Origin of the sequence: Paenibacillus lacisoli, from assembly GCF_030580655.1 — a bacterium.
GTDB lineage: Bacteria > Bacillota > Bacilli > Paenibacillales > Paenibacillaceae > Paenibacillus > Paenibacillus lacisoli.
Genome location: NZ_JAUQTB010000001.1, coordinates 576,716 through 692,058, shown reverse-complemented (window position 1 = coordinate 692,058; position 115,343 = coordinate 576,716). Strand labels below are relative to the sequence as shown.

At 47.2% G+C, this 115,343-nt stretch carries 107 protein-coding genes, 3 tRNA genes and 1 other RNA gene (2 of these 111 running past the window's edge); 92 read left to right on the top strand and 19 right to left on the bottom strand.

The features are described from left to right. From Q5741_RS03350 to rnpB, 4 genes are all read left to right on the top strand, one after another. Positions 1–422 carry the 3' portion of a hypothetical protein gene (locus Q5741_RS03350; protein ID WP_305022608.1) on the top strand. 403 nt of this gene lie to the left of the window's left edge, so 422 of the gene's 825 nt are visible here — the last part of the coding sequence; its start codon lies beyond the left edge, outside the window; it ends in the stop codon at positions 420–422. Next, on the top strand, positions 419–1,177 hold the full coding sequence (locus Q5741_RS03345) for a tRNA (adenine(22)-N(1))-methyltransferase (protein ID WP_305022607.1): 759 nt from the start codon (positions 419–421) through the stop codon (positions 1,175–1,177). Before Q5741_RS03350 ends, Q5741_RS03345 begins: the two co-directional genes overlap by 4 nt. After that, positions 1,153–2,268: a Nif3-like dinuclear metal center hexameric protein gene (locus tag Q5741_RS03340; RefSeq protein WP_305022606.1), complete on the top strand. Its 1,116-nt coding sequence runs from the start codon at positions 1,153–1,155 to the stop codon at positions 2,266–2,268. The genes Q5741_RS03345 and Q5741_RS03340 overlap by 25 nt, the downstream gene beginning before the upstream one ends. A gap of 94 nt (positions 2,269–2,362) precedes the next feature. After that, an RNA gene (rnpB, locus tag Q5741_RS03335) (RNase P RNA component class A) lies at positions 2,363–2,769 on the top strand. A 115-nt stretch (positions 2,770–2,884) separates the two neighbouring features. Here rnpB and Q5741_RS03330 read toward each other — a convergent pair. Beyond that, on the bottom strand, positions 2,885–3,022 hold the full coding sequence (locus Q5741_RS03330; RefSeq protein WP_305022605.1) for a hypothetical protein: 138 nt from the start codon (positions 3,020–3,022) through the stop codon (positions 2,885–2,887). A 23-nt stretch (positions 3,023–3,045) separates the two neighbouring features. Between Q5741_RS03330 and Q5741_RS03325 the strand changes: the two genes are divergently transcribed. Beyond that, positions 3,046–3,300 (top strand): hypothetical protein, encoded by a 255-nt coding sequence (locus tag Q5741_RS03325; RefSeq protein WP_305022604.1) that lies wholly within the window; start codon positions 3,046–3,048, stop codon positions 3,298–3,300. Between the two features lie 62 nt (positions 3,301–3,362). On the opposite strand, the gene Q5741_RS03320 is transcribed toward Q5741_RS03325, so the two are convergent. After that, positions 3,363–5,252, bottom strand: a complete 1,890-nt coding sequence (locus tag Q5741_RS03320) for a S8 family peptidase (RefSeq protein ID WP_305022603.1) — start codon at positions 5,250–5,252, stop codon at positions 3,363–3,365. Positions 5,253–5,430: 178 nt separating this feature from the next. On the opposite strand from Q5741_RS03320, the gene Q5741_RS03315 reads away from it, so the two are divergent. The 6 genes from Q5741_RS03315 (at position 5,431) to thiI (ending at position 10,145) form a co-directional block, all read left to right on the top strand. Continuing rightward, a complete protein-coding gene (locus Q5741_RS03315; RefSeq protein WP_305022602.1) occupies positions 5,431–5,937 on the top strand; it encodes a YpuI family protein in 507 nt (168 codons plus the stop codon). Between the two features lie 110 nt (positions 5,938–6,047). Further along, positions 6,048–6,278: a DUF1540 domain-containing protein gene (locus Q5741_RS03310; protein WP_305022601.1), complete on the top strand. Its 231-nt coding sequence runs from the start codon at positions 6,048–6,050 to the stop codon at positions 6,276–6,278. A 53-nt stretch (positions 6,279–6,331) separates the two neighbouring features. Next, the gene (locus Q5741_RS03305) at positions 6,332–6,703 is read left to right on the top strand and encodes a hypothetical protein (RefSeq protein WP_305022600.1); all 372 of its coding nucleotides are present in this window, start codon (positions 6,332–6,334) and stop codon (positions 6,701–6,703) included. A 158-nt stretch (positions 6,704–6,861) separates the two neighbouring features. Further along, a complete protein-coding gene (locus Q5741_RS03300; protein WP_305022599.1) occupies positions 6,862–7,614 on the top strand; it encodes a lytic transglycosylase domain-containing protein in 753 nt (250 codons plus the stop codon). Positions 7,615–7,774: 160 nt separating this feature from the next. After that, the gene (locus tag Q5741_RS03295) at positions 7,775–8,920 is read left to right on the top strand and encodes a cysteine desulfurase family protein (protein ID WP_305022598.1); all 1,146 of its coding nucleotides are present in this window, start codon (positions 7,775–7,777) and stop codon (positions 8,918–8,920) included. A gap of 1 nt (position 8,921) precedes the next feature. Then, entirely contained in the window at positions 8,922–10,145 is a 1,224-nt protein-coding gene (gene thiI, locus Q5741_RS03290) for a tRNA uracil 4-sulfurtransferase ThiI (RefSeq protein WP_305022597.1), read from the top strand. An 88-nt stretch (positions 10,146–10,233) separates the two neighbouring features. On the opposite strand, the gene Q5741_RS03285 is transcribed toward thiI, so the two are convergent. Next, positions 10,234–10,923: a TerC family protein gene (locus Q5741_RS03285; protein ID WP_305022596.1), complete on the bottom strand. Its 690-nt coding sequence runs from the start codon at positions 10,921–10,923 to the stop codon at positions 10,234–10,236. Between the two features lie 150 nt (positions 10,924–11,073). Here Q5741_RS03285 and Q5741_RS03280 point away from each other — a divergent pair, with 150 nt between their 5' ends. The 4 genes from Q5741_RS03280 (at position 11,074) to Q5741_RS03265 (ending at position 15,605) form a co-directional block, all read left to right on the top strand. Continuing rightward, on the top strand, positions 11,074–11,730 hold the full coding sequence (locus Q5741_RS03280; RefSeq protein ID WP_305022595.1) for a TerC family protein: 657 nt from the start codon (positions 11,074–11,076) through the stop codon (positions 11,728–11,730). A 199-nt stretch (positions 11,731–11,929) separates the two neighbouring features. Next, on the top strand, positions 11,930–12,424 hold the full coding sequence (locus tag Q5741_RS03275; RefSeq protein WP_305022594.1) for a hypothetical protein: 495 nt from the start codon (positions 11,930–11,932) through the stop codon (positions 12,422–12,424). A gap of 141 nt (positions 12,425–12,565) precedes the next feature. After that, positions 12,566–14,404, top strand: a complete 1,839-nt coding sequence (gene typA / locus Q5741_RS03270) for a translational GTPase TypA (protein ID WP_305022593.1) — start codon at positions 12,566–12,568, stop codon at positions 14,402–14,404. Positions 14,405–14,552: 148 nt separating this feature from the next. Next, entirely contained in the window at positions 14,553–15,605 is a 1,053-nt protein-coding gene (locus Q5741_RS03265) for an LCP family protein (RefSeq protein ID WP_305022592.1), read from the top strand. A 39-nt stretch (positions 15,606–15,644) separates the two neighbouring features. Here the strand turns inward: Q5741_RS03265 and Q5741_RS03260 are convergent, their stop codons facing one another. Further along, positions 15,645–16,322 (bottom strand): YhcN/YlaJ family sporulation lipoprotein, encoded by a 678-nt coding sequence (locus Q5741_RS03260; RefSeq protein ID WP_305022591.1) that lies wholly within the window; start codon positions 16,320–16,322, stop codon positions 15,645–15,647. Between the two features lie 264 nt (positions 16,323–16,586). Here Q5741_RS03260 and Q5741_RS03255 point away from each other — a divergent pair, with 264 nt between their 5' ends. Then, on the top strand, positions 16,587–17,918 hold the full coding sequence (locus tag Q5741_RS03255; protein WP_305022590.1) for a PhoH family protein: 1,332 nt from the start codon (positions 16,587–16,589) through the stop codon (positions 17,916–17,918). A 190-nt stretch (positions 17,919–18,108) separates the two neighbouring features. Then, complete coding sequence (locus Q5741_RS03250) at positions 18,109–19,341, top strand: extracellular solute-binding protein (protein ID WP_305022589.1); 1,233 nt, start codon at positions 18,109–18,111, stop codon at positions 19,339–19,341. Positions 19,342–19,412: 71 nt separating this feature from the next. Here the strand turns inward: Q5741_RS03250 and Q5741_RS03245 are convergent, their stop codons facing one another. After that, complete coding sequence (locus Q5741_RS03245) at positions 19,413–20,501, bottom strand: coiled-coil domain-containing protein (RefSeq protein WP_305022588.1); 1,089 nt, start codon at positions 20,499–20,501, stop codon at positions 19,413–19,415. 320 nt (positions 20,502–20,821) lie between these two features. Here Q5741_RS03245 and Q5741_RS03240 point away from each other — a divergent pair, with 320 nt between their 5' ends. The 37 genes from Q5741_RS03240 to Q5741_RS03060 all read left to right on the top strand — a co-directional run bounded on the left by Q5741_RS03240 (position 20,822) and on the right by Q5741_RS03060 (position 62,013). Next, positions 20,822–21,472 (top strand): RsfA family transcriptional regulator, encoded by a 651-nt coding sequence (locus Q5741_RS03240; RefSeq protein WP_305022587.1) that lies wholly within the window; start codon positions 20,822–20,824, stop codon positions 21,470–21,472. A 134-nt stretch (positions 21,473–21,606) separates the two neighbouring features. Beyond that, positions 21,607–22,578: a ketopantoate reductase family protein gene (locus Q5741_RS03235; RefSeq protein ID WP_305022586.1), complete on the top strand. Its 972-nt coding sequence runs from the start codon at positions 21,607–21,609 to the stop codon at positions 22,576–22,578. A gap of 4 nt (positions 22,579–22,582) precedes the next feature. Next, positions 22,583–22,963 (top strand): DUF3397 domain-containing protein, encoded by a 381-nt coding sequence (locus tag Q5741_RS03230; protein ID WP_305022585.1) that lies wholly within the window; start codon positions 22,583–22,585, stop codon positions 22,961–22,963. Between the two features lie 168 nt (positions 22,964–23,131). Continuing rightward, positions 23,132–24,805, top strand: a complete 1,674-nt coding sequence (locus Q5741_RS03225; protein ID WP_305022584.1) for a peptide ABC transporter substrate-binding protein — start codon at positions 23,132–23,134, stop codon at positions 24,803–24,805. A gap of 188 nt (positions 24,806–24,993) precedes the next feature. Further along, complete coding sequence (locus tag Q5741_RS03220) at positions 24,994–25,926, top strand: ABC transporter permease (protein WP_305022583.1); 933 nt, start codon at positions 24,994–24,996, stop codon at positions 25,924–25,926. Between the two features lie 2 nt (positions 25,927–25,928). After that, positions 25,929–26,879 carry an ABC transporter permease gene (locus tag Q5741_RS03215; protein ID WP_305022582.1) on the top strand — a complete coding sequence of 317 codons (951 nt, stop codon included), beginning with the start codon at positions 25,929–25,931 and terminating at the stop codon, positions 26,877–26,879. 101 nt (positions 26,880–26,980) lie between these two features. Continuing rightward, positions 26,981–27,922 (top strand): ABC transporter ATP-binding protein, encoded by a 942-nt coding sequence (locus Q5741_RS03210; protein WP_407074315.1) that lies wholly within the window; start codon positions 26,981–26,983, stop codon positions 27,920–27,922. A gap of 132 nt (positions 27,923–28,054) precedes the next feature. Further along, complete coding sequence (gene bshC, locus Q5741_RS03205) at positions 28,055–29,686, top strand: bacillithiol biosynthesis cysteine-adding enzyme BshC (RefSeq protein WP_305022581.1); 1,632 nt, start codon at positions 28,055–28,057, stop codon at positions 29,684–29,686. Positions 29,687–29,720: 34 nt separating this feature from the next. After that, complete coding sequence (locus Q5741_RS03200; RefSeq protein ID WP_305022580.1) at positions 29,721–30,986, top strand: adenosylhomocysteinase; 1,266 nt, start codon at positions 29,721–29,723, stop codon at positions 30,984–30,986. 183 nt (positions 30,987–31,169) lie between these two features. Continuing rightward, positions 31,170–31,607, top strand: coding sequence for a division/cell wall cluster transcriptional repressor MraZ (gene mraZ, locus Q5741_RS03195; RefSeq protein ID WP_305022579.1), 438 nt, complete (start codon positions 31,170–31,172; stop codon positions 31,605–31,607). Between the two features lie 19 nt (positions 31,608–31,626). Beyond that, a complete protein-coding gene (gene rsmH / locus Q5741_RS03190) occupies positions 31,627–32,577 on the top strand; it encodes a 16S rRNA (cytosine(1402)-N(4))-methyltransferase RsmH (protein WP_305022578.1) in 951 nt (316 codons plus the stop codon). A gap of 24 nt (positions 32,578–32,601) precedes the next feature. Continuing rightward, complete coding sequence (locus Q5741_RS03185) at positions 32,602–32,988, top strand: hypothetical protein (RefSeq protein WP_305022577.1); 387 nt, start codon at positions 32,602–32,604, stop codon at positions 32,986–32,988. Between the two features lie 34 nt (positions 32,989–33,022). Continuing rightward, positions 33,023–35,344 (top strand): penicillin-binding transpeptidase domain-containing protein, encoded by a 2,322-nt coding sequence (locus Q5741_RS03180; RefSeq protein WP_305022576.1) that lies wholly within the window; start codon positions 33,023–33,025, stop codon positions 35,342–35,344. Positions 35,345–35,427: 83 nt separating this feature from the next. Further along, complete coding sequence (locus Q5741_RS03175) at positions 35,428–37,407, top strand: stage V sporulation protein D (RefSeq protein WP_305022575.1); 1,980 nt, start codon at positions 35,428–35,430, stop codon at positions 37,405–37,407. Positions 37,408–37,426: 19 nt separating this feature from the next. Beyond that, on the top strand, positions 37,427–38,914 hold the full coding sequence (locus tag Q5741_RS03170; RefSeq protein ID WP_305022574.1) for a UDP-N-acetylmuramoyl-L-alanyl-D-glutamate--2,6-diaminopimelate ligase: 1,488 nt from the start codon (positions 37,427–37,429) through the stop codon (positions 38,912–38,914). Continuing rightward, a complete protein-coding gene (locus Q5741_RS03165; protein ID WP_305022733.1) occupies positions 38,914–40,299 on the top strand; it encodes a UDP-N-acetylmuramoyl-tripeptide--D-alanyl-D-alanine ligase in 1,386 nt (461 codons plus the stop codon). Before Q5741_RS03170 ends, Q5741_RS03165 begins: the two co-directional genes overlap by 1 nt. Before the next feature lie 37 nt (positions 40,300–40,336). Beyond that, a complete protein-coding gene (mraY, locus tag Q5741_RS03160) occupies positions 40,337–41,305 on the top strand; it encodes a phospho-N-acetylmuramoyl-pentapeptide-transferase (protein WP_305022573.1) in 969 nt (322 codons plus the stop codon). Between the two features lie 3 nt (positions 41,306–41,308). After that, positions 41,309–42,730 carry a UDP-N-acetylmuramoyl-L-alanine--D-glutamate ligase gene (gene murD / locus Q5741_RS03155; RefSeq protein WP_305022572.1) on the top strand — a complete coding sequence of 474 codons (1,422 nt, stop codon included), beginning with the start codon at positions 41,309–41,311 and terminating at the stop codon, positions 42,728–42,730. Between the two features lie 48 nt (positions 42,731–42,778). Continuing rightward, a complete protein-coding gene (gene spoVE, locus Q5741_RS03150; protein ID WP_305022571.1) occupies positions 42,779–43,876 on the top strand; it encodes a stage V sporulation protein E in 1,098 nt (365 codons plus the stop codon). A gap of 8 nt (positions 43,877–43,884) precedes the next feature. Continuing rightward, positions 43,885–45,000 (top strand): undecaprenyldiphospho-muramoylpentapeptide beta-N-acetylglucosaminyltransferase, encoded by a 1,116-nt coding sequence (murG, locus tag Q5741_RS03145; protein WP_305022570.1) that lies wholly within the window; start codon positions 43,885–43,887, stop codon positions 44,998–45,000. 147 nt (positions 45,001–45,147) lie between these two features. Further along, entirely contained in the window at positions 45,148–46,056 is a 909-nt protein-coding gene (murB, locus tag Q5741_RS03140) for a UDP-N-acetylmuramate dehydrogenase (protein ID WP_305022569.1), read from the top strand. Positions 46,057–46,072: 16 nt separating this feature from the next. Continuing rightward, a complete protein-coding gene (murA, locus tag Q5741_RS03135) occupies positions 46,073–47,356 on the top strand; it encodes a UDP-N-acetylglucosamine 1-carboxyvinyltransferase (protein WP_305022568.1) in 1,284 nt (427 codons plus the stop codon). A 54-nt stretch (positions 47,357–47,410) separates the two neighbouring features. Continuing rightward, on the top strand, positions 47,411–48,169 hold the full coding sequence (locus Q5741_RS03130; protein WP_305022567.1) for a cell division protein FtsQ/DivIB: 759 nt from the start codon (positions 47,411–47,413) through the stop codon (positions 48,167–48,169). A 211-nt stretch (positions 48,170–48,380) separates the two neighbouring features. Next, positions 48,381–49,658: a cell division protein FtsA gene (gene ftsA / locus Q5741_RS03125; RefSeq protein WP_305022566.1), complete on the top strand. Its 1,278-nt coding sequence runs from the start codon at positions 48,381–48,383 to the stop codon at positions 49,656–49,658. 55 nt (positions 49,659–49,713) lie between these two features. Beyond that, positions 49,714–50,826: a cell division protein FtsZ gene (gene ftsZ, locus Q5741_RS03120; protein ID WP_305022565.1), complete on the top strand. Its 1,113-nt coding sequence runs from the start codon at positions 49,714–49,716 to the stop codon at positions 50,824–50,826. A gap of 228 nt (positions 50,827–51,054) precedes the next feature. After that, the gene (gene spoIIGA / locus Q5741_RS03115; RefSeq protein ID WP_305022732.1) at positions 51,055–52,041 is read left to right on the top strand and encodes a sigma-E processing peptidase SpoIIGA; all 987 of its coding nucleotides are present in this window, start codon (positions 51,055–51,057) and stop codon (positions 52,039–52,041) included. An 18-nt stretch (positions 52,042–52,059) separates the two neighbouring features. Further along, positions 52,060–52,782, top strand: a complete 723-nt coding sequence (gene sigE / locus Q5741_RS03110) for an RNA polymerase sporulation sigma factor SigE (RefSeq protein ID WP_305022564.1) — start codon at positions 52,060–52,062, stop codon at positions 52,780–52,782. Positions 52,783–52,883: 101 nt separating this feature from the next. Continuing rightward, positions 52,884–53,666, top strand: coding sequence for an RNA polymerase sporulation sigma factor SigG (gene sigG, locus Q5741_RS03105; RefSeq protein ID WP_305022563.1), 783 nt, complete (start codon positions 52,884–52,886; stop codon positions 53,664–53,666). 128 nt (positions 53,667–53,794) lie between these two features. Then, positions 53,795–54,136, top strand: coding sequence for a YlmC/YmxH family sporulation protein (locus Q5741_RS03100; protein ID WP_305022562.1), 342 nt, complete (start codon positions 53,795–53,797; stop codon positions 54,134–54,136). A gap of 96 nt (positions 54,137–54,232) precedes the next feature. Beyond that, complete coding sequence (pgeF, locus tag Q5741_RS03095) at positions 54,233–55,066, top strand: peptidoglycan editing factor PgeF (RefSeq protein WP_305022731.1); 834 nt, start codon at positions 54,233–54,235, stop codon at positions 55,064–55,066. Between the two features lie 7 nt (positions 55,067–55,073). Continuing rightward, entirely contained in the window at positions 55,074–55,763 is a 690-nt protein-coding gene (locus Q5741_RS03090; RefSeq protein WP_305022561.1) for a YggS family pyridoxal phosphate-dependent enzyme, read from the top strand. A 2-nt stretch (positions 55,764–55,765) separates the two neighbouring features. Beyond that, complete coding sequence (locus Q5741_RS03085; protein ID WP_305022560.1) at positions 55,766–56,212, top strand: cell division protein SepF; 447 nt, start codon at positions 55,766–55,768, stop codon at positions 56,210–56,212. A gap of 7 nt (positions 56,213–56,219) precedes the next feature. Then, a complete protein-coding gene (locus Q5741_RS03080; protein ID WP_305022559.1) occupies positions 56,220–56,483 on the top strand; it encodes a YggT family protein in 264 nt (87 codons plus the stop codon). Positions 56,484–56,492: 9 nt separating this feature from the next. Continuing rightward, positions 56,493–57,275 carry a YlmH family RNA-binding protein gene (locus tag Q5741_RS03075; protein ID WP_305022558.1) on the top strand — a complete coding sequence of 261 codons (783 nt, stop codon included), beginning with the start codon at positions 56,493–56,495 and terminating at the stop codon, positions 57,273–57,275. Between the two features lie 214 nt (positions 57,276–57,489). Then, positions 57,490–57,999: a DivIVA domain-containing protein gene (locus Q5741_RS03070; protein ID WP_305022557.1), complete on the top strand. Its 510-nt coding sequence runs from the start codon at positions 57,490–57,492 to the stop codon at positions 57,997–57,999. Between the two features lie 466 nt (positions 58,000–58,465). Next, positions 58,466–61,555 carry an isoleucine--tRNA ligase gene (gene ileS / locus Q5741_RS03065; RefSeq protein WP_305022556.1) on the top strand — a complete coding sequence of 1,030 codons (3,090 nt, stop codon included), beginning with the start codon at positions 58,466–58,468 and terminating at the stop codon, positions 61,553–61,555. Positions 61,556–61,734: 179 nt separating this feature from the next. Then, entirely contained in the window at positions 61,735–62,013 is a 279-nt protein-coding gene (locus tag Q5741_RS03060; RefSeq protein WP_305022555.1) for a DUF5665 domain-containing protein, read from the top strand. A gap of 3 nt (positions 62,014–62,016) precedes the next feature. Here Q5741_RS03060 and Q5741_RS03055 read toward each other — a convergent pair whose 3' ends face one another. Beyond that, positions 62,017–62,769, bottom strand: a complete 753-nt coding sequence (locus Q5741_RS03055) for a TraR/DksA C4-type zinc finger protein (protein WP_305022554.1) — start codon at positions 62,767–62,769, stop codon at positions 62,017–62,019. Positions 62,770–62,963: 194 nt separating this feature from the next. Between Q5741_RS03055 and lspA the strand changes: the two genes are divergently transcribed. From lspA to pyrE, 12 genes are all read left to right on the top strand, one after another. Next, complete coding sequence (lspA, locus tag Q5741_RS03050) at positions 62,964–63,458, top strand: signal peptidase II (RefSeq protein WP_305022730.1); 495 nt, start codon at positions 62,964–62,966, stop codon at positions 63,456–63,458. A 2-nt stretch (positions 63,459–63,460) separates the two neighbouring features. Beyond that, positions 63,461–64,417 carry an RluA family pseudouridine synthase gene (locus Q5741_RS03045; protein ID WP_305022553.1) on the top strand — a complete coding sequence of 319 codons (957 nt, stop codon included), beginning with the start codon at positions 63,461–63,463 and terminating at the stop codon, positions 64,415–64,417. A 142-nt stretch (positions 64,418–64,559) separates the two neighbouring features. Continuing rightward, on the top strand, positions 64,560–65,030 hold the full coding sequence (locus Q5741_RS03040; protein WP_305022552.1) for a hypothetical protein: 471 nt from the start codon (positions 64,560–64,562) through the stop codon (positions 65,028–65,030). A 23-nt stretch (positions 65,031–65,053) separates the two neighbouring features. Further along, complete coding sequence (locus Q5741_RS03035) at positions 65,054–65,482, top strand: exosporium protein C (protein ID WP_305022551.1); 429 nt, start codon at positions 65,054–65,056, stop codon at positions 65,480–65,482. Between the two features lie 22 nt (positions 65,483–65,504). Next, positions 65,505–65,954, top strand: a complete 450-nt coding sequence (locus Q5741_RS03030) for a hypothetical protein (protein ID WP_305022550.1) — start codon at positions 65,505–65,507, stop codon at positions 65,952–65,954. 465 nt (positions 65,955–66,419) lie between these two features. Next, positions 66,420–66,983 carry a bifunctional pyr operon transcriptional regulator/uracil phosphoribosyltransferase PyrR gene (gene pyrR / locus Q5741_RS03025; protein ID WP_305022549.1) on the top strand — a complete coding sequence of 188 codons (564 nt, stop codon included), beginning with the start codon at positions 66,420–66,422 and terminating at the stop codon, positions 66,981–66,983. After that, positions 66,980–67,891 (top strand): aspartate carbamoyltransferase catalytic subunit, encoded by a 912-nt coding sequence (locus Q5741_RS03020; RefSeq protein ID WP_305022548.1) that lies wholly within the window; start codon positions 66,980–66,982, stop codon positions 67,889–67,891. Before pyrR ends, Q5741_RS03020 begins: the two co-directional genes overlap by 4 nt. Before the next feature lie 52 nt (positions 67,892–67,943). Then, positions 67,944–69,263 carry a dihydroorotase gene (locus Q5741_RS03015; RefSeq protein ID WP_305022547.1) on the top strand — a complete coding sequence of 440 codons (1,320 nt, stop codon included), beginning with the start codon at positions 67,944–67,946 and terminating at the stop codon, positions 69,261–69,263. A gap of 57 nt (positions 69,264–69,320) precedes the next feature. After that, positions 69,321–70,457, top strand: a complete 1,137-nt coding sequence (gene carA, locus Q5741_RS03010) for a glutamine-hydrolyzing carbamoyl-phosphate synthase small subunit (protein ID WP_305022729.1) — start codon at positions 69,321–69,323, stop codon at positions 70,455–70,457. Position 70,458: 1 nt separating this feature from the next. Continuing rightward, positions 70,459–73,674, top strand: coding sequence for a carbamoyl-phosphate synthase large subunit (gene carB / locus Q5741_RS03005; RefSeq protein WP_305022546.1), 3,216 nt, complete (start codon positions 70,459–70,461; stop codon positions 73,672–73,674). A 122-nt stretch (positions 73,675–73,796) separates the two neighbouring features. After that, positions 73,797–74,540 carry an orotidine-5'-phosphate decarboxylase gene (gene pyrF, locus Q5741_RS03000; RefSeq protein ID WP_305022545.1) on the top strand — a complete coding sequence of 248 codons (744 nt, stop codon included), beginning with the start codon at positions 73,797–73,799 and terminating at the stop codon, positions 74,538–74,540. Next, the gene (gene pyrE, locus Q5741_RS02995; protein ID WP_305022544.1) at positions 74,527–75,168 is read left to right on the top strand and encodes an orotate phosphoribosyltransferase; all 642 of its coding nucleotides are present in this window, start codon (positions 74,527–74,529) and stop codon (positions 75,166–75,168) included. The genes pyrF and pyrE overlap by 14 nt, the downstream gene beginning before the upstream one ends. A gap of 129 nt (positions 75,169–75,297) precedes the next feature. Here the strand turns inward: pyrE and Q5741_RS02990 are convergent. From Q5741_RS02990 to Q5741_RS02980, 3 genes are all read right to left on the bottom strand, one after another. Next, positions 75,298–75,371, bottom strand: a tRNA-Ile gene (locus Q5741_RS02990). Positions 75,372–75,411: 40 nt separating this feature from the next. Next, positions 75,412–75,488, bottom strand: a tRNA-Met gene (locus Q5741_RS02985). A 99-nt stretch (positions 75,489–75,587) separates the two neighbouring features. Further along, the gene (locus Q5741_RS02980; RefSeq protein WP_305022543.1) at positions 75,588–75,752 is read right to left on the bottom strand and encodes a hypothetical protein; all 165 of its coding nucleotides are present in this window, start codon (positions 75,750–75,752) and stop codon (positions 75,588–75,590) included. Positions 75,753–76,082: 330 nt separating this feature from the next. Here Q5741_RS02980 and Q5741_RS02975 point away from each other — a divergent pair, with 330 nt between their 5' ends. Next, positions 76,083–76,562: a GNAT family N-acetyltransferase gene (locus Q5741_RS02975; protein ID WP_305022542.1), complete on the top strand. Its 480-nt coding sequence runs from the start codon at positions 76,083–76,085 to the stop codon at positions 76,560–76,562. Positions 76,563–76,683: 121 nt separating this feature from the next. Further along, complete coding sequence (locus tag Q5741_RS02970) at positions 76,684–77,097, top strand: DUF4362 domain-containing protein (protein ID WP_305022541.1); 414 nt, start codon at positions 76,684–76,686, stop codon at positions 77,095–77,097. Here Q5741_RS02970 and Q5741_RS02965 read toward each other — a convergent pair. Further along, entirely contained in the window at positions 77,037–77,423 is a 387-nt protein-coding gene (locus Q5741_RS02965; protein ID WP_305022540.1) for an SET domain-containing protein, read from the bottom strand. The genes Q5741_RS02970 and Q5741_RS02965 overlap by 61 nt on opposite strands. Before the next feature lie 222 nt (positions 77,424–77,645). On the opposite strand from Q5741_RS02965, the gene Q5741_RS02960 reads away from it, so the two are divergent. The 4 genes from Q5741_RS02960 to Q5741_RS02945 all read left to right on the top strand — a co-directional run bounded on the left by Q5741_RS02960 (position 77,646) and on the right by Q5741_RS02945 (position 80,921). Then, entirely contained in the window at positions 77,646–78,887 is a 1,242-nt protein-coding gene (locus Q5741_RS02960) for an MFS transporter (protein ID WP_305022539.1), read from the top strand. A 122-nt stretch (positions 78,888–79,009) separates the two neighbouring features. Continuing rightward, positions 79,010–79,543 (top strand): GNAT family N-acetyltransferase, encoded by a 534-nt coding sequence (locus Q5741_RS02955; RefSeq protein ID WP_305022538.1) that lies wholly within the window; start codon positions 79,010–79,012, stop codon positions 79,541–79,543. A gap of 219 nt (positions 79,544–79,762) precedes the next feature. Beyond that, positions 79,763–80,083 carry a hypothetical protein gene (locus Q5741_RS02950; protein WP_305022537.1) on the top strand — a complete coding sequence of 107 codons (321 nt, stop codon included), beginning with the start codon at positions 79,763–79,765 and terminating at the stop codon, positions 80,081–80,083. A gap of 640 nt (positions 80,084–80,723) precedes the next feature. Beyond that, complete coding sequence (locus Q5741_RS02945; protein WP_305022536.1) at positions 80,724–80,921, top strand: hypothetical protein; 198 nt, start codon at positions 80,724–80,726, stop codon at positions 80,919–80,921. A gap of 58 nt (positions 80,922–80,979) precedes the next feature. Here Q5741_RS02945 and Q5741_RS02940 read toward each other — a convergent pair whose 3' ends face one another. Next, on the bottom strand, positions 80,980–82,572 hold the full coding sequence (locus tag Q5741_RS02940) for a glycosyl hydrolase (RefSeq protein ID WP_305022535.1): 1,593 nt from the start codon (positions 82,570–82,572) through the stop codon (positions 80,980–80,982). Between the two features lie 195 nt (positions 82,573–82,767). Between Q5741_RS02940 and Q5741_RS02935 the strand changes: the two genes are divergently transcribed. The 3 genes from Q5741_RS02935 (at position 82,768) to Q5741_RS02925 (ending at position 84,421) form a co-directional block, all read left to right on the top strand. Continuing rightward, the gene (locus tag Q5741_RS02935; RefSeq protein WP_305022534.1) at positions 82,768–83,634 is read left to right on the top strand and encodes a YitT family protein; all 867 of its coding nucleotides are present in this window, start codon (positions 82,768–82,770) and stop codon (positions 83,632–83,634) included. A gap of 240 nt (positions 83,635–83,874) precedes the next feature. Next, positions 83,875–84,024: a hypothetical protein gene (locus tag Q5741_RS02930; protein WP_305022533.1), complete on the top strand. Its 150-nt coding sequence runs from the start codon at positions 83,875–83,877 to the stop codon at positions 84,022–84,024. Positions 84,025–84,133: 109 nt separating this feature from the next. Beyond that, positions 84,134–84,421, top strand: a complete 288-nt coding sequence (locus tag Q5741_RS02925) for a hypothetical protein (protein ID WP_305022532.1) — start codon at positions 84,134–84,136, stop codon at positions 84,419–84,421. Between the two features lie 92 nt (positions 84,422–84,513). Here the strand turns inward: Q5741_RS02925 and Q5741_RS02920 are convergent, their stop codons facing one another. Then, the gene (locus Q5741_RS02920; protein WP_305022531.1) at positions 84,514–84,711 is read right to left on the bottom strand and encodes a hypothetical protein; all 198 of its coding nucleotides are present in this window, start codon (positions 84,709–84,711) and stop codon (positions 84,514–84,516) included. Positions 84,712–84,925: 214 nt separating this feature from the next. Between Q5741_RS02920 and Q5741_RS02915 the strand changes: the two genes are divergently transcribed. Next, positions 84,926–85,330 (top strand): hypothetical protein, encoded by a 405-nt coding sequence (locus Q5741_RS02915; protein ID WP_305022530.1) that lies wholly within the window; start codon positions 84,926–84,928, stop codon positions 85,328–85,330. A gap of 65 nt (positions 85,331–85,395) precedes the next feature. Here the strand turns inward: Q5741_RS02915 and Q5741_RS02910 are convergent, their stop codons facing one another. Then, the gene (locus Q5741_RS02910; protein WP_305022529.1) at positions 85,396–85,554 is read right to left on the bottom strand and encodes an asparagine synthase; all 159 of its coding nucleotides are present in this window, start codon (positions 85,552–85,554) and stop codon (positions 85,396–85,398) included. Positions 85,555–86,105: 551 nt separating this feature from the next. On the opposite strand from Q5741_RS02910, the gene Q5741_RS02905 reads away from it, so the two are divergent. From Q5741_RS02905 to Q5741_RS02895, 3 genes are all read left to right on the top strand, one after another. After that, positions 86,106–88,361, top strand: a complete 2,256-nt coding sequence (locus Q5741_RS02905; RefSeq protein WP_305022528.1) for a hypothetical protein — start codon at positions 86,106–86,108, stop codon at positions 88,359–88,361. 20 nt (positions 88,362–88,381) lie between these two features. Then, positions 88,382–88,828, top strand: a complete 447-nt coding sequence (locus Q5741_RS02900) for a GNAT family N-acetyltransferase (RefSeq protein WP_305022527.1) — start codon at positions 88,382–88,384, stop codon at positions 88,826–88,828. 111 nt (positions 88,829–88,939) lie between these two features. Next, positions 88,940–89,025, top strand: a tRNA-Leu gene (locus tag Q5741_RS02895). 370 nt (positions 89,026–89,395) lie between these two features. Here the strand turns inward: Q5741_RS02895 and Q5741_RS02890 are convergent. Then, positions 89,396–90,556 (bottom strand): tyrosine-type recombinase/integrase, encoded by a 1,161-nt coding sequence (locus Q5741_RS02890; RefSeq protein ID WP_305022526.1) that lies wholly within the window; start codon positions 90,554–90,556, stop codon positions 89,396–89,398. 611 nt (positions 90,557–91,167) lie between these two features. Between Q5741_RS02890 and Q5741_RS02885 the strand changes: the two genes are divergently transcribed. Next, positions 91,168–93,087: a hypothetical protein gene (locus tag Q5741_RS02885; protein ID WP_305022525.1), complete on the top strand. Its 1,920-nt coding sequence runs from the start codon at positions 91,168–91,170 to the stop codon at positions 93,085–93,087. Positions 93,088–93,583: 496 nt separating this feature from the next. Continuing rightward, a complete protein-coding gene (locus tag Q5741_RS02880) occupies positions 93,584–94,612 on the top strand; it encodes a hypothetical protein (RefSeq protein WP_305022524.1) in 1,029 nt (342 codons plus the stop codon). 46 nt (positions 94,613–94,658) lie between these two features. Here Q5741_RS02880 and Q5741_RS02875 read toward each other — a convergent pair whose 3' ends face one another. The 5 genes from Q5741_RS02875 to radC form a co-directional block, all read right to left on the bottom strand. Next, positions 94,659–94,781, bottom strand: a complete 123-nt coding sequence (locus Q5741_RS02875) for a hypothetical protein (protein WP_305022523.1) — start codon at positions 94,779–94,781, stop codon at positions 94,659–94,661. 3 nt (positions 94,782–94,784) lie between these two features. After that, positions 94,785–94,931, bottom strand: a complete 147-nt coding sequence (locus Q5741_RS02870) for a hypothetical protein (RefSeq protein WP_305022522.1) — start codon at positions 94,929–94,931, stop codon at positions 94,785–94,787. A gap of 375 nt (positions 94,932–95,306) precedes the next feature. After that, complete coding sequence (locus Q5741_RS02865) at positions 95,307–96,251, bottom strand: hypothetical protein (protein ID WP_305022521.1); 945 nt, start codon at positions 96,249–96,251, stop codon at positions 95,307–95,309. 25 nt (positions 96,252–96,276) lie between these two features. Then, the gene (locus Q5741_RS02860; protein ID WP_305022520.1) at positions 96,277–96,624 is read right to left on the bottom strand and encodes a helix-turn-helix domain-containing protein; all 348 of its coding nucleotides are present in this window, start codon (positions 96,622–96,624) and stop codon (positions 96,277–96,279) included. A gap of 177 nt (positions 96,625–96,801) precedes the next feature. Next, positions 96,802–97,482, bottom strand: coding sequence for a RadC family protein (gene radC, locus Q5741_RS02855; protein ID WP_305022519.1), 681 nt, complete (start codon positions 97,480–97,482; stop codon positions 96,802–96,804). Positions 97,483–97,720: 238 nt separating this feature from the next. On the opposite strand from radC, the gene Q5741_RS02850 reads away from it, so the two are divergent. The 11 genes from Q5741_RS02850 to Q5741_RS02800 all read left to right on the top strand — a co-directional run. Continuing rightward, entirely contained in the window at positions 97,721–98,278 is a 558-nt protein-coding gene (locus Q5741_RS02850) for a VUT family protein (RefSeq protein WP_407074307.1), read from the top strand. A gap of 282 nt (positions 98,279–98,560) precedes the next feature. Continuing rightward, positions 98,561–100,570: a tRNA-guanine transglycosylase DpdA gene (gene dpdA / locus Q5741_RS02845; protein ID WP_305022518.1), complete on the top strand. Its 2,010-nt coding sequence runs from the start codon at positions 98,561–98,563 to the stop codon at positions 100,568–100,570. Between the two features lie 52 nt (positions 100,571–100,622). After that, complete coding sequence (locus Q5741_RS02840; RefSeq protein ID WP_305022517.1) at positions 100,623–101,432, top strand: hypothetical protein; 810 nt, start codon at positions 100,623–100,625, stop codon at positions 101,430–101,432. Between the two features lie 132 nt (positions 101,433–101,564). After that, entirely contained in the window at positions 101,565–102,458 is an 894-nt protein-coding gene (locus Q5741_RS02835) for a tRNA guanosine transglycosylase family protein (RefSeq protein WP_305022516.1), read from the top strand. A gap of 2 nt (positions 102,459–102,460) precedes the next feature. Then, on the top strand, positions 102,461–103,192 hold the full coding sequence (locus Q5741_RS02830; RefSeq protein WP_305022515.1) for a hypothetical protein: 732 nt from the start codon (positions 102,461–102,463) through the stop codon (positions 103,190–103,192). 2 nt (positions 103,193–103,194) lie between these two features. Beyond that, positions 103,195–106,332 carry a hypothetical protein gene (locus tag Q5741_RS02825; RefSeq protein WP_305022514.1) on the top strand — a complete coding sequence of 1,046 codons (3,138 nt, stop codon included), beginning with the start codon at positions 103,195–103,197 and terminating at the stop codon, positions 106,330–106,332. Between the two features lie 240 nt (positions 106,333–106,572). After that, a complete protein-coding gene (gene dpdJ / locus Q5741_RS02820) occupies positions 106,573–111,093 on the top strand; it encodes a protein DpdJ (protein WP_305022513.1) in 4,521 nt (1,506 codons plus the stop codon). Positions 111,094–111,096: 3 nt separating this feature from the next. Then, on the top strand, positions 111,097–111,615 hold the full coding sequence (dpdK, locus tag Q5741_RS02815) for a phospholipase D-like domain-containing protein DpdK (protein WP_305022512.1): 519 nt from the start codon (positions 111,097–111,099) through the stop codon (positions 111,613–111,615). Further along, positions 111,615–113,534, top strand: a complete 1,920-nt coding sequence (locus Q5741_RS02810) for a hypothetical protein (RefSeq protein ID WP_305022511.1) — start codon at positions 111,615–111,617, stop codon at positions 113,532–113,534. The genes dpdK and Q5741_RS02810 overlap by 1 nt, the downstream gene beginning before the upstream one ends. Positions 113,535–113,785: 251 nt before the next feature. Continuing rightward, positions 113,786–114,409, top strand: coding sequence for a hypothetical protein (locus Q5741_RS02805; RefSeq protein WP_305022510.1), 624 nt, complete (start codon positions 113,786–113,788; stop codon positions 114,407–114,409). Positions 114,410–114,768: 359 nt separating this feature from the next. Then, positions 114,769–115,343 carry the 5' end (the start) of an SNF2-related protein gene (locus Q5741_RS02800; protein ID WP_305022509.1) on the top strand. It continues 2,728 nt past the right edge of the window, so the window shows 575 of its 3,303 coding nt (coding positions 1–575); its start codon is at positions 114,769–114,771; the stop codon falls past the right edge of the window.

The window sequence follows — 115,343 nt, the reverse complement described above, 5'->3', positions numbered from 1 at the left end:
ATCCGGATAAAGGTATACCTATATTGATCGGTGTATGCAGTGTGATATGGTGTGTAGTAGGATTTTTCCTTGAACTGGGTATTCTATATTACTGCGGCTTGGTTGGAGCTGTTCTCTTGTATGCCGTTCTGTTCGGGCAGTACCGACCGGATATGGCCTGGCCGTTCCTGCAGTTGTTCTGGCTCCCGCACAGCATGCTCCTCCTATGGTTAACCTGGCTGGTCTATCAGCGCTGGCCGCATCGCACCAAGGCGCTGTTCGGCCTGTCGGTAACGGTCTGGTTTATGCCGGAAGCGGATGCTCTGCTGCTGCGGGGGCTCACCCCGCCAGGGATTGCCGGTTGGGTTATTATTAAAATTGCTGTAAGTTTGATATTATTGTTCGTGACTCGAAAAAAATGGATAGCGTGGGTGTCTTCATGAAATTATCTCAACGATTACAACGAATTATGGAACAAATTCCGGCCGGCAGCAAACTTGCTGACATTGGTTCAGACCATGCACTGCTGCCTGTTGCCGCCATACAGAGCGGCACAGTGGTGCGTGCAGTTGCTGGCGAAGTCAACACAGGTCCTTATGAAGCCGCGCTCAAGCAGGTGGCTGCTGCCGGGCTTCAGAACTCCATTCAGGTGCGCAAGGGAGACGGTCTGGAGGTCGTTCAGCCCGGCGAGGTGGATGTGATTACAATCGCAGGAATGGGCGGTGCGCTCATTGCCTCCATTTTGGACCGGGGCCTGGACAAGCTTGAAGGAGTTCAACAGCTCGTTCTGCAGCCGAATGTCGGTGAAGATATTTTGCGCAGCTGGCTGATTGAGCATGACTGGGTTTTGGTGCATGAGCAGATTCTGGAGGAGGACGGCAAGATTTACGAAATTCTAACAGCCATTCCGGCTGCAGTTAGTCCACTGGCTCAGGAAGAGCTGTACCGCCCCCGTCCCCTGCAGGAGAATGTCATACTGACCCGTGAGCTGCTGATCGCGATGGGCCCTTACCTGGTTGATCGTCCCAATGCGGTTTTCCACACCAAATGGCGCGAGGAAATAGGTAAACTGCAGGGAATTATCGCTCAATTGTCCAGGTCTGATCTGGACAGTGCGCGCGAGAAAGCCGATGAGATTCGTGAGCGAATTCAACGTATCGAGGAGGTTCTCTTATGTTTGCAAAAGGACAGACCGTAATCAGCTGCATGGAGCAGCTTGCACCTAAGCATCTGGCTGTGCCTGATGACCGGATCGGCCTGCAGCTGGGAAGTCTGCAGAAGGATATAAAGCATGTATTGATTGCTCTGGATGTCAATGACGAGGTGGTTGAAGAAGCGATTGCTTTGGACGCGGATCTGATTATCGCACATCATGCCATCATTTTCAGACCTCTTAAATCGTTAAATACGGATCAGCCAGCAGGCAAACTGTATGAAAAGCTCATCAAACATGACATAGCCGTCTATATCAGCCATACAAATCTGGATTCAGCCCAAGGTGGGATGAATGACTGGATGGCCGATGCGCTCGGAATCCAGAATGGCATTCCTCTGGAAGAAGTATACACAGAGACATTCAGCAAGCTGGTCACTTTTGTGCCTGCCACTCATCATCAGGCGGTATTGGATGCCGTATGGGGAGCTGGTGCCGGCACTATTGGGCAATATGCGAAGTGCAGCTTTAGTAATGAAGGTGCCGGCACTTTTCTGCCTCAGGAAGGAACAAAGCCGTTTACAGGCAAACCCGGCAAGCTGGAACGAACGGAGGAAGTCCGCGTAGAGATTCTGGTTCCCTCATCGTTGGCCTCCAAGGTCGTCCAGGCTCTCGTGAAGGCGCATCCGTATGAGGAGCCTGCTTATGATCTGTATCCGGTGGAAGCAAAAGGACAGGCCTATGGTCTCGGCAGAGTCGGAAAACTAGCTCGGCCGCAGACGCTGGGAGAGTTTGCCGAGGTTGTCAAACGTGCGCTTGATGTACCTTTCGTGCGGGTTGTGGGAGATGACAGCCGTATGGTGAAGAAAGCTGCGGTGCTCGGCGGATCCGGAAGCCGTTATGTGAATAAGGCCCTCTTCAAAGGCGCCGATGTGCTGGTAACCGGTGATATTGACTACCACACGGCTCATGATGCCTTAATGGCGGGTATTGCCCTGATTGATCCCGGTCATAATGCGGAGAAGATGATGAAGGCTAAAACGGCTGACTGGCTGCGGACCAAGCTGGAGGAGAAGCGCTGCGAGACGCAGGTTCATGTCTCCCAGATCAATACAGAACCGTTCCGTTTGGTCTGAGGAATTGGGGACAGAGGAAAAGGCAGGTTGTCCTTCCCGCTATTGGGGGTTGTCTCGGACGACAGGACCCTGTATACTATGTAATGTTGTTCGGAAAGTTTGACAGACAATCGCTGGCGGCGCAAGCCGCGAGAGGAAAGTCCGGGCTCCACAGGGCAGGATGCTGGATAACGTCCAGTCAGCGCGAGTTGAAGGATAGTGCCACAGAAATGGACCGCCGATGGCCGCTTGCGGCACAGGCAAGGATGGAACCGAGGTGTAAGAGACCCCGAGGAACGCTGGTGACTTCGTTCCTGGTAAACCCCATCTGGAGCAAGACCTAATGGGACACAGCTTCATCCGCAAGGAGAGAAGCAGCCTTAGCCCGAGGCGTGTCCGGGTTGGTCGCTGGAGCTGTTCAGTAATGGATGGCCTAGATAGATGATTGTCGCTTATGGCGGGAGGGTAGTTCCCGATCGAACCGCGAAGAGCACAGAACCCGGCTTACGGAAAACTTTCCTAACTGGCAACAGACTAACAAGCTTTAATTGCATTACATTACGATGTCTGCTGAATGCGGCGGCTGATCGGTTTATTCCGATTGGTCGCCGTATTTTTGTACTGTTTAACAGGAAAATTACGTAGGAATAACGATGTCCAGCCAAGCAAGTTGGGAACGGAATTGGACTGGCATATACGCAGGTACACAATATTTTTGCAGGGAGTAGGACATATATCCAATCGTCAGATGCGGATCGGTAATAAGCTGTATCATCAAATGAAAAGGAGTTGTTTTGAATGAGTAATTGTCATCACCCTCATCACTGTCCTCCGCTTGACCCGGTCGTTGTTCAACCTGTGCAGGTGTTCCAGCCTCACTTCCATCCTCAGATACAGACGGTGGTACACCCGATTGAGATTATTAACCAGCACTTCTGTGTACCTGTTCCTTGTCATGTGTACCCAGTCGTTGTTAAAGACGAAGTGTGCGGTGTGTCCAACTGGAGAGGCAAAAAAGCACAAACCCGTTCGGTTCGCAGCAAAAAACGTTAATCTTTCTGCAGCAAAAAGCAGCCGGCGGTCACTGCCGGCTGTTTTCGCAATCGTTCGTCGTTTTATTCTTCTGTTGAATGTCTGCGCAGAATAGAATCCAGCTTGCTGCGGATATAATTCGGCCAGAATTGCAGGGGTGTGCTGTTAGTACCTGCTGCGTTCAGTGCCTTATACACATCAATCTGTCCATAGCCATAATACTTATCATGTCCGGGTGTACCAAGGTCAATCACGCTTTTACGCATCAGATCCATAACTTCCGTATTGGTGAGATCCGGATTGATAGATCGGATGAGTCCTGCCAGCGCAGCGACGTGCGGACTTGCCATCGATGTACCTGAAAGTGCGGCATACTGGTTTCCGGGGAACGTGCTGGCAATGCTTGCACCCGGTGCCATGACATCGACATAATCGCCGTAGTTAGAGAAGGAGGCTCGCTTCATGTGGGAATCGGTGGCCGATACAGCAAACACCTCGGGATAAGCTGCAGGGTAACCCGGGCGTTCTGTATTATCGTTACCAGTAGCAGCGATGAGTACGACGTCACGGTCAAAAGCATATTTGACGGCATCATGCAGAAATTGGGCGTCGGCATAATTACCGAGGCTGAGATTGATGACTTTAGCACCGTGGTCAGCCGCCCAGATAATGCCCTCAGCAACAGAATAGGTCGTTCCTGATCCGGAGGAATCCAACACTTTAACAGGCAGCACCTTGTTGTACCAAGTCATGCCAGCCACACCTTCCCCGTTGTTGACGATGGCAGAAATGACACCGCTGACGTGGGTGCCGTGCCCCACATCGTCATAAGGCTTTGCCCCGGGCTGGATGACATTGTAGCCAGGAAGCAGCTGACCCTTCAGATCAGGGTGATCCAGGTCAACGCCGGTGTCGACAACAGCAACGATTACGTCTTTGCTTCCTTTTGATAAATTCCAACCCCGGTTGGTCTCGGTAGCTGGAAGGTTCCACTGGTATTTGGAGAAAAGCAGGTCGTTGGGAATTTCAGGAGCTCCTGATTTCGTCTGTTTCTTCGTCACATCATTGGTTAAATACAAATAGTGAGGCTCGGTATAGCGTGGGCTCCAGCGAGCATTGAAATACTGGCGCAGCTCACGAAAGCTCATATCATTCGAACGGAATACATAGTTATAACCCAGTTTGCGTACTCGAGCGTGCTTGAGGTCAGCTAGAATTTTCTGCATTTCAGCAGATGACGGATCCCGGCGGAACCGTACGACGATCTCGTTTTCATAGAAGTGACTTGCATTTTCGTTATCGTGACCTGTCTTGACGGTCAGGTCTTTGAAGGTGTCAGGATGAACAGATTCTACTTTGAACTTGCCTTCTCTCGGGTAAGGAATTAAGCGGAGGTTTTTGCGCTGATGTTCTTCCACAGCATTGAGCACCTGTTGGCTCATCAGGGCGATGACTCCGCCCCGGCGGTCAGATGCTGGTTCGGCAACCAGAAAATATTTCTCACCGCCGTCTTCCATCGAGGCAGACTCGAACCCTTCGTGCCGGCGCAGTGCATCCTTGGCCAAAGACAGATTGGCTTTAAATTTGCCGCTGTTCAGGTTAACGCCATCGTCAGGGCTGGAGTATGTCTCGGCTTTCCCGCTGGCGGTATCGTACGTCATAAGCATGCGGATATGATGATGGGACGTCAGCAGCTGTCTGGCATCTGTCTTGCGCTTGGATACCGGCTGATTAGCCCATGTCTGAAGAAGAGACTGAAGATGCTGTCTGGCATCCAGACGGATCAGCTTGTCGGTAGCGAGAATGTCCTCGGATAACATCATTTTTTTGCTGGAATGTTCTTGTCTGGGGCTTGCCGGCACCGGCGCTTCGGCTTCTGGACGGGAGGAATTCCGTTCGGGCAGGAGCAAGGTTAAGGCAATTGCCGCGGCTGCGGCACCGCAGGCGGTCACCATCCATTTTCGTCGCATCATGCTATGGCCTCCTGTAGTGAAAGATTAGGTATACATTAGCGTTCGAAGCCGGTCAGTTTTTTATACCGCTCGTCAGATTTTTGTGGTAGGATAGGAACTGAAAAATTATTGTACTGTAAATCAATTCAGGATCAGCCGGGTCCATTACGATGGAATTCATTAAGGGGGAGCTAACGTTATGTCAGCAGCCAGTGTACAAAAATTATGTGAATCTACAAGGGATAAACTAAAATCCGCTATCGATGTCATGGAGCAGTTCCTGAACAAGAACGCACTGCCTCAATTGGTAACAGGGCAAGATGAGGAGGAAGTGCAGTATTATCAGGGATTCCTGACTGATCTTCGCCATCTGCTTGTATTTTCCGAAGTATCGTATGAGAAACTGGGTGTTGCACTACGTCGGGCAGCTTTTAACGAAGAGTTTGCCGAGAAGGCGCTTTACAATGTGTATCACCATGTTGTGAACAGCTTTTTCTATCCTAAGAATGAATCCTACAGCGAAGATGGACGGTATGCCTATACAGGACAGGATGCCATCCGCTTCCGCAGACAGCCTGTACAGGACGCCAAGCAGGTGATTCTGGATATCACCCGTAATTTTGAAGAAATTCGTGACGAACTTTCCTATTATGAGAGTGATTACCTGACGCAGCGCAGAATGCAGAGTCAGCGTAACCACGCCTAATGATTGGATTTTGAATAGCACGCTTTTGAAGGACACCGGAGACGGTGTCCTTTTTTAATGCTGAATACCGCCTTATCACTCCGGGAACAATACATTTGAGGTGATCATTAATGAGCTCTGAAGCCAAACCATTCGTCAAATGCAGCGTATCGAACTGTCACTACTGGGGGGAGCACAATGTTTGCAAGGCGGATCTGATCATGATTGATATCGACTCCCATGCAGATCGTCGGCTGAATGAAGAGTTTGCCGGAGAATATTTTGACTCTCATGAGAAGGACACGGCCCCAGCCTCTGCCGCTACCTGCTGCCACACATTCAAACAGAAGCATAAGAGCTAATACCAGTTCAAATCGGAGGTGTATACCAGATGAGTAATATGGACAATAACAGCATGAACCAGCAACCATCAGAAAAAAATGAGCTGCCGCCGCGCAGTCGTGTAGACTACCCGCGCAGATCGCATCAGGAGGAGTATTCCGCTGAAATTGCGCCGAGTCATACGCGTGCGAGCCGTTCCGAACGTTCAACAGCCGATCAGGATCAGGGGCAAGGTTTGGCTCAGGCAGGAAAGGCGGCAGGTTATGTCGGAGTTGCGCTCGGTATCGCATCCTTGTTTATGTGGTCGATTGTGCTTGGACCTACAGCTGCAGTACTCGGATATTATGCGTTCGTCAACGGTAGAAAATTATCAGGCGCTTGGGCGATCGGCCTCGGTCTGCTGGCAACCATCAGCTATTTTATTATGATTCCTTTCGCACGCTAGAAATGGTCATCATTTGCAGATTAATGCAATAAAGTTCTTGGCTTTGGTCCCAGATAAAGGGATTAAAGCCTTTTTATTTTGAAAATCTATAGCAGTAAAGGTCCCTTAGATGGTAAAATAGGCTGTAAAGCTACCAGAGGGGAAGTTGAACGAACAGAATGCAGGTGGATACTCGTGCATCCAAGCAGCTGCTTGAGCTGCAATTGTTGAATAATGTCGGCGGGCAGAATCAAGAAGATAGCAGTAACACGGTCGAAGGCAGCGCGTTTAGTAATGTTCTGGTGCAGGCGCTTCAGAACGCTGACGCTCCGCAAGGGAATGCGGCAGCCACAACCCGGGATAAGGATGGCTTGCTGTGGATGCAGTTAGGTACAACAAGTGTTAAACCTGCCGTGTCCGAACCGCTTGTATATGAACTGGGGAGCCCATCCGGCTCTGAATCGGCTCATGCCGTGGACCGTCCGGCAGGATCACAACGCAGCGAGTCAACCAAGCCGACCGACTACAATGATCTTATCGCAGCTGCGAGCAAGAAATACGGAGTGTCCGAGTCGTTGATCAAAGCCGTGATCGATACGGAATCCTCTTTTAATCCGAATGTAGTGTCATCGGCTGGAGCCAAAGGTCTGATGCAGCTGATGGATGGAACAGCCAGCGGCCTCGGTGTAAGCAATTCGTTTGACCCGGCTCAGAATATCGACGCGGGGGTCCGTTATTTGTCTTATCAGATCCAGCGTTTCAACGGTAATGAGAACATGGCGCTGGCGGCCTACAATGCAGGCCCGGGACGAGTACAGAAGCTTGGTGTCCACAATGACGCTGAACTGATGAATGTACTGGACAAGCTGCCGGTTGAGACGCAGAAATATATTACTAAAATTCAGAATGCCCGCGCAAAATATATGGAATAGGCCCGGCGGGCATTGTACAAGTGCTGCAATTGCAGGGCTGAAGATCAAGATGGGAATCCGGGCTGGCCGCGGCCGGCGCAGTCAGGTTCTCACCTTGGTCTTTTTGTGCTGTGAGGGTTATGAGTAACGTTATGAATAGCAGGGAGGAAGGAGGGCAATGATGATTTATTTTGATTATGCTGCAACAACGCCTCCTTATGATGAGGTCATCCAGACCATCACTGAAGTGATGAAGCGGCATTACGGTAACCCGTCTTCAATCCATCGGTTTGGTGAAGAAGCCCAGCAGCTGCTAACCAAGGCAAGAGAAGTAACGGCTGCAGCGCTAGGTGTCAAACCAGAGGAGATTATATTCACCTCGGGCGCTACCGAGAGCAACAATCTTGCCATTAAGGGCGCGGCATTTCAATATCAGTCCCGCGGCAGGCACATTGTTACCGTGGGCACGGAGCACCCCTCTGTACTGGAGAGCTGTCTGCAGATGAGAGAGCTCGGTTGCGAGGTAACACTGCTGCCAGTGGACAGGGAAGGGCATATCGACCTGAATGATCTGCTCCAGACGGTACGCAAAGACACCGTTCTGGTCAGCATCATGCATGTTAATAATGAGACAGGACGGGTTCAGCTGCTGGAAGAGATTGGGCCTGCATTAAAAGCACATTATCCGCGGGTCCTGCTGCATGTCGACGGCGTGCAGGGCTTTGGCAAGCTACCTGTTGATCTGAAGCGGTGGCAGGCGGATCTTTATAGTCTGTCCGCGCATAAAATCAGGGGCCCCAAAGGGGCTGGGCTTCTCTATGTCAAGGAAGGACTGGAACTGTTCCCTCTGCTTGCCGGGGGCTCTCAGGAGCGGGGACTTCGTTCAGGGACTGAAAATATTCCTCTGCTCGTAGGAATGGCGAAGGCGATGCGGATGGCCTCAGCGCAGCAGCAGCAGTATGCTGAGCATGTGAGTGCTCTTCGTGACCGTCTGCTGGAACGGCTGTCGGCTATTCCGGTGCTGGAGATGAACAGCGGCAGAGAAGCGCCTCATATTGTGCATGTATCGCATCCGGGGATGAAGGCGGAGGTAATTCTGCATTCGCTCGAGGAGCAGGGTTTTGCGGTCTCGACCAAATCAGCCTGCTCCTCCAAACGTCCGGAGCCAAGCCGTGTGCTCCTGGAAATGGGAAGAGACCAGGCCCAGGCTTCCGGAGGCATTCGAATCAGTCTGGGTGCCGAACATACAGATCAAGACATCGACAGGCTTGGAGAGGCACTAGAGCAGATTATACACAAGCTCAAGCCTCTGGAAAGGTGGACATAAAATGATTTATGATATGCTGCTCCTGCGTTTCGGGGAGTTTACACTAAAGGGTAAAAACCGTACTCGTTTCGAGAAGGCGGTCCTGACTCAGGTGCATCAGCTGCTGAAGCCTTACCCTGGTGCTTCGATCAAGCGGGAATATGGAAGATTGTATATAGATCTTGGGGGAGAGCCTTATCAGGAGCTCATTCAGATATTGAAAAAGGTGTTCGGGATTGCCTCTGTCAGTCCTGTCAAAATGACCCCGCCTGAGCTGGATGCTATCATTGCGGCGGCTGTGGCTTTTGTAGGAGAATATGCACCCCGGGAAGGCACTACCTTCAAGGTGAATGCCCGCCGGGTGTGGAAGGAATTCCCTCACTCCTCACAGGAGATGAATCATCTAGTCGGCTCTCCTATACTTCGCCAATTTGGTACGCTTAAAGTGAATGTCAGGGAGCCGGATCTGGAACTGCGGGTGGAGATTCGCCAGCAGGCCGCTTACATTTTCGGGGAAGTCATTCCTGCAGTAGGCGGTTTTCCGCTGGGCACGAATGGAAAGGCCATGATGCTGTTATCCGGCGGTATCGACAGCCCGGTGGCGGCCTGGACATCCATGCGCCGCGGATTAGAAGTGGAGTGTGTGCATTTTTACAGCTTCCCGTTCACCAGCCAGCGCGCCAAAGAGAAAGTGATTGAGCTCGCTCAAGTACTGGCAGATTCAGCAGGCACGATGAAGCTGCATCTTGTACCGTTTACAGAAGTGCAGACGTCCTTTACACGGACAAACCAGGACAGCCTGATTATTACATTCATGCGCAGAGCAATGCTGCGGATTGCTACAATGCTGGCCGAAAGGGAAAAGGCGCTTGCTATTGTGACAGGTGACAGCTTGGGCCAGGTTGCCAGCCAGACGCTGCCAAGCATGAATGTCATTGGCAAGGCGACAACCCTGCCGCTTTTGCGTCCCCTGGTCATGATGGATAAGAATGAGATCATTGAGATCGCCAAGACCATCGGAACTTATGATCTTTCGATTCTACCTTATGAGGACTGCTGTACCCTCTTCGTACCCAAGTCTCCGACCACTAACCCTAATCCATGGATTGTAGAAAAGGTGGAGGCATCACTGCGTGAACTTCCTGAGCTGATCCGGCAGGCAGTTGAGAATACAGAAACCATGACATTAACCGCTGGCGAGAAGCATCACTTTAGTGAAGAGGTCATTAACGAAGAGTGGTTTTAGGATTTCGTATGACACGATAAAAGGACCCGTTAACAGTACGTGCGGCTGTTAACGGGTCCTTTTATTGACGGCTTTATCAGCTATCCCATCAGGAATAGGAGCGGTGCTTCTCTTTGCCGGCCCTGCGGTTCTTGGCATAGCCCGCAAGCAGTACACCGGCGACAACAATGAGGATAAGTCCATATCGTACAGTCGGGTGCTCTTCAAAGTAGGGAGTAAAGCGCTTTTCCTCCGTAATCATATTGGCAGCGGTGTAAGCAAGCACGGCTGCTCCGAGATACATAATCCAGGGAAAACGGTTAATGAGCTTAATAAACAGGGTGCTGCCCCATACAACAATAGGGACACTGATCAGCAGTCCCAGTATAACCAGGATCAGATGCTGTTTGGCGGCTCCGGCAACGGCCAGCACATTATCGAGTCCCATCGCCGCATCTGCGACAACGATCGTTCTTACGGCAGCCCACAAGCTTGTTCCGGCCTGCACTTCGGTATGTTCTTCTTCCTCGGCGACCAGCTTATAAGCGATCCACACCAACAGGATGCCGCCGACTACACGGAGCCAAGGGACACTCAGCAGCCACAGCACAACGATGGTAGCCAGGATCCGGATAATGACCGCGCCGCCTGTGCCGTACAGAATGGCCTTTTTTTGAGTTTCCTTTGGCAGTTTGCGGGCTGCCATGCCGATAACTATAGCGTTGTCACCAGCAAGCATCAGATCTATAAAGATGACGTTGAGCAGCAGTAACATAAATTCCAGGCTAAATATCTCCATCTACGTTCATTCCTCCAAATTATTCTGCGTTATGTGCAGCCCAGTGCTTGTATTCACTAAAATCGATTAATTATATTTTAGAGCCTTTTTTCAGTCAAGCATAGCCTGCCCCTGCTTGTCATACATCTAGGAAGTAGGGGAGGCGTTGGAATGGATCATATATGGCTGTTAACACAAATTTTGATGATTAATCTGGTGCTCAGCGGTGATAACGCAGTTGTCATTGCCATGGCCAGTAATCATCTGCCTGCGCACCAGCGCAAAAAAGCAGTATGGTGGGGCTCCATGGGAGCTGTAATTCTTCGCTGCATTTTGACCTTTATGGCTGTGCTCCTTCTGGGGATTCCTTACATACAGGCAGCAGGGGGGTTGTTACTGCTCTGGATCGCATTCAAGCTGCTCTATGAGAATAGTGGAGAGGTACAGGTTAGACAATCCTCTTCGACCTGGAAAGCGGTGCAGACCATTCTGGCAGCTGACTTTGTCATGAGTCTCGATAATGTTCTAGCTATAGCGGCCCTGGCCAAAGGTGATCTTGCCGTCATTATCATCGGTATCGCCATCAGCATTCCTATTGTTGTATGGGGAAGTAATCTGATCGGTCTGCTGCTGCGGCGCTATCCGATCCTGGTGCTGCTCGGTTCTGCCATACTTGCCTATACAGCCGGTGAAATGCTGCTGCGGGATCCAAAGCTCGGAAGCTTGCTTTCGGCCCTGCCCGGAGATGCGAACAGCCTGCTTCCGCTTATATTCGCAGGGGCTGCCGCTGCTGTTGGTATGCTCCATCATACGAGAAGAAGAACCTAAACGGCAGACTGTCCTATACTATTAACCAATTTACGGGATTCATGCGAGATGATGAACAGAAGCTGTGGTCTTTTTGGCAGTTATAGGCTAAACTGAATTTGTTCCGCAATTTGCATCGATTTAATGATGCCAAGTGCTCTTGTTATTGTTCGCTGACCGGGCTGTTTTTGCCCAATTCGACCAGGAGAAGGTGAAGCCAATGAACTCCAAAAATGAACGCGCAATTGGTATTTTTATTATAGCCGCAGGCCTTGTCATTCTGCTCGGAAAGCTGGGAGTATTCGCTTTTCTCGGCCGTGCCTTCTGGCCTCTTGTTATTCTGGTGCCCGGCCTGATCCTGCAGGTCATGTTCTTCAGACGCTTAGCCCCCGCTTGGGTGCTGATTCCAGGCGGAATGCTAAGCAGCTATGGCGTTTTGTTCTTTATTTGCAATACATGGGGCTGGAGTTTGATGCATGTTCTTTGGCCGGCATGGATTCTGGGAATCGCAGCAGGATTGTGGGAATATGCGATGTTTGAGATTCCGCGGCCCCGCTTGCTGTATTCGGCTGCCGTGATTTTGGCCGTGGTATCCATCGTGCTGTTCCTGTTCTCGCTGCTGCATACGGGCTTTATCTATATTGCAGCCGTTCTGCTGATTGCTGCTGGAGCATGGTTATTGTTCGGAAGAGGCAGAGGAAGAAAAGGATGGTAATGGAAAGCTATTGCTTTATGGCTGATTTAGACTATAATATAAGGGATATGGAACTGCGTCGGGTTATCCGGCGCTTATTTTGTGAAGCAACAATATAGAGAGAACTATTATTTGATATACGGAAAGGATATGGATCAAACCATGCATTCAAGACAAGACATTCGCAATATTGCGATTATTGCCCACGTTGACCACGGCAAAACAACCCTGGTTGACAAGCTGCTTCAGCAGTCCGGCACATTCCGGGAACACGAGGCTGTACAGGAGCGTGCGATGGACTCCAATGATCTGGAGCGGGAGCGCGGTATTACGATTTTGGCCAAGAATACAGCCATTACGTACAAAGATTACCTGATTAACATTGTAGATACACCTGGACACGCCGACTTTGGCGGTGAGGTAGAACGGATCATGAAGATGGTTGACGGCGTATTGCTCGTCGTTGATGCTTATGAGGGCTGCATGCCGCAGACGAAGTTTGTACTGCGTAAAGCGCTGGAACAGAACCTGACACCAATCGTCGTTGTGAACAAAATCGACCGCCCTGCAGCACGTCCTGCAGAAGTTATCGATGAAGTGCTGGATCTCTTTATCGAGCTGGGTGCCAATGACGATCAGCTTGATTTCCCAGTCGTGTATGCTTCCGCATTGAACGGTACTTCCAGCCTGGATCCTGAGCAGCAGGATGAGAACATGCAGGCTTTGTATGACACGATTGTAGAGCATATTCCTTCTCCAACAGAGAAGATTGATGAGCCATTGCAGTTCCTTGTAACATTGATGGACTACAATGAGTATCTGGGCCGTATTGCGATCGGCCGCGTAAACCGTGGTGTGATCAAGCAGGGCCAAGCTGTTACCGTTATGCTTCGTGATGGCGGAACCAAATCTGCACGTATTGAGAAACTGTTCGGCTTCCAGGGATTGAAGCGTATTGAGACCGAAGAAGCCGGTGCTGGTGATATCGTAGCAATCGCTGGGATTAAGGATATCAATATCGGTGAGACCATTGCCGATCCTAACAATCCTGAAGCACTGCCGGTTCTGAAGATTGACGAGCCGACACTGCAAATGACATTCCTCGTTAACAACAGTCCTTTCGCTGGCCGTGAAGGTAAATGGGTTACTTCCCGTAAGCTTCGCGAGCGTCTGCTCAAGGAACTGGAGACAGATGTCAGTCTTCGTGTAGATGAGACGGACAGCCCGGACGCATTTATCGTATCCGGCCGTGGTGAACTTCACCTGGGTATCCTGATCGAGAACATGCGCCGTGAAGGTTATGAGATGCAGGTATCCAAGCCGGAAGTTATCGTTAAAGAAATCGACGGTAAGAAATCGGAGCCGATCGAACGCCTGCTGATTGATGTTCCTGAAGAGAGCATGGGTGCTGTTATGGAAAGTCTGGGCAGCCGCAAAGCTGAAATGGTTAACATGATTAACAACGGCACAGGCCAGGTCCGTCTTGAGTTCCTGATCCCTGCGCGCGGCTTGATCGGTTACAGCACACACTTCCTGACACTAACTCGCGGATACGGCGTTATGAACCACGCGTTCGACAGCTACGGTCCGCTGATTGGCGGACAGGTTGGCGGACGTCACCAGGGCGTACTGGTATCCACTGAGAATGGCACGTCCACTTTCTATGGTATGCTGGGTGTAGAAGACCGCGGTACACTGTTTGTAGAACCAGGTACTGAAATTTATGAAGGCATGATCGTTGGCGAACATACACGTGACAATGACATTGTCGTAAATATCTGCAAAGAGAAGCAGCTGACGAACGTCCGTTCCGCAACCAAAGACGATACAGTGAAGCTCAAAACGCCTGTATTGTTCTCCCTGGAACAAGCACTTGAGTACCTGAACGATGACGAGTACTGCGAAATCACGCCGAAATCCATTCGTCTGCGTAAGAAAATCCTGAATAAGGGTGAGCGCGAGCGTGCGGAGAAGCAGCGTAAAGCAGCTCAGAACGCGTAACAGGATAAATTAACTACATCATTAACGGCTGCAACCCTTTGGGGGAACCAGCCGTTTCCTTTTTTGTGTCGTAATTTTGCATTCTCTGCATGCACAAGCTATAGTTGATTCTGTAATAATTCAATGAAGACAGAAGTGAGGGTCACAGATGAGTAGTCAGAATGGTCTTCCTCCTAGAGGGGGAAATACGGGTTCCAAGCAGCCGGCTTCCACCAAAAAAGTGAAGAAAAAGAGCAGTCCTTTCAAGAAGTTTATGAAGTTTGTCGCTTTCCTGCTGATTATCGGGATTATTGCCGGTGGAGGATATGCCTACTACCTGTATAATCAGGTCATTGATGCTGGTGTTGACAAAGAGGTGCCCAAGGCGCAGCTGGCTGAGACGAAGCCCATGACGATGCTGCTGCTGGGTACCGACTATCGTCCGGATTTGCAGGGGTATCGTTCGGATGTGAACATGGTTATCTCCATGAATCCGAATACGAAATCTGCCACCGTGGTATCGCTGCCCCGCGACCTGCGCATTGATCTGGACGGGTATAAAGTCCGCAAGTTGAATGCCTACTATCCGACATTTAAGGTGGAGGAAAAATCATCGGGTATCTCGGCAGAAGATGAGATGAAGAAGATGATCAGCAAATATATGGATGTACCGATTGACTATGTATCTGTGGTGAACTTCCAGGGCTTCCGGGATGTGGTTGATGCTGTTGGCGGTGTCGATGTGACCGTAGACAAAAATATGTGCTACCGGGATACGGCTGACGGAACAGATATTAATCTGAAGGCGGGTCCGCAGCATCTTGATGGGAAAAACGCTCTTGATTTTGTGCGTTACCGCAAATCCAACTGTAAACCGAAGACGGATGAATCCAATGACTTTGAACGCAATCAGCGTCAAGGACAGGTGCTAAATGCACTTGTAGGCAAAATGCAGTCCCTCCAGGGGATTGCCAGCGCCGGGAAAATGATCAGCGCTGTGGACGACAATATGACGACGGATGTTGAAAAAGCACAAATTAAAAGCATCATTTCAACGTATTGGAACATCTCCAAAGAAAATATTCTCTTCCAGCCGGTAACCGGTGAATGGAGAAGTCCTTACGTACGGGTTAATGAGGATGAATTGAATAAAGCCAAGCAGGCGCTTCAGGATGAACTGGCAGGTAAAAGTGTCAGCGGTACGACCGATACATCCTCATGATACAACTGTTTGACCGCGAAAAAAAAGCCTAGTGAGAAATCACTGGGCTTTTTGCGTTTGAGTATCGCTGTAGGGCTTGTTCCCGCGGGACATCGAGTCAGGCTGATGTTTGGCCGGTGTGCTCGGTTGTCCGTCGGGCTGATGGAGCGACTTGATCTCACTTCGGGTTGCAGGTTCATTCGTTCCTGTGCGGGATTCGTAAGGATCAGCCGGTTTGTGTTTGTCCATGCCATTCGGCATCTGCGGAATGATGCGGCCAACCATATCGGCCAATTCCTCGGTAAGACCCTGAACGGGATGGCCCTGTCTGATTTTTTGGCCCATTTCAGCAACCCGCTGGTGAACGTCCATATCAGCTGTGACCACAGCGTTAGCCCCCCGCGGATCCTTGTGCAGTGCTTCAGCTACAGAATATTTAATCGTGCCCACCCGGGAACGCTCCAGCTTACTGTCGACATCAATAGCAACAATCGCTGTTTTGCCCATCACAACACAGCTTGCCTGTTTGACTCCAGGTACCCTGCTGGCGATCATCTCCAGATGAGTGGCCGCATCCACATCCGGCTGGTTCGTGTTCAGCTTGGTAATCCCGTCCTGACTGCGGGTCTCCACCCGGGTTGAAGTATGTCCATTTGAAGCGGTATGATTGCCCGCGTTTGTATTGCAGCCTGCCAGAATAAGCAGCGCAGCGGCAGCGGTCCCGATACGTTTATGCATGCTGTTCCCCTCCTTTTATTTATTTTTACTGACTTGCAATTATTTTGTCCGAGCCGAATAAGATTATGTATGAATAGGACGATTGTCCACTGCCTCATATCGATTCTTGCTAGAGCTTTTTTGCCTCATTCTAAAAGTCACGCTTACTTGTTACAATGGTGATAAGGCAGCCAGCCAGTCATCCTCACGGCTGCCCGTTCAGACTCGCGAATAGGGTTGCGCAAAAATGCTCGTTTACGAGACGCCGCTTTGGAGGGGATAGGTTTGAAGAAAATTTATGTACTGGATACCAATGTACTGCTCCACGACCCGAATGCGATCTTTACTTTTCAGGAACACGAAGTCATCATACCTGCTGTCGTCCTGGAGGAGATTGATTCCAAGAAAAGAAATGCGGATGAGATCGGAAGAAATGCGCGTCATGTGTCCCGGCTTCTGGACGGTTTGCGTGAAGTAGGACATCTGCATGGCGGCGTTCCGCTGCCTAACGGCGGCAGCCTGAAGGTAGAGCTGAATCATCGCAGCTTTGTCCGCCTGCAGGAAATGTTCGGGGAGATTACGAATGATAACCGGATCCTGGCCGTGGCGCTGAATTATCAGCTCGAGGAGCGGGAGAAAAGCGATCCGCGAACCGTGGCCATTGTCAGCAAGGACGTGCTGGTGCGGATCAAAGCAGATGTATTGGGATTAATGGCACAGGATTATCTTACGGACCGTACCGCAGAACCTGATGAATTGTACAGCGGCTACTCCACTTTAAAAGTCCACCCCTCCGTCATCGATGAGTTTTACACCTACCGTTTTCTCGCAATCAAGCCGCTTCAGCTTCCTTATACATTATATCCACATGAATTTATTATCCTGAAAGATGAGATGGGGACAGGCAAGTCGGCCCTGCTAAAAGTAAATGGAGATGCGAGCCGTCTCGAGCCGCTGTATCTGAGTAATGATCCCATATGGGGAATCAGCGCCCGTAATGCCCAGCAGCGAATGGCTCTTGAGCTGCTTCTAAGTGATGAGATTCCGCTCGTGACCATCACCGGTAAAGCCGGTACGGGCAAAACTCTGCTGGCGCTGGCTGCAGGACTAGCCAAAGTTGAAGACGACCACAAATACAAGAAGCTGCTGATTGCCAGGCCTGTTGTCCCTATGGGGAAAGATATCGGTTATCTGCCAGGCGAAAAAGAGGAAAAGCTCCGTCCGTGGATGCAGCCGATTTACGATAATCTGGAGTTCCTGTTTGACACCAAGAAATCGGGGGATATCGATAAAATCTTGATGGGGCTCGGCAGTATTCAGGTTGAAGCTCTTACGTATATCCGCGGCCGTTCCATTCCCGGACAGTTTATTATTATTGATGAGGCACAGAATTTGTCCCGTCATGAGGTGAAGACGATTGTATCCCGTGTCGGTGAGGGGAGTAAAATTGTACTGATGGGCGATCCGGAACAGATTGACCATCCTTATCTGGATGCAACCAGTAATGGACTGAGCTATATTGTGGAGCAGTTCAAGCAGGAGGGCATCAGCGGCCACATTATGCTGGAGAAAGGCGAACGCTCTCGTCTGGCGCAGCTGGCCGCAGATCTGCTGTAGATTACAGATGATTTATTTCCCGAGAAATGTTAAGGAATCCATGAATATGTTACGGAAATCATTAAAATACTTATGAGTCGGCGGCGCCGGCTCTTTTTGTTATACGCACAAAATTTTTCGCTGCCATTTTAAGACAGAGCTCCTGGTATTTGCTACAATGATAGGAAGATAGCAGAGAGGAAGTAACCTTGTGAAGCGTAAAAACTATTGGCTTTTATTAGCCATTTTGCTGCTTTCCCTATCAAGCCTGTCTCCTGGACTGGAGTTTTCTGGCGGGGGATCAGACGTGAAAAATCCCGAGGCTGAAGGTGTGACTGTACAGACTCCTCCAAGACATGACACCGCGACAGGTCCGATCAGAATAGCAGCAAGCCTGAACACAACTGAATATAACGAGCTGCTGCGAGTCTCGGAGCACATCGAGAAACAAACAGGAATCCAGGTCACAATCGACCGGGTTGAAGAGCCGGATTTATATGATATGTATAATAGCAATTATGAATTGGGAGAAGCTGCGGATATTGTGCTGGTGGAGAATGGGTGGATACGCCCTCTCGCAGAACGGGGATATCTGCTTCCGGTTGAAACCTATAATGCTTCAGAGATTTCTGGAGCTGGGATGACCCATATAATGGCCCAGATGGAGTGGAACGGATATACATGGGCAGCGCCGCAGGATAGCGATCCTTACGTACTGGTCGGACATCGTTCCAGGCTGCAGGCTTTGGGACTAAGCCGTCTGCCATCCGGGTTGCAGGAATGGAAGCAGCTCTTGAGTGTATGGAAGAAGGGAGACGGAGCGGGGCAAAGAGCTGGTCTAAGTTTAACGAAGGATATGAGAGGTTTATTGGCCCTGCTTGAATTTATAGAAGGAGAATCCAAGTCAGTTCAAGTTCAACAACTGCTTAAGGACAAGGAGCTTTTGTCGCTGGTTGAAGGGCTGCGCCCGTATATAAGACCTGACCATGAAGAGAGTTTAGAAGAGACAGATCCTTCCTGGTCTGTGGCTGTTATGCCGCTGTCTGAAGTTATGAACGAGGACAAGGCGCTGCTGAACAACTGGTGGATCCGGCTTCCGCATCATATACAGTGGGGGATTACGAATCGAAGCTGGGCTGTATCTGCCAGTACACAGCATGCGGAAGAGGCGGGAAAGTGGATTGCAGAGATAACGGCTTCAGACGAAGCGGTGCGGTGGTACGAGAGAACCGGCAAGCTGCCGGTTGACGCCGGACTATACCGTTCTCCTGCGTTAGCAGATGCTGCCAATATCGTTCCCCCAGAGGGACAGGAGAAGGGATACATGGAGCCTGGGGAGTTCCCGGCGGTTTCATTCTTATCCAGCCCGGTCTGGTCTGAGCGGGTTAAGCAGCTGCTTCAAGGACAACTCCCCGTACAGGAATGGTTAAATTTAATGCCATAAAATAAAGCAGCAGGCTCCAATTCCGTAGCCTGCTGCTTTATTGTGCTTCTTCATGCAAATCTACATCAGAATCATAGCGACAGCTGCAGCTCTACCTTCAATTCTTTATCACTTGTGGAAACACTTGTAGCTTTGAGAAAAGATATCAGCTGTTCCGGATAGAAGCCAAGATCGAACTGCTCCTCCATCGTCTGGCGTGTGGTATCCGGCAGCTCCAGCTGATTGAAGATCAGCTTGTCAACATGGAAGAGGATGGCATTCTGCGGATCATTTTCCACCGTATAATGCCCCTGAATCGATAATTGCAGGTTTCCCTGCTGTCCGGAAGCCGTAATGCCTTCGCTGGAAAAGTGAAAGGCGAAGTGCTGAAACAGCTCATTCTGAGCACGGAGATAATCGTTGAAGGCATCCTCCTCAATACGGATCGTATAGTTTCTTCCGTTCGTTTCGATGGCTCCCGGCTGTTGCTGGATGAAATTAGGCAGTCCTTGCATCGCTGAAGCTAAAGCCTCGAAATAGCGCTTTACCTCATGAAGACCGACATTTTCCCAATATTGAGTCAGTTCTCCGATCATACGGCGAATGGCCTCCGGATCCGAACTTAATGCGACATGGTCATCCACTTGTTGTTGCAGGGCAGCCACCCGGGCTCGTTGTTCGATGAGACTGTTTTTGACCCGGGACAGCTCGTCCGAGGCGCGGACCAGCTTGGTCTGGGTAGCGGTCATGGAGCGGTAACGTTCCTGGTAATCATGGAGAACCGCCTGGTCATTGCTGATAATGATCTGATAATAGTCATACAGGGTCAGCATTTGAGTCAGGCTTTTGGCTTTGAACAGCAGGTTTAAAAGGGTGTCACGTTCCCCCATATAATAGGAGCGCATTACTCTGCCTGCCTTCTCGCGATGTTCTTTGATATCCTGTTCCTGCTGCGCCAGGGAGGTGCGCAGCCCGGCTAATTGGGACTGAAGCTTGCTTTGCTCGGTATCAATCCGTTCAATCTCATGATCAATTTCTACAATAGACAGACTATCCTGCAAAATACGGCGGACTTCCTCAGGAGACTGTTCGGCATAGAGTGCGCCAGAAGTCAAGGCTGATAGGCCGAGCAGGAGAGTGGTACAGAATATAAAGCGCCTCAGGGCTTGGGCATGGATCACGAAGGACTCTCCTTTCAATCAAGCGTGCAGCGAGGATCGTTTTGAACATATATATGTATAAAAAGACCATTTCATCCTCGTTACAAGAACATAATGACATTTTAAAGCATTTTCACAATTGTTGAAACGGCTTGTCTTTCATATTTTAGACGTATGATCGGCTGTGGAATTGGCAATACATTTTAGTATCAAATAGATTCTATGAACTCTATGAGAGGCATAACAATGTACTAAGCAGCTTTTATACCCATTCACATACCGGATCAGCCGGTCATTGAAGACGGTTAATTTTAAGGATGTCGTTAGGAGGGTTTGCAGGGATGACTGCAGTGAGACAGGATGCGTGGAGCACGGAAGACGATTTAATACTGGCCGAAGTGACACTTCGCCATATTAGGGAAGGCAGCACACAGCTTGCGGCTTTTGAAGAGGTGGGAGAGAAGATCGGGAGGACTTCCGCCGCCTGCGGCTTTCGCTGGAACAGCTGTGTCCGCAAAAGATACGATGCCGCCATCGGCATCGCCAAAGCGCAGCGTCAAAAGCGGAATTATCTGAAAAAGCAGAATGTTTTTGCCGGACCGCAGGTTGCTTCGTTTACCGCAGATGATGTGCAGGAAGATGTACTGAAATCCGAACATATCAGCGAGGAGACATTATCTGTTGATGCTGTAATCCGCTTCCTGCGTCAATGGAAAGGCACCATCCAGGAAACACATAAACAGATCAAAATGCTGGAGAAAGAGCTGCGTGACAAGGATGAAGAGTTGGCTCTGCTTCGTAACGAGAAAGAAAAGCTCTCCAAGGAAGTGAATGAGGTCCAGACGGATTACCGTGTCGTGAATGACGATTATAAAGCGTTGATCCAAATTATGGATCGTGCCCGTCGCCTGGCATTCCTGGCTGAAGAAGAGGACGAACAGAAGTCCCGGTTTAAAATGGACGCGAACGGCAATCTAGAACGGATCGAGTAGTACACCTTGTGAATAAGCACTCCCCAATCATATAAGTCCGATGGCTCAGTGAATGCAGCCTCGGGCTTTTGTCATGTCCGAGGTTCTGCTATTCTGATATAGAAGTCCCGGAACGGAAAAAGCAGGAGGTTCATATGATCATTGATATTGTTGGGGCAGGTTCTTTGGGCCTGCTCTATAGCGGAAAGCTGGCAGCGGCAGGTACGGCTGTCCGGCTGTGGACACGTTCAGCAGAACAGGCTCAGCAGCTGCAAGGAGCTCAGCTCATAGTGCGGCGTTCGGACGGGCAAACGGAGTCGCAGGTCACAGTGAATAATTGTGTGCTCCAGACATATGCGCTGAATGAAATGAAGAGTGTCCAAAAGCGTGAACAGGGGGATTGGCTGCTTTTGGCCGTCAAGCAAAAGGACGTGGCACAAGCGGCATCGGAACTGTCCCGTTCCGATGGTAAATGGAAAGGGATCGTTTGTCTTCAGAACGGAGTAGGGCACATGGAGACAATTCAGAGACTTCTTCCCGAGCTGCCGGTCTATGCAGCCGTTACAACTGAAGGGGCAGCCAAATCAGATGCAGGAATCGTCATTCATGCTGGTCTTGGAGAGACAGTGATCGGATTGTGGGAGGACAGCAGCATAGTCGGGGAAGAATGGACCCGTGACCATTTGATTAACCTTGTTTCCAGGTTAGAGCAGGCAGGATTTCGGACAAGCTTGTCGAATGAAATCGAGAGAATGGTATATCGGAAACTGATTATCAATGCTGTGATCAACCCGCTTACCGCAGTCTGGCGGATCCGGAATGGGGAATTGCTGGACTCGGAGACGAGAACCAGCCTGATGCAGTCCATTTATAACGAGAGTATCCGTATTCTGAAGGCCTGCAATCTGCCTTGGGAGGAAGGCTGGTGGGATGAGGTTTTGAATGTTTGCCGGCGTACAGCTGACAATATCTCTTCCATGCACAGCGATGTTGCTGCCGGAAGAACAACGGAAATTTCCTCTATTAACGGCGGATTGATTTCATTGGCAGACAGAGCGGGTATAGAAGCTCCGCTGAACAGGCTGATGTTACAGATTATAGAGGGAATGCAATCAGGGGAGGAATGATGGATTGGAGTTTCTTAAGGATTCATTAATTGCATTAAGCATCGCGCCTTTTATTCCTTTTTGTATAGTCTTCTTCATCACGGACAAAATAACAGGGCAGCGAAAACAGGCTGTTAAGCTGGCGATGGACATCACTACGTTTTTTCTGATTGCTGTCGTTGCCGGTCTTTTTAACCATCTATTTCATTCAAGTTTCGGTTTTTACTTAATATTACTTCTGATTTTAATTGCCTTTGGGCTGCTGGGCGGAGCACAGAACCGAATGAAGGGTAAAGTTGATTTTAAAAGAGTCATCAAAGCTGTCTGGCGAATATCCTTTTTACTTACATCAATGTCATATATTGTATTAATTGTTATTGGAATCATCACGTACATATTCAAATAAATGTAAAACGTGTTAGTAAACATAACATAGAAGAAGGCTTGTTTTTAAAAAAACAGGGTTTTTTTATGAAAAACAGTTCAAATCTTTGTAATGTGATGTAGATTTTTTTGACCGCTGGTTGTATAATCTATAAACATATACCACAATTTTTTTAGGGGGAACCGAAAGATGAAAAGGAAAAGTTTTTCCATCCTTTTGACACTGGTTCTTGCGCTCAGCACGCTGCTTGCAGGCTGCGGATCGAGCAAAGAAGCAAGTGACACAGGTTCAAAAGGTGACAATTCGACCGCTGCAGAGAAACCGGCTGCAGAACAGATTCTCCGCATCAACCTAAGCGCCGAGCCTCCTACGTTTGACCCAGCTCAAGCACAGGACAGCCAAACTAACACGGTTTTGAAAACCCTGTATGAAGGTTTGACTCGTATGGGTGCTGACGGCAAAGAAACTCCAGGTGTTGCAGAATCGTGGGATATCGATGGTACAAAATACACGTTCCACCTGCGCAAAGACGCTAAATGGAGCAACGGTGACCCTGTAACAGCAAAAGACTTCGTTTTTGCTTGGCAGCGTGTTCTGGATCCGGCTACAACTCCAGCACCTCCGTATGCGTACCAATTGTACTACATCAAAAATGCTGAAGCTTACAACTCCAAAAAAGTGACTGATTTCTCCCAAGTGGGTGTAAAAGCAGTTGACGACAACACATTGGAAGTGACTCTGGAGAAACCAACTCCTTACTTCCTGGGTCTGACTTCTTTCTACACATTCTACCCAGTTCACAGCTCTGTTAAGGGCAATGAGAAATGGGCAACAAACAAAGATTCCATGATCTTTAACGGACCTTTCACATTGTCCAACTGGACTAAAGGCTCCCAGATCACAGTGAAGAAGAACGACAACTACTGGGATAAGAACAGCATCAAGCTGAGCGAAATCGACATGTCCATCGTAAACAGCGGTGCGACTGAGCTTTCCTCTTACCAAGCAGGTCAGCTGGATTACACTGGCGCACCTAACGGTGAGATTCCGAATGACCAGATCCCTGCTATGAAACAAACTTACCCTAACGAATTTAACGTTAAAGGTATTTCAAGTACTTACTACTACATGTTTAACGTAAAAGCTAAACCGTTTGACAACGCGAAGATTCGTAAAGCATTTGCTATGTCGATCGAGCGTCAGCCAATCGTTGACAAAGTAACCCAAGGCGGACAATTGCCAGCATTCGGTTTTGTGCCTCCAGGTATCAAAGGCGAGTCTGATGAGTTCCGTACAGAGCATAAAGACGACTTCTTCAAAGAAGATGTAACCGAAGCTAAGAAACTTCTCGAAGAAGGTATGAAAGAAGAAGGCTACACAACGCTTCCTCAAGTTACACTGCTGTACAATTCCAGTGAGAGCCATAAGAAAATTGCTCTGGCTGTAGCTGATATGTGGAAGAGAAACCTTGGCGTTGACGTGAAAACGCAAAACCAAGAGTGGGGCGTGTTCCTGGAAAACCGTAATCAAGGTAACTACCAAGTATCCCGTGCCGGCTGGTCCGCTGACTACAATGATCCTATGACATTCATGGATATGTGGACAACAGGCAACGGCAACAATGATTCTGGTTATGCTAACCCTGAGTATGATAAGCTGATCAAAGACGCTGCAAGCACAGAAGATGCGAAAAAACGCATGGAAGATTTTGCAGCTGCTGAGAAAATGCTCGTACAAGACGACATGGTTATCGCACCAATCTACTACTACACTAACGTTTCTATGACTAAACCAAACGTTAAAGGCATTAATCTTGACTTTAGCGGCGCAATCGACTTTACAAGAGCTTACCTGACAGAATAGTTATAAGTCTGAAGTTGGTTAGTTGCTTCGGGATATATATGTGGTCATCCATATATATCCCGATTTTTTTGTGTGCGTGAGTACTTGCCATTAACTTCTAAAGTTGAAAATAACTAGAATAGACATTCTATTTCTATTCCGATAAAATCGAATAGTGTCGAAAATTAATATGGGAGGTGTTAGCGGGCATGCTTCGTTATGTGTTAAATAAATTCCTTTATATGCTGTTGTCCTTGTTTATTCTAATTTCGGCAACGTTTTTCTTAATGAAGGCGATTCCAGGTAATCCGTTCATGAGTGAAAAAGCAACGTCTCCCGAAATTCAGGCTCGTCTGATGGAACAATATGGGCTGGACAAGCCTGTCTATCAGCAGTACTTCAAGTATCTCGGTGACATCGTTACAGGTGACTTCGGAATCTCGATGAAGAAATTGAACCAGAGTGTTACCGATATTATCGGACAAACGTTTGCGGTATCCCTGAAACTGGGTCTTGTCGCAATTATAGTTTCCGTGATCGTAGGTATTCTGCTGGGTATGGTCGCGGCGCTGTATCACCGCAGGCTGCTTGATAATTTAGCCATGATCCTGGCTGTATTAGGGATTGCTGTACCGAGCTTTGTACTCGCTTCACTGATTCAGTATTACTTTGGTCTCAAGCTGCAATGGTTTAACATTATGGGTCTGAACGGACCGCTTGACTATGTACTGCCTGTTGCAGCGCTGTCTGCACAGCCAATTGCCTTTATCGCGCGGTTGACGCGCTCCAGCATGCTGGAAGTACTGCATGCCGAGTACATCAAGACAGCTAAAGCTAAAGGCCTTAATGCGATCCAGGTTATGTTTAAACATGTAATCCGCAATGCAGTTATGCCAGTTATCACTTATGTAGGACCTATGACGGCAAACATCGTTACAGGTTCCGTTGTTATCGAACGTATCTTCGGGATCGGCGGTATCGGTAAAGTGTTTGTCGAGAGTATCACAACTCGTGACTATACCATGATCATGGGTGTAACGATTTTCTATGGCATCCTGCTCATGTTGGCTCGTTTTGTTACAGATATCGCTTATATGTTCGTAGATCCTCGGATTAAATTGACCAGCAGGAAGGAGGGCTAACATTGGCTTCTGAACAATCCGCAACTAACGTTAATGATTTGAAACCGGAGAGTTTCCAGCTTGTCGGACCTGACCAAAAACAATCTGAAGTCATTCAGCGCGAAAGCCTGTCAGCTTGGCGTGATTCCTGGGAACGTCTCCGCAAGAATAAATTGGCAATGTTCAGCCTGGGAGTGCTTGGGCTTATCGTTATCTTCGCCATTATCGGGCCAACGTCCCTCTTTACAAAGTTTGATTATGCAACGAACGATCTGATGAATACGAACCAGCCGCCGTCAGCGGCACACTGGTTTGGTACGGATGACCTTGGCCGTGATATGTGGGTTCGTACCTGGATGGGTGCTCGTATATCCCTGACCATCGGTCTCGCGGCTGCCCTGATTGACTTGATCATTGGTGTGATCTACGGCGGTATTATGGGTTACTACGGTGGCCGTGTCGACGAGATCATGAATAAGTTCTCTGAAATTTTGTATTCCATTCCTTACCTGCTTGTAACGATCCTGCTTCTGGTTGTTCTCGAACCAAGTATGGGGACCATTATTCTGGCGCTGTGCGTAACAGGCTGGATTAACATGTCCTGGATCGTCCGCGGTGAGATCTTGCAGCTGAAGAACCGTGAATTCGTTCTGGCTTCCCGTTCGATGGGTGCAGGTACTGGACGTCTCTTGTTCCGCCACCTGCTGCCCAATGCTGTAGGACCGATTATCGTAACATTGACTCTGACTGTGCCAAGTGCGATCTTCGCTGAAGCCTTTTTGAGTTTCTTGGGTCTGGGTGTTCAGGATCCACGTGCTTCCCTGGGCTCCATGATTGAAGCCTCTCTGACTGGCTTTAACGTATACCCTTGGCGTTTCCTGTTCCCGGCAACCCTGATCAGCTTGATCATGCTGGCGTTCAACCTGTTCGGCGACGGTCTGCGCGATGCGCTGGATCCGAAGCTGAGAAGATAACATTAACACCGCATGCGTATGCGGCCATGATACAGAGCGGACAGGCGGCTTTGGCCCCTGGCCGCTGTTAGATTCTTCATCCTAAGGCCCGGGAGGTGCTGATCATCGTGAGTAACCTGATCGAAGTAGAAGGTTTGAAAAAGTATTTTAATGTAGGTAACAATCGTACGCTCAAAGCGGTCGACAACTTGAATTTCAATATCCGTCAAGGTGAAACACTCGGTATGGTAGGGGAATCCGGCTGCGGTAAATCCACGGCAGGACGCACCATTCTGCGTCTGTATGAGCCTACGGCGGGCAGTGTCCGTTTTAACGGCACAGATATTTACAAATTGTCTCCAGGCAAAATGAAAGCCATGCGCCGCGATATGCAGATGATCTTCCAGGATCCATATGCATCGCTGAATCCGCGTTTTACCGTATCTGATATTATCGGCGAAGCACTGGATATCCACAACATGGCCGGCAGCCGTGCAGAACGCAAGAAGCGGATCGAAGAGCTGCTTGACCTTGTTGGTCTGAACGCAGATCACGCCAACCGGTATCCGCATGAGTTCTCGGGCGGTCAGCGTCAGCGTATTGGTATTGCGCGTGCGCTTGCAGTTAATCCGAAATTTATCATCTGTGATGAACCGATCTCTGCCTTGGACGTATCCATTCAGGCGCAGGTGGTTAACCTGCTCAAGGAACTGCAGGACCGTCTTGGACTGACCTACCTGTTCATCGCGCACGACCTGTCCATGGTTAAACATATCAGTGACCGTGTTGCAGTTATGTACCTGGGTAAAATGGTGGAACTGGCTGAGAGTGAAGAATTGTACTCGAACCCGATTCATCCGTATACCAAAATGCTGCTCTCTGCGATTCCTGTACCGGATCCGGAAGTGGAAGCCAACAAAAAACGTATCATTATGCCAGGCGAGAATACAGGTCCGATTCATTCCAACAGTGGTGATAAACCATCGAAGAGTGCGTTTAACCTGGAAAACTCCAAGCTGATCGAAGTGTCCAAAGGGCACTGGGTCGCTGAGCCTTACGTATAATTTTTATGTTAGAACTGTCATAATAAGGACCGCCGAAATATTCGGCGGTTTTTTTCTACCTTTCCTTTGACTGAAAGTCTTTACTTCGGTACAATCAAGAAAGGCTTTTTAGCAGAATAGGAGGCATACCCCATGAATGTAGTTCCTGAGGCTCTTCGAAGCGGATCTACGCTGGCGGTCGATTACAGGGAGGGTGCTGAACGTGCATCCGTGTTATATACGTACAATTACCGGAATCAATCGTCTTACGCAGAACGTGTGAAGTGGCTGGATCAATCGGAAGACACCAGATTGGATCGCCGTGCCGTGGCACGATGTCTTCGTTTATATAACGGGAAACACAATTCCCATGAAGCAGTACATAAAGCGCTGGATCAGTTGGAGCAGCCGGAGACACTTGTTGTCACTGGCGGTCAGCAGAGTGGATTGTTCACAGGCCCGCTTCTTGTGATTTACAAGGCTGCCACCATTATCAAGGCTGCACGTGAGGCTCAAGCAGAGTTAAACCGTCCGGTCGTTCCTGTCTTCTGGATCGCAGGAGAGGATCATGACTGGGATGAAGTAAATCATACGTATGTACTGTCCTCAAATCTTGATTTGAAGAAAATTAAATTGGAACAGCAAACGCAGATTCGTTCTTCAGTCAGCCAGATCGAGCTCGCATCGGATGCCTGGGACGGCGTACTGCAAGAGCTGGAGCAGCTGCTGCCGGACAGTGAATACAAGCAGGACACACTTCTTACGATTCAGAATATTCTGAGCCAGTCTGCCAGCCTGAGTGATGCGTTTGCCAAAATGCTGGCTTCGATGTTCGGCAAATACGGCTTGATTTTGCTGGATTCGGCAGACCCTGAATTGCGAGCTCTGGAGAAGTCTGTCTTCAAGCGCATGATTGAAAACAATGATCTCCTGGAAAGAACTTATCTGGATACGGCCAAACGGATTACGGATATGGGCTATGAGCTTCAGGCAGAAGCAGCCGAGGGGGCTGCGAATCTCTTCTACATCCATGAAGGGGAACGCCGGCTGCTGTTTAAGGCAGAAGAGCAGTTTGTTGACCGCCGCGGCTTTGTCGCTTTTAGTAAAGAAGCCTTGATCACGGAGCTGGAGTCACATCCTGAACGCTTTAGCAACAATGTATTGACCCGTCCTCTGATGCAGGACTCCATTCTTCCGGTGCTTGGTGTTGTGTTAGGACAAGGTGAGATTGCATACTGGGCGATGACCCGTGACGCATTTGAAGTGTTTGGCTTACAGATGCCTGTGCTGATTCCGCGTCTGTCTTATACGCTCATTGACCCTGCGGTGCATAAGCACATGGACAGGCATGAGCTGTCCTTTCAGGATGTGCTTCATCGTTTTGATGCCCGCAAGGAGGCCTGGCTGGATTCCCTGGATCAGCTTGGACTTGATGGACGTTTTAATGAGGTCATGGAGCAGTTCAAAGCGCTGTATACACCGCTGGTTGAACAGCTGGAGCAGATCGAGAAGGGTCTGGTGAAGCTGGGGGAGACCAACCAGTCGCGCATCCTTGAGGAACTGCAATTTATGCAGCAGCGGAGCCGCGAAGCATTGGCACGCCGGAATGAGACCGGTCTCAAGCAGTGGGAGCGTGTCATCCAGTCCCTGTACCCGTTAGGCAGACCGCAGGAACGCGTGTATAACATCTATCAGGTTGTTAACCGTTTTGGCTGGACCTGGCTGGACGAATTAATGGAACAGCCTGCTGATTTCAAGCAGGAGCACTATACCATCTATTTATAAAATCAATGAGACAGGCTCGGGAGGGTTATAGAGAATGAACAAAACTTCTGTTGAAGAGAGTATTGTACGAGATTTTTCACTTGCTCCGGAAGGACATTTGAAGATTGATTGGGTGGAAGCCCACATGCCCGTGCTGAACCGTATCAAGAAGCAGTTTGAACAAGAGCAGCCGTTTAAAGGACTGAAGGTTGCGATCTGTCTTCACCTGGAGGCGAAAACCGCTTACCTGGCCAAGGTTATTCAGGCAGGTGGAGCCAAAGTGACAATCACAGGCAGTAATCCGCTGTCGACACAGGATGATGTATGTGCGGCATTGGCGGAAGATGGTGTGACTGTTCTGGCCAAATACAATCCGGATCCGGAAGAGTTTAAGGCTCTGCAAATCAAGGCACTGGAGACCCAGCCTGATCTGATCATTGATGATGGCGGCGACTTCGTGACGATTCTCGCTTCCGAGCGTCCAGATCTGATCTCCACCATTCGCGGAGGCGCGGAGGAGACAACCACCGGCATCATTCGACTCAAGGCTCTTGAGAAGCAGGGTGAGCTGCATTTTCCGATGGTGGCTGTGAATGATGCCTACTGCAAATACCTTTTCGATAACCGGTATGGTACAGGTCAATCCGCTTTTGACGGCATCATCCGGACGACCAACCTTGTTATTGCCGGTAAAACCGTTGTGGTTGTCGGCTACGGCTGGTGCGGTAAAGGAGTGGCCATGCGTGCCAAAGGTCTGGGTGCGAACGTCATTGTAACGGAAGTCGATCCGATCAAAGCGGTTGAAGCGCATATGGACGGGTTCCATGTCATGCCAATGGTGGAAGCGGCTAAGCTGGGCGACTTCTTCATCGCGGTTACAGGCAATAAAGACGTGATCACAGGTGAGCATTATGATGTAATGAAGGATGGGGCCATCCTCTGCAATGCGGGTCACTTTGATGTAGAAGTGAACAAGCCGGAGTTGGCCAAGCGTTCTGAGTCCATCCGTACAGTGCGTAAGAATATCGAAGAATATAAATTCAGAGACGGTCGTAAAATGTACCTTCTGGCTGAAGGCCGTCTCGTGAACCTGGCTGCAGCGGACGGACATCCGGCCGAGATTATGGACACGACGTTTGCCCTGCAGGCACTCGGACTGAAGTATGTGAACGACCAATATGAGCAGCTCGGCAAGAAGGTTGTTAATGTTCCTTATGAGATTGATCAGCAAGTGGCCAGCTATAAACTGGAGAGTCTCGGAATTACTATTGATAAGCTGTCGGACGAGCAAATTGCATATTTGGACAGTTGGAAAGCATAATAATACGTTATTCATGCAAGCTGTTCTGGGTAGTTACCACTACTCCAGGGCAGCTTTTTTGCATTAACGTATAAATTTACCATTGTCAAGCAAAAGGGTTTTGATTTTTTACAGCGAATCTATTATGCTTAGGTGGTGAAAAGTGGGGCAAAGTGGGAGATTGAGGCAGGGAGTGAATGGCCGATGTTTATGGGGGAGTTCCAGCACAGCATTGATGACAAGGGCAGGATCACCATACCGGCTAAATTTCGCGATGACCTGGGTGCCTCATTCGTGATTACCCGCGGCCTCGACCAGTGCCTTTTCGTTTACCCCATGGAAGAATGGAAAGTGATGGAGCAGAAGCTCAAAGCCTTGCCGCTCATGAAGTCAGACGCACGTGCATTTACCCGTTTCTTTTTTTCGGGGGCGACTGAATGTGAATTGGACAAACAGGGCAGGGTAAATTTACCGGTCAATTTAAGGGACTATGCCAAGATGGACAAGGATTGTGTAGTCCTGGGCGTTTCGTCCCGGGTTGAAATCTGGAGCAAAGGCATTTGGGAACAATATTTCAATCAATCTGAAGAAGCATTCAATGATATCGCCGAGAAGCTGGTTGATTTCAATTTTGAATTGTAGGAGTCTGGAGGGCTGCAGTTTGTTTCATCATATAACCGTGCTTTTAGAAGAGGCAACGGAAGGATTACACATCAAGCAGAACGGGATCTATGTGGACTGCACTCTAGGCGGTGCCGGTCACAGCTCTGTGATCGCGTCTAAGCTGGGCCCTGAAGGCCGGCTGATTGCGTTCGACCAGGATGACTGGGCACACGAGAACGCGGTCGTCCGGCTGGCTGAATACCAGGATCGCGTTACATTGGTCAAAGCCAATTTCCGTGAGCTGGAGTCCAGACTGCGTGAACTGAATGTTCCTATGAAGGATGGAGTTCCGCAGGTGGACGGTATTCTGTTCGACCTGGGTGTCTCTTCCCCGCAGTTCGATGAGGGTGATCGGGGATTCAGCTACAACCACGATGCGCCGCTGGACATGCGGATGGACCAGGACGGAGAACTGACGGCGAAGATCATTGTAAATGAATGGCCGGAAGAAGAGATCGCCCGTATTTTATACCGATATGGGGAAGAGAAGTTCTCAAGGCGGATTGCCAAAGTGATTGTGGAGAAACGTCAAACGCAAGAAATTCAAACAACAGGTGAATTGGTAGAACTGATCAAGGAAGGGATCCCGGCTGCGGCCCGCCGAACTGGCGGACACCCGGCCAAACGGAGCTTCCAGGCTCTGCGGATCGCCGTCAATGATGAACTGGGTGCTATGGAAGACGCCCTGCATCAGGCTGTCCGTTGTCTGGCACCAGGCGGGCGTGTCTCGGTGATCACCTTTCATTCGCTGGAAGATCGCATTTGCAAACAGATATTTAGCAGTTATCTGGAAAAGTGTACGTGTCCGCCCGATTTTCCGATGTGTGTATGCGGGAAGAAAGGCGTTCTCCGGCTCATCAACCGGAAGCCGCTGCTTCCCTCTGAGGATGAACTGGAGCAGAATCCCCGTGCGCGGTCCGCAAAATTGCGTATAGCAGAAAAACTATAAACCGTTGAGCGAAGGAGAGAAGACATGGCTTATACACGCGGTAATTTGGCAGTCAAACAAAATACGCAGCAGCAGAGAAAGTCAGCTCCCCAGCAAGTCAAAGAGACCACTACGGTTGTCACGCGGCGGAAGGAGCTGCCCACACGGGAGAAGCTTCTCTATTTGATGTCAGTCATCGTATGTGTCGTTATTGCAGGGCTGTTGATCAGTCGATATGCGGACATATATCAGGTTAACCGTAATATCAGTTCAAACAACTCGCAGCTTAGTGACTACAAGCTTAGTGTAACGGAGCTGAAGCTGAAGAAGGAAAAGCTGAGCGAGAGTGTCGTAGAGCGCGCCAAGACGGAGGGGTATGTGATGCCAACTACCGATCCAATCCGTGTCAGCCGCAATGGGGACGGCCAGTAACATAACGAATACGAATACAAAGAGGGTTTGACGAATGATTAAACGAATCAAACTTCGCGCACTATTTCTGGGGGGATGCATCTCCCTCTTTTTTCTTGTTCTGCTGGTGCGGGTATTTTGGATTCAGGTGGTGGAAGGAGCAGAGTGGCGCAAAGAGCTGGCGGTTCAGGTCAGCCGCAGTCAGGTTATTGAACCCGTACGCGGCACAATTACCGACCGGAACGGGAATGTGCTGGCAACAGATGCTCCAGCCTACACGGTAGTAGTCAACCCCGCAGTCATCAACGAAAAGAAACTTGAAAATGTGGTGGTTGACCGGCTGAACCAGATTCTGGGTAAGAGCGAGGACGAGCTGATGAAGGATGTCACTGCCCAAAGACCGACGAAAGAACATCCTGAAGGTGAGCTGTATCCTTACCGGGAGGTTCGCACAGAAGGATATAAAGTAGATAAGAGTATCGCTGACCAGGTTGAACAATTTCAGCAGGAGCTGCAGGACAAATACAAGGTAACCGGCGCTGTGGTTCTTAAGAACGAGAGCAAGCGCTACTATCCTGAAAATACTCTAGCAGCCCATGTCATTGGTTATCTGGACCGTCAGGGTAATGCCGTTTCGGGTCTGGAGAAGTTCTATGATAAGCAGTTAAAAGGTACACCAGGCTCTCTGACGTATCAGAGTGACCGTACCGGTGTCAGGCTTCCCAACCAGACCGATAACTATAAACCGGTGCAAAACGGTAAAAATTTCAAGCTGACAACCGATGATACGATTCAGTATTATATCGAGGATGCAATTAAAGAGGCGGTCAATGAATATCACCCGCTGAGTATGTCCGTGATTGCAGCAGATCCTCAGACGATGGAAATTCTGGGCATGGCCAACTATCCGACCTTTAATCCGAACAACTATTGGGATTATGGTAACGATATTGGCAACTTCTACAATCATGCGACACAATCGATGTATGAGCCAGGCTCCACATTCAAAATTGTGACACTGGCGGCGGCCGTGCAGGAAAAGCTGTTTAATGCGAATGCGACCTATAAATCAGGTTCCATCCGCGTTCCGGGCCGGACAATTCATGATTCGAGGCGGGACGGATGGGGAACGATCAGCTTCCTGGATGGCGTCAAGCATTCCAGTAACGTGGCCTTTGTTAAACTTGGCTACGAAATGCTGGGCGGAGACCGTCTCCGCAAATATATTGACAACTTCGGATTCGGTGTGAAGACAGGTATTGATCTGCCCAACGAGACAGCGGCTCCGATTCAGCCGTTCCAGTACAGTGCGGATATCGCAGCTGCGTCTTACGGCCAGGGTAAGGTACAAGTAACGCCAATCCAGCAGATGGCTGCTATATCAGCCATTGCGAACGGCGGAAAGCTGCTGCAGCCGCACCTCGTCAAGCAGATTACAGATCCGGAATCCGGCAAAGTGATTGAGGAGATCAAGCCGAAGCTTGTCCGTCAGGTGGTCTCCCCGGAAACAGCCAAGCAGACAGGACTTTATCTGGAGCAGGTTGTCGCCGACCAGGACATCGGCACAGGCAAGCTGGCCTACATTGACGGATACCGTGTAGCCGGTAAAACAGGAACCGCTTATAAACAAACCGCTGAAGGTTACGGTAAAAAATATGTGATTTCCTTTATCGGTTTTGCTCCGGTTGAGAATCCGAAAATTGCCGTTCTTGTCGTAATGGATGAACCGAAGGATGATGTATACGGCGGACAGGCTGCAGCTCCAGTATTTAAGAAAATCGTCTCGCAGTCCCTTCAGTATATGGGAGTACCTAAGCGTACATCCGGAACAGACACCAGCTCAACCAAGAGCATTAAAGCTGCCAAAGCTCCGGATCTCAAGGGACAAAACAGCAAGGATGCTCAAAATCTGCTGCTTAATCAGGGTCTGGCCTATGAAGTTGTCGGCAAAGGTACAAAAGTGTTATCCCAATACCCGCCGAAAGACACAGCCATGCTTCCAGGCCAGCGGGTATATCTGATTACGGAGAACAGCAAGACCATGGCTGTGCCGGATCTTAAGGGAGTCTCCCTGCGGGATGCGCTGGAGATTCTGACTCTAATGAAGATTGGCGTTCAAGTCAAAGGCGAGGGTTATGTCGCCAGCCAGACCGAACAGAAGGCTGCAGACGGCCAGCGCACAGTAGCACTTACGCTGATGCCTGCCAAGGAGACAGTAACAGGTATCTCTACGGAAGACTCTTCATCCGGAGCAGCGTCTGTTGGTTCAGATTCTGATTCAGCATCAGCCGACAATAAGTCTGAATCTGATGCAGCTGCTAAGGAAGAGACCGGGAAACAGGATCAGACGAACGGGGAACCCGGAGATCATAACTGACAGCCTGTTCTAACTCCTCCCCTGTCCGAATAATCATGAGAAAGACAAGTCATGATGGCGGACAAGTGGGGAGGATAATGGGAATGAAAATGTCCAGTATAACGCAGCGGAGGCGGATCCTGATCTGCCTCGTTGGTCTGTTGGTATTGTTCGGGGCGCTGGTTGTGCGGCTCGCTTATGTTCAGCTGGGACAAGGGGCTGAGCTGTCAGCGAAAGCAGAGGATTCCTGGAGGCGAAATATTCCGTTCGCTGCCAAACGCGGTGAGATCCTGGACCGTAACGGCTCAGCGCTGACCTACAATGTATCATCACCGACGATCATGGCCATACCGGTACAGGTCAAGGAACCGCAGCAGACCGCTGCGAAGCTGGCGCCCATTCTCGGGATGACTGAGGAGAAAGTGCTGCAATTGATCACCAAAAAGAAATCAAATGTTAACATTCAGCCCGGGGGCCGCAAAATTACGATGGAGAAAGCGCAGCAAATTCGTGATTTGAAGCTTCCGGGTATCGTCGTTGCGGAAGATAATAAAAGGTATTATCCTTATGGCGATCTGGCCGCACATATTCTGGGTTTTACAGGCATCGACAATCAGGGGCTGGCGGGTGTGGAAAAGACCTATAACGATAACCTGACCGGCATTAATGGGAATATTGCTTACCTGTCAGATGCGGGAGGACGGCTGATGCCCGGTTCCTCCGAGAAATATGTGGCACCCAAAGACGGGCTCAATCTGGAACTGACGATTGATAAATCCATCCAGTCCATCATTGAGCGCGAGCTGGATCAGGCAATGGTGAAGTACCAGGCCAATTCGGCACTATCCATAGCCATGAATCCGAAGACAGGAGAAGTACTTGGCATGGCCAGCAGACCTTCCTATGAGCCGGCGCAGTATCAGAACTACGCCTCGGAAGTGTATAACCGCAACCTGCCGATCTGGATGACCTATGAACCAGGCTCCACCTTCAAGATCATCACGCTGGCTGCTGCGCTGGAAGAGAAGAAGGTCGACCTGCAGAATGAACGTTTCTTTGATCCGGGATATATTGAGGTGGGGGGCGCCAGACTGCGCTGCTGGAAGAAAGGCGGCCACGGCAGCCAGACGTTCCTGCAGGTGGTGGAGAATTCCTGCAACCCGGGCTTTGTTACATTAGGACAGCGTCTGGGGAAGGACAGCCTGTTCAGTTACATTAAAAATTTTGGTTTTGGACGTAAAACCGGCATCGATATGAGCGGAGAAGCAAGCGGAATTCTGTTCAAGCCTTCTCAGGTTGGCCCAGTTGAGCTGGCAACGACTGCCTTCGGGCAGGGGGTGTCCGTCACCCCGATCCAGCAGGTGACAGCGGTCTCGGCCGCTATTAACGGCGGCAAGCTGTATAAACCGCATATTGCGAAGGCGTGGGTGAATCCGGATACCGGCAAGGTAGTTAATACCGTGGAGCCTGAGCTGGTCCGGCAGGTTATATCTGAAGAAACATCCAAGAAAGTGCGTGAGGCTCTGGAAAGTGTAGTAGCTAAGGGCACGGGGCGTCCGGCTTTTATCGATGGATACCGGGTCGGTGGCAAAACGGGTACCGCCCAGAAGGTCATCAACGGCCGCTATTCCACATCCGAACACATCGTTTCTTTTATTGGCTTTGCTCCTGCCGATGATCCGCAGATTGTCGTTTACACGGCAGTGGATAATCCAAAGGGAATTCAGTTTGGAGGCGTGGTAGCAGCACCGATTGTGCAGAATATCCTGGAAGACGCCCTGCACGTGATGCAGGTGCCTCCGCGCAAGGATCAGCTTGCCAGGGAGTACAAATATGGGGAGACGCCAATCGTAACGGTTCCTGACTTGACCGGCGCGACGGTCCAGGACCTGTATGAAGATCTCAACATGAATTTCATGCTGGCTAAATCAGGCTCCGGCAATACGGTCATCAGCCAGGCCCCAAAAGCGGGATCCCGTGTGGAACGCGGTTCAACGATTCGCATCTATATGGGAAGCGACGGGGATGAAGACAAGGCTGCCGATCCGGCGAAACAAGAGGAAATCCAGAAAAATACCGAATGACAGATAGAGAGGGATTGGAATGCTTTTACAACAACTGGCAGAATTAATGCTTGCCTCCAGAGTAATTGGAGACGGCGGAGTGGAATGTACCGGAATACAGGCAGACTCCCGGAAAGTACAGCCCGGTGATCTCTTTTTATGCTTGCCGGGTTTCACGGTCGATGGGCATGATTACGCGGCACAGGCTGCAGCAAAAGGAGCGGCGGCACTTGTTGTTGAAAAGGTGCTGGACATACCGGTTCCGCAGCTGCTGGTGAAGGATGCCAGACTGGCTATGGCCATTCTGGCAGATGCCTTTTTCAACTATCCCAGCCACCGTATGAATATGATTGGCATAACGGGAACCAATGGTAAAACCACTACATCGTATCTGATTGAACAAATTATGAATGATTATGATATCAACACCGGATTAATAGGTACGATTCAGATGCGTTATAACGGCCAGACCTTCGCGGCTTCGGGCACAACGCCGGAAGCGGTAGAACTGCAGCGGGTATTCGGCAGCATGGCTGACCAAGGGGCCAAATGCTGTGTCATGGAAGTCTCCTCCCACGCGCTTGAACAGGGCAGAGTCAAGGGGACGGATTTCCGCACCGCTATTTTCACCAATCTCAGCCAGGATCATCTGGATTACCACGAGACGATGGAAGAGTACCGGGCGGCTAAAGGGCTGTTTTTCTCCCGGCTTGGCAACAGCTTCAGCGGAGAAGCAGGCAAACGTAAATACGCTGTGCTGAATGCAGACGATCCGGCTTCAGCTTATTTCCGTAAAATTACGGCTGCCGAGGTAATTACATACGGATTGCAGGATCATTGTGATGTTAAGGCCTTGAACATTTCCATCAGCGCGAAGGGAACCTTTTTCCATGTTGATACCTTCAGGGGAAGTGCCGATATCCAGCTGCGTATGGTTGGTAAATTCAACGTGTACAATGCACTTGCTGCTATCACGGCTGCATTAATCGAAAACGTCCCGCTGGAGAGCATTAAGGAAAGTCTGGAACGTCTGCCGGGAGTGGATGGACGTGTAGAAGCCGTCGATGCCGGACAGCAATTTGCCGTTATCGTAGACTATGCACACACCCCGGACGGATTAGAGAACGTGCTGCGTACCGTTAAGGAATTTGCTGCTGGACGGGTCATTACTGTGTTCGGCTGCGGCGGAGACCGCGACAAGACGAAACGTCCGATTATGGGCCGGATTGCAGCCGGGTACAGCGACCATGTCCTGGTAACTTCGGACAATCCGCGTACAGAGAATCCGGATGCCATTCTCAGCGATATCGAGCAGGGGCTGTTATCGGAGAAGGTGCCTTCGGATCGTTATGAATTGATCGCAGACCGGCGGACAGCCATTCAAAAGGCTATTGAAATGGCAAGCCCCAACGATGTAGTATTGATTGCGGGGAAAGGTCATGAGACCTATCAGCTGATCGGAAAAGAAGTTCATCCGTTCGATGACCGCGAGGTCGCCAAAGAAGCGATAAGGAGTCTAGCCAAGTGATTAACAGAAATTTGGGCCAAGTGGCCAGAATGTGCGGAGGCAAGCTGGCGGAGGGACAGAACCCGGAACAGATGGTTCAGGGTGTGTTTACCGATTCCAGACAGCCGCAAACCGGAAGTTTGTTTGTGCCGCTGGTCGGCGAACGTTTTGACGGACACTCCTTTGTAGAGAGCTGTCTGGAAGCAGGTGCAGCCTGTGCCCTCTGGCAGGAAGATCATGGTGTGCCGCCTCAAGGCAGTGTGATCCTCGTCGAGGATACCCTGGTGGCTCTGCAGAAGCTGGCTTCCGCTTATCTCAGCGAGAGCCGGGCCAAAGTGGTAGCTATTACAGGAAGCAACGGCAAGACAACAACCAAGGATATGGTATATGCCTTATTGGCATCTACTTTTAAGGTGCATAAGACACAGGGCAACTTTAATAATCATATTGGACTTCCCTTGACGGTTCTCGCTATGGAGGAAGACTGCGACCATATCATACTTGAAATGGGGATGAGCGGCCGTCAGGAAATCGCCGTGTTGTCGGCGATTGCCAAGCCGGACGTCGCCGTCATTACGAATATTGGAGAATCGCATCTGCTGCAGCTGGGATCCAGGCTTGAGATTGCGCGCGCCAAGCTCGAGATTACAACGGGCTTGAAGGACGGCGGTCTGCTGATCTTTAACGGAGACGAACCGCTTTTACACCAAGTGCTGGCAGAAGTGGAAACTGTGAAACCTGAGCATCTGCGTCCCCAGACTTTCGGACTGGAGCAGAGCAACAATTATTATCCTTCTGAGATTGAGTACCATAGTGATAGTACCGAGTTTGTGTCCAATCTCACCGAAGGTCTGCGAATCCGGCTCCCGCTGCTGGGACAGCACAACGTGATCAATGCTCTTGCGGCAATAGCAGCTGCCCGCTGCTGCGGTGTTCCGGTAGAACGGCTGGCAGGAGCACTGGAGAGTCTTAAGCTGACCGGAATGCGGATTGAGCGAACCGTTACGGAGCATGGTCTGACCTTGTTGAACGATGCTTATAATGCAAGCCCGACCTCTATGAGAGCGGCAATTGATGCCCTGCACGGCCTGTCGCCGGAAGGACGCAGAGTAGCGGTGCTCGGGGACATGCTGGAGCTGGGCAGTGATGAAGAGAGCTTCCACGAAGAAATGGGCAGATATTTGTCCTCCGGAAAGGTCGATCTGTTATTCACGTACGGCAGACTGGGTGCCTGCATTGCCAAGGGGGCACGGCAGGTGATGCCGGACAAGGACATTATGGTTTTCAGCGACAAAGAGGAGCTTACCGCAAGCCTGATGTCCAATCTGCGTGCAGGTGACGTGGTGCTTGTGAAGGCTTCGCGCGGAATGAGGCTCGAAGAGGTTGTAGAAACGCTGAAACAATAATGAATACAGATTAGATGCTGACGAGAGGGGTTATCCCATGGATATACAATTACTGCTGCTAACGATCGGAGTTTCTTTCATCCTTGCGGTGATCGCTGCTCCCCTTTTAATCCCGCTGCTGCGCCGGATGAAATTCGGCCAGCAGGTGCGGGATGACGGTCCGCAAAGCCATTTAAAGAAGACAGGTACACCAACAATGGGCGGGGTCGTCATCCTGCTCGCTTTTACGCTGGCTTTTTTGAAATTTTCTGCAATTAAAAATACGGATTTCTACGTCCTGCTGATTACAACATTAGGTTTTGGTCTGATCGGCTTCCTGGACGACTACATTAAGATTGTGTTCAAACGCTCTCTGGGTCTGACACCAAGACAAAAGCTGTTTGGACAGCTGCTGTTCTCGGCAATCATCTGCTGGCTTCTGATCAACAACGGACATAGCACTGCAATTGGCGTACCAGGCACTACCTGGTCCTTCGACTGGGGCGGCTGGTTCTATTACCCGTTCATCGTGCTGATGCTGCTGGCGATTAGTAATGCCGTGAATTTTACAGACGGACTTGACGGTCTGCTGTCAGGTACAAGTGCCATTGCCTTTGGTGCCTATGCCGTTGTAGCTATTCAGGCGACATCGCTGCCGGCGGCTGTATGTTCAGCTGCTATGATCGGCGCCGTGCTGGGCTTTCTGGTGTATAACGCGCATCCGGCTAAGGTGTTCATGGGGGATACCGGTTCGCTTGGCATCGGCGGTGCCATTGGCGCCATTGCCATTGTGACCAAGAGTGAACTGCTTTTCGTAATCATCGGCGGCGTATTTGTTATTGAGATGCTCTCCGTTGTCATTCAGGTGACATCCTTCAAAACGCGCGGCAAACGTGTTTTCAAAATGAGTCCGATCCACCATCACTTCGAATTATCCGGCTGGTCCGAATGGCGTGTCGTTATTACATTCTGGGCTGTAGGATTGATACTTGCTGCAGTTGGACTCTATCTCAACAAGGGGTTGTAAATGATGAAACATCTTGACACTTACCGAAATCAAGAGGTTGTTGTGCTTGGACTGGCCAAAAGCGGTGTTCAGGTTGCCAAAGTGCTGCACCAGGCTGGTGCTGTAGTTACCGTTAATGATAAGAAGGAGAGAGAACAGTGTCCCGAAGCTTCCGAATTAGAAGCTTTGGGAATTTCTGTTATATGCGGGGGTCATCCGGACGACCTTATTCATCCAGGCGTGAAGCTGCTGGTGAAAAATCCGGGTATTCCCTATTCCGTACCTCCAGTACAGCGTGCACTCGAACTGGAAATTGACGTCATTACAGAGGTGGAAGTAGCCTATCATCTGTGTGAAGCGCCGATCATCGGCATTACCGGTTCCAACGGAAAAACAACGACGACCACTTGGGTAGGTAAAATGCTGGAAGCCGCTGGTTTGAATCCGATTGTGGCCGGCAACATTGGTACTCCGCTGTCAGAGGCGGCTGCTTCGGCATCAGAGAATAACTGGATGGTTGTGGAATTAAGCAGCTTTCAGCTGAAGGGAACCCAGGAGTTCCACCCCAAGGTGGCATGTCTCCTTAACCTGGCTGAGACTCACCTGGACTACCATGGCGGCATGGAGGATTACATTGCTTCCAAGGCCAAGCTGTTTGCGAATCAGGACAGCCAGGATATCGCCGTGATCAACTGGGATGATCCGGTGTGCCGTCAGCTGGTTCCGTACTTAAAAGCCAGGCTGCTGCCATTTTCCATGACGGAACGTCTTCAGGAAGGGTTATATGCGGATCCGCCTTACGTCCCGGACGTCGAGGACGATATTGAACGCAGTATCGTATACCGCGACGGGGCAGGAGTTGTGTATCCGATCATTTCTATTCAGGACATCGGTATTCCCGGCCGCTTTAATGTCGAGAACGCGCTTGCTTCCTGTGCTATTGCCATTTCAGCAGGGGCAAGACCTGACCAGTTGTCTGCTCCATTGTCGGCATTCCATGGTGTAGAGCACCGTCTGGAATTTGTCGATACGCTGAATGGAATTGCTTACTACAATAACTCCAAAGCTACGAATGCTAAAGCGACACGGATGGCTCTCGAATCCTTCAAGCAGCCGATTGTGCTGATTGCGGGAGGTCTGGACCGGGGGACTGATTATCTCGAATTAGTTCCGGCGCTGCAGGCGCAGGTAAAGGCTGTCGTGCTTCTGGGCCAAACCCGTAACAAGCTGGTTTCCGCGGCGCAGCAGGCTGGATTAAAGGCGATCGAGCTCGTCGATAATGGTGAGGATGCCGCCGATGCGTTGACCGAGGCTGTACATAAAGCTGCTGCGCTTGCTGAAGAAGGCGATGTTGTGCTCTTGTCTCCGGCTTGTGCTAGCTGGGACATGTTCTCCTCCTATGAAGAGCGTGGACGCATTTTTAAACAGGCGGTGCATAATCTGTAAGTAGGGGGGTGGATAAGCCCCTACTTATGATGTAAGGGGTGCCTCCTGATGAAGCAATCGCGTCCAGCCCCGGATTTGTGGCTGTTCATATGTATCTTTGCTTTACTTGCCATTGGAATTGTTATGGTTTACAGTGCCGGGGCGGTACTGGCTTTTCATGATTACGGCGATTCATTTTATTTTGTGAAGCGTCAGCTGCTGTTCGCCGGTCTTGGGATTGCAGCCATGTTCGTTACGGCCAATGTGGATTACCGGATCTGGCGTAAATATGCGAGGCCTGGATTACTCTTGTGCTTTGCGCTGCTGATCCTCGTTCTGATACCGGGAATCGGGGTCGTTCGCGGAGGCGCGCGAAGCTGGCTGGGGATCAGCTCTTTCGGGATTCAGCCGTCTGAATTCATGAAGCTGGGCATGATCCTTTTCTTGTCCAAATGGCTCAGCCGCAAGGATTACGATATTTCCTCCTTTACCCGCGGGCTGCTGCCGCCGCTTGGATTGATCGGACTTGCTTTCGGACTTATTATGATGCAGCCGGATCTGGGAACCGGTACGGTAATGCTCGGGGCCTCTCTGCTGATTGTGTTTACGGCAGGCGCTCGCTGGAAGCACCTCGGTTTTCTCGCTCTCGGCGGCGCTGCCGGCTTTGTCGGACTTATCGCAGCAGCCCCTTACCGTTTGAAGCGGATTACAGCCTTTCTGGATCCTTGGTCAGATCCGCTCGGAGCCGGTTATCAGATCATTCAATCATTGTATGCGATCGGCCCCGGCGGACTCGGCGGTCTGGGATTGGGGATGAGCCGTCAGAAATACAGCTATGTTCCGGAGCCGCAGACGGATTTTATTTTTTCTATTCTTGCGGAAGAGCTCGGATTTATCGGTGGTCTGATTGTACTCTTACTGTTTCTGGTCCTGGTATGGCGCGGCATGCGTGTGGCCATGACGATGCCCGACGCTTTCGGCAGTCTTCTGGCTGCCGGAATTGTCGGCATGGTTGCTGTCCAGGTCGTTATTAATATTGGTGTTGTCATCGGCATGATGCCGGTAACCGGCATTACCCTGCCGCTGATCAGTTATGGCGGGTCATCCCTGACCCTGATGCTGACAGCGCTTGGCATTCTGCTGAATTTATCCAGATACGCGAGGTGAGCACGACGATGCGCGTCGTATTAAGTGGCGGCGGTACGGGAGGTCATATTTACCCGGCCGTCGCAGTAGCTAGGCAAATTGAGAAGGAAGAACCAGGCTCGGAATTTCTGTACATCGGGGGCAAGCGCGGATTGGAGAGCAAGCTGATCCCCCAGGAAGAACTGCCTTTTGAATCTATAGATATTACGGGCTTCCGCCGCAGTCTCTCTGCTGAGAATGTGAAGACGATTCTGCGTTTCCTGCAGGGGGTTAAAACATCCAAAAGGCTGTTAAAAGAGTTCAAGCCAGACGTGGTGGTAGGCACCGGTGGTTATGTGTGTGGTCCTGTCGTTTATGCTGCATCCAAGCTTGGGATTCCAAGTCTTATCCATGAACAGAACGCGATTCCGGGATTAACCAATACGTTTCTGAGCCGCTATGTGGAGACGGTGGCTGTGAGCTTTGAAGGGTCGGAATCCGCTTTTCCTAAAGCACGAAAAGTACTGTATACCGGTAACCCCCGTGCAACAACGGTACACCATGCCAGCAAAGAGCGCGGTTTCGCTACCCTGGGTGTGCCGATGGGCAGCAAGGTAGTGCTTGTGGTAGGCGGAAGCCGGGGAGCCAAAGCGATTAACGACGCCATGATCGATATGGCGGGACATCTCTCCAGATTAAAGGATGTTCATTTTGTCTATGTGACGGGTGATACGTATTTCGAGCAGACGCGATCTGCGGTACTGGAACAGCTGGGGACCATGCCCAATTATCTTCACATCCTGCCGTATGTTCATAATATGCCGGAAGTGCTGGCCAGTACGTCGCTGATTGTGAACCGTGCCGGCGCTTCTTTTTTGGCGGAGACGACGTCGCTTGGCATTCCGTCCATCCTTATACCGTCGCCGAACGTAACTAATAATCATCAAGAGGCGAATGCAAGAACCCTGGAGAAGGCTGGAGCTTCCCGTATGATTCTGGAGCCGCAGCTGAACGGGGAGAAGCTCTTTGGTGCCATTGAGCAAATCATGACAGATCCTGGTGTTCGCCGCGATATGGCGGAGGCCTCACGCACGCTGGGTAAACCGGACTCGGCCGAGCTGATCGTGGAGGAGCTGCGCAGATTGTCGGCTTTGCGCCGAAAGTAAGCTGGGCCATTGTCACACAAGATCTGATACGGACATAAGATACCCTATGAAATCGTGACAATCTTACCCGCGGGTGCCTGTTAGCGGTCGGGAGACCGCCCCGGGCAGGGATGGCTGCAGCTGTGGTGATAAAGGAGGATATCTACGATGCACCAATGGTTACAACTGCTGTCCCGGCATAATGCCGGAACGATCCTGATGAATGAACCCCTGTCCAGGTATACGACCTGGAAAATTGGAGGGCCTGCCGATGCCGTCGTGATTCCGGATACGAGAGAGCAGCTTATGAGCCTCATGACATTCATCCGTGAACACCGTTTACCATGGATGCAGATCGGGCGGGGCTCCAATATGCTCGTCTCTGATAAAGGCATCCGGGGCATCGTGATTAAGCTTGGAGACGGCTTTGATCAGACAGCATTCCAGGAGGATGGAACCGTAACGGCTGGAGGCGCAGTGTCCCTGGTCAAACTCAGCGTGCTTGCGGGCAAGCAGGCCTTGTCAGGGCTTGAGTTCGCGGGAGGTATTCCGGGCAGTGTGGGCGGAGCTGTCTATATGAACGCGGGCGCGCACGGGTCGGATGTGTCACGGATCTTTAAATCCGCCGAGGTTGTTCTGGAGACGGGTGAGTTAGTGAAATACGGACCTGAGGAGATGGAGTTCCGCTACCGGCATTCCGTGCTGCATGAGCGCAGAGGTATCGTTATCTCGGCTGAGCTTCAGCTGGAACGGGGGGACCGCGGAGAGATCAATACTGCTCTTGCGGCTTACAAAGAGCGCCGCCGTCAGACCCAGCCGCTGCAGCTGCCATGTGCGGGTAGTGTATTCCGCAATCCGCCGGGAGATCATGCTGCGCGACTGATCGAAGCGGCGGGATTGAAAGGTCTGAAGGCCGGCGGAGCAGAAATCTCGACACAGCATGCTAACTTCATCATTAACACAGGGCAGGCCAAGGCAGAGGATGTGCTTACCCTCATCAGGCATGTACAGCACACAATTCGCAGCCAAAATGGAGTAGAACTGGTTCCCGAGGTCTTTGTTGTGGGTGAGCTGTAGACTCGGAGGTGATACATTGGGCAAATTGGTGATGGAAGGGGGGCGCCCCCTATCAGGAACCATACGTATCCACGGAGCCAAAAATGCGGCACTGCCTATTCTGGCGGCAAGCCTGCTTGCTGCCGGCAAAGCTGAGCTGCAGAACGTGCCCCATCTGTTGGACATTGAGGTTATGCTTCATATTCTGGAACGTCTCGGCTGTACCTGCCGGCACGAACAGGAAACCGTATGGATTGATACATCCTCTGCAAGTTCCTTCAACGTTCCTGAAGACCTGATGAAACAAATGCGATCATCTATCTTTCTGATGGGGCCGCTGTTGGCAAGATTCGGTGAGGTTTCGGTCTATCAGCCTGGCGGATGTGCGATCGGAGAACGGAAAATTGACCTTCATCTTCAGGGCCTGGCTGCGCTTGGTGCCGAGATCGAAGAACGGGAAGAGCAGATTATCTGCCGTGCAGCACAGCTGGTGGGCGCAGATATTCATCTGGATTTTCCAAGTGTCGGCGCGACGGAGAATATCATGATGGCGGCCGTGCTGGCCAAAGGCACGACAACCATCAGCAATGCGGCCAGGGAGCCGGAAATCCAGGATTTGCAAAATTTTCTGAATGCCATGGGGGCCCGCATTATAGGGGCGGGTACGAGTACAATTACGATTACCGGTGTGGATCAGCTGTCCGGATGCGCCTATGAGGTGATTCCTGACCGGATTGTAGCCGGTACGGTGATGATTGCCGCTGCCGCCACAAGGGGAAATGTTACCCTGACCGGATGCCAGCCGAGCCACCTCACGTCGTTAATGCACGTGTTGAAGCGCGCCGGTGTTCAAATCAGTATCTGCAATGATATAATGACCGTAAGCTGTTTGAGCCGTCCCAAGGCGGTGGACCGTATTGTAACCTCTCCTTATCCGTCTTTTCCGACGGACCTGCAGTCGCAGGTTATGGTCCTGCTCTCTCTGTCGGATGGAGTGAGTGTGATGAAGGAGACGGTTTTCGAGAGCCGGTTCAAGCATGTGGACGAATTGAATGTTATGGGAGCGAATATATCCGTGGATATGAATGCGGCCATCATTCGCGGGGTTCCACGTCTATACGGAGCGACGGTGGAAGCAACAGACCTGCGGGCTGGCGCCGCGCTCGTGATTGCCGGTCTCGCAGCCCAGGGCAAAACCGTTGTGGAACAGGTGCACCATATCGACCGGGGTTATGCCAAGATCGAAGTTTTATTCCAAAGTCTGGGAGCCGTTATGCATCGTCAATCTGCGGTCAGCAAGCTGCTTGATCTTGCGAATTAATGCCTTACGTCCCCTCCCACAGGAGGGGACACAGGCTTTTCTGGAGTGTAGCCTATGTCAAAACAACTGCCTGTGCTTAAACAGGACAAGCCTAAAATGAGGACCAGCCGTAAAATTGCATTCATTCTTATTCTTTTATTCATCGTCCTGCTGGCGGTACTTTTTTTCCGGTCTTCAATGAGCAAAATATCAGAGGTTCGTATTGAAGGCAGCCGTTTCTACAGCAGCGAAAAACTTTTACAACAAAGCGGTCTGCATGTGGGGGAACAGTTCTTCGGAACAAGCGCTGCCGATGTAGAGCATCGACTCGAGAAGCTGGATTCAATTGAGAAGGCTGTGGTGGACAAGCAATTTCCGGGTGTCTTTGAAATTAAGGTCCAGGATTACGCTACGGTGGCCTATGAAATCAGTGACGACGGATTGAAAGCGATTCTGGCTAATGGTAGCAGCAAGCCGGTGACCGGCAGCGGAATTGCGGTCGAGAAGCCGATATTGACCCAGTGGGGGGACAAGCCTGATCTTAAGGCAAAGCTCTCGCATATTCTTGCCAGTATTCCGAATGAGCTGACGTCCGATATTTCGGAGATCATTCCTTCGCCGACAGCTTCGTTTCCGGACCGGATCAAGATGTACACCCGTTCCCAGTTCGAAGTCATTACAGCCATCTCCCTGCTGCCGAACAAGATCAGCTATTTGAATCAGGTGACGCAGTCGGAGGAGCCGGGTCAGATCACGATGCTCAAGGCCGATTCCTATGTGCCTTTCAAGCCGCAGGATACCGCGGCAGATGAGGAAAATCAGGCTACTCAATGATTGTAAAAAATGCTAGAATAGGCTTTACGGGCCAATGTCCGGAATCCTTCTTTTTTCTTCAGATTTTTATGATGCATCATTGCGTAAGACAACCAGAAGTTGGCACCCAAAAAATTTGTAGAAAAAAGAGGGAAAGCATTAATAGTGTGGAATATGATAAAGTGGATGTTTAGAACGTAATTCTATTTTGGAGTCAGGAGGTGCCACAGACTTGAGCAACAATGACATCATTGTAAGTTTGGACATCGGTACATCCAAAGTTCGGGCTATTATTGGGGAAATGAATAATGGAACCTTTAATATTATTGGGGTTGGATCTGCCGACTCGGAAGGAATTCGCAAGGGTTCAATTGTCGATATCGACCAAACTGTACAATCCATACGCAATGCGGTAGACCACGCAGAACGAATGGTCGGTATTCAAATATCCGAAGTGTTTGTTGGAATAACTGGAAATCATATTGGACTGCAGACAAGCCACGGGGTTGTCGCGGTATCCAACGAGGATCGCGAGATCGGCGAGGAGGATATCGAACGCGTATTGAAGGCAGCCGAGGTGATTGCCGTTCCGCCGGAACGGGAAATTATTGACGTGGTGGCCAAGCAGTATGTGGTTGACGGCCTGGAAGGCATACAGGATCCGAGAGGCATGATCGGTGTGCGTCTGGAAGTGGAAGCGACCATCATTACCGGAGCCAAAACTGCGATACATAATTTGCTTCGCTGTGTGGAGAAAAGCGGTTTGAAGGTCGTGGATCTGGTGCTGATGCCGCTTGGGTCAGGCCAGCTCTGTCTGTCTAAGGATGAGAAAACAATGGGTTCCGTACTTGTGGATATCGGTGCCGGTTCAACAACGGTTACGGTATTCGAGGAAGGAGCCATCACTGCAACGTCCACGCTTCCGATCGGAGGCGAGTTTGTTACCAATGATATAGCCTATGGTTTGCGTACTCTTACCGATCAAGCTGAAAAGGTAAAGCTGAAATACGGCTGCGCATGGTATAACGATGCTGCAGCCGATGTCTTCTTTAAGGTGACCCGAATCGGCAGCAACGTGGATAAAGAATTTACGCAGCAGGATTTGGCCGCTATTATTGAGCCGAGGGTGCAAGAGATTTTCCAGCTGATCCTAGCAGAAGTGAAACGCCTGGGTTACAGTGAGCTTCCCGGAGGTTATATACTAACGGGAGGGACCGTCTCCATGCCGGGTGTACTTCAAGTGGCGCAACATGAACTGGCCGCTTCCGTAAGAATTGCGGTGCCTGATTACATCGGGGTCCGCGATCCGGGGTACACAAGCGGCGTCGGCATCCTCCACAAAGTCATCCGTAACGCCCGTGTTCGTCCTGTAAGCAGCAGCGCAAACAACGGGAACGGTGGAAACAACAAGAAGCCGAATAATCGGGCGAAGAGCAATCCGGCTCCGGAAAGCGAGCAAAAACCGGGGCTGTTCGAACGCTTGAAAAACATGTTCAGTGAGTTCATATAGGTGTCAATTATGATGAACGAGCCAGTGATGTACATTGAGGGGGAGAGGGAAGAGTATGTTGGAATTCGATTTTGAGATGGAGAGCTTGGCCCAGATTAAAGTAATCGGTGTAGGCGGCGGCGGCAGCAACGCAGTCAACCGTATGATTGAGAACGGTGTACAAGGTGTAGAGTTTATCACCGTGAATACAGACGCTCAGGCGCTTCACCTGGCTAAATCCGAGCATAAACTGCAAATTGGCGATAAGCTGACCCGCGGTCTTGGTGCAGGTGCAAATCCTGAAGTCGGCAAAAAGGCTGCCGAGGAGTCCCGTGATCTGATCATGAATACACTGAAAGGTGCAGACATGGTTTTCGTAACAGCGGGTATGGGCGGCGGAACAGGCACGGGTGCAGCTCCGGTTATCGCTGAGATTGCCAAGGAGTGCGGTGCCCTGACAGTAGGTGTTGTTACTCGTCCGTTCACGTTCGAGGGCCGCAAGCGTTCCGTTCAGGCTGAACACGGAATTGAAGCGTTCAAGGAGAAAGTGGACACACTGATTGTGATCCCGAATGACCGTCTCCTTGAGATTGTGGATAAGAAGACTCCGATGCTGGAGGCGTTCCGTGAAGCCGATAACGTACTCCGTCAGGCGGTTCAGGGTATTTCCGACCTGATCGCTGTACCGGGTCTGATCAACTTGGACTTTGCTGATGTGAAGACAATTATGACGGAACGTGGATCCGCCCTGATGGGGATTGGTGAAGCAACCGGTGAGAACCGTGCGGCAGAAGCTGCGCGCAAAGCAATCATGAGCCCGCTGCTTGAGACTTCAATCGAAGGCGCTCGGGGTGTCATCATGAACATCACAGGTGGTGTCAATCTGTCACTCTATGAAGTGAATGAAGCCGCTGAGATTGTTACATCTGCATCTGATCCTGAAGTTAACATGATCTTTGGTGCGATTATTGACGAAAGCCTGAAGGAAGAAATCAAGGTAACCGTCATTGCGACAGGGTTTGAACACAGAGCAGCTGCACCTGCGCCAAACCGCAAACCGGTTCAGCAGCAGCCTGAGTCTGCAGAGCGTCCGAACAACAATCTGCGTCCATTCGGGAATCAGCCGAGCAGTGACCAGTTGGATATTCCGACGTTCCTACGCAATCGCTCACGCAATAATAACGAATAATTATCATTTCAAACCAGACCCGCTTTCCTTGAGAAAGCGGGTTTTTTGCTGTTGTCATCTTAATACAGTCATCTTAATACAGTCATCTTAATACAGTTAGCTGAACCCCAACGGATTCCGACAAAAATAGATCAGGTTCTCTCCCCATCTTTAGACAGACTTTGAACAAGACGGCTACTATACTGAATCTATTGATATGGCGATGTCGTGTTTAGGCAGGTGAAATGACTGGTTGTCTATATCGATTTGATTTTTCTCACCAATCTCCTGATTGATGGCGTGCTGCTCCAGGTAACGGCCTGGATGCGTAAACTCCGTCCTTCGTGGTGGAGAACATTGCTGTCTGCCGCCATTGGTGCGATGTATGTGGTCATGATGTTTGTTCCTGAACTGTCATTTATGTTTACATTTTTGATCAAATTTGCACTGTCGGTCCTGATGCTGCTGGTTGCGTTCGGTTTTGGGAGTCTGCAGCAGTATATCCGGACATTGGGAGCTTTTTATATCGTCAATTTTGTGGCTGCCGGAGGGATTCTGGGTGTTCATTATCTGCTGCAGAATTCAGGAGAGCTGTTCAATGGCATCTGGTATACAACGTCCGGAGGACTTTCATTCGAGCTGCAGATTGGCATGTGGTCTGTGCTGATTCTATTGTTCGTGACACTGCTGCTGTTCCGTATCGTACAAGGCTCAAAGGGAAGAAATGACCGGATGGCTGTATTCCTGGGTAAAGTCGAGGCAAACATTGATGGTGTACAAATATGTTGTACAGGCCTTGTTGATACGGGAAACCAGCTGACCGATCCATTAACACGGGTCCCTGTCATGGTGATGGAGGCTTCTTTATGGAGCGAGTATCTGCCGGCAAGCTGGCAGGATCGTCTGAAGGATGGAGAGGCAGACCGACTGATTATGGAGCTGGGCAGTGAGACATTCCCTTGGCAGGATCGTCTTCGTCTGGTCCCGTACCGGGGGGTGAACAAAAGCACATCGTTTATGCTGGCTTTGAAGCCGGATCAAGTCATTATTACGCTGGACGGGCAGGAATCCTGCTGTACCAGGTTGCTGATCGGCCTGGATGGTGGCCGTCTGTCCAGTGAAGGTAAGTACCGCGCCATCATCCATCCTGAACTGCTTCAGGAGACGAAATCGGTAGAGCAACCGCTTCGCAGCGGAAGCGATGGGGTGGCAGAGTCGAACGCTTCGGCCATCTGACATGATAGGGGGATAATCATGCTAGTGAAATGGAAGCTGGTTGTACAGCTGCAATATTATCGTATTTTATTTTTACTGGGTCTCAAACGGGAAGAAATCTACTATATTGGAGGCAGCGAAGCCCTTCCGCCGCCGCTGACTCGTGAAGAAGAGGAATACCTGCTGCAGAAACTCCCGACAGGAGATTCAGCTATACGTGCTATGCTGATTGAACGCAACCTGCGGCTGGTCGTGTACATTGCACGAAAATTCGAGAACACCGGCATTAATATTGAGGATCTGGTCTCCATTGGAGCCATTGGCCTGATTAAGGCGGTGAATACCTTTGATCCTGAGAAGAAAATCAAGCTGGCCACCTATGCCTCCCGCTGTATCGAGAATGAAATTCTCATGTATCTTCGCCGTAACAGCAAAACGCGCTCGGAGGTGTCCTTTGATGAGCCTTTGAATCTCGATATGGACGGTAATGAACTGCTGCTCTCGGATGTGCTGGGCACCGAAGGCGATACGATCTACCGCAATATTGAAGAGCAGGTTGACCGTAAGCTGCTGCATAAAGCATTGGAGAAGCTGACAGACCGAGAGCGGCTGATTATGGAGCTGCGGTTCGGCCTGCAGGATGGGGAGGAGAAGACGCAGAAAGATGTCGCTGACCTGCTGGGAATCTCCCAATCCTATATATCGAGGCTAGAGAAACGGATTATCAAACGTCTGCGTAAGGAGTTCAATAAGATGGTGTAACCCCGAATTGGGCATTGCTGGAAGGGGAGCCAATCGCGAATAAAATGACAACCCCAGGAGATAATGAACATTAATGTTTCTCCTTGGGAGGTAAAGTCACAATGACCCGAAATAAAGTCGAGATCTGCGGTGTAGATACCGCCAAGCTGCCGGTGCTGACGAATGTGGAAATGCGTGAATTATTCACCGCACTCCAGCAGCATAACGAGCGTTCAGCCAGAGAGAAATTAGTTAACGGAAATTTGCGACTGGTGCTTAGTGTGATCCAGCGGTTTAACAACCGAGGGGAGTTTGTTGACGATTTATTTCAAGTGGGCTGCATCGGCTTAATGAAGGCCATTGATAATTTTGACTTATCACAAAATGTCAAATTTTCCACCTATGCCGTACCCATGATTATCGGGGAGATCCGGCGATATCTTAGGGATAACAATCCGATCCGGGTATCCCGCTCACTGCGCGATATTGCGTACAAGGCACTGCAGGTCCGGGATAACCTGACGAATCAGAATTCAAGGGAACCGACGATTTTCGAAATTTCTGAAGTACTTAATGTTCCCAAGGAAGATGTGGTATTCGCGTTGGATGCCATTCAGGATCCGGTATCCCTGTTTGAGCCGATCTACCATGACGGCGGAGATCCGATCTATGTTATGGACCAGATCAGCGATGATAAGAATAAGGATATTTCCTGGATTGAAGAGATTGCACTCCGGGAGGCCATGCACCGTCTGGGTCAACGGGAGAAGATGATCCTGTCGATGCGCTTCTTTGATGGTAAAACACAAATGGAAGTTGCCGATGAGATCGGCATCTCGCAGGCTCAGGTTTCCAGACTGGAAAAATCCGCTATTCAGCAAATGCAGAAGCATGTGAAATCTTAAGCAGCATAACCAAACGATCCGTTTCCGGATCGTTTTTATTTTGCCGAGCGGGCCCAGGCAGGCTATTTTCACTAACTTGCTCATATAGATACATAAAGGACTTTTGCCGATCAAAGGATGTGAAGTGAATGAGCACAGAAGAAACCATCAGAGCGATGAAAATCTCGGATTTCCAAACCAAGGATGTGATTAACATCATTGACGGCAAGCGGCTGGGCCATGTCAGTGATTTGGAGCTGGACCTGCGCCAGGGACGGATTGAAGCGATTGTGGTCCCGGTCCAGAACCGATTTATGGGTTTGTTCGGCGGGGGTTCGGATTTGATAATTCCCTGGCGCCATATTGTCAAAATCGGCTCTGACGTTGTGCTGGTCCGCATGGAGACACCTGCCCGGGAGGAAAGGCCGGAAGAACGGGATCCAGATCTATATCTGGAACGCACAGATCGGGGAGCTAAGAAAAATCATTGATGTACAGCAGTCCTGGCAAGGGGTTTTGTTCGCACAATCGGCAGCGCTTTTGGTACACTGGTAGCAGAGGTGATCGAAGTGGAACCATTTAAATGGATGGATAATAATCAAGGGCCGGAATTGTTAATGATCGATTCCTGGCAGAGCCAGGTGGCGGGACTGTCCGTTGGCTTTACGAGTCGGCGCGGCGGTGTCAGCCAGCGGCCTTATGATAGCCTGAACTGTGCTTATCACGTACATGATGTCCCGGAAGATGTCCTTCGTAATCGTGAGCTGGTCGCTGGAGCGGTCGGATTTCCGGCAGAGGCATGGACCTGCGGGGAGCAGGTTCACAGCGCTGCTGTCGCTGTTGTTCAGGAGGAGGATAAGGGACGAGGGCTCTATGACAGAGAGTCTGCCTTCCAGCAAACGGACGGTCTCGTCACGAATGTGCCCGGTGTGCTGCTGACGTCCTTTTATGCGGACTGTGTGCCGCTCTATTTCTGTGACCCGGTTCGCCGTGTGGTAGGCTTGGCGCATGCCGGGTGGAAAGGCACTGTGGGTGAGATTGCCGTCGAAATGGTGCGGACTATGAACAAAACATATGGATCAGATCCTGCCGATATGCTGGGTGCCATCGGTCCCTCCATCGGCGGCTGCTGCTATGAGGTTGATGATTATGTGATGGACCGGATCCGGGTTTTGGAACAAAAATATGGGGTTAATGATGAATGGCAGGGAACTGTCTACCGCTCTGCGGGAGACGGTAAAACCATGCTTGACTTGAAAGAATGCAATCGACACATTATGATGAAAGCAGGAATTCTGCCGAGTCGTATCGAATATACAAGCTGGTGTACGAGCTGCCATCCGGAGATATTTTACTCCTACCGCAAGGAGAACGGGGTTACTGGCAGAATGGCAAGCTGGATTGGTCTGGAAGAGAGGTGAACCTCCTGTGTCACTGGAGGCAAGAATACATCAGGTGAACGAACGCATTCGCGAAGCATGCCGCCGCGCAGGCCGGAATCCGGACGAGGTGAATGTCATCGCGGTCACAAAATACGTGTCGGCGGGGATGACGGAATCTGTGCTGAGGGCTGGGTTGAACCATATCGGTGAAAACCGCTGGCAGAATGCCGAAGAGAAGTGGAACAGGCTGGGGAACCGCGGGGTCTGGCACTTTATCGGACACCTGCAGACAAACAAGGTTAAGGATATTATCGGTAAATTTACTTATATTCACTCCCTGGATTCAATTTCCCTGGCCAAGGAGCTTGATAAAAAGGCGGCTAAGCTGGATTTGACGGTAAAGTGCTTTCTTCAGGTTAATGTTTCTGGAGAAGAGAGCAAGTACGGCCTGCAGCCGGAAGAAGCGGCTTCTTTTCTGCAGCAGATTGCCCAGTACAAGCATGTCCAGGTAATAGGTCTGATGACGATGGCACCTTTTGAAGAAAATCCAGAACGGACCCGTCCTGTATTCCGGGGACTGCGTGAGCTGAAGGATGAACTGAATGGACAAGCCCTGACTCCTGAACCAATGGCCCATTTATCCATGGGGATGTCCAATGATTTTGAAGTCGCGATTGAGGAAGGGGCAACATGGGTACGGCTTGGTTCCATACTGGTCGGAAAAGAGGAGGAGTGATGATGGGCGTGATGAATAAATTTATGAACTTCCTGGGTCTGCAGGAAGAAGAAGAGATTGTACAGCAGGAAATGATCGACGAAGAGCAGGAAGTTGAAACCTCCAACCAAGACAAACGTAAAAACCAGAGGGGAAGTAATGTTGTGAGCATACATTCCCAGAAAAATGTGAAAGTTGTATTATATGAGCCGCGCTCTTATGATGAGGCACAGGAAATAGCGGATCACATCCGTTCCCACCGTACCGTTGTCGTGAATCTGCAGCGTGTACGCAGCGACCAGGCAATGCGGATTATCGATTTCCTCAGCGGAACCGTTTACGCATTGGGCGGGGGTATTTCCAAAGTCGGCGGTAACATTTTTCTGTGTACGCCGGATACCGTGGAGATCCAAGGCTCCATTACGGAAATCTTGGCCGAGAGCGAACAGGATTTTAACAAAATGAGGTGAGCCGCTTTTGAGTATTGATAGAATTGTTTGGTTTCTCTTTGATATTTATTTCTACATGATCATCGTATATGTGCTGCTCTCGTGGCTGCCTAGTGCCCGCGACAGCTTTATCGGGGAACTTCTTGGTAAGCTGGTGGAGCCGTACCTATCCGCATTCCGCCGCTTTATACCGCCCATTATGGGTATGATTGATATTTCTCCGATCGTGGCATTGTTTGTTCTGCGTATTGCGGTCGTAGGATTGCTGACGGTTATTCACTTTTTTATCTAGGAGGGCTTTATGCGAACCGCAATTTACGAACACTTTCATCCGGACGAACGGGAGTTTGTGGACCGGGCCTGGGAGTGGGTCGTTCATGCAAGTGAACATCATGAGCATAAGCTGACCGATTTTTTGGACCCGCGGCAGGCATTTATCCTTACCACGCTTGCCGCACGCCGTGACAATGTGCAGATTCGTCTGGACGGCGGATTCGACGGGGCGGAGCGCAAACGCGCTCTTGTCGCACCGGATTATGCTTACCTTGTTGATGAGGATATGGGCTTGACTGTGCTGAGTGTTACATCTGCCGATCAGAAGTTTGTACAGCTGGAGCATGGTGATTATATGGGAGCTATTCTGAATCTAGGCATGAAGCGTGCCAAAATTGGTGATATTCATGTGCTTGATGATGGGTGTCACACGGTAGTGGCTTCCGAAATTTCATCGTTTCTTGATACACAGCTCCATCAGGTACACCGTATACAGGTTATGACTGAGCTTCTTCCCATTTCGTCACTGCGGACGAAGGAGAACAAGCTGGAGCTGTCAGACCTTACGGTGGCTTCTTTACGTCTGGACGGAATTGCCAGTGATGTGTACCGGCTCAGCCGCAGCAAGATTCTGGTACCGATCAAAGCAGGCCGCTGCAGGGTGAACTGGAAGGTGGAGGAGAATCCGTCTGCTCCATTAAAAGAAGGGGATGTTATATCCCTGCAGGGTTTTGGGCGTTTTAAGGTGCTTGAACTGGATGGCATCACCAAAAAAGGACGTTATCGTCTCAAAATCGGCAAATTTGTATAAAGGTGCGGCAGGAATCGGGGAAGCCTTGTCGAAAATGTATGGTATTACAGCCATAATTTTAGGATGCTGAACTGATTTTTGCGATATACTGAAATCGTAAGCCGGACAAGCCGATAAACAGGGTATGTCTGAAGGCAGCTTAAGCTGCTGACGTTAACCTAAGACCGCACTTCCCCGTTCTAGGGGAAGTTTAATTTTATTGGAGGTGGACATTATGCCATTAACCCCGTTGGATATACATAATAAGGAGTTTGCCCGCCGTATCCGCGGATATGACGAGGACGAAGTCAACGAATTTCTGGACCAGGTTATCAAGGATTATGAAGGCATTATCCGTGAGAACAAGGAGCTGAACAATCAGCTCATGTCCGTGCAGGAGAAGCTGGACCATTTCGCGACCATCGAGGAGACGTTGAGCAAAACCATTATTGTGGCACAGGAAGCGGCTGACGATGTGAAGAACAATGCGAAAAAGGAAGCGCAGCTGATCGTGAAGGAAGCAGAGAAGAATGCAGACCGGATCGTGAATGATGCATTGTCCAAATCCCGCAAGATCGCACTGGAAGTGGAAGAGCTGAAGAAGCAGGCCTCTATCTACCGTGCGCGTTTCCGCACACTGGTGGAAGCGCAGCTGGAGCTGCTCAGCCAGGACGGCTGGGAAGCGCTGGAGAACCGGGAGCGCGAGGTCCAGGAACGCGAGCGGGAAATGCGTGAGATTTATTAACCCTCCGCATACCGCTGCTTGGTTGAACAGGGAAACAGGCCTACCCGGGGCATAGTTGACATTTATACAGGATAGGTATATAAATAAATATAAATGTTTTGTGTGTTATTATGAAAATATCATTCGATGATGGGACCTGTGTCATGAATTTGTTCCCCAGAGAGTTGGCGTTTGCTGAAAGCCAATGTTCAGACCATGATGAAATATCTTCCCGGAGAAGTGAGCCGAAGCGTCCAACGAGACGTGTGTAAGTGTCACCGTGTGCCGAACGTTATACCGGCTCCCTGTTGTAGTTGGGCAGGGTAATGAGAGTCGCTGCTTGATCTTTCTGCTGACAGAAGGTGATGTGCGCGAAATCAGGGTGGTAACGCGAGATACAGTCTCGTCCCTTTTACAGGGACGGGACTTTTTTATTTTTCCATAATCCGCATGAACCATAAGATTGGATTGAAAGGAAGCTGAAATCATGAACCGAGTTGACGTCAGAGAGAAAGCGCGGGCGCGCGATCTGCGCATCCTGAACAAATGGAAGGAAGAAAATACGTTTGAGAGATCGATCCAGAACCGTGAAGGCAAACCTAACTTTGTTTTCTACGAAGGTCCGCCTACTGCGAACGGCAAACCCCATATCGGGCATGTGCTGGGCCGTGTTATCAAGGATTTTGTAGGACGTTATCAGACGATGAATGGGTACCGTGTTGTCCGCAAAGCAGGATGGGATACTCATGGTCTGCCGGTTGAGCTGGGCGTACAAAAGCAGCTGGGGATCTCTGGAAAACATGAGATTGAGGAATATGGCGTTGAGGAATTTATCAAGAAATGTAAAGCCAGTGTGTTCGAATATGAGAAGCAGTGGCGTGATCTGACAGAGGCGATCGGCTACTGGACCGATCTGGATCATCCATACGTAACACTGGAGAATGATTACATTGAGAGTGTATGGAACATTCTGGCAACCATTCATGACAAAGGTCTGCTGTATCGCGGACACCGCGTCAGCCCTTACTGCCCTTCCTGTCAAACGACATTAAGTTCACACGAAGTGGCTCAAGGCTACAAGGATGTCAAAGATCTGAGTGCAACAGCCAAGTTCAAGCTGCATGACAGCGGTGATTATATCCTGGCCTGGACAACGACACCTTGGACCCTTCCATCTCACGTGGCGTTGGCGGTAAATCCCGAAATGGACTATATTCGTGCTTCCCAGGACGGCGAAGTCTACATCGTGGCCAAGAACCTGGCAAGCAAAGTACTGAAAGAAGATCATGAAGTATTAGGTGAACTGAAGGGTGCTGAGCTGGTCGGTCAATCGTATACGCCGCCATTTAACTATGTAAAGGCTGAAAAAGCGAATATCGTCGTTGGCGCAGGCTTTGTAACGGATGCAAGCGGTACAGGTATCGTGCACATGGCGCCAGCTCATGGTGAGGATGACTACAGAGTGTGCCGTGAGAATGGCATCAGCTTCGTCAATGTGGTGAACGCACGGGGCAGCTATACAGATGAAGTGACTGATTTTGCTGGCCGATTCGTCAAGGATTGTGATGTGGATATCGTGAAAGCATTATCTGAAAAAGGCCTGCTGTACAGCAAAGAGAAGTATGAGCACAGCTATCCGTTCTGCTGGCGCTGCGATACACCTCTGCTCTATTATGCGATGGACAGCTGGTTTATCGAAACAACAGCGATTAAGAATCAGCTCATTGCCAACAACAATGGAGTAGAATGGTATCCGGGTCATATCCAGCAGGGACGTTTCGGTAAATTCCTTGAAGAGCTGGTGGATTGGAATATCAGCCGCAACCGTTACTGGGGAACGCCGCTGAATGTATGGATTTGCGAAGAGACGGGTGAACAGTTTGCTCCACACAGCATTGCCGAGCTTCGTTCCCGGGCGATTGGTGATGTGCCTGAAAATCTGGAACTGCACAAGCCTTATGTCGATGAGGTGAAAGTACTCAGCTCCTGCGGTAAATACGAAATGAAGCGGACGTCTGAAGTGATCGACGTATGGTTCGACAGCGGTTCTATGCCGTTTGCACAGCAGCACTATCCGTCCGAGAACAAAGAAACCTTTGATCAGCAGTTCCCTGCGGATATGATTGTGGAGGGGATTGATCAGACACGCGGCTGGTTCTACAGTCTCCTGGCGATCTCTACACTCTTTACGGGCAAAGCGCCTTATAAATCTGTCATGGCGACAGGTCATGTCCTGGATGAGCAGGGGCAAAAAATGTCCAAATCCAAAGGCAATGTCATTGATCCTTGGGAAGTCATCGATGAATTCGGTACCGATGCATTCCGCTGGGCACTTCTTGCAGATAGTGCGCCTTGGAACAGCAAACGTTTCTCTAAAGGGATTGTCGGCGAAGCCAAGTCGAAGGTCATTGATACGCTGGTAAATACGTATGCGTTTCTGGCCCTCTATGCGGATATTGACGGCTATAATCCGCAGCAGCATGAGTTCAAGGGCTCCAGCAGCAAGCTGGACCGCTGGATTTTGTCTCGTCTGAACAGCCTGATCGCATCGGTTCGTAAAGGTTTGGAAGTGAATGACTTCCTGAATGCGGCTAAAGGCATCGAGAGCTTCATTGATGAGCTGAGTAACTGGTACATCCGCCGTTCCCGTGACCGGTTCTGGGGCAGCGGTCTGACCGATGACAAACTGGAGGCATACGGCACTCTGACTCACGTCTTGCTCACTACAGCTACGTTGATGGCGCCGTTCACACCCATGCTGTCCGAAGATATTTTTGTTAACCTTGGCGGTGGTGAAAGCGTGCATCTGGCAGATTTCCCGCAGGCCGATGAATCCCTGATCGATCTGGCGCTGGAGCGGGATATGGAAACGGCTCGTCAAATCGTCGAATTGGCACGTAACGTCCGCAATGAAACAGGCATCAAGACCCGTCAGCCATTGTCCGAGCTGATCGTTTCGATTGATCATTCCTTTGATCTGCCAGGATATCAGGATATTATCAAGGAAGAGATTAACGTGAAGGAGATTGTCGTACAGAATGACGACAATGGCTTCGTGAACTTCTCCTTCAAGCTGAACCTGAAGCTCGCCGGGAAGAAATACGGCAAAAACGTCGGCTTCCTGCAAAACTTCTTTAAAGGCATGACACCGGAAGAAACACGTGCCGTGGTTGACAACGGTCAACTTAATGTAACTTCTCCGGAAGGTGAAGAGCTGCAGGTAACGACTGATGAGCTGTTGATCGAGAAGCAGGCAAAATCCGGCTTCGCGTCCGCTTCTGGTTACGGCCTGACGGTTGCACTGAACACGGAGATTACGCCGCAGCTGGAACAGGAAGGCTGGGTGCGTGAAGTCGTGCGTGCAGTACAGGACACTCGCAAAAAGCTGAACCTGCCGATTGAGAAGCGCGTTGTTCTTACATTGAGCGTAGACGATGAGCTTCGTGCAGCTGTGGAAGCCTTTGACTCGGTTCTCCGGGAGAACGTATTGGTTACAGATGTAACTTTCGGGGATCAGGAGCCAATGGAGAAAGTAGAATTGAACGGCAAGACGGTGGGTATCCATATTGCCGAATAAGTTCTGCAGGATAAACGCTGCCGGACAGTGACATAATAGGAGCACCAACTGAAAAACGAGCCACAGGCTGCGTATGATCCGCATGCCTTGGCTCGTTTGTATTTTCAGGAAACAGGGAAGGTGCCGTCTGAATGATAAGAAGGACAAAAGAAAGCTCCCCCAAAAATAATAAACCTGGCATGGCACGTCGTACTGTTAAGGCAGCGGCCCGACATATGGAGGGGGCCAACTTTGCTGAATATGCCCGGCTTATTAACAGCCCATGGCGGCTGATCTGGCTGAATCTGCTCGCAGGTACTGCGCGTGGGATCGGAATTGCGATCGGATTCACTTTTTTTGCAGCGACCATTATCTATATATTGCAGGTGCTGGGTGCCTTGAATCTTCCCATTATAGGCGATTACATTGCGGATATTGTCCGTATTGTTCAGCGTCAGCTTCAGCTGGATACGTACTAGCGCTTACTCGGTGTCTGTACTGTCCAGATCGGGAGAAGCATAATCCGGCTCCAGCAAGCCCATTCCTTCGCCGCTCTCCAGATAGTGACGGTATTGGCGGTTGCGGTAAACGGTAACCTGATCGCCGTATAGATCGTTGGCTACGAAGCTCTCGTACGGTTCAACGAAACCGTCCATTTCCTCGAAAGCTTCCTGATACATGACATCATAGCTGTCGATCTCGTTTCCTTCAGCCATGGCCGGCGTGTTAGAAGTACCCCAGCTCTCAACGATCTGCCAGGCATCTTCGCCGTCAAAACCATTCTGGCTGTCATGCTCGTCAAGGTTGGTGCGGCCGAAAGCAGGGGCCAGAAATTCTTCCTCCACCGGGCGGTTATTCGAAACTACGGTTTCGGGACTGCTTTCCTTGGTATAAATGGTGTACGGGACAGCTTTGAGTCGTTCAAAAGGAATAGGCTGATGCGTCTTGACACAGATGCCGTAAGTTCCCTGTTCGATATTGTGAAGCGCTGACTCTACCCGCTCCAGCATGAACTCATCATGCTCATTCAGCGAAATATCTTTTTCACGGTCGTACAGCTCGGTTGCAAGGTCTCCAGGATGGTTATCAATAGGGGAGAGCTCACCGGTCTGGAAGCGTAAAGAGTCGCTTAATCCGTAATTTTCGCTGTTATGGAGCCGTTCCTTGATGCCCTCGCGCATGGACTCCAGATCGGCTTTCAGTTCAGCCAGCTGTTGTGTGGTCAAATGGGACATGGTCATACTCCTTCCCCGCATGGCGGTGGTCTCATAGGTCTAGCTTGTACCGGGCAGGAGGATTTTAGCGGAGGTAAATCATATCAGGAATGGTTGCCCCCCATCCATGGACGGCGGATTTGGCGCTGTGCTACAATGGGAAAGTCTGTGAACATATAGCGGTTACGGAAAACAGAAACGGAGTGACGGTTACGGTGGTTTATTTTGTCATCGCATTGATTGTTTTTTTATTGGACCAGGGGGTAAAATACCTCATTGCCACACAGCTTGAACTGGGTGAACAAATTCCGGTGATCGGGCAGTTTTTTGTCATTACCTCTCATCGTAATCAGGGAGCAGCTTTCGGTATCCTGGAAGGACAGCGCTGGTTCTTTATCGTGATTACGATTGTGGTCGTGATCGCGATTGTATGGTATCTGCGTAAGACCAGCCGAAATGGACAAAAGCTGCTGTCGGTTGCGCTCAGTCTTGTTCTCGGCGGAGCTGTAGGTAACTTTTTGGACCGGGCGGTGTCCGGCAAGGTCGTGGATTTTGCACAATTTACATTCGGTACTTATGTATTTCCGATCTTTAATATTGCTGACTCTGCCATTGTGATCGGGGTGGCATTAATTATACTGGATACACTGCTTGATTCCCGGCGCCAGCAGCCTGAGCAAGTGAAGGAAAGTGAAGAGAGGAACGGATAGATATGGATCAAAGTCAGGCATCGGGACTGCCGTACGAAGAGAATGAAAATGAAATTCAGGAATGGGTTGTCACTTCTGAACATACGAAAGATCGCATTGATAAATATTTGACAGAATCCCTGGAGGAAGTGTCACGCTCCCAAATCCAGATTTGGATTACGGACGGGCATGCACTTGTCAATGGCTCGGTGGTCAAAGCCAATCATAAACTGGCGGAAGGCGACCGTATTACACTCCAAGTGCCTGAACCGGCTTCGGTTGAAATTGCGGCTGAGGATATCCCGCTTGAAGTGGTTTATGAAGACAAGGATGTCATAGTCGTGAACAAACCTCGCGGTATGGTTGTTCATCCTGCGCCAGGTCATACCTCCGGGACACTGGTCAATGCTTTGATGTATCACTGCAAGGATTTGTCAGGCATTAATGGCGAGCTTCGCCCAGGTATCGTACACCGGATTGATAAGGATACTTCAGGTCTGCTGATGGCTGCCAAAAACGACAAGGCGCATGCCTCCCTCGCTGCCCAGCTCAAGGATCACAGCGTAAATCGCCGCTATATTGCCCTCGTTCATGGCCATTTGAGCCACGATCAGGGAACTGTAGATGCACCAATCGGACGAGATGCCTCTGATCGCAAAATGTTCACGGTGACAGAGCGCAACAGTAAGCATGCAGTAACTCATTTCCTGGTCATGGAAAGATTGGGTGACTACACATTGCTGGAGCTCAAGCTTGAGACAGGGCGGACACATCAAATCCGTGTTCACATGAAATTTATTGGTCATCCTTTGGTCGGGGATCCTGTATACGGACGGAATAAAGGGATTCGTATGAATGGACAGGCGCTGCATGCAGCAACTCTCGGCTTTATACACCCGTCCACTGGCGAATATATGGAATTCAGCGCACCGCTGCCGGCAGATATGGAAGAGGTACTGGCCTCGCTCAGAAGCCGGTAAAATATTTTAAGAATCAATAACAGTTACCATACAGGTGACTGTTATTTTTTATAGTTTTTTGCTGGTTTAACTGCAGGTGATATAAATGCACAGGCATCAAAAGATCAGGAGAATATAGTATAACATCTCATAGAAGGAAGGAATGGTAATTCAAATGGCAATTCCTGTGCTGGATTATGCAGCCAGCGTCCCGGATAATACGTCCGGCGGCGCGGCGTCAGTAACCATTCCCCAGATTCCCACCCAGCTGCAGTTGTCAGACCTTGGGATTTTCATTCCCCAGGTAACTCCTGACATGAACACAGGCCGTGTGGTTTTGTCCGCAGATATCGGTCTTCAAGAGAGAGGACCGATATTTAATAATGCAGTCCAGCTGCATATTTACCGGGATGGTGTGGAAATTTTCAATACGATTGTAGGAACGCAGACGGTCAATGCCGTGCCTGCGGGAGCTCAGTATTTTTATGATGTGAGCTTCAGTACAATTGATCAAAACGTACCGCTTGGATTTCATGTATATCAACTGACTGTATCCGCTGTTATTTCCATCGCAGCCCAGTCGACGGTTCAGGTAGTTGGCCCCGTAACACTTAGCGGTTTGGCTATTCCATAAAATGATTGTGAAGGAGAGACGGTATGACGATTTCATTGCTTACAGCAGGGACAACGGTTCCTTCCCAGACAGCCTCCCAACTGCTGCCTATTACAGTTCCGCTGTCCCCGGTCAATCAGACTCTTGCCACAACGACAATTACACTGACGCCGGACAGCCCGACGAACAACCGTGTTCTTCTGGATTCAACCATTGGTGTAGCCGCCCAGTTGAATGTTCCCCAGGTGGTCGTGCGAATCTTCCGTAACAGTGTATTAATCTTCAGTTCCCAGCAGGGCCTGCAAAATGCAGCGGAACAGTTCTATACCATTAGAGCAGTAACAGCTGATTTTAATCTTGTACCAGGCACGTATACTTACACATTAACAATTGAGCGGCTTGCTGCTGGGACTCCGGCTGCTGTACAAGGCCCGATAACGTTAAGTGCTTTGGCGTTTGGTCCAATATTATGACGGTCTAAAGGAGGTGTAAAGAATGAGCAAGCAGCTGTTGGATTTTAAAGCCAGTGTACCGGCAAATCAGTTCGGAAGTATTACGCCGATTCCGCTCCCAATCACCCCAGGGGTTTTATTGGCGGACTTAGGAATTTTTATCGTACCACCGGTTCCCCAACCTAACCGGGTGGATCTGAAGGGAACCATCGGCTTGAATTCTATTACGGCAGCCAGTCCGACGGTCACCATCCGAATCTTCAGACTAAATGATAATACTGGACCCGGCGTGGAGATTTTCAATAAACGATTAACCGTGGAGGGGAGTGCGAATACAGAGTTAATCTACACAGCTTCGTTTAGCACAATTGATTTCAATGTGGCACCCACAAGCGGTTTTGTTGTATATCAATTATTTGCGGAGTCCTCAGCAGTGGGAACAGTTACCGTGGTTGGACCGGTTACCTTTACAGGTTTGGCAGTAGCTTTATAAATTCAATATTCATTCGCTTAGTAAAGGTCAGTCGTCTCTTCACTGGGAAGACGGGCTTTTTTTAGTCTATTGAAATAAATAAAAAAGTTAGTGTGGATAAATATGCGATATTATTGTATAATTATTAAAAATGCGATCTGGCCTCATAACAATACAGCAGGGTGTTGACAGGCGTCCTTCATTCTGTCATAATTTTCTTCAGACAATGATTATGTACAGTCATGATGAAGTGAGTGACAGACATGATCCTGAATAGCACCTTTAATTCAGTCCCGTGAGACTGGCAAGGTAACGTGAATGGTACACGATTTTGTGCACCCGCTGCGGCGGTGTGTATTTCGTGTGCCGGTGACTACAGCGTCAGAGGAAGTCTGACACTGGGAGACTCCTTGCCTTGGGCAAGGAGTCTTTTTTGTATCCTGGCAGGCTCACGGTACGGTGGACAACTCGAAGGAGGCCGGAAGCATGAGTATTGAAAGTCATATCATAATGGACGAAACGGCAATCCGCCGTGCATTGACCCGGATTGCGCATGAGATTGTAGAGAAGAACAAGGGGATTGAAGACATCCTCCTGATTGGAATCCGAACCCGCGGCGTATACCTGGCTGAGCGTGTCGCTTCCCGCATTGAAGCAATTGAAGGCATTAAGGTGCCATGGGGAGAGCTTGACGTTACGCCTTACCGAGATGACCGCATCGAGACGGCTGAGACAGACTGTGCCAAGCAGCTGAAGATGGCTAACGGTGAAGTGACCACCCGGGACAAGAAAATTATTTTGTTCGATGATGTGCTCTATACGGGAAGAACGATCCGCGCAGCGATGGATGCCCTGATGGACTGCGGCAGACCGAGAATGATTCAGCTTGCTGTACTGGCTGACAGAGGCCATCGGGAACTGCCGATCCGGCCCGATTATATAGGCAAGAACGTACCGACTTCCCGCTCGGAAGAGATTGAAGTTGCGCTCGCTGAGATGGATGGCAAGGATGAAGTGGTTATCATTCAGAATCGGGGTGATCAGGAATGATTACTGCCGCTAATTCCCTCAAAGAACGCAGCCTGTTGGGACTTAAGGATCTGAGCAGGCATGAGATCGAATCCATCCTGGACCGGGCCATGTACTGGGAATCCCAGAGCGAGAAGAGAACCCCGGTTCTGGAATCCAAATTTGTGGCTAACATGTTCTTCGAGAACAGCACACGTACACGCTTTTCTTTTGAAATGGCCCAGAAGCGGCTTGGCGCGCAGGTTCTTAACTTTGCGGCAGCCGCCTCCAGTGTGGCTAAGGGAGAATCTATCTACGACACGGTCCGGACCATCGAGTCCATGGGGATTGACGCAGGTGTCATTCGCCTGAAGCCGGCTGGTGTGCTGCAGCATCTGGCTGAGCATGTTCAGGTGCCGCTGATTAATGCGGGTGACGGTAACAACGAGCATCCGACACAGGCGCTGCTTGATTTGTTCACGATGCGCAAAGCTTTTGGCGAACTGAAAGGACTGAGCGTTTCCATTGTTGGTGATATCGTCCAGAGCCGTGTAGCCCGCTCGAACCTGTGGGCGCTGCAGAAATTCGGAGCTGATGTCCGATTCTGTGCACCTGCGAGCATGCAGGCTCCGGAGCTTGCAGAGCATGCTCCTTATGTAACGATGGAAGAAGCGCTTCAAGCCGATGTGGTTATGATGCTGAGAGTTCAGCTTGAGCGGCATGCCGAAGGGGTGCTGAAGTCGCCGGAGCAATATCGTGAGCAGTATGGCCTGACCGAGGAACGGGCAGCCAAGCTGAATAAAAATACGATTATTATGCACCCGGCACCGGTGAACCGGAATGTAGAGATAGATGATGCGGTTGTTGAAAGTCCGCAGTCAAGAATCTTTCCGCAAATGGTCAACGGGGTTCCGATCCGCATGGCGGTTATGGAACGGGCGATGAAGTAAGGCATACACGACGGTATAAGCAAATCGGATAATCAGAGCGGGGGAGCAGACTATGACACAATGGATTAAGAATGCGAGTGTATTGAACGAAGAAGGACAGCCGGAGAACAAATCGGTCTGGATCGTTAACGGTAAAATCAAAGGCATTTTCAAGGCAGGACAGGAGCCGGATATCGATACACTGGAGGAGCAGTCGGCAGCAGGCAAGACGCTTGAGATTACAGAGGCGGAAGGCAAGCTTCTCGTACCTGGCCTGATCGACATGCATGTGCATCTGCGGGAACCGGGATTTGAGCACAAGGAAACGATAGAAAGCGGATGCCGCTCTGCAGCCAAGGGCGGGTTCACCACGATCGCCTGCATGCCGAACACAAGACCGGTGACCGATAATCCGGATACGGTGCAGCTGGTATTGAACAAAGCTAAAGAAGCCAATGGTGTAAAAGTGCTTCCTTATGCGGCGATTACAAAAAATGAGCTTGGCCGTGAACTGACTGATTTTGAAGCGCTGAAATCTGCCGGAGCTATCGGTTTTACCGACGATGGTGTCGGGGTACAGAATGCGCAGATGATGAAGGATGCCATGCGGCGGGCGGCAGCGCTCGATATGCCCGTCATTGCACACTGCGAGGATGACTCCCTGGTGGAAGGTGCATTCGTGACTGAAGGTGAGTTTGCACGCAAGCTCGGCCTGAAAGGAATTCCGAATGAGTCGGAAGCGATTCATGTCGGCAGGGATATCCTGCTGGCTGAGGCCACGGGTGTTCATTACCATGTGTGCCATGTCAGTACAGAGCAATCGGTACGTCTGCTCCGCCAAGCCAAAGCGATTGGAATCAAGGTGACCGCTGAGGTATGCCCTCATCATCTCATTCTGTCGGACGAAGATATTCCGGGGCTGGATGCCAACTGGAAAATGAACCCGCCGCTGCGCTCGCCGCGCGATGTGGAAGCTTGTATTGAGGGGCTGCTGGACGGAACGCTCGACATGATCGTGACGGACCATGCACCGCACAGTGAAGAGGAGAAAGCTAAAGGCATGGAGCTTGCGCCATTCGGTATCGTTGGTTTTGAGACAGCTTTTCCGCTGCTCTACAGCAAATTCGTCGCAACCGGATTGTGGAGCCTGGACTTCCTTGTCGAGAAAATGACAGCCGCACCAGCCAGAGTGTTTCGCTTGAATATAGGCCTTCTTGAGGAAGGGGCACCTGCTGACCTGACGCTGATCGATCTAGATACCGTGAAGGCGGTAGATCCGCTGACCTTCGAAACGAAAGGACGCAATACGCCGTTCACAGGCTGGAAGCTTCAAGGATGGCCGGTCACGACATGGGTCGACGGTAAAATGATCTGGTCGGAAAACCTTCAATAATTAATAAATACGAATATAGATACAAAGCACGTAAACATAGAGGAGTGAATCGGGATGTTGCAGGCAAGATTGTTGCTTCAGGACGGAACGCTGTTCACCGGCCGCGCATTTGGCGCGGAAGGTGAGAAGACGGGTGAAGTCGTTTTTAATACGGGAATTACAGGCTATCAAGAGGTACTTACAGACCCTTCCTACTGCGGTCAAATTGTTACGATGACGTATCCGCTGATTGGAAACTACGGGATCTCCCGCGACGATTTTGAATCCATTCGGCCTTATGTGCACGGATTTGTGGTCCGCCGCCATGAGCCTGTTCCGAGCAACTGGCGTGCGCAGTACAGCGTCGATGACCTGCTCAAGGAATACGGCATCATCGGTATCAGTGACATTGATACACGAATGCTTACCCGCATCATCCGTCACCACGGCACCATGAAGGGCATTCTGACAACAGGAAACACACCTGTAGAAGAACTGCTGGAACAGATGAATGATACGACGATCGAAGAGCTTCGCAACCAGGTACCGATGACATCGACACCGCATATTTACAGCAGTCCGGGCAGCCGCGAACGCATCGTGCTGATCGACTATGGCGCGAAGAGCGGGATCCTGCGTGAACTGAACAAACGCGACTGTGACGTCGTCGTTGTTCCGCACGATACGACAGCGGATGAAATCCGCCGTCTGGCGCCGGACGGCATTCAGCTGTCCAACGGCCCTGGGGATCCGAAGGATGTCCCGCATGCGGTACAGACCGTTCGTGAACTGCTGGGCGAATACCCGATCTTCGGCATCTGCCTCGGCCATCAATTATTCGCGCTTGCAGCCGGTGCAGACACTGAGAAGCTGAAGTTCGGTCACCGCGGCGGCAATCATCCTGTCAAAGAGCTGGAGAGCGGACGCTGCTATATTACATCCCAGAACCATGGTTACACCGTGAACGAAGCTTCCATTCAGGGAACCGAGCTGGAAGTAACCCATATCAATAACAATGACAAGACCATTGAAGGATTGAAGCACAGCAAGTTTCCGGCATTCTCGGTGCAGTATCACCCGGAAGCGGCTCCGGGTCCGCAGGACAACAGCTACTTGTTCGACCGCTTCCTGGATATGATCCGGGAGCACAAGATCAATCATCCGAAACAGCCGCGCCAGGCGGAGTTTGCCTCAGCCGTGAAAGGGGAATTTTAATATGCCGAAAAACCATGACCTCAAGAAAATACTCGTAATCGGATCCGGTCCGATCGTAATCGGCCAGGCGGCTGAATTCGACTACGCCGGAACCCAGGCATGCCAGGCGCTGAAGGAAGAAGGCGTCGAGGTTGTTCTGATTAACAGCAACCCAGCCACCATTATGACAGATACGAATATGGCGGATAAAGTATATATCGAGCCGATTACACTCGACTTCGTGACCCAAATCATTCGCCAGGAACGTCCTGACGGCCTGCTGCCGACACTGGGCGGTCAGACAGGGTTGAATATGGCAGTTGAGCTGGCCCGTGCGGGTGTTCTTGAACGCGAGAACGTCAAGCTGCTCGGCACGCAGCTGACCTCCATTGAGAAAGCGGAGGATCGCGACTTGTTCCGCAATCTGATGCGAGAGCTGGAACAGCCGGTACCTGAAAGTGTCATCGTAACTACGCTTGAAGAATCCATTGCTTTCGCGAATGAGATCGGTTATCCGATCATCGTGCGTCCTGCGTATACCCTTGGCGGTACAGGAGGCGGTATCTGTGCCAATGAAGAAGAATTGCGGGAGATTGTGGCTTCCGGCCTGCGCTACAGCCCAATCGGACAGTGTCTGGTCGAGAAGAGCATTGCCGGCATGAAGGAAGTAGAATATGAAGTTATGCGTGACGGCAACGATAACTGTATCGTTGTCTGCAATATGGAGAATTTTGATCCGGTTGGCGTACATACGGGGGACAGCATCGTTATGGCACCGAGCCAGACACTGTCTGATCGTGAATATCAGATGCTGCGTTCCGCTTCGCTCAAAATCATCCGCGCCCTGAATATTGAAGGCGGATGTAACGTCCAGTTTGCTCTGGACCCGCACAGCTTCCAATATTATGTTATTGAGGTTAACCCACGTGTCAGCCGCTCTTCGGCCCTGGCATCCAAAGCGACAGGCTACCCGATTGCCAAAATGGCAGCCAAAATTGCGCTCGGGTATACACTGGATGAGATCGTCAATCCGGTTACCGGCCAGACTTACGCTTGCTTTGAACCAACACTCGACTATATTGTCAGCAAAATTCCACGCTGGCCTTTTGATAAATTTACACAAGCCAACCGCAAGCTGGGTACGCAGATGAAAGCCACTGGTGAGGTGATGGCAATTGGCCGGACCTTTGAGGAATCGCTCCACAAGGCTGTCCGCTCACTGGAGATCGGAACACATCGCCTGTATCTGAAAGAAGCAGAGCAGCTGGACCAGGAGACACTGGAGAAACGCCTGGTTCAGCCGGACGATGAGCGCCTGTTCCTGATTGCGGAATCATTCCGCAGAGGTTATACGCTGCAGCAAATCCAGGACCTGACGAAGGTGGACTGGTGGTTCCTGGACAAAATTGAATTCCTGATCGGCTTCGAAGCACGGATTCAGGAAGAAAACGAGCTGTCTTACGAGACGCTGTATCAGGCCAAACGCCTCGGCTTCACGGATCGTGCGATTGCCGAGCTGCGCAGCCAGAATGCAGCTGCAGCAGGCTATACCACGGAAAAGGAGATCCGCCGCCTGCGCGAAGAGAACAATCTGCGTCCGGTATACAAAATGGTAGATACCTGTGCAGCTGAGTTTGAAGCGACAACGCCGTATTATTACTCCACTTATGAAACCGAGAATGAAGTGATTGAATCCTCCAAGGAGAAAATCATTGTACTGGGCTCCGGACCGATCCGGATCGGCCAGGGCATCGAGTTCGACTACTCTACCGTGCATGCGGTATGGGCCATTCAAAAGGCAGGCTACGAAGCAGTCATCATCAATAACAATCCGGAAACGGTCTCCACGGACTTTAACACCTCGGACCGGCTTTACTTTGAACCGCTCTTCTTCGAGGACGTGATGAATGTCATCGAGCAGGAGAAACCGGTGGGTGTCATTGTTCAGTTCGGCGGACAGACCGCAATTAACCTGGCAGCACCGCTTAGTGCAGCAGGTGTGAACATTCTGGGCACCAGCCTGGAGAGCATTGATGAAGCTGAGAACCGCAAGAAATTTGAGCAGCTCCTGCAGCGGCTGAACATCGCCCAGCCTAAAGGCAGCACCGTAACGTCAGTAGATGATGCTGTCGGTACTGCTCAGGGACTCGGCTATCCGGTTCTCGTACGTCCTTCTTATGTGTTGGGCGGCCGTGCCATGGAGATCGTATATTCCGATCAGGAGCTGCTGAGCTACATGGAGCAGGCTGTCAAAATTAATCCGGAACATCCGGTTCTGATTGACCGATACATGCTCGGTAAGGAAGTGGAAGTGGATGCCATCAGTGATGGTGAAACAGTATTGATTCCGGGCATTATGGAGCATGTAGAACGCGCAGGTGTGCACTCCGGTGACTCCATAGCAGTCTATCCGCCGCAGCATCTGGCACAGGAATTGAAGGAGAAGATCGTCGAGATCACCATCAGCATTGCCAAAGAACTGAAAACAATCGGTCTGGTCAACATCCAGTTCGTTATTCATGAGAACCAAGTGTATGTGATTGAGGTCAATCCGCGCTCCTCGCGTACCGTACCTTTCCTGAGCAAGGTGACGAACCTGGCGATGGCCAACCTGGCGACGCAGGCGATCCTGGGTACGAAGCTGAAGGATCTCGGTTATGAGGATGGTCTGTGGCCGGAGAGCGAGCATGTATCTGTCAAAGTACCGGTATTCTCCTTCGCGAAGCTGCGCCGCGTTGAGCCGACCCTCGGTCCTGAAATGAAGTCGACAGGTGAAGTCATGGGACGTGATCCGCAATATGCTAAAGCTCTGTATAAAGGTCTGGTTGGAGCGGGAATGAAGATTCCTTCTACGGGAGCCATTATTGCAACGGTGGCTGATAAGGATAAGGAAGAAGCGACGGAACTGCTGCGTGGATTCTACAGACTGGGCTACAAAATCATCGCTACGGGCGGCACGGCGGAAGCGCTCAAGAAAGCCAATATTCCGGTGACTACCGTGCACAAATTAAGCGAAGGAGAGCCTAATATTTTGGACCTGATCCGTAAAGGTGAAGCAAACTTTGTCTTCAATACGCTGACCAAAGGTAAAACACCGGCACGGGACGGATTCCGTATCCGCCGCGAAGCCGTAGAGAATGGTGTAGTCTGCATGACTTCCCTCGATACGGTACGTGCACTGCTGAATATGCTGGAGACCATTAACTTCTCCTCTCAGGCCATGCCGGCAAGTATCTAATTAGCTGAATGCATTTGAACATGAAGGACATCCATCAGCCGTCAGGCCGGGGATGTCCTTTAAACAGGCCAAATTACCTGCTGTGATACAGAGTTAGACTGAAATTGGGAAGGAATGAGGACATGGAAGCAGCATATCAACAGATGGCCGGGCGCTTGATGATCGCTCTGGACGTTCCGGATGCAGAGCAGGCGCGTCAATTAATGCGTCAATTGGAGGGAATGCCCTGCTATATGAAGGTAGGAATGCAGCTGTTCTACAGCGCGGGTCCAGACCTTATAACTGAAATGAAAGCAATGGGATATTCCGTCTTCCTGGATCTCAAAATGCATGATATCCCGAATACCGTACGCGGAGGGGCTGGCAGTATTACCCGTCTTGGTGTGGACATGTTTAACGTTCATGCGGCAGGCGGAGTTAAAATGATGAAGGCAGCCCGTGAAGGGGCAGCTGAGGCAGCTGAGGCAGCTGGAATCTCTGTTCCGACCATGATTGCCGTAACCCAGCTTACAAGCACGGACCAGGCGACGATGAATAACGAAATCGGGATTGCAGGCACAGTGGAAGAGGCTGTGATCCGGTACGCCGGTTTGACCAAGCAGGCCGGACTCGATGGAGTGGTAGCTTCTCCGCTGGAGGTGGCGGCAATTCAGGCTGCATGCGGAACTGAATTTATCACCGTAACGCCGGGCATTCGTCCGCAAGGGAGCGAACAGGGAGACCAATCACGGGTAACCACACCCGGACAAGCCATTCGCGGCGGCAGCAGCTATATCGTCGTTGGGAGACCCATTACAGCAGCACCCCGTCCGCGGGAAGCCGCTGAACATATAATCAGGGAGATGATGAATCATGACAGCATCTAATACCATTGCAGCACAAATTGCAGCGAGCCTGCTCAAAATCCGGGCGGTAGCACTGCGCCCACAGCAGCCTTTTACATGGACTTCGGGAATTAAATCCCCGATCTATTGTGACAACCGTCTGACGATGTCTTTTCCCGAAGTGCGGGAGCTGATCGCAGAATCTTTTGCCACGGTGATCCGTGAGCAGTATCCGGAGACTCAGGTTATTGCAGGTACCGCGACTGCAGGGATTCCGCATGCGGCCTGGGTGGCCCAGAAGCTGAACCTGCCTATGGCGTATGTACGTGATAAAGCGAAAGGCCATGGAAAAGAAAATCAGATTGAAGGTGTCATTCAGCCGGGGAACAAGGTGATTGTCATTGAAGACCTGATCTCCACTGGCGGCAGCTCGCTCAAGGCGGCTCAGGCTGTACAGGCTGTAGGAGCAGAGCCGCTGGCCGTGCTGGCGATCTTCAGCTATCAGCTGGACCGGGCGGTAGAGGCTTTTGCGGAGGCTGGAATTCCTCTGGACAGCTTGTCCAACTACACGGCACTCATGGAAGTGGCGCTGCAGGAGGGAACGATCCAGGAGAACGAGCTGGAGCTGCTGCAATCGTGGCGGAAGGACCCGTCCAGCTACGGAAACTAAACAAGCGATACCCTTGTACCAGGCCGGGCGTAAGTCCGGCTTGTTTGTCTTGTCTCTTATGGGAATAGGCAAAAGAGAAAAGCAAAACCCCCTTGCCGGGAGCAAGGGGGTTTGATGCTAATTCTAGAATGGGCCCTACAGGACTCGAACCTGTGACCAATCGGTTATGAGCCGACCGCTCTAACCAACTGAGCTAAGGGCCCTTACATGACCTATTCATCTTATAATGGCTGCAAGAGAAATTGGTTGCGGGGGCAGGATTTGAACCTGCGGCCTTCGGGTTATGAGCCCGACGAGCTACCGAGCTGCTCCACCCCGCGTCATTAGAAATTAAAACAGCGACATGAAATAATATACAATATTTTTATCACTCTTGTCAAGCAGGTTAGCAAAAGTAATCTCCTTTGCATGCTGATACTTCAGGGGATAAAACGGACACCGTATCTTCCTCTGCGTGAACGGTACACCTCCACCATTCGCGGGTCATCAAAGCCATAAATCCACCCGTCCTCTTCCAGCCGTTTGGCCAGGCATCCCGCTTGAAATTTGGTCAGGTACAGTTTGCTGAAGTAGACCCAATGCATGCTTTTAGCTCCTTGTTTCGGAATGATAGCTGTATTGTTTCCAGTACAGGGCTATTTTAGCCGGACAGGTTGCCGGAATTTGCAAATTGTCGTAGTGTTAACAAATGGTAATTATGGAGACGACTTTAATATAAAGGGAAGGGAGGCAGCTTATCATACTTATTTTATTTGTTGTGGTGGTAGCTTTTTTCTTCATGTATTTCTTCATGGAGGGAATGAACCCAAAGATTGAAAAGGGATATTCTGTTATGGCTTCGATCTGTTTTGCACTACTGGCTGGACTGCTTAGCTACGGGATTATGAGTGGAAGCTAGAGAAGGGATGAGGCGAATGAACATTAAGCTGGTTCGAGCGGAAGAGTCAGATGCGGAGCTGATTCACAGCATGCAGATCCGTACCTTCCAGCCGCTGCTGGAGATATATCAGGATATGGATACGAACCCGGCAAATGAGAGCATAGAACGTACTATAGCTAGAATCAGGCGCGAGGATGGGGGATATTATTTGATTCTGAGTGAAGGGCAGCCGGCAGGCGCAGTCTGTGTCTATGATAAAGCTCAGACTGCCTCCTCCTATTGGATCAGTCCGATCTTCATTATCAGCGAATATCAGGGCAAAGGGATTGCCCAGGCTGCACTCTCCATGCTGGAGGAACGGTTTCCCAAGGTTCGTGACTGGAACCTGGCAACGATTGCGGAGGAGAAGCGGAACTGCCATTTATATGAGAAGATGGGTTACCAGCGTACGGGTGAACCGAAGCCAATCAACCATAGGGCTTCGCTCGTATTCTATGTGAAGAGGAAACGATGATGAAAAAAACGTTTTGGATACTCATCAGCGTTATCCTGATTTTAAGTTCCACGCTTGCTTATATGCTGTTGAATCAGTATCAGCCCGGGAAGCATACTGGCAGTCAGGTATTCTCATCCATATGGACGAGCAGGATTACAGGCGGGTGAATGAGATGTATGAGCGTTACCAGCAGCGGCATGGAGATCATTTGATGATCATACTGCCAGCTGTCGACAGCTGTCCGACCATTTATAACCTGAGCTCGAATGGCAGGCAGATCGATTGGAGTGTGGATGAGAGCAGAGATATATACAGCGGCGGTGATGTGAAAGTACATAAATATAGCTGCAGCCGCATGAACAAGGATCAGACAGAGTCCAGGATTACATTCTCGGTGTCAGGCTGTGCAGGGTACTCCCCGGATGAGAAGCTGGGAGGTATTACTTTCACGATTCACAAAAAAAACCGCCCGAGGGCGGCAGAATCTTCTCTTCAATCTTTTTCGTTATCCAGAAACCACAGCGGGTCATCGTTATCGACTTCCCCATTGTAATTAATCAGAATTTCTTCGCCGGCCTTAATGTCCGTGTAAGCGAAAAAATCAAAAGAGTGCTTGTCGAAACGGATATCATATTCCGCATTAGGTGTATAGGAGTGGTTAAACAAGCTTCCATAGCCTAACACAATGGCGGTATGATTGGCGCCATAGGAGAAGGCATAGTCATCCAGAATGGTTTTCTCAATATGCTCATGATCTTCGTTCGGGTACGGAATAACAGGTGCACTGTGAAACAGCGTGCCTTTCGGGATATCCTGAACGGCAAATACGCCGCGGTTAAACTCGCCATTGCTAAGATTGGAAATTTTGATTTCGATCATACTGTCACCTGCGCGATCTTTAGTCTATGGATCATGTCGTACGTGTCCATTATAAAAGTGTAACAGTCACCCGGAGAAACAGCAAGCCATTTGCGTCTCGTGTTGAAGCGTTAGAAGACTCTTTAAATTGAATTGAAGTACTCCCAAATCTAATAAACCATTGAAAGGGTCTGCTGTATCGTGAATTGGAAAAATTGGAACGCCACCAGGATTTATATTTTAATGAGCTTTGGCATGTCGCTGGCGAATGCCACCATGTTCACTACATATGCCGTCTATCAGGTGATTTCGCTTGGTCTGACACCGCTGCAGCTGCTGCTGATTGGTGCGGTTCTGGAAGGGACGGTGCTGCTCTTCGAGGGGATCACAGGCATAATCGCAGATGTATACAGCCGCCGTCTGTCTGTGATTATAGGAGTGTTCGTGCTGGGCTTTGGTTTTGTTCTGGAAGGCAGCGCGATTTGGCTCGGGGAATCGATTCCGCTGCTCAGCGCTTTCGTGTGGCTGCTCCTGTCCCAGGTGTTCTTCGGCATTGGGCATACCTTTGTCAGCGGGGCGGATACGGCCTGGATTGTGGATGAAGTGGGAGAAGAACGGATCGGACCGGTTTTTATGAAGGCCAAACGATATGGCTTGATCGGCACCCTGATCGGGATTGTGCTCAGCGTCGGACTCTCCATGTTGATTACGAACCTACCTTACCTGATTGGCGGCCTGATGTATGTGGTTCTCGGCGTGCTGCTTGTTTTTGGTATGAAAGAGACGGCATTTGTCCGTCCTGAAGCAGCCTCAAAAAAGACCCATTGGCGGCATATGCGGCAAACCTGGTTGAGCGGGGCCGGTGTAATCCGCCGTCAGCCTGTGCTGCTGCTGATCTTGCTGGCCACTTTATTTGGCGGCGCGGCAGCTGAAGGGTACGACCGGCTGTGGCAGGCCCATTTGATTCAGGGCATCGGCTTTCCGGAACATATTCCGCTCACAGCAGCAGGCTGGCTGGGGCTGTTCGCATTAGCTTCCACTCTGATTGGGCTGGTTATCATGTGGATTACGGAACAGAAGCTTGATATTGATAACAAACGTACAGCCATGTTTGGGTTGATTTTGCTCCTGCTCCTGCGGATCGGTGCGATCGTGCTGCTGGTGGCAGCCCCTGATTTTGCATGGGCAGTCACGGCGGTGCTGCTGCTTGATCTGGTTATGATCCTTAACGAACCGATCTACAATACGTGGTTAAATTATAATATCCAGGGCAGAACACGGGCGACCGTGCTGTCCATGCTCAGCCAGAGCGATGCGCTGGGACAAACGGCTGGCGGAGCGGCCATAGGCTGGATTGGCAGCCGGTTCTCGCTGCGTGCTTCATTGGTGGCGGCAGCGATGCTGCTGACACCTGTATTAGCGGTATACAGCAGGATTTGGACAAGAGATCGCCAACCGCCTTCCAGCAGGTCTGCAGATATGTAAAGAGAGCCTCATTTTCATGCCGTTTGCAGCAGGACCACTTTTTTCTGTTTTTCCGACAGGGAATGTCATGTATAATAAGGGTCAATACAGTCCGGTTTAGATGAGAAAGTGAGCGAACAACGATGAATGCCAGTACCTTTAATGAAATATACAGTATTATGGAAGAAGCTTTCCCGCCATCAGAGACGCGAACCCGTGAAGGACAGCAGATGCTGCTGGATCATCCCTACTATCAGTTATTGACCGAATGCGATGAGACTGGAAAGGTTGCCGGTTTCCTGGCGGGCTGGGATTTCCCGTCTTTTCGTTTCGTAGAACATCTGGCGGTTAACTCGCAATTAAGAGGGAGAGGCATGGGGCAGAAGCTGCTGACTTGCTTCATGGAGAATGCCGGGAAGCCGATTATACTGGAAGTGGAGCCTGCAACGGATGAGATTACTTCACGCCGGATTAGCTTCTACAAGCGGCTCGGCTTTCACGTGAATGCTATGGGCTATGTCCAGCCGCCGCTGCGTGAGGATCAGCCGGAACTGCCGCTGCTGATCATGAGCTATCCGATACCGCTGAACGAAGAGGAGTTCGCACCGCTGCGAGAGACTTTATATTCCGAAGTGTACAAACTCAGCAGCATGGAGCATGTAGAATTAATAGGTTAAACCTGTATCGGAACTTGCTCTTCAGAAATTCATTCATGGTGCCCCTTGGATCTCCTTGGGGCTTTTGATGTGTATCTCTATGTATTTTTCTGCTTAAAGATCTTTGTTGTACCCGAAGATCTGTTGAGCCGATTTAGAATACGATAAGGAATGGAACCGAGGCATAGGCCTGCGCATATTTATGTATAAATTATGATTTATCTATGCGGAGGGTGTTATATGAGTATTCAACATTCAGAAAACCAGTACCCCATTCTTTATCAGGCTGACCCCAGTGCGGTTACCACATTAAAATCAGTCCGGGACCGGATTCATCACATTTGCAGGACATATGTAAACCGCACCGTGCGTATTCAAACGTTAGATGGTTATATTTACGAAGGCGTTATTGTGCAGTGCGACAGCGGTCATGTATATTTAAGAATTCCCAGTGTCTCAGGGCAGCGCGCTTTATTCGGACCAAGTTCATTTTATGCCAGTCAGGAACAGATCCTTACTTTAGTGCTGTTTGAGCTGCTCGTCATCGTGTTACTGTCCTAGATAGGCCTTAAGAACCTTCTTGATTTATTGATTGCTTTAATAATTTCACAAATCTGGCTTTGGAATGGCGAAGATTTCTGTTTTACCTGACACGGGTTGAGTATGATGAGGTATCAGAATATCGTTGGAGTGGTCCGTTTTGGTTCATGTCCTCCAATCCCAACCCTCTGCTGAAATGAAATTTAAACGTATCTGTTTCTAGGAGCCTACAGCCATGTAAGCTCCTTTTGTTATATTTTTAGATCCAAAAAGTAGCCAGTACAATGACCAAGAGAATGTAAAGAACCAGGATAGTAGTTGTAGATGTTCCTAAACCCAAAACATTACATTGACTCATAAAATCGGCCCCTTTCCTGATTAATGTTTACACCGCATTCTACGCCTGCAGATAAAAAACGATTGGACTAAAGGCCAGGAATATGTACATTTTCTTGTATCACACCTCAAAGCGGGCGCCATCAACTGCTTGAGAACGGAGATCAGTTCGAGCACAGTGCTTTGTAATGCGGTTGTTGATATCAGATATCGGAATAGAATATAAGCTGAATGAACAGATGACTTTTAACCCGTCAGGAAGATACAGCTTTTAGCAGAAAAATTATGTGATATTATTAGAGTAGTACCGAGAGGGGAGAAGAGTATGGAGCATGAAAACACGGGTGAAGGGCACCGTCCATTCTCCAGCCCGGCGGATGCCCAGGGAGTGAAAGCACATTATGATACTAATCTGGGGCAGCGCCAGCATAACGGCGTTAACGGCTTCTTGCGTGAAGCATCCAATTTGCTGATTATGGTCGGCGTGCTTGGCTTGATTTTTGTAATTACACGATGGTTCTAAACAAACAGCCCCTGCTGACTGTAAAGTGCAGCGGGGGCTGTTTTATGTTTTTTATAGACTATTTGGCCACATGAGCCGTTACTTTTTTGGTGGTCACCAGCTTGCCGTCCGGACCATAGGCGCGGACCGTGATGGTAAGGGTTTTACCCCGATAAGGGGCGAAATTAACGGTGGCTTTCCATGGGGCTTGTGAAGCTGTTCCCACGACCTTGCCGCCAATGTCATACGTTACTTTGGATAGCGTTGGAGACCAGCTTTTCACGTAACCATTCAGTTTGACGGTTTCAGCAGGGACGGCTGCAGCAGCCACGCTGCGGTAGCTGACCTTCGAGGAATCGCCTACGCTGCTGAGGTAATAAGCATCGGCTACGCCCTGCTTGTAAGCCTGCAGAAGCTTGTTGTTCGCCGACAGCTGGTAGTATTTAATCCGGTCCGTCTTGTCTGCATTACTGTCAAACCAGAATACGGCTTTGACCTGAGGGTAGAGCAGCGGAAGACTGGCATACAGTTCACGGGTACGGTAGACGGCCCAGTCGGTCTTGTCCTGCTTCTTCTCGGGATACATATACGATACGCCGCCTTCTGTAATCATGATCGGTTTGCGGGCGGCATACCAATTGTAGATGCTGTTCAGCTTGCCAATATGACTGCTGCGGTCCTGACCCTGCTTGAGCGGGTCGCCTGATGGATTGAAGATGGAATACAGGCTGACTCCTACCCAATCGACATAAGCATCGCCTGGATAATAGGACTGGATGGTGCCTTCCGGTTCGCTTCCCGGTGCCCATACCATTGCGACATTGTCAGGGGCATACTTGTGGAACGCATTCGCGACGATGCGGAATTTTTGAATGTACTGTGCTGGCGTTGTATACCAAGGCACCCATTTGCCGTTCATTTCATTGGCAAAACGGAAGAAAATGGGGATTCCGGCTGCGCCGGCATCCTTGGCGAGCTGCTGGAGATAGGCGTCGTCTTTGACATCGTTGATGTTATACGGCTGCATGCCGATCTCAAGCGCGGTTCCGCTCTCCTTGGCTTTTTTGATATAGTTCCCCAGGGAAGAGAGTGAAGAGCCATACGTCATATACGCAAGATAGCCGGCATGTTTTTTGCCTGTCAGCTTGGGGAAACCTTCTGTATAAAAAGGCCGTTGGACGACAGGATCACGTTCAGCATAGGCACCAATATACGCTCCGTTCACCGGTTCCAGCACAGACAGCTTGCGTGCAGGAGTTGGAACAACACTTGTCTCAAAGAACAGCTGGGCTGAGCTGCGCAGCGTGTCTGCTTTTACTTTGACGGCAAGGCTGTTGATGGACTGTCCCGCTTTGGCATAATACAGCGACTCCTGATCCCAGTTCTCTACCGCTTCATCATACTGCTTCAGCTTGGCGTAATCATCGCCGATTCTGCGATACATCTGGCCGGCATTGCCATAGTCCTTCTCCCGGATAAATTCGGGGATAATGGATTTGTATTTGGCAATGGCTGCTGCGTAACTGCCTTTGGCATCCAGCCGCTGTGCTTCCTTGTAGACCGTCCACTTGCTTGCAGCGGAGGCACCGGTCGGCAGGATCAGCGAGGATATTCCCACAACCGCTGCGGTCAGCAGGGTCAGGGCTTTCGTACTCCATTTCAATCTCGGCATTTCTCTAACGCTCCTTTATGTATGTACGGGGACCAGCCTGCTGGCTGCATCCCGCTATATATATATCGGGTGTGCTGGGAGTATTTTCAAGACCTGAAAGGTCATTTGGAGATGATTTTTGGAAGCTGGGTTTGTGATTTGCTGAAAATTAATTTAAAATATTGAAATTAGCGATTTTTTGGAAGGAGTAAGACCATGCCCAGAACACACAGAAAAACATCATTCCTGACCCTGCTGTATCGATTTGTGTTCCTTACAATCGGTTCCGTATTGGCGGCAGTAGGTCTGGATCTCTTCCTCGTGCCGAACGAGGTGCTGGATGGAGGTATTACCGGTCTTTCGATCGTACTGAACAATGTAACTTCACTGCCGCTGGGGGTTTTCCTCTTCGTGCTGAATATCCCCTTCGTATGGCTGGGTTACAAACAGATCGGTAAGACATTTGCCATTTCATCGCTTTATGGCATTATCGTATTGTCTGTCACGACCTCGCTGCTGCATCATTACGAGGCTTTTACCCATGAGAAAATCCTGGCGGTCTTATTCGGAGGACTCATTCTAGGTATTGGTGTAGGGATCGTCATTCGTTTCGGAGGTTCTACAGACGGGGTTGAAATTTCCGCTATTCTGCTCAATAAGAAATTAAAGCTCCCGGTCGGGCAGATCGTGATGTTTATCAACATCTTCATCTTTATCATTGCGGGTTTCGTGATGGGCTGGGATTCTGCAATGTATTCGATCTTCACGTACTATCTGGCCTCCAAGGTGATGGATATCGTAGTGGAGGGCATCAATGACTCCAAATCGGTTACCGTCATATCGGCCGAGTATGAGGAGATTTCGCAGGCGATCATGGATCGTCTGGGCCGAAGTACAACTTATATTTATGGCCGCGGCGGCTATTCGAAGGAAGATACTCAGATCGTCTACTGTGTCGTAACCAGGCTGGAAGTAGCGAAGCTGAAAGGGATCGTGCATGAGATTGATCCGAACGCCTTCATTGCAATTGAACATGTTGCAGATGTGCTGGGCGGCGGTTTTGAGAAAAAGGATATTCACTAAAGTTAATATGTGGATGGGACTCACTGAATACCACTCTTAGAGCAGAAGCTGCTGAGAGTGGTATTTTGCAAATAAGTGTTGTAAGCGCCCTCAACGGGTAATATACTGTTAAGAAAGCGTATACAATTTTAGATGCAGCTGCATTTCCAGCAATAGCACTGCTGATAAGGATACTATGGTTCTCATTAGCTAATGATTTGCCTCCGAATAGACGAAGTATAGTTAGGGAGGGGAATGATCATGAAGAAGGAAGACCTGAATTTACAAATTGCGTTGGAGAATGGGATCCATCAGCCGGATGGCAATGTAGCCGCCGGTCTCATGTGGGGGGCTCTGATCAGTGTTCCGTTGTGGATTTCCATTTTGGGCTGGATTTCAAGTCTGACATAAATGTTTTGGATAACCCCGTTTACGGGGTTTTTTGCTATATATGGGATGAGAGTTTTCAACAAATGGTTAAATATGGGATAATGCAGACAATTCTAATGAAGTTAGAGAGGTGAAAGGGATCCCTATTTCCTCAACGCTGGCCATCTTGTTCTGGATGCTTCTGGCCATTACTTTTTACTTCATTTTGGGCAAATGGATCATTCAGCTGCTGTACCGTTATGTGCTGCGGCGTGAGATCACTCCTAATGGCATCATACTGTTTGTGCTCATCTTTTTGAGTTTGGTTACGATCGCACAGGAATTATTATACGGAAAGTTCCCTGTATTCAGCATCCTGTTATTTATTATTTTCTGCTGTCTTCTGGTCAAAGAGCTTAGTCGTCGTAAAAGATCGTAATCCTTCTGATAAGGCATAACAATACAGCAGGCCTCTCAAGATTCAGAAGCTTGCTGTATTTGGTGTATCCTCATGTATATTGAAATGGCAGGCTATGAACGATCCCGCTTCTTCTTTAATTCCTCAATATCTTCGGGATGGCCTCCAAAATCCTTCTGCAGTTTCTCTACGGATTTACCAACTATGTCTGAGAAGCTATCCGTTGCAGCAGGACGTTCTGAACGGGGATCCGGCAGACTGTCAAATCCAGGAGTTCTGTTATCCAGAGCCTTTTTGTCTTTATTATCCATTCACAATTCCTCCTAGCGGATCTTAAATCGATTTTGCATACCTTGCTAGCACCTATTACTATCTTTTTACACGTTTCTTGACAGCCTGAATCAATAAATCCTGAAATGTACAATCCTGAAGCAATCGAGCCGCTTTTGGTTTATTTGTCCATACTTTGTGGTTATACATATGATAACTTTATTCGACATGTTTAGAGAAAGGGGCTCATATGTCGTGATTGATAATCGTATGGACATCAAGGTTATGTTTACCTGCACCCAATGTGGACAGGAAGTGAGTGTTCCCTTTAACGAAGAGGATGTGGCAGTTCGCACCTGCCCCGCCTGCAAACATACGTACAGCATTATGAAACCAGTCATCGGTGAGGAAATTTTGCTGGATTGGCATCAGGAAGCGCTGATTCAAAAATTGCGAGCCGACAAGACTGAAGAAGATAAAGTGAGTCTGATGCGTCTCGTGGTCAAAGTCATTGAACTGCTGACCTGGCGCGACAAAGGAAATGGGCAGACAGAGGCCATCGAAGCGATGCGGGAATGGCTGATCTTCAACGGTATTCCAAAGCCGCTGACAGAGCTGATTGTATCGAATGAAAACAGGCAGCAGCTCCCTAAAAGCTAAGAACAGCGGGTATATAAAAGTCTCAGGGAAGGATCATATGATCCTTCCCTGAATGTCCTCCAAGCTTAACGATGCTCAATCAGATCGATCGCACCCAATACAATATGGGCGAGACCGAAACCGAGAATGCCGGTTGCCGCCAGTTTGTACTTGCTGCCCAGCATAGCTGCACCAGAAGCCGATACCACAGTACCCAAAACGGTCGGAACCAATCCTTCGCGCATCAGAAACACTCCTCGTGGTTAAGTTTGGCGAGACAGTTGTAGTGTGGTCGGATGGAGTCATTTTATACATGTTTTTTAGGCATTGAACTTTTAATGCCATTTTTATGCTGATTTAATATCTCGTTAATACGAGGGGGTTATGATAACCCTATCAACCCCTATTACATATTGTGGTATATTCACTGCAAGGCTCTGCCGGCTGCAAACGGCGGGGCTTTTTTTATATGTACAGCCAAAATAAAAAAGACCGTCCGAAGACGGTCTTTGTACCCGTGGCGCCTTATATTCATTGATCCGTATCCCGCGCCTCCAGCAGTCTCCTCTTATTTGGAGCTGTTGGATCGGGTAAGGGATACGTTCAACATGTGACTATTAATGTTGACGCACCTCCTTTCCTGATGAGTTCATTCTATCACTATGCTCTTTCGGAAACCAGTGGTTTTGCATTAAAAATAGATGAAAAATGCGAGCTGTTTTACAAGATGATAAATATTCTTTAAGATTTATGTTGGGAAGTTATGTAAAAGAAAGATGTGAGGTGAGACAGAGAAATGAAAAACAAGCTTATGAGCTTGTCTGTGCTGGTCTTTTTTGTTCCTGCCATCATTCTCAGCGTAGTGATGTGGCGGGATTATACCAATGAGATCGGTCGCTCGGTTACGTATACGAAACAGGTCAAGGGCATCTATTATCTGGACAACGGTAAAAAAGTACTGGCTGTCGCCGAATCGTCGAGTGGTCTTGAAGGGCTGCTGTATGATGTGGGTAGCCGTCAAATCCGAAAGGAAATACCTTTGGATTCGGATATGTTCCGGCAGTATAGGGCCTCCTATCAGCAGGACAAACTGGTCATTGCTACGAAGAGCAGTTCAAATGACCTGAGGGTGTATGTGATCGATTCCGCAGGGAACAGTAAGGAACTCGCGCTGAGTACCATCCCCATGCCGAGTTACCTGGAATCCGATGCGCATCTCTGGAGGGGGAGACTTGTGTTTGCGGGCGGCTCAAAAGTGTTTGAGTATGATCTAATTGCTGAAGTGGAAGGGACCAAGCTGCAGACCGTGCGGCTGAATACCCTGAAGAAATTAACGTCCAGGCCTGTTTATATGGACGAAGTCATGAACAGCTATCAACCTGACGAGGTTCCGATGTTCAAATTGGATCTGAAGAACGGAAAACATGCATACATAGGTGGGATTTTAGGTAGCAAAGGGCAATTGGCCGTGTATGAAGAGGCAGGGGATGACCCGTTTGACTCGGATAAAAAGGCACTGAAGGCGATTGCTAAAGGTGTTGGTATTGATCCTACCCGGCTGATGAGAGTCGACAGTAATTACCCCAAACAAGCATATTTCTATAACGCCATTACTGGGAATACTGCAGGAAAGGTGCCTTTGCCGGCAGATCTCTATCAGGCTGAGCTGTACGCTGTGAACGAGCAGGAGATCCTCATCGTAGGAACGACCTCCAAGGATGCTGTGGATGGAACGGAAGCGGCATATCTCTATAATGAACGGACGAAAAAATCCGTAGATGCCACTCCGCTGGCTAAACAGCTGGCTAAGGAGGAGCGGGTCAGCGGCGAAATTGAAGTATATAAGCAAATCGATGACTCCAGAATCTACTATGTGAATCCATCACGTTCTGGCGGTTGGCTGGATCTTGCAAATGGCGAGATGCAGGTTCTGACCAAACCGGAGGTCGAGAGCTGGCAGCATGAGCCCCAGAGCGACAAGCCTTCACTCGAAGGTTTCATGGATTATATCAAAACCTGGAATGCAATCGTGATCAACTGGCTGGTCTGGCTCCTGATTCCGATTGCCATGATTCTCTTTGTCACCCTTGTTCCAAGAGTCATACGCAGCCGGGTACAGCGGCAGCTTCGGAATGGGATTATTCTGCACGGGAAACTGGTGAATATCCGGGAGACAGGGATGCTGGTCAATAACCAGCCGATGGTTCTTTTTACCGTCCAATTCAATTATGAGGGGATGCAGCGCAAGGTGGATATCCGCAAAGTGGTGTCGTACCTTGAATCTCCCAGAGTAGGAGACCCGGTTGTGATCAGTTATAATCCGCGCAAAAATAAAGCAATCTTCGTTACGGAAACAGACCTCCAGCCGGATCTGAATGACCAGCAGGTGATCCAAGGAGCGATTCTGCGTCATATCATCCGGGAAGGAAGCTATGGCCGTGCCCAAGGCTTGCTGCTGCAGTTTGAGGCGGACCAGCAGACCTTTGAGATTCCAGTGATTCAGCCGCAAGGATTCGACTACCGCCTCGGGGAACGCGCGGATCTGATACAGATTGGAGGAGGCGTCCGGCTCCTTCGGTACGGGAACGCGCCGGAATGGTCGGCGGATGAGCAGGTACAGCTTGAGGGAGAAGTGGTTGCTGTCAGTAAGTGTCCGCTCCACAGCCAAGGGAAAACGGTCATGCTGATGGAGCTGTCGGTAGAGGCTGAGGGCAGGCGCCTGCAGAAGACAAGCAGTCCTTATGTACCTCCTGAGGTGGCTGTAGAGGTCGGTACACGTATCCCGATCAGTATGCCGAGGAAGGAGCTGCAGAAAGAGCTGCGTCTGCTGAAAGGCAAGCAGGGAAGCGCTGTTGTCGAGACGGTCTATTACCGTGGAACTGTTGGTGAACGGCCTTATGCAGAAATCATCGCAGAGCGGAATGGACAACGCTACCGGATTGAACAATCAATTGAGCCGTTGTACGGCATTCAACCCGGGGACGAGCTGTGGATGGCTTACGATGAAGCATCCATGGAAGCCACAATGATCAGATATGCATCCAATTCATAAACAGCAGGAGTGATAACCGCATGACATGGGAGCTTAAAACATTCGAGCAGCTGACGAATCTGGAATTATACGCTATTTTGCAGGAACGAACCGCCGTATTCGTGGTTGAACAGCACTGTCCTTATCAAGAAGTAGATGGTAAGGACCCGGCAAGCTATCATCTGTTATACCGGGAGGAAGGGCGGATTCTCGCATATGCGAGGCTGCTGCCTCCTGGGGTATCTTATCCTGAAGCATCCATCGGGCGGGTGATCGTGAAGCAAAGTGCCCGCGGACGGGGACTGGCTAAGGAGCTGCTGAGACGATCAATTGCATTCATTCAGCAGGAGCTGGGGGAGAAGGCTATTAAAATTCAGGCACAGGAATATCTGAAGGACTTTTACGGCTCCTTTGGGTTTGCACCGGTTTCCGGCGTGTATCTGGAGGATGATATTCCGCATGTGGATATGGTGCTGTATCAGGAGTAAATGTTCATAAAGCAGAGCTATAGGAAACAACGGGCAGAAATGTTAACGGTGTGTTGACATTCTGCCCGTTTATATGTTAATATCAATTTCGTTGCCAAAACAAAAGATTTTGCCGGGGTGGCGGAATTGGCAGACGCACAGGACTTAAAATCCTGCGGTAGGTGACTACCGTACGGGTTCGACCCCCGTCCTCGGCATAAGTAAAACAAGGGTTTCAGCTCATTAGGGCTGAAATCCTTGTTTTTTATAATGTGGTTTTGCTAACATTTTGCTAACGGGGCTTCTTTTTCGTGTAGATTCATTGTTTTCTTGGACGCTCATAGTTATGTTTGTATTGGCTTCACATTGAGTTATTAAAGTTCATGCTCTGCGTTTCAAGGATTCTGTCACGTTACAATCTCAGTCGCTGGATTTCTGCTCTAATGGCTTTATTGCGGCAAGTTAAAGTGCTCTCCAGCTATGATCAAGAGCAAGTGCTTAACATGGACTCTGGCAATGTCCTAGAAGCGCAGAAATGATTCCTTCAAATTCAATAAATTCAATAAGTTGCAATTGGCACAGTTTGGCCTACATTTTTTGATTTTTAGAAAATATATCGTTGATCTTTTGTGCTGTATCTTTTTTAGTCTCCATGTCAATGTGCGTATAGGTATTAGCTGTAATGCTGATAGTTGAATGCCCCAGCCATACCTGAATTTCTTTCAGGCTTACACCATTTTTAATCAAGTAACTGGCTGTCGAGTGTCTGAGGTCATGGAACCTGATATGAGGTAATTCATTCTTTGCGAGTATGTCTTTAAATTTATGATTCAGGTATTCTGTCTTCATAGGACTGCCATCAGGCCAGCAACATACAAGACCGCTATCGACGTAATCTTTGCCATATATCAGTTTATTTTTCTTCCGCTGCTTCTTTAGATGTAATAAGTAATCTTCAAGCTTTTCCATCAAAGGCAGAATGCGCTGACTACTATCGCTTTTAGGTCTCTTTACGACGACCTCTTTACCGTACTTTACGCGAACCTCTTTAATCGAAATTGTTTTTTCTTCGAAATTAATGCAATCCCACTTCAACCCAAGCACCTCTGAACGTCGAAGTCCATAATGGGCTGCGAGATACACTGCCGATTCTATCGGTGTACCCAAACAAACTTCAAATAGCTTTTCAAGTTGTTCGACTGTATAGTAACTGGCATTAAACTTCTCCTGTTTTGGAAGTACGATTCGATCAGCGGGATTAAACGAGATTAAATTCATTCGCACTCCAAATTTAAGAGCACTCCTAATATTGGCGTGGTGCCTTCGTAATGTTTTAGCGGATAAACCTTTTATGCCTGTTGAAGGATCACTTTGATGTTTAGTCTCGTAATATTTTTGCAGATGCATAGGTTGTAGTTCTTGTAGCAATACATCATTCTTGCTCATGAAGTATGGGATGATATGCTTTGTTACGATCATTTCATAACCTTCCCAAGTAGTTTCCTCGACCTCGCTTTTAATAACGTTATGAAGCCAATCCAGCATAAAATCAGTGAATTTAAGTTTTCGCTGTGGTAGAACAAAACTGTTATTATCCATCTTCGTAAGCGTCTCTCGCAGAAATTTCTCTGCATCTTTTTTCTTCTCGCACTTAGTATTAATCCATTTTTGCTTCCGCTTTCCGGACTCGTCCTTTGTTTCGACAATGATGTACCAATATTGATTTCGTTTACGTAGACTACCTTTCATGTGCTTCGACCTCCAATATTTTATTGAATATAAAAAGACAGGAGCGTAAATACCCCTGCCTGTGAAACTACTATTTGATTACATGTACTTAGATAAGTTCCATTTGCTCTTTCCTTAGGACTGATACGTCCGCAAGTTCCTTTAACAGTAATAACGTCTAGCAACAAGTTAATCGTCTCTTATTTCATAGTAATAATATGTATCTATCAATTTCTACTGTACGATTCTGAAAATATTGTTCTGTAGCTTTTGCTATTTGTTTATGACTAGTGTAGATGCGCCATGGACTTCAAAATAATATCAAGTTATAGTAAAAATACATATTTCAAAAACCCCAAGGGATTTGTTCATCTGTTATGGCTGTGAAATTGTATACAAATAACCTGCTTACAGACATAAATGTTATTCGATTATCTTAATGTAATAGCGTAAATACTTTTTTACTCAGGACGAAAAAAAGAATTTACGACTTGGATACACTAATTGCTAAAAGGAGATATTGAGATAATAATCAATAATATGTTCAAAAATATTCTTAAAGTGTGATAATGTGATGGGAATTAATTAATAATCATCACACTATCACTGTTTTACGGAGAAGGAGATTTGTTATGGGAAATGAATTGGACCAGTTATCCGTACAGGAATTAATAAAGGAATTCAAAGAAAATTACTCTGATTATGAATTTGATGTAAATGAGAATGGGGAATTTTGCATTATAAAAAACCAAAATTTGAATGCTATAGCAAATTTCAGTCTTATTCCAAAAGGAACTGTCAAAAATGTAGAGGGAAAAACAGGCTCGTTCCTTTTTACGGGACTCATATTCGATGGTCAAAAGACCACGATTTTGCCTGAAATAGAAGTACTTAATAAGGACATTGCAACCAAAAATTGGTTGAGCAATCAGATTCCATTGGGTATGTTTAATATGAACGAGACAAAGGGATATCAGTTATTTAAGAAATTCATCCTTAGATTTCAATCTAAAGAATTGTTAGATGTGTTTGAAGTTGAAAAATCAGGATGGCATTACATAGGTGAGAAATGGGTTTATGTACATAGTGGAGGGACAATCGGTGAAACAAATAAGAGTATTAGGTTAAAAGAAGAGGAATCATACTTGAAGATTGATAATGGAATTACATCCAAAGAAGCGTTTTTGGGAAGCTTGGACATGCTGAATATTTGTGATGCGAAGTTGACTTATGCTCTTTTTTCACTAGTATTGGTGTCAGTTATAACATCGCCGTTAATACAAAATGGTGTAGCACCCAAATTCAGTATGTGGATCGAAGGAAAATCGGGGATGGGGAAAACAAGTTTAACGAAAATTTTCACTCAAATTTTTCAGAATCACAAACTGGTTCATGTGTATGATTTTAAAAAAGACTTAAATAAGAATATTATGAATAGAGATTGTGTTTCAATCTTCGATGACTACGGAACTTCTAAAACAAAAAGGGTTGCTGATTTAACAAATGAAAAAATAGAAAAACTGATAAGAGATATAGGTGACAGGGAACCAAATTCTTATTTTACTGTTCGCCCTGAAGGTATGGTGCTTTTTACTGGCGAGAAATTCATTACCATGGGCAAAGCTGATATAGCATCATCTGCAGGAAGAGTTGTACGTGTACAAATGGACAATTTATTCGATAAAAAGCAAACTTCAACATATGATCCACAGAAGGTAGAGAGATTTAACCGTTTTAAAGAAAGTAATTATTTGCCTACAAGTATGGCTAGTTATTTAAAGTGGATGAGTGAGAAGTTGAATACTCATTTCATAGAAAGTTACCGTAGAGATTTCGAATATTATCGAAATTACTATTCAACAGATCCGAATGTACATAGTAGACAAAAAGACAGTTTTGCTCATCTGACAGTTTCATTTAACTTCTATTTGGCATATGGTTTAGAGAAGGGATATATAACGCCTGAAGAAAATGCTGTCTATGGCGAGAAGGCAAAAAGCGTATTCTTTGAGTTATTAAAGCAGCAGGCAATTTCACCATTTGACCCGGACGTTCAAACATTCCTGGATACACTTGAAGATCTAATTGTACAGGAAACAATCACTGTTACTGTCAGGGGAATCCCTTATACGGAACAGGGCGAAGTGTTGGGGATTGTTGATGGATCTAATAAAACATTAAGTTTGGCATGGCAGCCTGTGTATGATATGGTCGTCAAACATATTTTGGACCAAACTGATAGTTCAGAATTCATAAGTGATATAAAGCTTGGAAAGTTGTTGAAGGAAGCTAATCTTATTTACAGATCGAATGATAGGGTTACAAAACAAGTAACAGGACTGATTGGTCGTGCTATTCAATTCAATACAGATAAGTTTCCTGATTTGATTGAGGCGATTATAGGAATCAATATGAATAGAAAATTTAATATCTTGCTTGATGAATACGAAAAGATTAATGAGATCAATAATCTTAGAGAGGAAGAGAAGAGAAAATATAAGGAAAATAAAAGGGAATTGAAAAAGTTAAAGTCCAGTTTTTTAGAAAAATAGTAAAGACTACTACAACGAGAATTATTTAAATATATTAATTGATTACATTAGCGATTACTTTATTAGCTACTCATGCACTTATTTTATTTAAAAGTAAACATCACCTTGATACTTAGATAATATACCCCCTCCGCCAGTTTATCCTCTGGACTGGGTATCTGTGGAAGGTGGTGGACAGACTGAGCGCTCTCATGATTGTTTATGAGTCGTGCATTGTTTCTTAACTAACAGAAACAGAGTATCATGGAGATCTGTTACTAATATGGAAAGTACCCGTTACTATAAAGTATGACTATATTAAAGAAAAAGCAGGACTCTATTTAGAGCAGTAACTAAATAAAACTATTACTTATTGAATACTGAGTACATTAAAGCGACGCTCGCTGTAATGTACTTTTTTATTGTGTTTATAACATTACCTTGACTTAGATAATACTACCCCTCCACCAATTAGACATCTTATCTAGAGGCCGGAGCGGGTTGAGGAGGTACTGTTATGGTAGACATGATGTATCTAGTGTATAGAATGACTAAAAAAGAATATAACAGTGTTTTTAATTCAATCCAGTCTTACCTAAAACGCTACATTAGCATGAGCCAACTCCGTAAAGATAGATATGATAAAAATGCCTATATTACAAATGCTTTCTCTAAATACGGATTTCAAGAAATTCGATTGCGATCTGCTTCATATGGCTATTGTTCTATAGAGGTACGTTTACGTCCAAAACTTACTATTGATAAAGATGGATATTACTCAGTAACAAAATTATCTGAGTTCCAGGAGGTCCAAAATGTTTTTAATTTTGTATTTAAAGACATTCTTTCCTTGAAAGTCCCTGATTTTTTTTATTGGACAGCAAAAAGAATAGAAGCTGCAGTAGATATAAGACTACCAGAACAATTAATTCCAAAGTATTTAATTTTATTTAAAAGAGGGTATATCCCAGATTATTTCTTAGAAAATGATATAACGAAGAAGTATCTCTCATCGCAAAATAATTTTTACTTGAAGTCAGAAAATAAAACAGTTAATTGGTATAATCGTTATGAAACTCTTTTAAAAAAAGAAAAGGAATCAGGGAAGAAATTTAATGATTTTACCCTGACAAAAGGATTATTTCGATTTGAAACTCAAGTTCGTGATGGAAACGAAAATGTAATGGATATATTAAACCAACAAAGGTTGAAAAATGAAGTAATGAAGTTTTATAACCTAATAGTTGGTAAAGGTGATTACCATTCCTTTGCAAGGGCAGAGCAAATAATAAGTCAAAGTAAACACAACTCTCGTAATCGTCAAGGACTAATTAATATGCTTAAGATGATTGGACATTGTGGAGGAGTCGCTAAAGCAAAAAAATGTTATGTAAATGGTCAAAATGCGAAAGGTTATACTAATAAATTTGGTAAGACAATTAAGAAACTTAGGGATTTGAATATTAACCCTGTATTAATTCCTGAAGAATGGGGAGTAGATTTCATTGAGAATCCTTTTGCGAAAATAGAAAAGGTATTTGAATAAAAGAAGCCCGTCAAAATCACAGACTTCTTTTAGCTATTAATCCTTATTATTCTTCTTTATATTTATCGTATAAATTCTGTGCTGTTTCAACCACATCAAACTTGTTTTCAATTGTTTGACATATAGCATCAACAGCAGATTCCACAACATGTTCCCAAAAGTCACTCATCGCTTATTCCTCCAGTAAATTATTTTGATTTATGTTTCCAAGCTTTAAAGCCGCTGATGGTTCCATATCCAACACCAAATAAATATCCAACAGCGGTTCCTGCGCCTGGCAGTATTGCTGTGCCGACAGCAGCTCCAATTCCACCTCCAATTAGTGCTCTAACAACGGACCGCGCTGAATTTCCGGCAGTTTCAATTACTTTATCTATGGTTTTCACCTCCTTCCTAGGACAAAACATAAATAAACGGGAGAGCAGTTGCTCTTCCCGTGGTAATTTTATTTACTGCCTAGTACTTGAAGATGGATTAAACGCTCGAACTAACTTAAAGAGATAGCCGACTAAGTAAAAAGGTGTTACCGCCCAACCAACAAATACAGACAAGATTATCTTGTAGACGATGTAACTAGAGATCGATGTAAAAACAGTAATGTTACGTTGCAGTTTGCTAATAAATTTCCAACCAAATGGTATAGATAGAAGAATATACAGTTCTATCATTTTGTCCTCCCCCTATAAACTCACCGTTATTCATCTTTAGCATTAACTTGTATGTACCTAATCTTGCTGCTGCTGTCGACACTTAAAACAACCATTGTTGGGATTGCACCGTTATTATAGTCGTAAGAATATTGAGTGGTATCTTGCACCCCAGCAGGTGTTCTAATATACTCACCTAACACTTGATTTGCTTTATTTAAGCTGTCAGACGTTCGAATACCATGGATGTTGAAAATAGAACTTGAAGAAATTATGAGTTGCTTGACCATATTATTTTCATCAACGATTAACTCAAAGCCTTCTTCTAGGGCATACGTTGTTGCTCCCTGAGAGCTCTTTTTATCTTTAATTGTATAAAATGATTCTAATTCTTCTTCAGTGGCCGATAAACCAAGAAGGCTTGAGAGATCGAGTGCAGTTGACTCCATACTAGAATCATAAGCAGAATATTGAATGATGCTGATCTCGTCAGTATCAACTCTTGTGGAGAATACAAGTAAATAATCTTCCTTAGTCAGGTACATGACACTTTTTTTACCGTCCTTTTCTTGAGTGAGATTTGGCTTACCCAAACGTACGATATTATCGGCGAAGGAAGAACCCAATGTAACATCGAAAATTTTGTATGTATCCTTCGAGTTCTCTTTAACTGCATCCTCTTGTAGTGTGATTTCACTTACGCCTTGATTGTTACCACCAACCATAAAACCAGTATTATAAGCTATAGCATAGCCGTCTGAATCATCACGAATAACCTCATTGGGTTCTCCAAACTTCGTAATAATTTCTTCTTTAGTCATCGTTTGCATTTTTGATAACTCGTAAGCTGTTGTTTCATTTCGTGAAGAGAAAATGCTGACAGCAGTGATAACAATAAATAGAGTAAGAATCCAGAACCACAAACGCTTAAGAAGAGGCTTCTTCTTTGTTTTCTTGATCTTTTCGGATTGTAAAGCTTCGATTGAAGACATGCGTTTTGCTCCCTTATTCATCTTTTTATATTCTGTAATCTTTTTTATCGATAATCATGTTTGTATGGTCAATCAAGACTTCTAGCAAGCACTGCTTAATCTGCTCAGGGGTATGAACCGCAGAGGTTTGATTGCAACCCGCTTTTGAACCTCCTCCCTTGGAATCCACTTGAGATAACAAGTCAATCAGAGTAATTCCTAAAGCACTCGATATTTTATCCAAAGTCTTTAGAGTAGGGTTCTTTTCTCCTCGCTCAATTTGACCTATATAGGATGTGTTAACTCCTGCATTTAGTGCAAGTTGCTCCTGACTGAATCCCTTTTTCAACCTTGAAAATCTGATATTTTCTCCAATAGATTCGATGCTGTTCATTTCCCTTCACCCCTAATCAAAACGATAGGATTTTTTGGTAGGAGGCTCAACAGGACATAGTACGGTTTTCAATGCTTATAGTAGTTAATTAATACAGAGTGTGGTTAAACCGTGAATAAAAGTATTCTATAGAGGTCTTTTAATCTGTGAGGAACGTACAAATTGGTTTTAGTAAATTTAGAAATGACCATGCTCTTTTAAACTATAGAAGCGATTGCTACCAATAATTACGTGATCAAGAACTTCTATGCCAAGTATTTCACCGGCGGAGACAAGTCGCTTAGTTAAATTAACGTCTTCCGATGATGGTTCTGGGTCTCCACTCGGGTGATTGTGAACGCAAATTAGGGATGCGCTACAGCGTCGTATTGCCGCATGAAATACTTCTCTCGGATGGGCAATGGTTGCATTAAGAGAGCCTACGGAAATGGTCTCCTTGAAGATGAGTCGATTCTTAGTATTGAGGAAGAGACAGATAAAGTGTTCTTTCTGTTCAAAGCGGAGTTGAGGTTCGACTAGATTGAAGACGTCTTTAGGGCTTTTGATTGCCTCATTGCATTGTTCCGGGTAAACGAGAGCCTTAGCTAGCTTTATCATAGCTGTAATTTGTCGCGCTTTGCCTTTCCCTATACCTCTGACAGATTGTAATTGTTGTTCAGAAGCATTCATTAATTCTATTGTGGTGGGAAAGTTTTTAAGTAAATCTTTGATAAGATAGCTGTCATTTGGTTCTCTTAATGATTCTGATACTAGATTCTTTAGCTCTTGATCCATATACTTGGCCCCTTCTAAAAGTAGTTGTAATGATTCACATTTATAATATAGATTTGAAAACGGGTAGTTCACGAAATTCAACATTTGCCTTAGAAGTGTAATTTAATTTGTTAGGAGAATATTTCTTTTGCATAGTGTTCATGTTTGTTGTAAAATAAGATCCTATGTTTGCGATAAATACTGTCTGTTTTCTTATGTAGCAGCATGTCACTATGCCCTCGTTAAGCACTTTCTTTGGCGTATGCGAAATGTCGAGAGGGGGGTAGCTGGATTCGAGATATTAGGATATAATGGGGTAATAAAATTATTAGGGATTGATTAAATGAAAAATATTAAATTACTGGTTGTACCTTTATATTTGTTTACTATAATCGCTGCTAATGTTGTTACTGCATCAATTGATCCCCTTCAAATCGGGGCATTCATTGTACCTGCAGGTTCTTTTCTCATAGGTTTTACATTTTTTCTTCGAGATTTTGTTCAGAATGCCATAGCCAGAAAAGGTGCATATCTAGCAATGGCCATTGCTGTTATTTTATCGGCACTTACGTCGTATTTTCTTGGAGATACATTATGGATTGTATTTGCTTCAGCAATTACCTTTATCATTTCAGAAACAGCAGATACTGAAATCTATACGCGTTTGAAACTTCCATTGTCAATTAGAGTTTTTTATAGTGGTGTCGTAGGAGGATTCTTGGACAGTGTTGTATTCGTCGTAATAGGTCTTTCTCCATTAGGAGCAGGATTTATTCCGTGGAGTGCGGTGCCGATGGCAATTATTGGGCAAATGATTGTGAAAATTTTGATGCAATTACTAGCAGCAATTGCTATATCAGTTGTTGTAAAAAAACAACGTAAGTTTCAACATCTAAATTGAACTATCCATACAAGCGTATAATTAAAAGAGAACAGAGATCGGCGGCAGCAAAGCGTTGATTTCCGTTCTTTCTTTTTTAGATGGAAGTTGATTATCTTTTCCTTCTTTAAAACAACATTTTAGAGTTTGAAAAGACGTTGTTCACCACTTCTAGTTAATGGGTTCTGCAACTTACTTACAGGTGTACTATAACTGTGGTACTATATAAATCAGATTGTATAAAATTTTCAAGATACTAAGATTCTAAGAAAATAGAGTATTTTTTAAAGGTGGAAGAGTAGCATGGATAAACGCATCCTTGTAGTAACATCGTGTACAGGAGAAAAAAAACAAAAACCAGTGAATCAACTGTTATTAGATGATTTTAAAGATTTAGAAGTACTGAAGAATCGGGAAAGTGAACTTGATAAGTTTACGGCCGGCGAACTATATACGGGCAGTCAGCATGAGGCATTGATGAAAGGGGTTAGACAGTATCGAGATGCTGGTGCAAAAATTGATGTTAATATTCTCTCAGCAGGATATGGTCTGATACCTGAGGAAAAAGAAATCGTCCCGTATGAGGTTACTTTTAACAATATGGATGCTAATTTTATCCGCCGTTGGGCAAAACAACAAGGTGTTACCGAAGATCTTAAAGTGCGAATTCAAAACTATGATTTGATTTTCTTCTTACTTGGCGATAAATATCTTCAGGCAATCGAATGGCCGATTTCAACTCGTGACGATCAAAAACTGATTTTCTTCGCAGGAGAGTCAAGCAAAAAAAGGATATTACTCGAAGATCGAAATTATATGCTAAGTATAGGAGAAAAAGAAGCTAAGAAATTTAAGTTTGGTCTAATTGGTATCAAGGGATTTTTATTTGCACAACTACTAGCAGCAGCTAGAAAGAACCCAGATGAGGTATGGACGGCAATTGACCAGGATCCAGCGTTAATCCGGGAATACATTCTGGATACTATTAACAGTGAAAAGCAATTGGAACTCTTTACCGAAGATAATAGTGGCTTGTTAAAATTTCATTCCGAATTATATCCAGTAGCAGATCATTTGGTAAGTAAGAATTCAGGAAAAGACTTTCATTTCTTTATGCCAGAAAATGATGATCGCGTAGATCCAAATTACGATTTCCTGAAAGATTTTTCTGAAAAAACAAGAAATCCTTTAGTGAATGATGTTTATGCTCATCAATTATTTGATCAACCTCAATATGATGGGATCTTGATTTCTAAAGTTAACATTGATAATGCAACAAAACAAAAACGGAAGTTAATTGAAGAAATGGGAATACGTAAATTTCTTAAACTCCCTGAGAATTATCCAATTATGGGTGACTGTGGGGCTTTTAGTTATATCGATCAAGATGAACCACCGTATAAGACTGAGGAAGTCATTCAATATTACGAAGATCATGAGTTGAACTTTGGTGTATCTATTGATCATCTTATAGTTGGTCCATTTCAAAGAGATGAAAAGATTCGAGACTATAGATACGAAATAACCCTAGAAAACGCAAAGGATTTTATAATAAAACATAGAGAAAAGAACTGTGGATTCTTACCGGTTGGTGTTGTTCAGGGATGGGATCCTGTTTCCTTCAGAAAAGCAATAGAACACGTTATTTCTTTAGGGTACACAAGAGTAGCCCTAGGGGGGCTAGCACGAGAAAAATCTGAAGTGATCTATGAAATCCTTAAAGAAATTTCTCCGTATATTCCAAATGAAGATTTTCGATTGCATCTTTTTGGTGTTGCCCGGGACATGCGAACTATGCGATCATTTCATAAACTTGGAATGACGTCATTTGATTCCGCTTCTCCATTAAGAAGAGCATGGTTGGGAACAGGACATAACTATCATACCGTAGAAGGAAAGCACTATACGGCGATAAGAATCCCCGAAGCAAGTGAAACTACTGGTCGAGTGAAAAAGATGGTACTGGAAGGAAAAGGGGAGTTTTCCCAGTATAAAGTGTTAGAGCAGAAGGCGTTGTCGGCACTTCGCAAATTCGATAGAAAAGAGATCCATATCGATGAAGCATTAAAAGCAATTCTTGAATATGATGAGATGTTAGGAGAAAATAGAGAAGCGCATGAAGATCTTTATTATGAGTTACTCATGGAAAGACCGTGGGAAGAATGCACTTGCCCAATTTGCAGTGCGATTGGGATTGATGTAGTGATATTTAGAGGAAATAATCGTAACCGGCGTAGAGGATTTCATAATACGTATGCATATTACTGTCAAGTAAAAGATATGCGAGAAAAGATGATGAAGGATATTGGTTAAAATAACCTGGTTAGTTAAGCCCCTAGAATAAAAATCTGGGGGCTTTTCTCTGATGGGGGGACAAATGAGCACACTGAATGTAAGTCAATTTATGGAGTTAAAACAAGGGGACTCGAAAATATTTCTTGGAGTAACTACGTTGGGTGATTTAGAAAAAGCTGGATTCAGTTATCTTGATTCTGACTCGAGGTATTTTAATTTCATTGAACTTATATGTAGTGAAGTACATCAAAATTCTTTTCAACAAATTGAATTAGTTGATCCAATTTTAAGATATAATCTTCCGGTTGGAAGAATGGAATTTGAGTACCCGCTTCTCATTGTTTTAGACAATCATTTTTTGCCATTTGTATTAGAAAATGCACTGCTCAAATTTGAAGAGTTTAATGTTGTCATTGAAAAAGGTCCGAAACTTAGTAAGAATTCAACAAAAGTCATGACGTTAGTCTCTTTACGAGAAATTCTTATTCATGTTTTTAAGCATCAAGTCAGCGTGGACGAAAGTAAACAAATGATTACAGCATTAAAAAATTATATTAGAATGTTGCAAGAACGGTTCAGATACCTGGGATATTTGCCAGTTCAATTAAGAATTAAGTATCGAGAAAGGTTTGTAGGTGACCTTAGCTTCGCGTGGGAGATGTATTTGCGATTTTTTTATGATCAATGGTTAGAAAAGACAATAATCAACATACCTGATATTGCGAAAGAGAAACAGTATCAAAGTTGGTCGGGAGAGTTTTTTGATAGAAACAACCCCTTATGGACTAAAACTATCGGTTATAAGAAAAAAGTCAGGCTTAATAAAACTGATAAAGAATCTATTTATAAAATATGGAAAGAATGGATAAGGGAGCCTTGAGTTTCCCTTATTTTTATTATATAAGACTAGCTGCCTTAAATAATATATGCTATTATATAAAAAATCACGTAAAATCACGTAATTAATAAGGGGGATAATTTTACAAATACCTATTTTATGGAGGAAAAGAGAATGGATTTTTATATCAGTTGGTCACACAGTGATGCCAATTTCATCGATTATTTTCCCGATTGTTTTATGCTTGTCAGTGCAGTACCTGACAATCGAGGATCTCTTAGGAGATTTCAAAAGAAACCTCGGAAGTTATTAGTTGATTGTGGTTCAGTCTATTATGTCAAGCAGAAGGAACGTCCTTCATTGAAGGAGGTCTATGATATTCAAGCTTCAATTTATGATGGGTGTCCAGTCTCCACCGAAGTAACGCTTGTCCATTTTGATGAACCTATGTTGTACAAAGAAACGTTAAGCCAGAAATATTATTCAATGGAGCGAACGTTATTTAATGCGAATGAATATATAACGCTTATTAATAGTTTTAAGGATGAAAGATTAAGTTGTATGGGGGTGATTCAAGGGTTTGATGAAGCAAGCATAATATACTCTGCATTTGAACTTCAAAAAATGGGTTATAAAAAGTTCGGTATTGGTTCTTTATTAAAAAAGAATCTTTCAGAACAAATAGCGATTATAAAGCTAGCATCAAATATAGTAGGTGCCTCAAACTTGCATGTTTTTGGAGTGACGGGGTTATTGCCAATTAAAACTATGATTGATCTTGGGATTGCATCGTGCGACTCAACTCGACCAACGATGGCGGCAGCATTTTATCAAGTTTTTTATAGTAATCCTTTTCGAACATTTTATTTAGCAGAGTCTCATGCTAAACCTAGTTCACCGAATCGACTAGAAAGCCCTTTGCCTTGTTTATGCCCAATTTGTAAGAATAATGCAAATGAAATCCTTATCCCATCTCCTAGAGAATATATGAGGTTGCGATCAGTTCATAATTACTTTCATTTGACAGAAGAGATAAATGAAATGAAGAGAAATAAAGGAGTGGTATAAAATTGTTATTCCAGATGTGCTATGGACCAGAAATCCAAATGATATTTGAATCGATCTTGCTTCAACCCGAGAAAACGGTTGGGGACTTAAAGAAGGAGTTTCAGTATGAAGATGATGGGGACATTAAATCACTTATTGAAGGAGTGATCATCTTTTTAGAGCAAGTTAAGTTTATTAGTAGGACGGAGAATGGCATTATTCCCTTAGAAAAGAATTGGGATCGACTTCAATTGTTCAAAAATATTAGAGAAATGTCGAAGAATGAGCCTAACGATTCATTAAATTATGTATTTACAACATTATTTGATCAATTATTTGTTAAACCTGACCAAATGTTTTTAGTGAATATGCATTACCATATTAATAGTAAATTTGAGAAGACCCTTGTTGGACATGAGAAAATTAACGCTTGGAAACGAATGATGGAATGCTTTGGTTTAGGTAGAAGGGTCTACACTGGTTTTTATGCACTTCCACATATTTCATTGTTAAAGGAAATTGTCCAACATATCGGTCCTTGGGAAGGGCCGCTGCATCAATACTGTGAAATTCATATTGACCCTATACTGCCCTGTGTAACAGCAGAAGGAAACGTATATTCGGGCTTGATATTTGGTCTTTCATATTTAAACAGCATCGATTACATAGAGATCTCACAAAAACAAGATCTACCATTCAAATCCTATGGTCCGAATCATGAATGGAATTGGATACATATTAAAGGAGTTGTGTAGAAATGTTGCCTTGCTTAAATAAAAATTCGCTTAAGTTGTTAGCAGGAACAGCGGATCAACGTTACCAGTTTTCTAAAGCCTATTTTAGAAATACACACTTTCCTCAAGTTATGCATAGGTATTTTCAGAATCAGTTAACCGGTGAGGTTAGTGAGAATGAATTGTTTCAAGAATTAACAGAAATTGATGCAAGCGGTAACCGAGTATATTTTATCTTCGGTTCAACAGGTTCTGGTAAGTCAGAGTTATTATGTTGGCTAAAAGACCACTGGGAAACACAAGGAATTGAAAGACCAGTAGTTAGGATTTCACGAACTGAACTAAACCCACAGGTTCTAATAAAGAAATGTTATGATGCACTTGGGATACAGACAGATATTGAAATTAATGAGAATCGATGGAATATTTTATTGAGTAAGCCAATCACAATTATTAATCAGATAGTTTGGTCCACTCTTGCAGAAATGTTCCACTCTGATGAAGATATTGTTCCGTGTGCCTTGTTGTTGCGGCCTATTGTTGAGCAAAACGTAACGAAATTCACAAAACAAATTGAGCGTGGAAATATTAAATCACCCTTGGAGTTAATTAGTCAACAGCAGTTTGAGGAACTTCTTTCAAAAACAACCTTACAGCTATCCATGGATTATGGAAGAGTCAAACAATCGCTTATTAAGAAACTAGATCATTTTTTATTTGAAGGCAAAGAAATTAGTTCCTTATTTAGAAAACTATCCAATATTATTAAAGAAAGAAATATACGTCCGTTGCTACTTATTGATGATTTGGTTCAATCTGTAAATATTTATGCCTCCGATATACTTGACCAATTAATCACTCTTGAAGAAGGAAACTGGGATGTCGTTGTAGGCTTGACTCCAGGTTCTCTTTTAGACTCTACTAAAGGAAGGGATTTGACACAAAGGATCCAAACGTTAGACACAATTGATGATAGGGTAAGGAAACTCTGGCTATCTGATGAATCAGGAAAAGCATTTTATAATTTAAATATTGAGCAAGCAGTGCCATATATGTCGAAATACTTAAATGAACTAAAAGGGGCTGAGGGTTATACATGTTCCATGAACTGCCCTAATTATGGTAATTGCATGAATTTAATACCGGTTAGCGGCCAAAATCTAATTGACGAGAAGCAGGTTTGTCTACTTCCGTTTAATGAACCCATGATTAGAAGAATGTATCGTGCCATTCCAGTTGGTAAAGGAAAACTCCGATATATGATATTAAATACGAAGGAAATACTACGAGCGTTTTATAAGAAAAAAGGAACTAAACTGCAGACCGTTCAACCATTCATTTCACGCGAAAAATTCGCAGAACATTCTGACTTGACGGTAAAGTCTATTGCCGAGTGGTATGGAAGTGAGCAAGAAGATACAATCACGTTACCAGGCTATTTGCTGAAGAAATTTGATGCAGGAGACGATTCCATTACTGTCAAACTATACAATATTCATCAGTTAGATCAAGATAGTAAACCAATGGTGACTCAGGTTAATTATTCACACCCAACTGAGAATATTGTTCGAGATTGGGTGGAAGGGGAAAATGTTAATGTGGAGTTGTTGGAATCTGTCCGACTAGGGATTGCTAGTATCGTACATGAAGTGGTAAAGGCAACAAGTATCCAAAGACCTTTTACTTCAAAATTATCATCAAGTGTACAAAGAAAAGAAGTGGAGAACAGGACACGTTACCCGATCTCTTTTGATTCCTCTGGAGATGGGATTTACATCAAACGATCTTATCCGGTTCTTGAAATCGTGAATTTACAGCAAGAAAAGCCTTCAGAGAGAGCCAGAACCTTTAATAAAATAGCTAATCAAATAGAAACTGCTATGTGGGTTTATCAAACAGAAACTATAGGTGAATCTTGGAAGGAAGAGTTAACGTTAGAATTAGGGCTTCCCCTTCCATATATTGCACTATGTCTAAAACAATGGGTCGGAAAGTGGGCGGAACTATCCCAATTTACATGGTGTCAACATTTGAAATCTCCATTCAACAACCAAGTAAAAGAAATAAGTGAACAGTTCTATCAGGACTGGTTTCTGTTGAGGGACAATATGATTGATCCTGTTCAAGAAACTCTTCAAAATACAATTGATTTTGAGAAATGGATCTTGGCTTTTGCACCTCGTAAAAAGCTAGAACAATACAGCATAAGTGATCACTCGATCAATTCGTTCTTTAACGTATTAAAAAATGACTTTATGGAGTACAAAAAAAAGTTAGAATCTGAAAGCAAGAAAATAAAATTAGAGTATCAAAAATATGTGACGTATTTGGAATCTGTGAAGCATCCGGATCACGCGTCTATATTAATTGAAATAAATAAGATCAAAGACCATGATACTATTGAAGAATATTTCAGTTTAGGTAAGTTGGAGAGATTCATACAGGAAAGCGGATTAGAAAGTAGATATGCTGAAACACTGGCACTTCGAGAAGAGATTGATCAATTGGTTGAAAAAACACAGCATCTTGATAGGCATCTTGAAAGAATATTTTTTGAGTTAACAGGCACTACAGTAGAAACGAAAATCAAAATAGTAATTGGCTGGAGCCAATTAGAGGACCGAATTAAGCAGTGGGAATCATTAAACGAGGGTTTTGCGCAAATTCATCAGACTTTCTTGAAGACACCAATCCATGTGGTCAAACAGATTATCAATTCGAGAATTTCAAATGCCGAAGCAGAACAGGTAAGAACGTTATGGGAATATCTATATAAGACGTATCAGTCGATGCGGGATGCCCACATCATAGATGATGCTTTGTTATCGCATTTGGAGACTTGGGAGATTATTGATTTTTATGAAGTGAAAAAACAAGTGGATGAATTGGAGAAGCGATTAGTAGAAGTGGATGTCATTATCGGAAAACTTCAACTTGATTTAAGCACGGAATCCTTAACCGTAAAAGAGATCATGGAACGAATAGATAAGCAAACGGATATTAGGCCAGCTGTCCGGAAGCAAGTTTATAAACTTTTTAACCAAGGTTCGAGTGTATTACCACAAAAGCAGTGGAGAAAATTAGTAAATGACTTTAGTGTCCAGTTTCCAAATTTATTTGAATCGGTAGAGTTACAGATGGTTATCAAAAAAGTTGACTAACGACCTTAGCTTTGTTCAACTAGTGGTTTAAGTAGGAATTAACAACTCTGAGAGATGATTTCGCCTTGAGAAATCATCTCTTTTTATGTTTCTAAATACTTACAAGATGATCAATTTGACCTATATTACAATGAACGGTGCTCCTCCCATATAGTAAAATGGTCATTAATGGTATAGAATTTACTATTGTTATATATTTGACATCGGGTACGCCTGTTATTGGGTTAATAGGGGGATATTATGTTAACCGATCAAGAGATCAGTGAATTACTAAGTTATCTTGAGGATGAGGAAGCTAAATTACTATCCTGGGGATATGTTGATGGTGGGTTTACAGAAGAGGAACTACATAAAGCTACTACATCGTGGTTAGAAGACAAGAAGTTAAAAACAAATGTTCATGATGCGGTAGATGCTTTAGTCGAGCGAAAGTTAATAGGAGAATATCAGACAAAGCAGGGGACTATGTGGCGAACGCGAATGTCAGAGACGATACGCTTACTAGCTAGACTCCGTCAAATATTTGATACGAAAGAGTGGCCTATAGCATCCACTTTAGTCTCAGATTTTCGTTTTACAACGCGGAAAAGGCGGTATCCTGCACGAAATATTGCTGTTGAGCAAGTGGTCGATGAAGTCATGGAAGAGGCCAATCAAAGACAAGTACAAGCCTTGCAGGCTTTATTAACTCGTGAAAAGCCAATCGAACTGTCGCGGTTTCAAGTAAGTGCAACGAAAAGCCTGTACCGTTCTCTTCAAGAGCAAGATTCGCGTGGGATGATCGTCTGTGCAGGCACTGGAACAGGGAAGACCTTATCGTTTTATATACCAGCTCTCTCGAGTGTTGCTTCATGGATTGAAGCAGGTGAGTTTTGGACAAAAGCTGTAGCGCTATATCCTAGAAATGAACTGCTTAAAGATCAATTTCTGGAAACCTATCAAGAGGCACGTCGACTAGATAACTACTTACTTTCTAAAAAGAAACGAAAAATAAGAATCGGTGCTATTTACAGCAGCGTTCCTTATAACAAACATACACTCAAACAATTCAACTGGTTGAAAAAAGAAGGTCATGGATATGTTTGTCCATATGTGAAGTGTCCAATCGAAGCATGTCAATCGGAAATGGTTTGGAATGATAAGGATATCCAACAATCAAAGGAGCGACTTCACTGTACTGCCTGTGATTTTGTTATAGAAGAAGATGAGATAATATTAACGCGTAATCGAATGAAGAAAGAACCACCTGATGTGTTATTTACGACGACCGAAATGATGAATAAACAAATGAGTGATTTTTCTTCCAGAGAGTTATTCGGGATTGGGGCGGAACGAGCACCACGATTAGTACTACTAGATGAGGTACACACCTATACTGGGATTCATGGGGCACAAGTGGCGCTACTTTTGCGACGGTGGAAACATGCGTTACGATCACCGCTTCATTTTACAGGCTTATCAGCTACCTTGGAGGATGCGCAAGCTTTTTTTGGTCAATTAATCGATATTGCTCCATCTTTTGTTGAGGAAATTAATGTTGGTACGGATTTGGTTGAAGAGGGGAAAGAATATCAATTGATATTGCGAGGCGACCCTAGTTCGGGCACTGCCCTTCTTTCGGCAACGATCCAGACAGCTATGCTGATGCGTCGTGCGTTGGATCTGGATGGAAAACGTCCATCGGGTTCCATGTTTGGCTCTAAAGTCTTCCTGTTTACGGATGATTTGGATATTACGAATCGCTTGTATGATTCCTTACGTGATGCGGAAGGGTACGACAAAAGAGGTAGACGTCGTAAGCATCCACTCGCTGCAACGCGAATACATCAGAATTTTTCAGATTCTTCTGTAGCACTTCAGCAGGGGCAATCTTGGTTAATGGCAGAGAAGATTGGCCACAATTTAACGACTCCTATCAAACTTGGACGCACGAGTTCTCAAGATACAGGTGTAGATACTGATGCACAACTCGTAGTGGCGACTGCATCACTCGAAGTTGGTTTTAACGATCCTCAGGTAGGCGCGGTCATTCAACATAAAGCACCTGTGGATCTGGCCTCCTTTCTCCAGCGTAAAGGAAGAGCGGGCCGTCGGAGAGGAATGCGTCCATGGACAATTACGGTGCTGTCCGATTTTGGGCGTGATAGAGTCTTGTACCAAGGATACGAGATGCTGCTAGATCCCGTTTTAAAGGGAAGAAACCTCCCCCTTCATAATAGGTACGTACTTCGTATGCAGTCTGTATATGCCTTCATGGACTGGTTGACAGAAGAACTGCAGAGACGAAAGTATTTTAATCAGGGATCCCTATGGGGAGATTTTGCAGAACCAAACAAAGGTGAATATGTACAAAAAAGGCAACAGGCAGCCTCTGAGATCATTGATGAAGTTCTTTGTGAAACAAAAACAAGACTCAGAATGGAAGATTATTTAAAAGAAGCATTATCCATTTCTGAAGAGGAACTGTACGTCTTGCTTTGGGAACCGCCACGCTCTCTAATGCTTAGTGTACTCCCAACCCTTTATCGTCGCTTAAAGACTAATTGGAACCGGTATCCCCAAAAGGATAATACGAAAGAACGATACATTGCGAGGCATCCGTTACCAGAATTTATTCCACATGCATTGTTTAGTGATCTGACACTACCTGAAATTGGGATCATTTTAGAAGGTGAGGAGGAAGGCGAGGGGCCACCCATTATGCCGATTGTCCAAGCCTTAAAATCATTTGCTCCTGGCAAGGTTAGTCGGAGATTTGGTAATAAACAAATGAAACAGTCTCACTGGATTGCTCCGTCATCATTAGAGGAATCCTCCCAACCTTATTCCCTGGACATTCAACTGTTTTGTCCAGAGTATGAGGAGTTAGGTACGGTCTCTTATGTGGAGTCTGATGGTACAGTTGTAGATCTTCCGTGTATTCGCCCGTGGACACTACAGTTAACGAATACGCCTTCCCACGTGGGGACGACTTCTAATGCCACATTAATCTGGAATAGCCAGTTAAACGCGATGCATGTGGAAGACAATGAAAGCGTAATGGCTAAAATACCAAGTGGAACCGTCTGGTACCAGCGCGTTCAGGGTGTTTATTTTTACACCCATAGTCGACAATCTGCTGTGATTGTAAAACGATTTACAACAGGTTCGGAGGCGAATATTCACCATCACCAGTCCATAAAGTCTGATATTCGAATGAATTTTGTTCGTAATGATCAACCAGTTGCACTTGGTTTCATGTTGGAAGCAGACGGCATTCATTTTAAAATTAATTTGCCAAGTGACGATGAGTTATATCTGACAGAGGATTTTCCAGATAAATTGCAATCGTTCCGCTCCCTTTATTTTCAACATGGCGTGATAGAAGATGATCGATTGAAAGGGATTGCGAATTCTTTTCAATTAGAAAGACTTACAGAAACCTATCTAAGCGCACTGGCAGCCACAGCGATTAAACAGGAGTGCTCGATTGAAGAAGCATTCCATTTGCTTCAACGTGCTTCCTTTAGTGTGGTTTGTGGCAAAGTCCTTCAGGTCATCTTTAAAACAAAAAAGATTGAAAAGGGAAGAGATGAAGAAGAGGATCAAGAAGATAGTGAATTGAATGATCACGTCTATCAACGAGCTCATGAAGAGGTATTGTTACTTTGTGAGAGAGAAGATGTTGAACAAGTTATTTATTCACATGTCCCTAAGCTATGGTCTGACTTAGATGATCAAAGTTATACATGGGCTCGAATGCGCTGGTTGACTACATTTGGAGCAGCGATATTACAAGCTTGCAAAGAAATGAGTAACCAGCACACGCAAGATGATTTGATAATGGATGTAAATATGGAATCCACAGAGAAGCAAACAGCAGCAGACATTTGGATCACGGAATCCACCTCCGGGGGTGGTGGGATCATAGAAGATATTTTGCAGAAGTATCAAGCCGATCCGCGGCGTTTCTTTGGTCTCATTGAAAGTGCACTAGGTCCAACGGATATGGAGTTAATCGATGCCGAGATGACACGAACACTATCCCTTCGGAAAACAGATGTTAAATTACAGAAACATTTTGCAAATGTGCGTGATCTGAATGGTAATAGTCATTCCTCCGAAACGTTGGCGTCTTTGCAGCGTTACATGCGAGGAAAAGGCATTTTGGTGACACATGCCGTAATGAACTCCTTATACAACCGTATTCTTCGACCGGGTTCGAATGAATTAACCGATGCTTTTATTGAAGGTTTAATGGTGCTGTGGAAAAATGAAGAGCAACGATTAGGAATCTGCATGGATATCCGCGTATTTGGATACGTATTTAGCAGTTCTGAGACGATTGTGAACCATTTTAAAAAGGCGCTAAGTCATATTGATCAGCATGCTTTGCGGGATCCGAACTGGAGATTCCATGTCATTGTCGGTTTACTCTGGCCAAGAGGAAACCAAGTAAGAACGCGGGCATTATTACCGAATAACCAGTTTGCTAAATATCCGCCAACGGACCGGGAACTCGTTTTGCATGGCATTGTAGGACTAGAAACGGTAATGCTGTCTGAATCCAGTTGGTGGGAGAAATTAATCACCCGTCTACAGCAAATAGGAACTGTGCGTTTAATGGCAAACCCCGAAGAAAGTGATCTTCTCCAACAAGCTTTGCTTCGTTTAGCAAGCGAACCGATTGAAGTTGGTTTTTTACATGTGTATCCACGCGTTGCAGGTTTAAAGAGGGAAGCAGATGCTATTTCTGCTACGTTGGATATACGGGAGGTTTAAGTTATGACAAGACGGTATATACATTCATCAAAAAGCACATGGGAAATTTCCGATCTGCTTCAAAGTATTTTTGTGTCTGAGTTACTCAATCCTAGTCATTCTTTGTGGATTGTATCTCCATGGATTTCGGATATCCCAGTTATTGATAATCGATCGAATCAGTTTGTTACGATTGAACCGGAATGGGCAAATCGAATGGTATTACTTTCTGAGGTGATCGCTAAACTGATCGATCTAGGCACTCGTGTAATTGTTGGATTAAAAAAAGATGAACCCCACAACCCTGCTTTTATCTCGAAACTAGAACAGCGAATTGGAAACTCACCTTATTTGCGTGTGATTCCGCGCAGTTTGCTTCACGCAAAGGGGATTATCAGCGATCGGTTTTATTTAAGTGGATCCATGAATATCACATTCAATGGCATCTCCTTAAATGAGGAAACCGTCCTCTTTGTGACGGATATGGAAGAAGTCGCGCTTAATCGAATCGCGTTCAAAGATATGTGGGGGGTAATAGACTAATGGTGAACTTTGCCCCTCAGATGCAAGCCTTTTTGGAAGTATTCTTTGGTAACAGTAACCGGGCAACATTAGCCAGTATAAATGTCCCGGATTCCAATCATGCGAAGAAGATAAAACCTTTTGTAGATAGACTGTCATCAGACAATCCTTTGCCAAGCGTCATCCCATTTATTGATTCTGATAACAAAGTGACATGGTTTGGGTTAGCTTTTGACGAGAATCAGTTTTCGATGCTCGGTGATAGTTTATATGCATTTTTAGGCCCAAGTTTCTCTACATTTCATCGAGGGGAACAAAAGGTATATAAACATAGCATGATACCGCATGTTGAACAGATTACGAAGGGCCATTACTTTATGTTTGAGGCAGATGGTAAAGAGGTCCATTCACAATTAACGAAGATGTTCGGTGTTTGGGAGCGTCGCCCGAAGGGGCGTAAAAAACTTAATCAAAATATCGATCAACTTTTAAGGGATTTCTATACAGCCCTTGAAGTAAAGAATCAAGTCGATGCTGAAGTTTCTCTGCAATCCATTCGGGATCTGGGACAGTTTAATGCTCAGAATTTTAAGTTTTTACAGATTCAATACCTATCTGCTTTTCAATTATGGGATGATCTATTTGCATTGCCAGGCATAACAGATGTGATTATCGCGCGTAGACCGCTTGCAGTCACGGAAGCATTACTGTCTGGCATCTACGCGCAACATATCGCTCCATATGAAGATAAAAACGATATTGATGGTGCAATGGAGCACTTTAGAAAAGAGCCGTGGCCGTCCTATAGTGCATTGTTTCAATATCGTCGAGTATCGAAGAATGAAGATGTGTTGAAGTGTTATGCTGTACATGCGGTTGCCCTGTCTTCAAAACAATATGACATCTCGGAATTGAAAAGTAGTCTAAGGGATCCTTTCTATCAAGAACTGCTGACGCATATTACACCACAACTACAAAAGAGCACCAGCCATGCTGATCCGTATAAACAAGCACAAGTGGAAATGGAAAATGGTCGTACGGAGCAAGCATTCAAGCTACTCCTTACCTTGCCGGTTGGTGTTCAGCGAACGATGGGATTATTGAATTGTGCACTTGATTTACTTGACTTATCTTCCATTAAAGTTGCCTTGGATGCATATGAAGAGTTGGAATCGGAAGAAAAACAAAAAGTTCGCGCAACACAGCGAATGCAAAATATTCTACAGAAATTGCAAACTTTTGGACAAGACACCATTAGTCGGGTTCCAGGTAATTGGATCGATTGGATTCATCAGTTAGAAGAGATGGAAGTTGGCGTTTCATCGGAAATTGCAAGGCAAGGTGCAGTTCAATGGGAGATGACTCAATTAATCGAACAAGATCCTGGTTTAACGGAACTCTACACTTCCCTTTGTAACATGGATGTATCACAACAGACAAAGATGATATATGCTATTTCACATTTGATATCCTTCTTTCGTAAAGATGAGTACTGGCCACGCTTGGAATGGAAACGAATTTATCTTTGGTTGTCGACTTATCTCTTGAAGAGTTCTTGTGGTGCGCACGCGGATCTTACCTTGTTTAATTCTGTTTTTAAGGCATTAAATACGGTTGGATTAGAAGTAGAAGAATATTGTGATCTGATGGAGCACCTTTTACCATGGATGGAGAAGAATGCTTCAACCAGTCAGACTGAAACTATAATGGAAACGTGTGAATGTATAGTTACAGCGCCTTATCGTGAGTTCCAACTTCATTTGCCTCTTCTACAACTCGTTGAGTCTCGTATGAAGGCTGCTTCACCGAAAAAGTGGCAGAGTGTACGGGAATCACTTGCACCAAGGAATTGGCATGAGTGGTTTTATGGAATGAAGGAGCAAAAGGCTCCTACAGACGCCTTATTTGCTTATCTGCCAGATCATGATGCAATGGAATGAAGTCTTACACAAATTGAAAAGATGTCTGACCATCTGACTGAACTTTATGTAGATGAACAAACTCGCATGTTAGAGATACTCGTCCCGCGATTAATCGATAATACGTTGACTGCTCCAAGTTTTCCAAGGAAAGAAATGGAAGGGGATATATGAGACATTACTAACGTTGATGGACCAAAGCTTAAGTCGGAATGAGATCAACACCTTACAATTTAATCGCTTAATTGATGGATTGCTTCGTATGAGACCGGATGCAGCGGATCAACGTTGTAGCTAAAAGTTGGTTTGATGTAACACCATTTCCAGCTCTTTCCGATTTACTGCTCGATGCAGTGGATCTGTTCGTAGATTCACCACTTGAAAATGATAAAATGAGGGAGCTTTGGAATAATTGGGACCAGTCATTGATCCAACATATTCTTCAAGGGAAGCCGTCGCATATTCAAAAATGGTATCGATTAGGGGAATGGGTTAACGGTTATTATGAAACCATGAGAGTGCTTGAAGTAGGGTTGAGTAATATTACTAAGCAAGAAGATCCCCTACTTAATCTGAACAATCAAGTGATCACCATATTCACCTTACTTGAGAAACCAGCGAAACGGGCCTCTGAATATCTTCAATCAAGAAACCCAACTTTAAAGATACGCCTTTGTTTGGACGATCGGTTAACTGATCGTGCAAAAGAGTATGCTCGTAATTCAGATATATCGGTTATTGTGACGACGCATATCTCTCATGCTTTGACTTATGGGATAGGAGACTACCTAACTGCAACTCCCGTATACCCGCGTAGTTCTGGTGAATCAGCCATTATTGATGCGATCGAACAGTATGCAGAGAAAATGATGGAAGAGAACTTGCTGATTAATTAATTCTTTTTATAGAATCACGGTTTGAACAAGATGGTTGACAGCTACTAGGGTCTGTGATAAATTTGGGGATGTTAGGGTGAGGTGGTGAATAAAGCCTCACTGAACTAATGTTGGATAATTAAATAGGAATAGAGTCGGGTGTGATCAACGACTCTTAACGCGGAGTTATGGTGATGTTAGTTGACCATAACTCCGCTTTTTGCTTTGGTAAATCTTTGCTGGATTCCCTTGCTTTAGACTCTTAATCTAGTAATAAGGTCATTGTTTTTGTTGAATCTTTAGTTCCAAAGTATCGTAATACGGTGTAGACTTAGATAGGTAGGCTGCAACTAGAATTGGTATATAAAGGTGGATGTGACATGGAGATTGGCATGTATGTACGTTGTCCTGTAGAATTCGAATACCCCGATCTACCAAGACGATTCGCAATTGGGCGAATTGTGCGCGTTAATGCTGCGCAAGGAGAGGTCATGGTAGATTTCTTTTTTCCAGGCGATTCAGGTTTAATGCACGAAGCATATCGAATCCCAAAGGTAGAGACTTATTCCTTGAATCAAATTAATAGAAGCAAAATATTGCCGCAATCTCCGTTCCATCTCGTAAATTCGCGCAAAAAGGGGATTGTTTTATCATATTCGCATTCTGATTGGAAGGGCTACTACTATTACTTTGTCCAATTTGAAGGCGATAGTGAGATTAGCTGTATGTCAGAAGGGGAGTTGGTTGTTCCCATTACCCGTGGAGATATGGATGTGTTGAGTAGCTTTGAAAATTATGAATTTCATAATCCTCAATGGTTTCTACATCGCCAAGTTGTAGCAGACTCCTTACATACATTACGAAATGCGACGTTCGGATTTGAAACGTTGATCGGCTCCCGTGTGTTTTTAATGGAACATCAAATTGATACTATTATACGAGCCATATCGGAAGA

What these genes read in the sequence shown, in the direction of transcription:
- Q5741_RS03295 (WP_305022598.1), top strand. Translation starts at nt 7,775, where the DNA reads ATGATTTATTTTGATTATGCTGCAACAACGCCTCCTTATGATGAGGTC.
- sigE (WP_305022564.1), top strand. Translation starts at nt 52,060, where the DNA reads ATGCTAGTGAAATGGAAGCTGGTTGTACAGCTGCAATATTATCGTATT.
- Q5741_RS03100 (WP_305022562.1), top strand. Translation starts at nt 53,795, where the DNA reads ATGAGCACAGAAGAAACCATCAGAGCGATGAAAATCTCGGATTTCCAA.
- Q5741_RS03285 (WP_305022596.1), bottom strand. Translation starts at nt 10,923, where the DNA reads ATGGAGATATTTAGCCTGGAATTTATGTTACTGCTGCTCAACGTCATC.
- Q5741_RS02850 (WP_407074307.1), top strand. Translation starts at nt 97,721, where the DNA reads ATGAAAAATATTAAATTACTGGTTGTACCTTTATATTTGTTTACTATA.
- Q5741_RS02970 (WP_305022541.1), top strand. Translation starts at nt 76,684, where the DNA reads ATGGACGAGCAGGATTACAGGCGGGTGAATGAGATGTATGAGCGTTAC.
- Q5741_RS03085 (WP_305022560.1), top strand. Translation starts at nt 55,766, where the DNA reads ATGGGCGTGATGAATAAATTTATGAACTTCCTGGGTCTGCAGGAAGAA.
- Q5741_RS02920 (WP_305022531.1), bottom strand. Translation starts at nt 84,711, where the DNA reads ATGGATAATAAAGACAAAAAGGCTCTGGATAACAGAACTCCTGGATTT.
- Q5741_RS03220 (WP_305022583.1), top strand. Translation starts at nt 24,994, where the DNA reads ATGCTTCGTTATGTGTTAAATAAATTCCTTTATATGCTGTTGTCCTTG.
- Q5741_RS02965 (WP_305022540.1), bottom strand. Translation starts at nt 77,423, where the DNA reads ATGATCGAAATCAAAATTTCCAATCTTAGCAATGGCGAGTTTAACCGC.
- Q5741_RS03275 (WP_305022594.1), top strand. Translation starts at nt 11,930, where the DNA reads ATGAACTCCAAAAATGAACGCGCAATTGGTATTTTTATTATAGCCGCA.
- Q5741_RS02805 (WP_305022510.1), top strand. Translation starts at nt 113,786, where the DNA reads ATGCAGCGGATCAACGTTGTAGCTAAAAGTTGGTTTGATGTAACACCA.
- ileS (WP_305022556.1), top strand. Translation starts at nt 58,466, where the DNA reads ATGAACCGAGTTGACGTCAGAGAGAAAGCGCGGGCGCGCGATCTGCGC.
- Q5741_RS03020 (WP_305022548.1), top strand. Translation starts at nt 66,980, where the DNA reads ATGATTACTGCCGCTAATTCCCTCAAAGAACGCAGCCTGTTGGGACTT.
- Q5741_RS02885 (WP_305022525.1), top strand. Translation starts at nt 91,168, where the DNA reads ATGGGAAATGAATTGGACCAGTTATCCGTACAGGAATTAATAAAGGAA.
- pyrR (WP_305022549.1), top strand. Translation starts at nt 66,420, where the DNA reads ATGAGTATTGAAAGTCATATCATAATGGACGAAACGGCAATCCGCCGT.
- Q5741_RS03235 (WP_305022586.1), top strand. Translation starts at nt 21,607, where the DNA reads ATGATCATTGATATTGTTGGGGCAGGTTCTTTGGGCCTGCTCTATAGC.
- Q5741_RS03060 (WP_305022555.1), top strand. Translation starts at nt 61,735, where the DNA reads ATGGCACGTCGTACTGTTAAGGCAGCGGCCCGACATATGGAGGGGGCC.
- Q5741_RS03180 (WP_305022576.1), top strand. Translation starts at nt 33,023, where the DNA reads ATGATTAAACGAATCAAACTTCGCGCACTATTTCTGGGGGGATGCATC.
- murG (WP_305022570.1), top strand. Translation starts at nt 43,885, where the DNA reads ATGCGCGTCGTATTAAGTGGCGGCGGTACGGGAGGTCATATTTACCCG.
- Q5741_RS03040 (WP_305022552.1), top strand. Translation starts at nt 64,560, where the DNA reads ATGGTAATTCAAATGGCAATTCCTGTGCTGGATTATGCAGCCAGCGTC.
- Q5741_RS03075 (WP_305022558.1), top strand. Translation starts at nt 56,493, where the DNA reads ATGCGAACCGCAATTTACGAACACTTTCATCCGGACGAACGGGAGTTT.
- Q5741_RS02880 (WP_305022524.1), top strand. Translation starts at nt 93,584, where the DNA reads ATGGTAGACATGATGTATCTAGTGTATAGAATGACTAAAAAAGAATAT.
- Q5741_RS03170 (WP_305022574.1), top strand. Translation starts at nt 37,427, where the DNA reads ATGCTTTTACAACAACTGGCAGAATTAATGCTTGCCTCCAGAGTAATT.
- Q5741_RS02930 (WP_305022533.1), top strand. Translation starts at nt 83,875, where the DNA reads ATGAAGAAGGAAGACCTGAATTTACAAATTGCGTTGGAGAATGGGATC.
- Q5741_RS02890 (WP_305022526.1), bottom strand. Translation starts at nt 90,556, where the DNA reads ATGAAAGGTAGTCTACGTAAACGAAATCAATATTGGTACATCATTGTC.
- Q5741_RS02900 (WP_305022527.1), top strand. Translation starts at nt 88,382, where the DNA reads ATGACATGGGAGCTTAAAACATTCGAGCAGCTGACGAATCTGGAATTA.
- Q5741_RS03055 (WP_305022554.1), bottom strand. Translation starts at nt 62,769, where the DNA reads ATGTCCCATTTGACCACACAACAGCTGGCTGAACTGAAAGCCGATCTG.
- Q5741_RS03305 (WP_305022600.1), top strand. Translation starts at nt 6,332, where the DNA reads ATGAACCAGCAACCATCAGAAAAAAATGAGCTGCCGCCGCGCAGTCGT.
- Q5741_RS02840 (WP_305022517.1), top strand. Translation starts at nt 100,623, where the DNA reads ATGGGGGGACAAATGAGCACACTGAATGTAAGTCAATTTATGGAGTTA.
- Q5741_RS03200 (WP_305022580.1), top strand. Translation starts at nt 29,721, where the DNA reads ATGAACAAAACTTCTGTTGAAGAGAGTATTGTACGAGATTTTTCACTT.
- Q5741_RS03300 (WP_305022599.1), top strand. Translation starts at nt 6,862, where the DNA reads ATGCAGGTGGATACTCGTGCATCCAAGCAGCTGCTTGAGCTGCAATTG.
- Q5741_RS02825 (WP_305022514.1), top strand. Translation starts at nt 103,195, where the DNA reads ATGTTGCCTTGCTTAAATAAAAATTCGCTTAAGTTGTTAGCAGGAACA.
- Q5741_RS02935 (WP_305022534.1), top strand. Translation starts at nt 82,768, where the DNA reads ATGCCCAGAACACACAGAAAAACATCATTCCTGACCCTGCTGTATCGA.
- Q5741_RS02945 (WP_305022536.1), top strand. Translation starts at nt 80,724, where the DNA reads ATGGAGCATGAAAACACGGGTGAAGGGCACCGTCCATTCTCCAGCCCG.
- Q5741_RS03030 (WP_305022550.1), top strand. Translation starts at nt 65,505, where the DNA reads ATGAGCAAGCAGCTGTTGGATTTTAAAGCCAGTGTACCGGCAAATCAG.
- Q5741_RS02955 (WP_305022538.1), top strand. Translation starts at nt 79,010, where the DNA reads ATGAATGCCAGTACCTTTAATGAAATATACAGTATTATGGAAGAAGCT.
- Q5741_RS03340 (WP_305022606.1), top strand. Translation starts at nt 1,153, where the DNA reads ATGTTTGCAAAAGGACAGACCGTAATCAGCTGCATGGAGCAGCTTGCA.
- Q5741_RS02960 (WP_305022539.1), top strand. Translation starts at nt 77,646, where the DNA reads ATGAGCTTTGGCATGTCGCTGGCGAATGCCACCATGTTCACTACATAT.
- Q5741_RS02875 (WP_305022523.1), bottom strand. Translation starts at nt 94,781, where the DNA reads ATGAGTGACTTTTGGGAACATGTTGTGGAATCTGCTGTTGATGCTATA.
- Q5741_RS03035 (WP_305022551.1), top strand. Translation starts at nt 65,054, where the DNA reads ATGACGATTTCATTGCTTACAGCAGGGACAACGGTTCCTTCCCAGACA.
- mraZ (WP_305022579.1), top strand. Translation starts at nt 31,170, where the DNA reads ATGTTTATGGGGGAGTTCCAGCACAGCATTGATGACAAGGGCAGGATC.
- pgeF (WP_305022731.1), top strand. Translation starts at nt 54,233, where the DNA reads ATGGATAATAATCAAGGGCCGGAATTGTTAATGATCGATTCCTGGCAG.
- Q5741_RS02810 (WP_305022511.1), top strand. Translation starts at nt 111,615, where the DNA reads ATGGTGAACTTTGCCCCTCAGATGCAAGCCTTTTTGGAAGTATTCTTT.
- Q5741_RS03315 (WP_305022602.1), top strand. Translation starts at nt 5,431, where the DNA reads ATGTCAGCAGCCAGTGTACAAAAATTATGTGAATCTACAAGGGATAAA.
- Q5741_RS03225 (WP_305022584.1), top strand. Translation starts at nt 23,132, where the DNA reads ATGAAAAGGAAAAGTTTTTCCATCCTTTTGACACTGGTTCTTGCGCTC.
- Q5741_RS03070 (WP_305022557.1), top strand. Translation starts at nt 57,490, where the DNA reads ATGCCATTAACCCCGTTGGATATACATAATAAGGAGTTTGCCCGCCGT.
- mraY (WP_305022573.1), top strand. Translation starts at nt 40,337, where the DNA reads ATGGATATACAATTACTGCTGCTAACGATCGGAGTTTCTTTCATCCTT.
- thiI (WP_305022597.1), top strand. Translation starts at nt 8,922, where the DNA reads ATGATTTATGATATGCTGCTCCTGCGTTTCGGGGAGTTTACACTAAAG.
- Q5741_RS02910 (WP_305022529.1), bottom strand. Translation starts at nt 85,554, where the DNA reads ATGCGCGAAGGATTGGTTCCGACCGTTTTGGGTACTGTGGTATCGGCT.
- Q5741_RS03310 (WP_305022601.1), top strand. Translation starts at nt 6,048, where the DNA reads ATGAGCTCTGAAGCCAAACCATTCGTCAAATGCAGCGTATCGAACTGT.
- carB (WP_305022546.1), top strand. Translation starts at nt 70,459, where the DNA reads ATGCCGAAAAACCATGACCTCAAGAAAATACTCGTAATCGGATCCGGT.
- pyrF (WP_305022545.1), top strand. Translation starts at nt 73,797, where the DNA reads ATGGAAGCAGCATATCAACAGATGGCCGGGCGCTTGATGATCGCTCTG.
- Q5741_RS03130 (WP_305022567.1), top strand. Translation starts at nt 47,411, where the DNA reads ATGTCAAAACAACTGCCTGTGCTTAAACAGGACAAGCCTAAAATGAGG.
- Q5741_RS03175 (WP_305022575.1), top strand. Translation starts at nt 35,428, where the DNA reads ATGAAAATGTCCAGTATAACGCAGCGGAGGCGGATCCTGATCTGCCTC.
- radC (WP_305022519.1), bottom strand. Translation starts at nt 97,482, where the DNA reads ATGTTGAATTTCGTGAACTACCCGTTTTCAAATCTATATTATAAATGT.
- Q5741_RS02865 (WP_305022521.1), bottom strand. Translation starts at nt 96,251, where the DNA reads ATGTCTTCAATCGAAGCTTTACAATCCGAAAAGATCAAGAAAACAAAG.
- murB (WP_305022569.1), top strand. Translation starts at nt 45,148, where the DNA reads ATGCACCAATGGTTACAACTGCTGTCCCGGCATAATGCCGGAACGATC.
- Q5741_RS03320 (WP_305022603.1), bottom strand. Translation starts at nt 5,252, where the DNA reads ATGATGCGACGAAAATGGATGGTGACCGCCTGCGGTGCCGCAGCCGCG.
- Q5741_RS03045 (WP_305022553.1), top strand. Translation starts at nt 63,461, where the DNA reads ATGGATCAAAGTCAGGCATCGGGACTGCCGTACGAAGAGAATGAAAAT.
- pyrE (WP_305022544.1), top strand. Translation starts at nt 74,527, where the DNA reads ATGACAGCATCTAATACCATTGCAGCACAAATTGCAGCGAGCCTGCTC.
- Q5741_RS03260 (WP_305022591.1), bottom strand. Translation starts at nt 16,322, where the DNA reads ATGCATAAACGTATCGGGACCGCTGCCGCTGCGCTGCTTATTCTGGCA.
- Q5741_RS02835 (WP_305022516.1), top strand. Translation starts at nt 101,565, where the DNA reads ATGGATTTTTATATCAGTTGGTCACACAGTGATGCCAATTTCATCGAT.
- Q5741_RS03325 (WP_305022604.1), top strand. Translation starts at nt 3,046, where the DNA reads ATGAGTAATTGTCATCACCCTCATCACTGTCCTCCGCTTGACCCGGTC.
- spoVE (WP_305022571.1), top strand. Translation starts at nt 42,779, where the DNA reads ATGAAGCAATCGCGTCCAGCCCCGGATTTGTGGCTGTTCATATGTATC.
- sigG (WP_305022563.1), top strand. Translation starts at nt 52,884, where the DNA reads ATGACCCGAAATAAAGTCGAGATCTGCGGTGTAGATACCGCCAAGCTG.
- Q5741_RS02940 (WP_305022535.1), bottom strand. Translation starts at nt 82,572, where the DNA reads ATGCCGAGATTGAAATGGAGTACGAAAGCCCTGACCCTGCTGACCGCA.
- Q5741_RS02905 (WP_305022528.1), top strand. Translation starts at nt 86,106, where the DNA reads ATGAAAAACAAGCTTATGAGCTTGTCTGTGCTGGTCTTTTTTGTTCCT.
- Q5741_RS03280 (WP_305022595.1), top strand. Translation starts at nt 11,074, where the DNA reads ATGGATCATATATGGCTGTTAACACAAATTTTGATGATTAATCTGGTG.
- Q5741_RS03240 (WP_305022587.1), top strand. Translation starts at nt 20,822, where the DNA reads ATGACTGCAGTGAGACAGGATGCGTGGAGCACGGAAGACGATTTAATA.
- Q5741_RS03330 (WP_305022605.1), bottom strand. Translation starts at nt 3,022, where the DNA reads ATGATACAGCTTATTACCGATCCGCATCTGACGATTGGATATATGTCC.
- Q5741_RS02950 (WP_305022537.1), top strand. Translation starts at nt 79,763, where the DNA reads ATGAGTATTCAACATTCAGAAAACCAGTACCCCATTCTTTATCAGGCT.
- dpdJ (WP_305022513.1), top strand. Translation starts at nt 106,573, where the DNA reads ATGTTAACCGATCAAGAGATCAGTGAATTACTAAGTTATCTTGAGGAT.
- Q5741_RS03015 (WP_305022547.1), top strand. Translation starts at nt 67,944, where the DNA reads ATGACACAATGGATTAAGAATGCGAGTGTATTGAACGAAGAAGGACAG.
- Q5741_RS03265 (WP_305022592.1), top strand. Translation starts at nt 14,553, where the DNA reads ATGAGTAGTCAGAATGGTCTTCCTCCTAGAGGGGGAAATACGGGTTCC.
- murD (WP_305022572.1), top strand. Translation starts at nt 41,309, where the DNA reads ATGAAACATCTTGACACTTACCGAAATCAAGAGGTTGTTGTGCTTGGA.
- Q5741_RS02980 (WP_305022543.1), bottom strand. Translation starts at nt 75,752, where the DNA reads ATGCATTGGGTCTACTTCAGCAAACTGTACCTGACCAAATTTCAAGCG.
- ftsZ (WP_305022565.1), top strand. Translation starts at nt 49,714, where the DNA reads ATGTTGGAATTCGATTTTGAGATGGAGAGCTTGGCCCAGATTAAAGTA.
- dpdA (WP_305022518.1), top strand. Translation starts at nt 98,561, where the DNA reads ATGGATAAACGCATCCTTGTAGTAACATCGTGTACAGGAGAAAAAAAA.
- typA (WP_305022593.1), top strand. Translation starts at nt 12,566, where the DNA reads ATGCATTCAAGACAAGACATTCGCAATATTGCGATTATTGCCCACGTT.
- dpdK (WP_305022512.1), top strand. Translation starts at nt 111,097, where the DNA reads ATGACAAGACGGTATATACATTCATCAAAAAGCACATGGGAAATTTCC.
- Q5741_RS02975 (WP_305022542.1), top strand. Translation starts at nt 76,083, where the DNA reads ATGAACATTAAGCTGGTTCGAGCGGAAGAGTCAGATGCGGAGCTGATT.
- bshC (WP_305022581.1), top strand. Translation starts at nt 28,055, where the DNA reads ATGAATGTAGTTCCTGAGGCTCTTCGAAGCGGATCTACGCTGGCGGTC.
- Q5741_RS03345 (WP_305022607.1), top strand. Translation starts at nt 419, where the DNA reads ATGAAATTATCTCAACGATTACAACGAATTATGGAACAAATTCCGGCC.
- Q5741_RS02860 (WP_305022520.1), bottom strand. Translation starts at nt 96,624, where the DNA reads ATGAACAGCATCGAATCTATTGGAGAAAATATCAGATTTTCAAGGTTG.
- Q5741_RS03185 (WP_305022577.1), top strand. Translation starts at nt 32,602, where the DNA reads ATGGCTTATACACGCGGTAATTTGGCAGTCAAACAAAATACGCAGCAG.